Genomic DNA, 107,082 nt, shown 5'->3' with positions numbered 1-107,082 from the left:
AAATCTGGGAGAGGCAGCCAAACCCTACGTCAAAGACATTCTCGATTTCCTCAAGGATAAAACCGTTAACCCTTATGTTCGTTCCCGTGCAGCATCGGCATTGGAAAATTTGGGAGAGTCTGCCAAACCCTACGTCAAAGACATCGCTGACATCCTCAAGGATAAAACAGTTGACTCAAATGTTCGTTCCAGTGCAGCATCGGCATTGGGAAATCTGGGAGAGGCAGCCAAACCCTACGTCAAAGACATTCTCGATTTCCTCAAGAATAAAACCGTTAACCCCTATGATCGTTCCGGTGCAGCAGAGGCATTGGGAAATCTGGGGGAGGCAGTCAAACCCTACGTCAAAGACATCATCGACATCCTCAAGGATAAAACCGTTGACCCCTCTGTTCGTTCCTATGCAGCATCGCCATTGGGAAAGATACAACAACTCAACCTGAATAATATTGTTGTAATTCTGGATAGCATCTATTACGCAGGTCAATCAGAATTTGCACAGTGGCGATTTTTGACATATTTTCTGAGTGGCGGCACAGATGAAGTCAAAACACTGCTTACATGGCTGGGTTTTCCTGAGACGAAAAAAATTCCTGTTTCATTAAGCCACGATCGCGGTGATAAAACTCTCAAAATCTTTGCCCAAGCCTGGGAACCTAGCCAAGGTTTTCCACGATTACGCGAAGACTTAGCAAAGCAAATTGCTGTGGTTGCGAGAAAAGTCCATTGGAAACCGCAAGATATTGTTATTTTAGAAACTCATTACAACAACCTCAAAAACGCCCGCTACAACGAAGCTGATTCGCTGCAATCAGTAATAGTTAACCTCAAAACTTGGCAGTGGTTGTTCAACGCCAGAACAACTATTTTGATTCATGCTGCCTTTTGGCTTGCCCTCATCTTCGCTTATCCCAAATTTCCCCAAGTTCAAGCCATCTTCTTCTGGAACCCTTGGGTGAGGCGCATTCTCGGTGTCGGCTACGTCGGCTTAATTCTCACCTGGGTTCCCTTTTTCCGCGAAAAGTTATTTGAACCCTTCAAGCCTTCCCTACTAGCCGATGCCGGGTTGGATAATTTTAACCCCGAAGCTTACTTCCCAAATTCTAAAGTGAAAGTTCCTGGTGTCGAGGAACCCGTACCAATTACTCAAGTGCTACCTAACATCAAAGGACAAGTCATTTTGGAAGGTGATTCTGGCTTGGGTAAGTCAATGTATCTGCGCTATTTGGTAAAAACTTCTGGGCGGCTTGTGGTTTATCTACCTGCACACAAATGTGACAAAGGGGTAATTGAGGCAATTCAAGCCAAGCTGCACGGACAAGCACAAGATGCTGATTTTCTCAAGAACTTAATTTACAGTGGCGCATTAGATATTTGCATTGACGGACTCAATGAAGTTACCGCCGACACTAGGGCAAAAATCTGTCAGTTTGCCGAAAGCTATTTCCGGGGTAACATCATCATGACCACCCAACCCCTAGAGTGGACACCACCCTCAACAGCCAAAATATATAAATTGCTGCCCCTTGAGGAACCGCAAATTCAGCAATTTCTGATTTCCCGTCAGCCACGACTGCCCAAAAATGCCAAAGTTCAAGGTACTGATTATGAGCAAGCCACTGCTAGTTTTTTAACCAAAGCCCTCAGTAATCAGCAATCACCACAAGAATTAAGCGCCATTGAGAAGGTTCTCTCTAACCCAATGGATTTAACTGTGGTAGCCCTGATGCTATCCCAAGGCGAATACCCCGATTTGTTTCACTTGCAACAACATCAATATCAATTGATGGCAGCAGAATATTTGCAAGAGTGGAACCAGGAATTTCCCCTGAAAAAATTTTCCGATGCTGTCTATCAAATGCGGCTGAAGGATGAGCAAGCGTTACCTGCGGATGAATTTTACCAGGTATTACAGTCATTGGAAGACGATAAATATAAAATGGTTGTCAGCCGTCAGTGGCAAGACGAAAAAGGCGAAGCCAAGAGAGAATGGTACTTTCGCCACGATAAGATTATGGATTTCTTTTTGGTGCAGAACTTTCTCGGCGAGAGTGAGGAAGCTAAAAACCGTCTCATTGACCACATGGACGACCCTCGTTTTCGTGGTGTCTACTTTTTGCTAGCAACTTTACTCCCGTTAGATGCTGCCAAAGAACTGAAGGAAAAATTAGTTCAATACGCCGCCGATACCAAAGACCATACTGTGAGTGATACCTTTGTGCAATTGTTGCGGCCAAGGTCGTGATATTAATTCGTAATTCGTAATTCGTAATTCGTAATTCGTAATTGAGAAAGAGACTTATAGTCTGAGGGAAAATTTTTGATTTAATTAAAATGAGTATTTTAGCTCCATTAATGAGTCTTTGAACTCCATTAATGAGTCTTTGAACTCCATTAATGAGCCTTTGAACTCCATTAATGAGCCTCTGAACTCCATTAATGAGCCTCTGAACTCCATTAATGAGTCTTTGAACTCCATTAATGAGTATTTTAGCTCCATTAATGAGCCTCTGAACTCCATTAATGAGTCTTTGATATTAAATATATTGCGATCGCAGCTTAAAACAGATAAATTTAGGCAGAGCGATGTCTGACCACAAGCCGCTCTGCATCTACGCCGACACCAGCCAAATCAACGACTACAGGAATATCTAGCGATCGCAGATGTTCTGCATTACAATTCCAGACAGCATCAGCACTTTAGGTGAATCCAACGCGCCAGCACTGAGAATAACTTCCTGATTTACAAAGGTTTGGTGCATCGTCATGAGTGGAAACTAGATTTCCAATTTTGGAAATAAGAGCCATTACTGCCTTTAAATGCTGCGAAATAACTGAAATAAAAATCTGACCTTTCACGTCATATAGAAAAACTAATGCTAAACCTAAACCCTCAGCAAGTTTTCTTACTAGGGAATGGAAGCGAGGTTTTCTAGATAATAGTAAAAAGTCAGATATTAGAATGAGTGGAAAAAGAGATTGTGTTTGTCCTACTACCAGGTAGAATTAATACTCAGTTCACCTGGAACTAAGCTTAATAAATGGGCAAAGGAATTAATCACGACCCCAGTTGCGATCGCGCTCATAGCGACGGTTATTGTCATAAATGTTGCGAAGGTTATTATCGCGCTCATAGCGACGGTTATTATCACGCTCATAACGGCGATTGTTATCGCGCTCATAGCGACGGTTATTATCGCGCTCATAACGGCGATTATTATCGCGCTCATAACGGCGATTATTATCGCGCTCATAACGGCGATTATTCTCGCGCTCATAGCGACGGTTATTATCGCGGTCATAACGGCGATTGTCACGAATGTTGCGAAGGTCGTTCTGGCGGTCATAATCACCATTTCTGTAGTGGCGACTGTGACGTTCGTAGTTACCATCATCGTTGCGTTGATGGCTGTAGCTATCTAACTGAGCAACATCATACGTTGGTGTATTAGCATCAGCTTTTGGAGAAATAGCCAAAGCTGAAGCAGATGCTATCAAGCCGGCGAGCAAAATAGAAGTAAAGCGGTTCATGATGTGAGTCAAAAATTATTGACAGTAATTTATGCAAGTCCAGTCTGTTTAGGAAGAGCAGATTCCACAAGTCTTTAAATCAATCCTAACAGTGTTGAATAACTCGAAAAGTTTTCTTGGGTGCGGTGGTTGAGAAAAGTTTTGTTGTTTGTGATACTTTCTGACCTTCCAAATCCCATAAAAAGTTAAAATTAAAATGAGTCTTTAAACTCCGTTAGGAGCCTTGCAAAAATAATTTGAATAATTTTGATGGGGAAGTTAAGCTCACAAGTCGTTCCAGATTAAATTTGTACAACTTATTTTTACATGATGCCTTAATGAGCCTTTGATATCAAATACCTTACGATCGCATCCTTACTCAAACCTACCAGCTAGCTAATGCTCCAATCCACGAAAAAAACGCACACCAATTATAATTAGTGTGCGTCTGCGGTTAGATTTTAGAAATTCTCGAACTTAGCGATCGCATCCTTCATTTTATCCACCACCTCATCTACAGGGATAACTCCCAATTCCCCAGAGGCGCGGGTACGTATACTCAAGGTGTTGGTTTCCACTTCCTTCGCTCCCACCACTGCCATCACGGGTATTTTTTCTTTCTCTGCATTGCGAATCTGTTTACCCAAGCGATCGCCACTGGTATCAACTTCTGCACGGATGCCCAATGCTCTCATCTTCGCCACCACATCTTTAGCAAAATCTAGCTGTGTATCACCCACTGGCAGTAATCTAGCTTGCACTGGCGCTAACCACAAAGGGAAATCACCTGCATATTCTTCAATTAAAATCCCAATTAGCCGTTCCAACGAACCAAAAGGCGCACGGTGAATCATCACCGGGCGTTTGCGAACACCATCTTCGGCAACGTACTCTAAATCAAAGCGTTCTGGCAAATTGTAATCTACTTGTACAGTTCCTAATTGCCACTCCCGTTCTAAAGCATCACTGACAATAAAATCTAGTTTTGGCCCGTAGAAAGCTGCTTCTCCAATTCCCTCAAAATGTTCCATTCCCAAGGTTTCAACAGCCCGGCGAATAGCATTCTCAGCCTGATTCCAAGCTTCATCAGAACCGATATACTTATCACTAGCTGGATCGCGGAAACTCAGTCGTGCTTTGAAATTCCCCAATTGCAAAGTCTTAATCACTGACAAGATCAAATCCACTACCTTGAGGAATTCGTTGTCTAACTGTTCTGGGGTGACAAATATGTGGGCATCATCTTGAGTGAAACCCCGCACCCGTGTTAAACCACCCAATTCCCCTGATTGTTCGTAGCGGTAAACAGTACCAAATTCTGCTAGCCGCATCGGTAGTTCCCGATAGGAACGCAACTCACTTTTATATATTTGGATATGAAAAGGGCAATTCATAGCTTTGAGAACAAAGCCTTGTTCCTGGGCAGCAGCTTCCTCATTTTCTGCCATCATCGGGAACAGATCGTCTTTATATTTCTGCCAGTGTCCAGAGGTTTTAAATAAATCCACTCTGCCAATATGAGGGGTGACAACCTGCTGGTAGCCACGTTTGATTTGTTCTTGCTTGAGGAAGTCTTCTAAAGTACTCCGCAACAAAGTACCTTTGGGTGTCCATAAAGGTAAACCCGGCCCTACTTGGTCAGAAAATATAAATAATCCTAGTTCCTTACCCAGTTTCCGGTGATCTCGCCGTAGCGCTTCTTCTTTGCGTCGCTTATATTCAGTGAGTTGTTCTGGGCTTTCCCAGGCGGTGGCGTAGATGCGTTGTAGTTGGGCTTTAGTTTCATCCCCACGCCAATAAGCGCCAGCAACGCTTTCTAGTTCAATTGCTTTCGGGTTTAATTCACTGAGATTTTCCAGATGAGGCCCCGCGCACAAATCCCACCATTCATTCCCCAGGTGGTAAATCGTGATGGGTTCATTTTTGATATCTGCTAAAATTTCTAGCTTGTAAGGTTCCTTAATTTCCTGAATCCGGCGTTCGGCTTCTTCGCGGCTGACTTCTTCCCGAATTACTGCCAGTTTGCGATTGATAATCTTCGCCATCTCTTTCTTGATGGCTTTGAGATCGTTTTCGCTAAATGGTTCTGGGTTGTCGAAGTCATAGTAAAAACCGTTTTCAATCCAAGGGCCGATTGTAACTTGTGCCTTGGGAAACAGCTTTTGTACCGCCATTGCCATTACATGGGAAGCAGTGTGGCGAATCTTTTTTAAGTTCTCCGATTCGCTGGTACGCGGTAAATAAATTTTTTCAACTTGTTCTGACTGTTGTGACTGATTTGATGAATTTGGCGACATTGGCTGCTGAACCGTTGGCGAAGTGATTACAAAAGTTGATTTATCTGAATCTGTAGGCTTATTCAACTATAACGACTTTGGTTAAGTAGTCATTTGTCCGTTGTCATTTGTCCGTTACAAATAACTAATGACTAATAACTAATGACTCCGCATAGCGGTTTGATTCTGAGTCCTGAATTTTGACTCCTGAATTCTTCTTCAATCCAAAAATAAAGATAAATTTTTGATTTGTTACCTGAGTGTCAAATTCAGGATTGCCCGCGCTCGCTAAATTATCTTATGAATTGCAACTCGGTGTCATATATACCTATAGTTACCTCTCCAAAGGCACTGTACAAACCAGATATCAAGACTATATAATAAATTTTGTGCCCTTTGTTACAAAATTTCACATCACGAAATTATGAGAGAAACCCAAAAAGTATTAAGAAAGGTAAATAACGTTAATATTAGTAAGCAAGTTTGAAATATCTCTCTCATTTATGTCAGACTCAAATTTACCAGGGACAGAGTTGCTGAAAACGGTTTTAGATCCGCTGCTGGAAGATTTTCAGCATTGGTTTACGCGATCGCGCCATTTACTCGAAACTGAGGAATTATCATTTATGAGTCACCAAGAGCAATCTGACTTGCTCTTGCGGGTCAAACAAGCGCAAGATGAACTAAATACGGCGAAGATGCTATTTAATGCAACTGATAAACAAGTCGGAATTGATATGGCAACGTTAATGCCTTGGCATGAATTAGTGACAGAATGCTGGAATGTCGCAATTCGCTTTCGTCAAGGACGTGAAGTCTAAGCGCAAAGTTTCGGCAGACTACTTAGCGATGTCTCAAAACTAGCCAAGGAAGCGTCTACGCAAGATGGTAAATCAGTCGTTAAAAAGATAGTAGAAAACTCTTAACAATTTCTTAACATTAACTGGATTAGCAAAATAATGTATCCTATGCTACCGTAAGTGGAATAACGGTTGACAAATAGCTTCATATAAATGTAAGCGCCTGAAAAGTGCGTAGAATACTCGTCTTAACTGTGAGTACAGTATCGGCGAAAAAAAGCGTTACAAAATAAAGTTTTAAAAATTGCTGTTCTGGAGGAAAATTCAATGTTACATCTGCTTTACATTCTTGCTTTTACAATCCTTGCATTTATAGCTGTTGGCAACTTAATCCGTAACCTGATTATGTTCAGTTTCGATCGGGAGCGAACTTACCCGACGAACTCCTCGCCAATAAATAACCAAGGAAACTATGGTTATTATTCGTCAAAGAAACAGTTTGTACCCCATCCAGAGTTATTAGATAGCGCTGGCAACTTAATTAAAGAGCCACTTTTGGTAATGCGTTCAATTAACGTTGAAGATGCGCGTCAACATCTCGATGCACTTTACGAAGCATCCCCAGGACATAAAAGAGATAATTCCGAAGAAGCATAAAAAAGTAGAGACGCGATTAATCGCGTCTTTTAGCAATTTGGGTGTAAATGATTGTTGTTTTTACATCCTTAATTTTTTTAGTAGAAATTTATTCCCATATCAATCAGTCAATGTAGCTTTTTTGCATTTTGTTAAAATACTCGCGATCGCAGGCGGATACAATTTTCATTCTATTTAGCGAATTTCCAACTCTTTTTTAGCACTTTTCAACTGTCTCCAGAGGATGTGAATTTGTTTGTAAGCCTCTTCTGGAGAAAGTTTACCACTAGTTTGGAGGCTGCAAATGTAGTTTACCCGTTGAGAAAAATCTTGAAGACTAGCATTAAATACTAGATACTCTGGTTTAAATTGCCCATAATATGGACTACGAGGATATAGAAAATCACATAGTTCGGATAGTAAATCAGGTTGTCGGTTCATAAGTATTTAGAGTATTAGGGATTAGAAATTATCTAATTGGAAAATTTTAACAAAGCTTTCGCGCACCCTTTTGACAAGCATTACAGAAAGAAGTTTGAGGTTGAAAGTCGAGACAGCCAAAGGCTTCCTCAGAACAAGCTTTCATTGGATGTACAGTACACTTAAGGCGATAGTCATTAGTGAAATATTCACAAGCATGACAAGGAATTTCATGTAGCTTTTTTAAATAATTTATCCCTTGTTTTAAAGTAAACCAGATACTCAAAACAAAGAAAATCAAAGTGGCCCAAGCAAATGAAGCACAAAAAATTGTAGCCAGCATAAGTCATCCTCCTAAAGATTAGAAATAAAATGCCCGCAGTCAAATGCTTTTAACCGCAGGCATGAAATATTATTTAGCTGTTGTTGAGCGAAACTAAAATAACTAAGTCAGTAGGTAGACATAAATCAATATGTCATTGCCTAAGCAATCTAATTATTAACTTGTTGACATTGGGATTACCGTATATATGCATTTCTCACTAGGTGGGTTTATTGATATAAATACTGATTTAATCAGTACTTAATTTCACTAGATACTTTACTGTAAAGACGTAGCATTCTACGTCTTTACATCATGGATACTAAATCGAGTTAATTGCGATCGCACCGAATAAAGCAACACTAGTCAATAGCAGATAAGCGAAGATTGCTCCACCAATTCCACCAATCAAGAAGCCCTCAGTAAATTGACTCCATTCGGCGACAGTATTGATGCTCTGTGGCACTTTGGCAACTGTTGCAACCGCAACCGATCGTGAATAGATTTCCTGTTGTCTTTCGTAGCTAGTAGTGCCATAAAGCGAAAAACCAATTGTCAGGATGATAATCAAACTGCCTGTGGCTAGTAAACCAACCAAGCTGCCCACATTAGAATTGCGTAATAAACCTAATGAACCTAACGTAGCAAAGGGGCCAACTAGCCAGTAACCATGAGCCATGCCAATTTCTAATCCCCGCCACAAAGCAGATATACCGGGGCGGTAAATTGGCAAGTATTTGAGAAACTTCAGCGTCAAATCGGAAGAATTGACTACGGTTACTTGATTACTCGTTTGGCGCTCTACACGTGGAGGCTGAACCATATCACCATTTTTAAAATCAAATCCGCCTGCGATCGCACGAGCGCGGAGAGCGTGCCAAATGTGACCTAACAGAAATATGAGCGCTAGGACAAAATGGAAAGTTACCAACCAACCACGAGCAGAAACTATACCAGCAGAAGTTTCTATAGCTCTAACTGGGCCATAAAAAACTTCGGGATAGACAGTGTTATTGACTGATGCAAAATATGCTGCTAAAAAGCCCATGTATGCTACAGCACCAATGCTGTAAGATAAATACGCTTCCCCTGAGTAAATCAAAACTCGGCGTGCCCAAGCAAATGGCTTAGTCAAGATGTGGAAAATACCACCGCCAATTAACATCAAACCAACCCAGATGTGACCGCCAACAACATCTTCCAAGTTATCAACAGCAGCCAATCCCTCTGAACCCCAAGCCCCAAATAGGTAGCCAAAAATGCGGAATGGGTTAAGTGTCGGATGATTGATTACCCTAACATCTCCACCGCCAGCTACCCAAGGATCAAACAGTCCACCCCAAAACACCGCCTTAGCAACTAAAGCCAAAGCACCCAAACCTAAAAGTGTTAGGTGAATGCCCAAGATGGTTGTCATCTTGTCTTTATCTTTCCAGTCATAGCCAAAAAATCCAGCCCAAGTGGGATTATCTTGTAACACTTCTGGCCCCAGCAGAGAGTGGTAAATACCACCAGCAGCCAGAATTACTGAAGGTATCAGATGTAAAACGCTGATTACAAAGTAGGGATAGGTGCTAATAACTTGCCCACCAGCACCGACACCCAAACCTAGAGTTGCTAGATGAGGCAGTATGATTAACCCTTGCTCATACATTGGCACATTAGGATTGAAGCGCGACAATTCAAACAGCGTCATCCCTCCAGCCCATAACAAAATCAATGCAGAATGGGCAATATGAGCGCCTAGTAATTTTCCCGATAAATTAGTGAGACGAAAGTTACCAGCCCACCAACCAACATCAGGTATTTGTTGCTTATATGGGCTATCTTCAATTACTGCTGTCATTTCCAAAACTCCTTGAGAATATTTAGCAATATTGTTGAGCTTCTGCTTCCAGACAATTGCAAACTTATTGCATTAAAGTGAATTTAGCTAATTGGTTGCGGAATTACCGCCTCCTGACTCACCCTACCTTTGCGAAAATCGAACCCACGCGCCCGCAAGGCGTGCCAGATATGACCTTGGAGAAAGAAGAAAGCTAACCAAAAATGGGCATTAGCTAACCAAGTCCGGGCAGTTACAAGGTCAGGGTCAGGTGATGAAAAGTACGGCACGATATTCTGTCTAACCACGAGCGCCGGCCCATAAAAAACTTCAGGATATACAGTGGTGTTTACTGATACAAAGAGAGTTGCAATAAAGCCCATCAGTGCCAAAGCGCCCAGACTGTAAGAAAGGTAAGCTTCTCCAGACCAAACAAATAGTGGATGCGTCCAGGTAAAGGGCTTTGTCACAATGTGGAAAAGTCCACCGAAAATCAATATCGCACCAACCCAAATGTGTCCGCCAACCACGTCTTCTAGGTTGTCAACGCCAGCAATCCAAAACTTACCAATTGCGCCAAACAGATAACCAAAAATGACGGCCGGGTTTAATGTTGGATTTGCAATTACCCGCACATTTTCAACATTTGGGTCGTACAAACCCCCAAAGTACATTGCTTTGGCGACTAACAAGAATGCACCACAACCTAGTAAAACTAGATGTATACCAAGGATTGTGGTCATTTTACCCGTGTCTGACCAGTCGTAGCCAAAGAAAGGAACTCTACCTTCCAATTTTTCCGGGCCACGCAGGGAATGAAAGATTCCTCCGAAACCCAAAAAGGCTGAAGAAATTAGATGTAAAGCTCCAATTACAAAGTAGGGATAAGTATCCACGACTGCACCATTTGCGCCAACACCCCAACCTTCAGTAGCTAGATGAGGTAGCAAAATTAAGCCTTGCGAGTACATCGGTTCTGCTGGATTAAAGTGGGCTAGCTCAAATAAAGTCATAGCTCCTGCCCAGAAAACGATTAGACCAGAATGAGCGACGTGAGCGCCTAGTAATTTGCCTGATAAGCTGGTGAGTCTGGCGTTACCAGCCCACCAAGGCGAGTCAGTAAGGTCTTGCTCTACCGACAGAGGACTTGTAGAAGTTGTCATTTTACATCTACTTTCTATTGAGAATCTTATTCAATAACTTTTAAAAAATAGTCTACACTAAAATTTCAACTAATGAAAGAAAGTCTCATTAATAATCTTCGATCCGTTTCTAGTGGCGGTTGATGCAAGCCGCAATGATGAGGAGCGAGATGTTGTGATTGGCTTGGACAGACGATGAAATGTTTTATACGTCGTCTACATTGAGCGTGAAAACTGATCTTGAGCGACTTGAAGGTGATACTGTTTCTACATTGATTGCCAGCTTGAAACGGCATGGTGTCAGTGATGAGATAATTCGTGAAGCACTCAGCGAAGCTACTGGGGGGTAGTTTTCAATGCTGTGGCCGCAGTCAGCAGTTCAACAAGGCAATTCAGTACTGTCAAGTAGTTTCATAACAACTTGCTAAACACCTAATAACTGCTGGATGCTCACTGTCACCTCTTATTTTGACGCTATAACAGTATTAACACGTAAACAAATTGTATAATCTACAAATAAAAACTGCACGTAAAAGCTTCTGCGTAATATAAAAACAAATTCCTGTAATTCTTATGTATCAACATTTATAAGATATTCAGACGTAATTTTTTAATCCCCTAAATAGTAAGCAAAGTGTGTTAGTCTTTACTCGTATGAGGGAATTCTAAAGATAGCTGTACAGGAGTAACTTAAATTATGGCTATCGACCTTGATCTATTTTCAGGCAGTAATTATCAGTCAACTATTCGGAAATACTGTAATAGTCTTGGGTGGAACATTTCAGACCTCAATGATCTAAGAACTATTCTTAGGTTCACGATGCATTCTGGAACAACGCAAACGCTGTTCATCATTCGTCATAACACAACTTTAGAGTTCTCGTGTCCTAGCGGTGTCAAGTTTGCAAGTATAGATAACGTTCCTGGATGGATGTCTACTTCTCTCCTGAAGCAAAATGCTGGCTTCAAGCTTGGATTTTGGTGCATAGAAGAACTTGACGGGCAGCACGTTTTCTCAATCATGCACAATGCTGAGATGAACCTGATCGACATAGACTACTTTGCCAGAGTTGTCATGAGGCTAGTTAATGAGTGCGACAACTTTGAAGGATCAGTTTCTAGAGCTTTGGCACAATTACATTAATAGTTCTACATATCTCAAGATTTTTCACTTACGGGTATCCAGCACAATCACAATTTATGCTGTTATACTGTCACGCGATCGCATCAACCATAAAATAGGGAGTAGTAAATTAATTCCCTACTCCCTACTCTCTTTCTAAGCTTCAATAACTACCCGTAAATTGCCTCGTTTTTTCGCAACGCGACAAGCAGTCGTAGTCCCAGAACGCTCGAATTCTAAATCAAGAATGGTGGGGCCGACTCGCAAATTATGAAATGACAGGCGATTAATCGATTCTGGCAAAGCGGGGTCGATTATTCGCAAGCAATTATTTTGAGCGTCAGGCACCAAGTTGACCATCATTTGCAGTAGTTGGAAAACACTACCCGTAGCCCAAGCTTGGGGAGTGCAAGCAACTGGATACTGCACAGGAGCATTATCACCGTTTCGTTCGTAGCCGCAAAAAAGTTCTGGAGGACGTTGATAGGGTTGTTGCTCAGTCATATCGAATAAACCTTGGAATATTTCTAAGGCTTGATCGATAAGACCGAGCGATCGCAATCCCATTGCAATCAGAGCGTTATCATGGGGCCAAACCGAACCAATGTGATAACCCATTGGATTATAAGCGGGTGACAAACTACTTAGAGTCCGAATACCCCAACCATTAAACATATCTGGTGCCCGCAACCGTTCTGCTACACTGCGAGCTTTTTCGTCTGTGAAGAGTCCCAATTGCAGACAATGGCCAGGATTTGAGGTAATACTGTCTACTGGCTTGCCTTCTCCATCCAAAGCCAGAGCGCAGAAATCTTGGTCTTCCACCCAAAAATCTTGATTAAAACGAAGCTTAAGATTTCTCGCCTCTTCTTGCCAACGATCTGCCAAATCAAGCCGCTTCTTCATCCTAGCTATTTCTGATAAGCGTATTTTTGCAGCATAGACGTAAGCTTGCACCTCACAGAGGGCAATTGGGCCGTTGGCTAATTCTCCCTTGCGGTCTACAATACAGTCGCCAGAGTCTTTCCAACCTTGGTTAGCAAGACCGCGTTTCGATGTACGGAAGTAGCTGAGGTAACTGGTTTGTTTGATATTGCGATCGATCCAATCCATTGCCGCTAGAGCATTGGGCCAAAGTTGCTCTAGGAGTTCTCCATCGTGAGTCCAAGCATAGTGTTCGGCATAGAGCAGTAGCCACAAGGGAGTGGCATCAACAGTACCGTAGTAAGGTGTATGGGGAATTTCTTGACAACGAGCCATTTCTCCCAAACGTAACTCGTGCAAAATCTTACCCGGTTCTTCTTCGCGCCATTCGTCATCGATTTTACCTTGGTATGTCGCCAGTAATATCAGAGTTTCCTTGGCGATTTGCGAGTTTAACATCAGGCTTTGAGAAGCTGTAATCAACGAATCTCGCCCAAATAATGTCGAAAACCAAGGCACTCCAGCGGAAACAGTCTTATGCTTACCAAAAGACTGGCGCAACAAATACATATCTTGTTCAGCCCGCTCAATCACTCGATTGAAGGTACTCTTATCTGAGCTAATGCGGGTAATTTGTTGTACCCAGTGTTGCTCCTCCATCCACTCAGCAGCTTTCGCCTGTCCTAAGGTGGTGGCGGCGCTCACGGTTGAACTAGACTGGTTGTTTCTCAACATATTCACTCGGTAGCCCAGCTTTTGAGTTTCATGAGAAGCCAACTCAAGCTGCCAAACCGCAGTGTAACCCTTGAAATAGTCTGGTTGCCGATGTTGGAATAGAATCCGGGATTCCATCACTGAGCCATCCAGACCTTGATAGGCGAGTGTTAAGGATTCTTCCCTAGAGGCAGATGGCTCTTTAGGTACTGGTGCAACGCCATCGACGTGAGCAAATGTTCCTTCCTCAGTCGTCGGTTCTACTAGGCGTAAAAGCCGACCTCGTTTTTCTCTGTCATAGCCCCGGACTTCAAATAAATCTACAAAATCCGCATCAAAGCTGATACTTAGTTCAAAATTGACAGTGGTTGTGCTGTAGTTAGATACTTCTATTTCTTCAAATAGTGCCCCATTCAGCACGATTTCTCGGCGAATTCCGATAGTCTCGGCTTTCAAGCGATCGTCGATTCTGGGGGTAGTACACAAAACTGAGAGTGAAAAACCTTTCTCAGCAGTACTACTTAAGAGTACAGGCGATCGCCCTTCAATTTGTAACTCCAGGCGATTGAGAAATCTCGTATCACAACAAAACAGTCCCATACTGGGATTACCATCATTGAGGGAACAGCCAGAAATATTCCCGATAGTATCTGTCACAAAAAATAAATCATCATCTTTAACCGTCAGTGTCGGTTGCGATCTTTCCGCTACAACACAAGGCCACTCCGGGATCGGTAATTGTTCGGCAGGAATAAAAGTTTTTCCATCCAGAAAAATTTTTTCTGGGGTCATTAGCGTATCCGGTGTCATTAGACAAAATTCCGTGTACAGGTCTATATTTTTGTCGTCTTTTGAGTAGAAGTCTGTTGCCCAAGAGACAGAGGGAAAGAATAAATACCCTTATGCTTTGAGACAGAGCAACTAAATTTATTTAGGTCGTATAAGTGTGAGGTCAAGACTGAAAACTGACGATTTTGAGATAATTTATTAGTCGTTGAACTTTCAAATACACAAGATATATAGTATACTCAGCAAAAACGTGGAACTTACAGTTTTTGTTGGGCATAGAGAACATTTATTTAGTATACGATTTTGTTTTAAATAATCTTTGATATTTGATTAGACTAATTTATGATAATTAATTGATTAAGTTTAATCACTAATCATTGATTAAGTTATGTGAATATCGCAGTCAGGATTTTTGGCTAAGAAAATTTATTTAGCAAGCAGAAATCAACGTCGGCAAAGTAGGCGATGTCTACGACGGGCTATTTTGCCGACGCATGGACTGTAAATCTATCATCCGTGGTTATTAGCGAACACAGTAGTTAAAACCATACAAGAATTAATGTTTTAGTACTTATTCCTGAAAAAATTTACCTCTACAAGCAAAAGCATCAGTTGTCGAGAATGTATATTGGGCGTAATAGGTTGTCAATCAACAAATCAAGTTCCACGCCCCTTAGTTGGTAACAAAGTGTTGCGACTGCTTTGGCGAAAAGCGCTTTTTAGCGTTCTTTACATATTGCAGCTGTCTATTTAACTTGAGAGTCCCTTGGAATTTGTACAATGCAGCTGTGACGTGGATCTGATCGAGGTTGAGCGTTTAACAATAATTCATGAGCATTTCGACTTCTGTGCTGAGTGATCTGCTAAAGTCCCTACCCTACTTGCGGCCCCAGCTATATTTTAAGGCTTCATTAACGGCGCTCTCCCACGCGATGGAAGATCAAGTTTTGGCTGCGACTTTAGCGAAACCCCTTGTAATTGCTAGTTTCCAGCGAGAGCGATTCTACCGCCAAGAAGCTCATCGCTACCAGCGACTTGCTTTGCGAAGTAATCAAATATACGTTTTATCTGCTCCAGAAACGGATTTCACCAACAGTTCGGAACACTACGAAAAAGTGGCTTTTGAGCCAACAGATGGCTTAAGTCAGGAGTGGCATTTGGTAGTGATTGCTGACAATTATGCTACTTGTCTGGTTTGCCGAGAAAATCTTGGTTCTATTGCCAAAAACAAGCAATTACCGGAACTAAGCCCTAATCTGGATATAGACACAGCCCGAAGATTTGAGGGAATTTGGACATCGGAAAGGGGAGTTAGCCTGAAAGCCGCCGAATTGCTGTTAGATAGGGTTTTGGTTTACAGACCAGAACTGACAAGTAAAATTCAACAGGCACGTCAAAGGTTTGGCATCGGGGAGCCGCGAAACCAGTCTGGGACAGAACAGGACAATGAATATGCCTGTGACATTGATACAGATCCCTTTGTGCAGCGCTTAGTAACTTATTTGCAAGCTAGTCAGTACAAATTGCACAAAGCCTACCGTTCTATTGCTGCTCAAGCACGAAAAGAACGATTAGTCAACTCAATTAGTACTGCCATTCGGCGATCGCTCGATCCTCATGAAGTTCTCCAGGTGGCGGCACAAGAATTAGGGCAACACCTAGAAGCTTGTCGCTGTTTAATTTACCGCGCTCAAGCCACAGATAGCCAAGCCATAATTGAACACGAGTTTTTGACTCCCGGTATTTTATCTGTTTGCGGACAAACCTGGGAGTTAGAGAAAAATTCCCTATTTCGGGACATCGTAGAACAAGGCGAAGGTGTTTGTGTGAGCGATACGCTGAGTGACCCCCGCGTTACCAAATCGCCAGGACTTTCCACGATCGCTAAAAAGTTTGCCATTCGTTCTTGGCTGATGGAACCAGTTTTCTATCAAGGGCGATTATTAGGCATTGTGGAGTTACATTACTGCCGGATGCCACCGCACGAGTGCCAACCTGGGGAATTGGATTTGGTAGAAGCGATCGCCACCCAAGTAGGAGCAGCTCTCATCCAAGCGGAAGCTTACGCTAACCTAGAAGAACTGAACCAGCAGCTAGAAGCCCTAGACCGCACCCGCAGCAACCTCATAGCCATAACTGGACACGAACTGCGTACTCCTTTATCCACAATTCAAGTGTGCCTGGAAAGTCTCGCTACCGAACCAGATATGCCCTTGGAGTTGCAGCAGGTGATGCTCAATACCGCTCTTTCCGACTCAGAGCGGATGCGAAAACTGGTACAAGATTTCCTCACACTTTCCAACTTGGAAAGCGGCCGGGTGGAATGGCATCCAGAATCCCTCACCTTACAAGAATGTGTCGATTTAGCACTCAGCCGAAATCGCACGCGTTCCTCAATGGAAAAGCCGCCCCAAATCAAGACTCAAATTGCCGAAAACCTACCTTTAGTCAGAGCAGATGGTGATTGGCTAGTCGAAGTACTGGCAAAACTCATGGATAATGCTTTGAAATTTACGCCACCCCAAGGAGAAATCACAATTAAAGCGATTTACAACAGCCGTCAAATGGTCGAGGTGACTGTAGCTGACACTGGACGCGGCATTGAACCAAATCGTTTAGAAGTAGTTTTTGACCGCTTCTATCAAGAAGAAGGAGCGCTGCGCCGCACCACTGGCGGAACAGGACTTGGTTTAGCAATTTGCCGTCAAATTGTTAATGGCTGGGGTGGGCAAATTTGGGCAGAGTCAATTGGCAAAGATCAGGGTAGTCAGTTTCACTTCACCATCCCGATTGTTCGGAGTAGCCAAGAGGAAAAGCGGACAAAAGTCAAGAGTAAATAGGGTTTGGGTATGGGGCATTGAAAAGAGGTAGGGGAGCAGGGGAGCGGAGGGGCAGGGGAGCAGAGGAAAAATAATAACTCCTGACTCAGCACGGGCTAAACGCCCCGCTACCGCTAACAGCACTCTTGAAGGTCATGGGGCATTAATTTTTAACAAATGACGAAGAACCAAGGAAAAATGACTAAAAACTGTTACAGTCTATGACGCGATCGCAATATGATCGTGGTTGCGGTGTTAGGATTCCCTAAAAACGTTGAGAGAATCATCTTTATGGCAGAAACACTCTCTGGACAAACCCCGCTATTTGCTGGCAGCACTGGTGGCTTGCTAAACAAAGCAGTAGTTGAAGAAAAGTACGCTATCACTTGGACTAGCCCGAAAGAGCAAGTATTTGAATTGCCTACAGGTGGTGCTGCTGTTATGCGGAAAGGTGAAAACCTGCTGTATATAGCTCGTAAAGAATATGGCATCTTTTTGGGCGGTCAGCAACTTCGCAAACTCAAAATCACAGATTACAAAGTTTACCGGATTTTACCCAACGGAGAAACTACCTTACTTCACCCAGCTGATGGTGTCTTCCCCGAAAAAGTAAATGAAGGTCGTGAAAAAGTGCGTTATGTCCCACGCAGCATTGGGCAAAACCCCAATCCATCACAACTCAAGTTCAGTGGTAAAGCTACCCACGACGTATAGGGACTAGGCATTGGGGACTGGAGAGCAGAGGAGCAGAGGAGCAGAGGAGCAGGGGGGAAGTTACAGCAAATCTTTCCCCTCTGCGCCCTATTACCTCTGCCCCTCTGCTTCTTCTAACCCATGCCCTTCAGGAGTGCTGTTAGCGGTAGCGGGGCGTTTAGCCCGTGCTGAGTTAGGAGTTATTATTTCTCCTCTGCTCCTCTGCCCCCCTGCCCCCTGCCCCTCTGCTTCTTATGCCCCATCCCTAAGCAATTTATGGTATTCCCCGATTTCTCCGAATTTTCTCAACTAGCTCTACAAGGCAACTTCGTCCCGGTATATCAAGAATGGGTGGCGGATTTAGATACGCCCGTATCCGCTTGGTATAAAGTCTGTGCGGGTCAGCCTTATAGCTTTTTGTTGGAATCGATAGAAGGTGGGGAAAAATTGGGACGCTATAGTTTAGTGGGCTGCGATCCGTTGTGGGTTTTGGAAGCAAGAGGCGATCGCACAACTCAGAAAAACCGCGATGGTTCGCAGGTGGTTTTTCCTGGCGATCCTTTTACAGCTTTAGCCGAATGTTTAGCACCTTATCACCCAGTGAAATTACCACAGCTACCACCAGGAATTGGGGGTTTGTTTGGGTTTTGGGGCTATGAATTGATTCAGTGGATTGAGCCGCGTGTGCCAATTTATCCACCAGATGAGCGGAATATACCTGATGGGTTGTGGATGCAGGTAGACCACTTGTTGATTTTTGACCAGGTGAAGCGGAAAATTTGGGCGATCGCTTATGCTGATTTACGCGATCCGAATGTAGATTTGAAAGCAGCATATCAACAAGCTGGCGATCGCGTCACCCAAATGCTCGAAAAGCTATCTCTACCCCTATCCCCGGAAAAAACGCGATTGGAATGGAATCCACCAGGGAGCAAGGGAGCAGAGGAGCAGGGGAGCAGAGGAGCAGAGGAGTATAAGAGTAATTTTACCCGCCCTGATTTTTGTGCCAGCGTTGAGAAGGCAAAAGATTACATTAAAGCAGGTGATATTTTTCAAGTAGTAATTTCCCAGCGACTATCAACAACATACACTGGCGACCCTTTTGCCCTTTACCGGTCGCTACGTCAGATAAATCCTTCGCCTTACATGGCTTACTTTAACTTCCAAGATTGGCAAATCATCGGTTCCAGTCCTGAAGTGATGGTGAAAGCCGAAACCGATGCAGATGGTGGAGTAATAGCGACAGTCCGCCCAATTGCTGGGACGCGTCCGCGAGGTAAAACTACTCAGGAAGATGCAGCCTTCGCTCAAGATTTACTCCAAGACCCCAAAGAAATTGCCGAACACGTAATGCTTGTGGATTTAGGGCGGAATGATTTGGGGCGTGTTTGTCAGAGTGGTAGCGTCAAAGTTGATGAGTTAATGGTGGTTGAGCGCTACTCCCATGTAATGCACATTGTTAGCAATGTTGTGGGTAAATTAGCAGTTGGTAAAACAGCATGGGATTTACTGAAAGCTTCCTTCCCAGCAGGTACGGTAAGCGGCGCACCCAAGATTAGGGCGATGGAAATTATCCACGAGTTAGAGTCTAGTCGTCGGGGTGTTTATTCGGGTGTGTATGGGTATTACGATTTTGAAGGACAATTAAATACTGCGATCGCAATTCGTACAATGGTAGTGCATGATAATACGGTCAGCGTACAGGCTGGTGCAGGTTTGGTAGCTGATTCTGAGCCAGAAAAAGAATACGAAGAGACGCTGAATAAAGCTAGAGGTCTATTAGAGGCGATTCGTTGTTTGCGTTGAAGTAGTGACTGAAGAAGGGAATAGGGTAAAGGTTAGAGGTACAGATTTATGGTAGAAAAGATGAAACCCAAAATTGCCCATGAGCAATGGCTCATGGGCACCCCTTGCAAATGAGGGAATCTAAAGAAACGTGAGTTCGACGGTTAGAAAAAGGTAAAAAGCTTGCTAGATATGAAGCGCGAGAAACTGGATACTAAAGAGCGATGCCTGCGGCGGGCGTAGCCATCGCTAGAAATAGAGGGATTAATGTGGGTGAAAGCAACAAGAGTGAGTAAGCAAGCGTTGTCACAAAGACTCAATAGTTTGCCGACTACACTATTTGCGAAAAAATTCCGTGCAAGTGATAGAGCGTCTGGGAGTGAAAAGGAGCGCATGCCCTTGGCTAACTTCACAACTTCCTCAACATTTTTGTCTACTCTTGGGGTATAACCAGCGATGGAGGGTGAGAAAATGAACGCACCTATTGCTCATACGGAAGAAAATATTGAAAAGATTCAAGTTGAGATAGTGGACACAGAGTCAGAAGCGAAAACTGAGGAAAAGATTGCTGTGGAAGAATTTAGTATCAATGGTGATGCCTTAGTTAGCAAATTTAAGGAACTCATTCATCAAGGAAATATTCGCCGCATTATTATCAAAAATGAAGAAGGGAGGATATTGATTGAAATCCCGTTAACCGTTGGAGTGGTTGGTGGTGCCATCAGTGCGGCTCTATTTCCAGTCATCGCTGCTATTAGCGTCATTGGCGCAATGGTTGCTCATCTCACCATTGTGGTTGAGAAACGAGAATAACGTGTGGATTGAATGGCACTAAAAAAAGCCCAAAAGCTTGTGTCACCTCATTAAGAGTTATGACCAGAGGGCTGTATCTTAACTTACAGCTATTTTCAAGTAAATAGACCACGCGGTAGGAGCGTAAGTCCTCGCGCTCCTACGACAGTTATGGTTGCAGAATTACCTGCTCCTGTACAACGCTATTTTTTACACGCGATCGCACTTCAAACTCCTCTTGCTTCTTCAGTCAGCTTGAAAATGAGTGGCAATTTTCGGCTTAGTCAGGACAAACCCTGGCTACCAATGAAAGCTCAAGAAATTATTTCAGCTTCTAAAGGATTTGTTTGGAAAGCAGCAATAGGTAATAGTCTGTTGCAAATGCGAGGAGGCGATTACTACATTAATAATTTGGGTCGAATGCGGTTCTCTCTTTGAGGGCTGAAGCCCTCACTACAAACCTTGAATTATTCACACCGCTCTACTTACAGCAATGTAGAGAAGCGATTTATCGCGTCTTGAAAAAGTAATTCCAAAATAATTTGAGAAGCAATTATGGCAGTTAATTATCGGGAAAGAATTATTGCTCTTTGGACAGCATTTCTGCTAGGAACACTGTTTCATACACAACTAGGGTTAATGCCACTGTTTCACGGTTTATCTGTTGTCGAATCTCAAAAAGCGACAAATCTCAATGATATTTCTGGAATTATGTGGTTGATGCTGGGCTTTTTTGTCCTACCAATGCTCGGAATTATTGTCACTGCTTTTACCGATTCAAAACGTTATCGTATCATTCATTTGGGCTTAACTATTTTTTACAGCATCATGAACTTACTACACGTGATTTTAGATTTATTTGTACAGCCAGTTCTCTGGTATCAGATAGCTTTAATGGTCTTGTTATTCTTTGTAGGTTTATTGTTAAATATTACTGCTTTTAAATGGATGCGGCTGCACACCAGGACTAATCAATCACAAAACCATCTAGAAAGCTCACATTTTTAGCTGTTAATTCAAATTGTGAGCAATATTATCGACCCAGTTACCCGCATTGAAGGACACGCCAAAATCTCTATCGGGACTTAAACAAACGAAAAACTCTGCCGCTTATTGTAAATGAAATTTGGCGAGAGTAATTTATTTAGAATTCAGAATTCTTATTTAAAAACAAAACATCCATAAAAGTTCTCTAATAACATTTAACATTCATTCTTCTGTAATTTGCATTCCAAAACGTAAATCTACCAACGGCGATAATGCCTAATGGTACAATAACAGAAGCATGAAAGCGTGAAGACAAAACTCCTCATTTCTCCTCAACAACTCACATCAATGCTAGGAGAAAAATCATCACAGACTGTCATTATCGATACGCGAAGTCAAGAAGATTATGCTGTTTGTCATATTTCTCAAGCCATAAATATTAGAGATTTTTTCACCTATCTTTTAGAAAATTCCTCCCCAGCAGGATTAAAGGAATTGCAAGAGTATTTTGCAGAAATCATGAGCAGGGTAGGAATATCTGGTGCAGAACAGTTAATTGTTTATGAAGATGCTTTAAATAAAGGTTATGGTCAATCTTGTCGAGCAGCTTTCTTATTGAAATATTTGGGTTGCACTCAGGTATCTATTTTACACGGAGGATATAGAGCATGGCTCAAGGCAGGATTACCTACTACCGATGAAGTCCCGAAGCGTGAAAGCAGCATATTTAGATTGCATCCCAATGCTGACATAATGGTGACTACCACCGAGATGTTGCAAGCAATTGAGAATCCAGCAATTATTAAATTAGATGTGCGCGATCGCAACGAATGGCTTGGATTGAGTTCTTCTCCTTACCATCCTGATTTTTGTCCCCGCAAAGGTAGAATCCCTAACTCTGTATGGTTAGAATGGCATCATCTGATGAATTCTGAATCAGAAATCCCTACGTTCCGATCGCCAGATGAAATCCGAGAAATTTGTCAGTCAGTAGGTATTACCTCCGAGTCCATTGTGTATATTTACTGCTTTAAAGGTTCAAGGGCTGCGAATACATTAATAGCCCTTGAAGAGGCGGGAATTTCTGCTAGAAATTATTTCGGCTCTTGGAATGAATGGTCTCGTGATTTTTCACTACCAATTGATAGTAGAGTCATGCAATGAACGTATAAAGCAATACGCTTTGCCTAAGAATGTGAGTAGAATTATTGCGTCGCTACAGTGCAAATACACTTTAACTTAAACGCGATCGCTAAACAGTAAGTATCTAGGCATAAATAAATTTATTGTTTGTAGTAAGGACTTTAGTCCTGATAACCCTTGCTCTGAGCGATAAATCGCTCACTACAAACTAGGAGTTTATTTTATATTTAATTCTGTCTACCTACTTATTACCAAACTAGTATTATTTAATGCCAAAGTATCCATTTGAGCATACTGTTTTGCAAATAGATAGCCATCCAATACTTGTCGGTTAAGGGGAAAAGGGGAAGGGGAAAGGGGAAAGAAAAAACCTTTAACCCTTGCCCTTTAACCTTTTCCCCAAATCAAATTCCGAGTTAAAAATGCTTAACCGAGTAGTATTGGGTAGCCATCTGCATCACTCAAAAAGCTCATACAACTCCTTGACAATATGTAGCGGCTCTGAATCATTTACCCATTGATTCTGACTGCTAAATTCTGAATTATTCTTCAATCAAACATCAACATTTATCTGTTCTATCTGTCTAGCGGCTTTATCCCAAAGCTTTGCTGAAGTCTCATCTTCCCAATGAGTTCTCAGATGTTCCGCTTTTTTGTGACATATTCGCTCTAACATTTCTAATATTGCAGATAATGTCAATTTATTAATTAATGATTCTAAAATCTCCATATATTCTTTGTGCATGATATTTACCTCCTTAACGTCATCTAATATATGCTGACAAACCCCACTTGTTTTTAACCTGTATATTAAGGTTTATTGCAGAGTGTTACTAATATTTTGCCAGCTTATATATACATTTTAGCCTATTTTGAATACTCAATTTTGAGAATTTATTTTTAATAGATGAAAAAACTATTTAATTCAAATATTTCCTCACAAGTTCCTCAAGTTTTTTATCTAAATTAAAAATAGGGTTGGATAACTAAAAAGTATGAATTGTAATACGATAGCTTCTCTACGAGACGCTACACTAACGCCCGCCGTAGGCATCGCAATTGGTTACGGTGATGCAAGTTTTAGCGTCCGAAAATTCCCAGGTGCAAGTACAATCGCTCTTATCTAACTCTTCCAATGTTATCGCTGGACATACCGCGTCAAGCCCTGTAGGTCATTTCAGCTTGGTGGGTGTGAACTTTGAATTGGGTGAGAATCTATCACCTCTTGCTGAACAAGGAATAGAGATAGCAATTGATAAAATAAACCACTTAATCAAAACTGCGAGGAAAGAATTATGCATGAAGTTGGCATGATGCAAAATATTCTTGATGCTGCTGTTAAACGAGCTAAAGACGAAGGCGCTCAACACATTCGTTTAGTACAAATGCGAGTGGGTGAGGCATCTGATGTAGTGCCAGATTCTTTGGAGGGTGCCTTTGATGTTGCCAAAAAAGGAACAATAGCGGAAGATGCCAAACTGCAAGTAGAGAATATTCCTATTGTTTGTTATTGCTCGAATTGCAACATTGAATTTCACCCGACTAGCGAACTGAATGAATGTCCAGAGTGTCACCAAGCTTATTGTGAAGTGCGTCAAGGCAACGAGTTTGAACTAGCTTTTCTAGAAGTGTCTTGATTCATCGCCTGAATCTTACCAAACTTGACTCATATTCAAAATAAACCCAGGCAACACCAACTCGGCACTCACACTAGTAGGATTATCTAAACATTCTTCTGGCAATCCAGGACGATAAATATAAACTTTACGCTGCTTACGGTCAATCAACCAGCCTAACTGTATTCCTGGCTCATTCATATATTCCTCCATTTTTTCCTTCAAAGTCTGGAGGTTGTCGTAAATCCGGTACGAGAGCTAAAAGTGATACCTGTACCATCTTGTTCTGACCACACCCATAACTGTCCTGAGATATTACCTTCTCGGTTTCCTGTCTCTGAACCAGTAGGAGGCATAATTACCAATTCTCCAAATTTATTTCGCTCAATCCGTAAGTCACGATTCACCTGACAGAATTCAAAAAATTGTTCGTCTGTCATTTGCATTGATGACGGAATTTGCAAAACCAAAGGGGATGAGAACATAGGGATTTCCTCCAGGTTCGGATGCTAGCCCACTGACTATATTCTCACGCAAAAAAACAAAGACGCAAAGTTATATCTTGGCGTCTTTGTTTTTTATCAGAAATCATTCTCAGATTTACTTGTTAGGCTGAGGAGTCATCCGCAGATAAGGTTTAATTTCCTCATAACCTTTGGGGAATTTCTGTTTGAGTACTTCTGGATCTTTCAGTGAGGGGACAATTACAACATCCTCTCCATCTTTCCAGTCAGCTGGTGTCGCCACGCTGTAATTATCAGTCAATTGCAGAGAATCAATCACCCGCAAAAGTTCATCAAAGTTGCGTCCCGTGCTGGGAGGATAAGTGAAAGAGAGACGGAGTTTCTTGTTGGGGTCTATTACAAAAACCGATCGCACTGTCACAGCCGCATTTGCATTAGGGTGGATCATGTCGTACAGATCGGCAACCTTGCGATCTGCATCCGCCAAAATTGGGTAGTTAAGAGTGGTGCTTTGAGTTTCTTCAATGTCTCCCACCCAGCCTTTGTGTGATTCTACGTCATCAACGCTGAGTGCGATCGCTTTGACATTGCGCTTGTCAAATTCTGGTTTTAGCTTGGCAACTGTGCCGAGTTCTGTTGTACAAACAGGTGTAAAATCAGCAGGGTGAGAGAACAGCACAACCCAGCTGTCACCTGCCCATTGGTAAAAATCGATGTCGCCGTGTGTTGAGGCTTGCGTAAAGTTGGGTACTGTGTCACCTAGACGGAGAGCCATGAGAGATTCCCTGTAGTTAGAAAGGCATATATATTTTAGTATGCTATGCCATCATTACATAAAACTCCCATTTCCCAATCGGGCTTTAGCGGTTTGAAACAAAATTTTAAGTTGTCAACACTCTCAGATAAGGGACGAGTGGTGAGAAACGTTCTCTAACTTTCTCATTCCACTCCATAATCACTCATTTCACGCATAAAAGGAGGATGGAACCCTAGCACAATATCTTGTTTTGGTACACCCAGCCTGACCAGATCGGCCGCGATATCATGTTCAGTTGAATTGTAGAAAATCCAGATTTTTTGATTCCGAATATCAAGATGCATTACACATTGATGAATCCAGCGCTTATGTTGCCAACCCAAATGCATAATTTGATAGTGATTTCGCTGAGTATCAAAAATAGTTTCAACTTCAATATCACCATAAGCAGGCTTGTTTTGAGCATAGCCCATCAGTAATTGCTGGATAGTTTGCTGATAGTTGATTAATTTATCTGTCAGATTTTCCATTGTACAATCTGCTCCAATTGAATATCATATATCAGCAATTTGACAGTATTTTCTTGTAGCATTGAGGCAGGAAAATCAAGTTGAAAGAAGCTGTTATAGGTTAAGTCAGGTACAGCTAGATAGAGGATGCGATTGGGTTCTTCACGGCGCAAAGCCGCTCGGTAGTTAATGAACTGACCCAGTGCTGTATGAAACTGGTAAATTGGGGATGCGCTAGCCAGAAAACTTTTGACTTCAACCGCAATTTTTTCATCCCCTCGCTCTGCTGCCAGTAACCGTTCTGCCCCTAAATCAATCTCCATATCAACACCGCCCACCTTTATTTGTAATGGATCGTGAGTAACATTCCACCCATCCTTGGTGAGAGATGTCTTAACAGCTTGATGAAAGCGATCTTTAGCAGCCACAAGAGATGATTGATCTTACAGTTTGCTATTTCAACCTATCACATTGCTCCCATGACACTTACGGTTTGTTGTCCAGAATTTTTTGATAGACTTGGATTGTTTGCTTTGCGATCGCATCCCAGCTAAAATTTTCCAAGGCATACTTTTGAGCGTTTAATCCCCGTCGCTGGCGTTCTGCGGGATTTTCCAAAGCTTCTTGCAGTAACTCTACCAGTACTTGAACATCTGTTGCACCTACCCAACCCGACTCACTATCACGTATCTGTTGACAAATATGCACTTGGTCAGAAATGACTACGGGTACACCTGCAACCATCGCTTCAGCTACAGCAATCCCAAAATTTTCGTAGTAGGAAGGCAAGACGAATAAATCAGCAGCTTGTAGTAAACTAACTTTGAGTTCACCAGTGACAAAGCCTGTAATTGTAGTATGCGATCGCAAAGGTGAATTTTGAATTTGGGATATTATCTTTTGTTCGTAATCTGGATCTTGAGGATTTGTCCCAGCTAAGACAAAATGAAAGTTATAACCAACCGCTAACAGCTTCTCTAGCGCCGGAATCAACAAATTCAACCCCTTTTTCGGGTCAATTCGTGACATAAACAGCACCAACGGTAAATCTTTTGGTATTTCTAACTGACTACATACATTTTTAATAGAAGATTGACGGGGAATCACACCCAAGGGAATCACCAAATCTGGCGTAGATACTCCAAATCTTTCTGATATTTTAGCTTCTTGGTCGCTGGTAAAATGAATTGCTGCCGCACTAGCTAAATTTTGACGTTCTATAATTGCGACATAAAGCTGTTTTAATTGCTTTTTCTTCTGTAAATCAGCCGGATCGAGAGTACCCAAAGGACGGAAAATATAAGGTAGTTTTTGCTGACGACACACAAGAGCAGCAGCACTAATTATTGGCGAGAATAGAGCGTGAATGTGTGCTATGTCAAACTCGTGAGCATGACGTTTTAACCAGTTTAATAAATCGAGGGAAAATTTGTAGCGACGAAATGGGGCGCAACGAAAGTAAATTATTTCATAGCCATCTTGTTTTATTGGACGATTTAAAGGAACATCCAAAGGTGTTTGACCATTATCACCATTACTATCAGTTGTGAGAATTGTAACTTCTGCTCCCTCTTTTACTAACGCCGGAGCTAATCCAAGTACCATTTGACTCGGCCCACCGTAAATTAGAGAAATTGAGGGGACAATTTGTAATATTTTCATTTGTTATTTGCTCATGACTAACTCTTGATAAAACTCCAATTGCTGTTTAGCCAAAGCTTTATTTGTATATTGAATCATTGCTTTCCGATAACCCATTTCACCGAGATTATGAGCAAAATCTGGTTTATCCATTAATTGAACTAAGCAATTAGCAAGAGCTTGAACATCACCTTCAGGAAAGACTAAGCCAGCATCACCAATTACATAAGGAATTTCCCCGGAATCAGAACCAATCACAGGGACTTGGCAAGCCATTGCTTCAATTAGCACATGACCAAATTGCTCTTTCCAGCCAGCAGAAGTTAAAGTTTTAAACTTGTAAGTTGTTTCTGAAGGTAATACTAAAGTACTCATTAAATTGATATAGCTTGCAACCTCATTATGGGGAACACTTTCTATCAAAATTAATCGTTTTTTAATATTGTTTTCTGCCGCAATTTTCATTAATTCACTTTGCAACTCTCCTCGTCCCAATAACAGTAATTTCCAAGGTTTATTTTTCAAAGTTGCTAAAGCTTGTAAAAGCGTTAACAAACCCTTCTCTTGCACAAAACGCCCTACAAAACCTACTACAAAATCCTCTTTTTCAATGCCCAACTTAGCTGCTAACTCTGGTTGGGCTTTGGGAGTAAATAAACTTTCATCTATACCCAGTTGTGGCATGACTTTAATTACCCCTGTATATCCCCGTTGCCGCAAAACCTCTGCTCCATCCTGATTGCCAGAAATAATGCCGTGACTGTGGTTGAGGTTATATTTTTCTAATAAAGAAATTGGCAGTTTCAGTTCATAAGGAAGATTCCACCAGGTAAAAAATAAATTTTTTGCCTTGAGTCCTAATAGCTGATTTAAGGCAATCATTTGAGTATAAGCCAAGGCTCTAGAACCTTGTTCAACTTGGATGATTTGCGGGCGAAATTGTTTTAATAAAGATATCAAATCAGCGCCAAATGTAAGAAGTCCTTGATGATTTTGACTAAAATTAGAAATTGGAACTATTTTAAATCTACCTTCATCACGATATTCAGTTTCAATAATTCTGTTTTGTACACCCCCTGGTTTCCAGCGCTTTGGGACTACAACTGTAACTTCAATGTCAGATTCTAGTTGAGATAAAGCGCGTAATTTTTCACAGTTGAGGTCTACGATATAAGTGTGACTAGCAACTAAGATTTTCATTGTCATTTGTCATTTGTCATTTGTCATTTGTCCTTCACTAATTCCTAACTCTTAACTCTTAACTCCTAACTCTTAACTAAACTTGTTCATCCAATCGACTGTAAATTTGACCATCGTTCCATAGTGATTGGATGACAGTACCCAAGGCTTTGAAAAAACCCAAAATGTAGAAAATACCGCGAGTGGCAATTTTGATGGGGGAACCGCTTTTGTGACAAGGTGGGCGTCCCAGAACGTGACAGTCAAATAAACGGCCGTATAGGCGCAAAGCTTGAGTCGCAGTCAGGTTTTTCAGCCCCAGTAAAAAATGATTGTGGTAAAAGGTGAGTTGATATTTTAGCGATCGCATACTAATATCATGACAACCTCCTGTTTCTTCGCCTAAATGCACCAAATGGGCCTCTGGGTCGTACCAAATCTTATATCCCGTCTGCCTCACCCGCAAACAAAAATCTGACTCTTCACGTACTGCACTCCCGCCAAACCTCTCATCAAACCTCAATCCATACTTAGTAAAAATTTCGCGGCGAAATGACATATTGCAACCCCTCGCTGTCAGCACTTGTTGGGGTTTGATGGTATGTACTAAATCAATATGATACCAAGCAATTCCTGGATCCATAGCTTCGGGAGGCAGATATTCAATCTGTAAATCTCCTCCAGAATCACTTAATTTCATTTTGTCAAAGACTCGACCAGCTACAGCCCCCACCTCTGGGTTTTGCACATAATTTTTCGTATGGGCTGCTAACAATCCAGGGGTTAACTGAACATCGTCATCAATAAACAATATTATTTCACCAGAAGCCCTCCGCACAGCATAATTCCGCGCCCCTGGCAAACTTGCCCAATCCAAGCGCAACCATTTAATTTTACCTGCCTCCGCCATCTCTTCTAGGTAGGCTTGAATTTCTGGTTGGTGTTTTGCAGTTTGGTCTACAATTAAAACTTCAAAATTTGGATAGTCCTGTTTTAAGACATCCACAATGCTATCGCGTAGCGCTTCCTCTCGTCCGTAAGTTGCGATAACTACAGTAACTAATGGCCAATTATTCATAATTTTTATTAAGTAATTTTACTATTTCTATAATAGCCTTGTAGAAATTAATTTTCATGAAATTCAGTAAGTGGCTATTGCTTTAATTTACATACTGTATTTTCACGGGTTCTGAAAAATCTCGCTTCCATCCCTGACTACGAAATTGCTTACCCATCAATAAGTATCATCGAAAAATAAGTGTATGGTGATAATTTCGAGGTAGGTTTTAAACACTGAGGCATTTTTGACCACCAATCATACTTTTTGGGCATTTTTATTTCATTTAAATTGTTTTTAGACGTTTTTTCTTGTTTTTTTGCTGAGGGTTGGCATCTTCCTTATCTTGTTTCTCCAGTTCTGGTAACTTAAAAAGAACTCCCGCAAAAAACCAATAATAGGCCGCAACAGGATCGACATCCAGAGGATAGTAGTAAGTGTTGGTGCTAATAAACAATATAAACACCCACAAAGCTGCTCCGGAACTACGGAAATTACGGTTCTTTATGGAGCGATAGGTTTTAAAGCCCAGAATTGTTAAACTTGTTACCAAACTCAGAAACGCTAGTAATCCAAAAATTCCCACTTCATAAAGTACTTTGGGGTAGTAGGTTTCCACAAGCTTAGTTTGACCCATCACACGGGCAGAGTTGGTTGCTCGTCCTAAGCCGCTTCCCAATGGCCCGTCTACGTTTTTCCAATTTTCTTCAAATTGCTGAATGATAAAATCTTGAGGTGGTGAAGCGTTCCAACGACTGACAAAACTCTCGGTTCTTTCTTGTACGACAGCAGGGTTAGTCACCATCGCAATTCCCAGGATGAAGGCAAGTCCCACGCCTATGGGGATAAATCGTTTCAGGTTGCCAAGTTGTCCGGTAAGCAATAGCAAAATCCCGAAGCAGATTGGTACTAAAGCTAAGGCGATTCTCTGTCCAGAGATTACAGCATTGATAAAGACTCCCACTATAGAACCTAAACCGATGATCCGCCATATTGGCGAGGGATCGGTGAAGCCGGTGGCAAAGGTAAAAAAGGTGCTAGAAATTAAGAACCAAGCCCACTGCCAAGGAGCTACAAATGTCCCTGGTAAGCGAATAATCCCTTCTTCGGGACTATATACTAGCGCTCCACCAAAATAACATCGGGCTTCAAGTGTTGCTCTAAATAAGGCATCTCCTTCAAGACCTCTAGTGCCTTGACATACACCAGTTAGTAATAAAAAATATTGAATAAATCCTAGCCCGCAGCAAATCAGTGTAAGGACAATCTGGAGGCGCAATAAAAATAGAAAATCCCGCTTATCGCGAATTAGATAGTAGGCACAACCAAGCAGGGGGACATAGCCTAAAAATACTTTTAGTCCCAGAATTCCCATACCTAATGGTATTTCTGGGGCTGCTTTTTCTAATAGTCCTGCACTAGGCGGGTTAAATTGCTGTCCACCATTAACAAACAACAGTGTTAGCAGACTGCAAGCCAAAACAATATAAAGTGGGATTTTAATACCTTTGGGAATAATTAAGGGTAGCCCCTGTCTACGGCAAGTCTGCCAAAGTCCAATTAGCGCTGGAACGTAAAAGGCATCTTTAGCTAATTGGAGTATGGGACTATTGCCCAAGTAGTAGGTGACAGTACCTCCCACAGGTATGTAAATGATGAAGGCATATAGGGCTTGGCGCGGATATTTGTAGGAAAGGGACATGACTATTATCCCTAACACGCCAGGGACTGCTGCTTTAATTCCAGCTACGAAAAAAAGTAGAATGCCAACGAAGACACCGCCAAAAGTGGCGGTGGTGAGTAAGCTTGTGAGTTCTTTACGTACTTGGGCAGATTTGCGCTTTTGGGCTAACTGTTCTTTGAGGCTAAGGGTAGAAGTTTCCTTTTTAGCCTGCTTTTTCGATTTTTTCGATTTCTGAGATTTTGATTTGAATTTTGGCATAGTGGCACTGTAGCCTATCAGCCTCGCAAAATACTCCATTATATAGGACTAATATTTGATTTTAAAATACACGTAGGGGGCCAGTGCGTTACGGAGGTTCCCGACGCTCGATTACTCACTCTCAGCGTTGGCATTCGCATAGCGTATTGCAGACAAGCCTCTTTGTACCACTTTGTGGAAGCAAGCTACGCGTAGCCTCTCCCTTTGGGAGAAGAGAAAGCTTTACGTTGTGGTAACTGGCGTTGTGTTAGCGCAGAAACTACTAGCGTGTCAAGACTAAATCTGTGCATTAGCAAACTCTTGTGGGATGGGCTTCTAGCCCGTCCTAATTGGCGGGCAAGATGCCCGCCCCACAAGAAAATTTATTGCAACATTTTAGCCTTGACACGCTACTACGGAACAATTTCAAGCTTTTGGTGCGTTACACTCCACTAACACACCATATAAGACCATTTATGAGATTTTTTCAAAAACAATTTACAATTCTGAGAGTTGATAAATCTCTTTGGATTGCTGTAGATTGTATAATCCGAATTCGTCTCTCAATGATTGATTTAATAATTTACGATTAAAAATGCTAAATCTTAATCTTTTTGAATTTTCAAAAAGATTTTCTCCTGTTGCCAAAATATAAACCGCACCTGGAAATGGTAATGATTTAATGGATTTTCCTTTGTTCTTTAAAATCTCTCTAACTTTAGCGTGGTCTATATAATATTTATAGTATCCGTAACCACGATTATATTCTGCGGTTTCTGGCAAATCATTCAAATCATATCGAAGAATATTACAAGTACCGCACATTTTATAAAAATTGCTTCTCTTGATATAGATGTAATTATTGCCTTCTTGATATTTATAACCTTTATTTATAAACCATCCATTAGAATCAGGGTGTTGTTGAACAAATTTGGCTAACTTTCCACTCACACAATCGTCAGCATCAACTGTCATAGTGTGAGTGGGATAAAATTGACGAGCATACATCAATCCTTTTAAGATTTTACGCCCTTTGTCTGTGTCTCCTTTGGCTACAGGGGTAGGCTCGTTTGGAGGGGAAAAATCAACTGTAATGTATGTAATATGAGGATGAGTAAATTCTATTTTGGGCTTTTCGTGACAAACAACAATAACGTGAAAGTTTGGTGAGGTTTGATTGCAAACTGATTTAATACATCTTTCAAATAATTGCGTAACACGCTCCCAGGAATTGGAAACTTGTGCACTTTTGAGTGGGATAACAAAAACAAGCACTGTATTTTATCAGAACAAACAGCTAGGAATCTCGAAGCAAATAATAACACGTTAAGACTGACGCTAAGACCAAATGTCAGTAGATCGAAATAGACAAGAGGCAGAGCCTCTTTTAAATATATTCCCAGCCTGGAGGCTGGGAACAAGAAGACACAAGCCTTTGGGCTTTTCTTAGTGCCATTCGGTTCAAAATGCAAAATCCGAGTAGTATTGGCTTGCGCCTACGCTTGCACTGCACCCTTAAACCATCAACAACGCTCGTTCCTTGAAAAGCAGACTCTAGGCAAATTGTGTTCCTAAACTCTAATCAACGGCTGGTAAGGATTCTGGAAAACTTTTCGGTCTACTGACAGTATACAGAGGCCAATTACCCGATTTCACCCAATTTGAGTTACTTGCTGATTCACACGAGGACGGCCAAAGCGTTCCCAAGCACTCCCTCCTCGCAGAAATAGCTCTAAAAAGCGCAATGGTTCTCCTGAATCGCCTCTTGACCAACCGGAACTACCAGGAGCAAAGGCTAAAGTTCCTTCAGACACCTTGAAACTGCCATCAGAATACACTGCATCGCTGACCACATCTCCAATTCGGATGACGATCTTGCTTTGAGGCTCCAAGTTAACTGTATGCGCCTCAATAGTTGTTTTAATGTTGCCGTAGCCATCAATCCAGGCAATGCGATCTGATGGAACATCTGGAATTTGCTCGCTCTTGAGGCTATCTCCCAAAAGGCTAAAATCTTCATTCATAATCGCAGCCGCAGCCGGAGGAAATACATCTCGCGAGCGAAACTGCGAACCACCACGGGAAACGTTGACCACTCGCAACTCCTTTGTATGGTCTTTGATAAAGGAGAGGGTGTAGCCTGCATTCACACCCACTACTTTTACACCATTGGATAGAAGGGCATAAGTTAGCCCTTCACCTTCATTATCGCGACGAGCTTCAGGATCGTCCTGACGAGGCGCACAGTTGTGATAAATTAGGCGATCGCTAGGGCCAGGGTTAAGTCCAAGTTGGGCAATCCAGAATCCCGTTGCTAAGGTACTGAATGCTGGAACCGAAAGCAAATGAATTTGGGCATGGGGAAAAGTCATCAGCAGACGTTGTGTGACTTCAGTAAATGCCGGATCTCCTGTACCGTAGTCTGCAATGACGCAGATAAACATTCTGCTCCTCCTTTTGATGGGGTAATTTGTAATCAACCTAATTCATAATTAGTAATTATGAATTATTTCGTCATTATCTGATTACAGGATGAAATGAAAAAACGAGTGTTCTATTTCACTCCTAATTAATAACGTTAAAGTCTTAATCAATGCAATGAAAACAATCACTTCACTTTTTAGCGAAGAACGCAACCAACTCCAGATAGATATTGATAATACAATCGGCATTGAGCAAATAGTTAAACTGGTTCAAAAGCGACTCGATAATCTCGAAAGAATTTACATTGAAAAGCTTAATTTGGCTCAAGTTCGTCTGGCTTCTTTTTTCCTGGATACGCTGCGACAATCTATCGCCACTCTGGCTGCGGCTAACTATCTTCAAGTTGCTCCAACAGAGCAAAGGCAAATTACTAATACAGGGACAAAGTTGTTTAGCAGCAGATTCATCCTGAAACTGCTAAAGGGACTAATTTATATAGGCATCTTAGGTTCGTTGTTTTCCTTGACTAAAACTACCGCAGGTGCTTGGATGGCTATCTTATTAACCTCTCTACTTATAGGATTAGAAATTGTACTTCAACTCGAATCAAACAAACAGCAAAATAATTCTATATCTGAAGGAGTATTGGAATTACCTCAACCGATTCTCCGGATTGATAGCAAAGTATTTCTAGATCATCTTGGCGATGCTCTCAACACTATCGACCTAGCAGTGGCTAGATTAGAAGAATCAAATAAACACGAAGGCGATTTAGCAATAGAAGAACTGCCAGAGTTATTGAATTTTCTCCAAAGACTAATGGGCGCATCCAAACTTGATAAACCCCAAATGGCTTATGAACTGGCGAAACTTCTGCCACAGATTTTAATGTCTCAGGGAATTAACGCTCAAATTTACCGATCGAATAGCGATCGCGATTATTTTGACTTTGAGCCAAGTATCGACCCCGATACCAAAGAACACGTGACTCTAACGCCGGCTTTGTTGAAAGGCGATCGCTTGATTAGACGCGGTAGGGTAATTGAACCAGCATATTCCTCTGCTAGAGAATAATAGACAATAAGGGTATGGAAATTTTAGAAACAATCGGTTTTGATTTAGGGCACGGTGAAACGGCTGTAGCTAAAGCGATCGTGGAAAGCATCGAACCTCCCCAGATGTTGGAGATTAATAACAAGAAGAACCAAATTACAGCCCTTGGTTGGCATCCTAAACTCGGTTATCTTGTTGGCGAACAAGCATTAATTCAAGCTGGTGTTACCCAACTGACAATCTCTTTCAAGCAAAAACCCAACAACGATCCCAAATATCGGGAAACAATTAGCACTTTTGTGGCAACCTACTACCGCCTTTTGAAAGAAAGCAAACAACTTGCAGGTGGAGAAAGTAGCTATTTTTACATTGGTTGCCCTTCAGGATGGTCAGTTAGCGATCGCACCGAATATCAAAAGCTACTTCAAGAAGCTGGCATTCTCCAACTCAATGTCGTACCCGAATCGCGGGCCGCTTTCATGCAAGCCAAAGAAGCCGGGAAGTTGGAGTATGACAAACTTCTGGCATCGGTGCTAATTGTCGATATTGGTTCTTCAACCACAGATTTTACTTTGGTTAAAAGCTTAGAAGAAATCCCGATAGATTTCGGGAGTAATACTTTAGGTGCATCTCTAATTGACAAGGCTATTTTTGCTCGGACTCTCGCTAATCACGAACAAAAAGCATTACTCGAAAAAGTATTTAAAGAATATCCCCATCACCAAGCTCGTTGTGAACTTGCTTGCCGCAAAGCTAAAGAAGATTACTTTTCTAATGAACAGCTATACAGCGATCCTGAATCCTTTGCGCGTGGGTTCGAGTCGATTAACGAACAGATTTATTTTATTCCCCAAGTGAATAAATTAATGATGGAGGAAATTTTAAACCAACCATTACCGGAATTGGAAAATCATAGTTGGATTAAATCATTTCGCAACTCTTTAAAGGAGGCGAAAGAAAAGCTGGAAAAACTTGGAATCGTGCCGAAACTTTTGTTGATGACTGGCGGTGCATCTCGCATGAAGTTCACGCACGTTCTTTGTCAGGAAATGTTTCCCGAACCAGAAACGCTGCTTCGCCCCGATCCAGAACCGGAACGCTGCATTGCAATGGGTTTAGCAAGAGTAGGAAGATGGGATTTGCGTGCTGCTGCTTTTAAGCAAGAAGTGAACAAACTATTTACCTCAAACCAGCTTAAAGGTTTGATTGAAAGGCATATTCCAGAGTTAATCGCATCACTAACTAAGCCTTTGGCGGATGGCTTGATTATCAACGCAGTTAAACCAGGTTTAAAAGATTGGCAAAAAAACAAAATACGGACTTTAGCCGATTTAGAAACAGCTTTGATCGGTCGGGCAGAACAGTGGCTCAAAAGCGATCGCGCCGTGCAGATAATTAATCATCAATGCGCTTCTTGGTTTAGCAATAAAATCCAACCCGATTTGGCCGCACAAACCGATCCAATCTGTCGAAAGTTTCAGATACCTAGAAGCAGCTTAAGATTCGAGGATAGTATTGACCCAACTTTTGTTAACCCAGAATTACAAATTGGAGATGCTATTCTGGCTGAGACAGTAGCATTTATCGTCAATGTAGTAATTGGTGGAGGCGCTGTGGCTAGCATCATCACTCTTATCCTAACTGGGCATTTAACCTGGCCGATTGCACTAGTATATGGGGCTTCGTTGATGGCAGCAGGAATGGAGCTAAATCGTAAGAGTGTTCAAGAAGTAATTAAGACAAATGTAGATGTACCTAGTTGGATGCGTTCTAATTTTTTGAGCGACAAAAAAATTGAGGATATGTGTGAGCAAATAAAGCCGGAGTTAGAGAAAGTTCTTCAAGAACAACTGACAGCAAATCAAGAAGCTTTTGATAAACTGATTGTCAAAGTTGAGCAAGGACTTCAAAACAGTCTTTCCAGCAAGGTTCAATCTTGCATAATTCTGATTCAATAACGGTGATGTATGCCAGGAAATATAGTTTTTATAAATTGCGATCGCATTGCTTAAGTATTTTAAATTGTTAATTCCAAAATTTTCTCAAAATCAAAGTTCTTTACTAACTGCGTTAAACCATTCGCTAAATGAGCATGTGATGCGGGAATTTGATTAATTAATTGCAGAATTTGCTGACCATGAACTTTAGTTGCACAGTCACGTAGTTGTGCTATCCATGCAGCTGGCATAACTACTAAATCTTGGGGTGTAAGGTGGTGATTGTTGATGCTGCTAATTGATTCGGCTGCATAAAGATAACGTACTCCTAAATGCAGTGCCATTTTTGCAAAAACTTCTTCTGTGTGGAAAGGTTTACGCACAAAGTCATCACAACCAGTTGATAATGCTGTTTGGCGGTCTTCTTCAAAAGCACTACCACTTAGTGCAATTACAATTGTTGCGGGAGTCCCAGATGCTTTGATTTGTTTTGTCGCTTCATAGCCATTGAGTACAGGCATTCTCATATCCATCCAAATTAAATGCGGTTGCCAACTTTGCCACAAGTTAATTGCTTCTTGCCCATTGGTGGCACAACGCACTTCAAAGCCTACAGATGTCAACAATTCTATTAGTAACTGCCGATTTTCTGGCTTGTCTTCAGCTACAAGAATTCGATAGGTTGGTTGTCCAGCTATTAATCCTATAACTTGCTGGCTGGGTGTTGGTATCTCAATTTGTGCAGTGACAACCGCATGAGTCTGGATAGTGAATTTAAAAATTGAGCCAACTCCCACTTGACTGCTAACAGTAATATCTCCACCCATCAACTGTACAAAACTACGACTAATTGCTAATCCTAGTCCTGTACCTTCTTGGGATTTGCGGCCACTTTCGCTTTGTACAAAAGGTTCAAATAGGTTTTCTAGTTCGGCTGATGAAATGCCAAGACCAGTATCTTCTACCGCGAAATTTAGTGTAAGTGGTTCTTGATTTACTACTGACACCCGCAACGTTACCTTACCTTTGGGTGTGAACTTAATCGCATTTCCTAAAAGATTAACTAAAATTTGACGTAACTTACTTTCGTCTGTGTAGATATATTGAGGTAAATTAGCTGCTAAAGCAAAAATTAGCTCTATATTTTTTGATTTGGCTTTAAATTGAAATACTTGTTGCAGCCAGTCTAATAAAGCCGCAAGATTAAAGTTAGTTTCGTTCAGAGTGGTGCGACCAGCTTCAATTTTGGACATTTCCAACACATCATTAATTAAAGTCAGCAGGTGTTCGCCACTGCGCCTGATAGTGTCTAAATAATTTTGCTGTTGGGAATTGAGAGAACCACTACGCATCATCAACTGGACAAAACCCGACATCACATTTAGGGGAGTTCGCAGTTCATGACTCATGTTGGAAAGAAACAGGCTTTTGGTTTTGTTAGCAGCTTCCGCTTTCGCCCTAGCTGTTTCCGCTTCTTTAATACTTGCTGCTAATTCGGTGGTGCGGAGTTTGACTAATTGTGTGAGGTTTTGTTCGCGGGCGGCTACTTCATGCGCCATATACTGAAACGTGCGTGCTAGTTGTCCTGGTTCGTCAGCCCGTTGCGCTACTTTGATAATTTCTGGTGAGTCAAAGCCTTCTACTTGCTCAACTGTGATTGTACCAGCACCAACTTTTTGCGCGATCGCAGTTAGTTGCTTGAGTGGTTGAATGACTGTCCCCTTCAAAAACCGATTGATTAACCACACACCCAACGCAAACACAGCCACAACAATACTCATCACTAACGTCAGGGTATGACGCACACGCATAAAGACTTCATCGGCTGGGACATAAATTGTTTGTGCTGCGACTATTTCATTTAACTTCCAACCAAACCCACCTTGTGTTCCGTAAGTTTGAATCATGCTTTTGGGGGCTGATGCTGGCTGGCCATGACACACTAAACAGTTTTGCTGAGTTACTTTTAGCGGTTGGGCAATGTAAAACAGGGTTTCTCCATAAATAGGTCGATAACCAGAAAGTTTAGTCGTCTGTGGTTGTTGGCGAAATTGTTCCACCAAATTGGTTTCAAAGTTATCCGCTTGGTCGCGGGTATTTGTTGGGTTGAGTGTCGCTTCTTTATAGAGGAAGCTTTTATATTCGGGGTGGGTGCGAAATTGTTCAAACACCTGTCTGGCTGCATACCCAGGAACGGTTTCGGGGATAAATGCTGGCGCAGTTAGTAGTTGATTTGCTAAAAGGGGATCGATGGTGTTATCGGTGTAGTTCCTCACAGAATTCATCGTCTGGACTAAAATTTCTGCCTTAGTACTGACATCTTCTTCTGCCAAGTGTTGCATTGCTGAAGCCAGAATCATCCCACTTAAGCAAATCCCACCCAGAAATACTAGTGTTAGTAGTAAGGTAAATTTTGTTGCCAGTTTTAGCTTTCTGAGCATTTTCACCCCTTTGCTCGTGTACGTGTGTTCAAAAGTATATAATTTGAACTATATTTTTTGGGTGTAGATTTTTGCCTCACGCAGAGGCGTAAAGTAAAGATTTGAAAATTGAGATTTTTACAAGAAGTCTCCTAGTTCAAGACAGTTATTCGCGAAAAAATGTATTTTCCCTACACCCCTCTGTCCTGTCTCCTATGAATAGTAATGATTCCCCTAAAGGTGACATCCTGATTGTTGATGATACATTGGATAATTTGCGCCTGTTATCGACAATGTTGATGCAGCAGGGGTATGAAGTTCGCAGCGTGACTAATGGTCAAACAGCATTAATGGGGACAAAAGCCCAACCTCCCGATCTGATTTTGCTGGATATTCAGATGCCGGGGATGAATGGCTATGAGGTTTGTCAGCAATTAAAAGCTCATCCTCAGACTGAAAGAATACCAGTCATTTTTATTAGTGCTTTAAATGAAGTGTTTGATAAGGTGAAAGCGTTTGCGGCTGGGGGAGCAGATTATATTACTAAGCCGTTTCAAGTTGAGGAAGTTTTGGCGCGGGTGGAGAATCAGTTAACGATTTGTAGATTGCAAGGACAGTTACTCAAAGCTTTGGCACATGAAAAGGAACTCAACCAACGCATAGAAGCAATGGCGGCGGTGGAAGAACGCAATCGCATCGCCCGTGATATTCATGATTCTCTAGGACACGCTCTAGTAGCACTCAACATTCAAATGGAAACTGCCCTGACTTTATGGCAAACTGACCCAACACAAGCCTACGAATTTTTAAAAGAGGCGAAAAAACTCGGTTCTGATGCTCTGAAAGCTGTGCGTCAGTCGGTATCGGAAATTCGTTCCGATCCATTGCAAGGGAAGCTTTTGGAAAATGCGATCGCTACTCTCGCCCAAGAATTCTATCGCACTACTGGCATCCTCCCCCAATGTCAAATCGATTTATCTTATCCCTTATCCAATCAAGTCAATACAGTTGTCTACAGAATTATCCAGGAAGGGTTGACAAATATTTGCAAATATGCAGACGCAACTCATGTGCAGATTCAGATTCACACTACTGCTGAAGGTTTATTGTTAGTTCTCCAAGATAATGGCACAGGAATGTCAATTGATATGTCTGCTAACGGTTTTGGACTGCAAGGAATGCGGGAAAGAACAACTACTGTCGGTGGGCAATTAGAAATTCACAGTCAACCTGGGGCTGGTTGTCGAATTACCGCAAGATTTCCGAGGCTGGTAGCATGATTCGAGTATTAATTGCAGAAGATCAAGAGATTGTTCGGCGAGGTTTGAAAACCTTGTTAACGACTAAGCCAGATTTACAGGTTGTTGGCGAAGCAGAGAATGGCGAAAGGGCAATTCAACTAATAGAGGGTTTACAAGCGCAATTTCTCCCGCCGGATGTGGTACTCATGGATATTCGGATGCCGGTGATGGATGGAGTGGAAGCCACAAGACTAATTTGCCAAAAGTTTCCCGGTACGAAAATTTTAATCCTCACCACCTTTGATGATGCTAAGTATGTGGCTGAGGCATTGCGCTTTGGTGCTAAAGGTTACTTATTAAAAGATACACCTGCGGAAGAATTAGCAGAAGCCATTCGCTCAATTCATAAAGGTTACACCCAATTTGGGCCGGGAATTGTCGAAAAGATGATGGCGAATGTGTCAGTTATCGAAACAGACAAACCGCAGGAGTTACCCCCAGGAATGACAGAACTGACTGCGAGGGAACGAGAAATTTTAAGGATGATTGCCAATGGTGCTAGTAACCGCGAAATTGCCCAAGCAGTCTTTCTTTCCGAAGGGACAGTGAGAAATCACATCAGCAATATCTTAGCGCGGTTAAATTTACGCGATCGCACCCAAGCAGCTATAGTTGCGAATTCGTTTATGTCTTGGTTAGGGACTTCCAGTTAAAAAAATATCCCGTCGTAGGGGCGCAAGGTCTTCATTGGTGTCAACTTAACGCGAAACCGCTTGTCCGCCGGGAATTGAAATTCCCGTCTCATAGCTAAAGTCATCTGAAGATGACTAAAAATCTCCAGTCTACTTCAGTAGACTTAAGCTATTAGACCGGAAATTTATTTCCGGGTGGGTATGGAAGCCAACAGATAAGCATTTCCAGCTTAAGTTGACACCTTTGAAGGCCTTGCGCCCCTACAAATCTATGAAATAATTTGGGATAATTTATTTTTTGCAAGTCCCTTAGAAAAGTAGCGAACACGGGGAAAATTCCTCTCCTCTGCACCCTTCCCCACTTCGACTACGCTCAGTGACCACCTGCCCCTCTGCCTCTTATCAATGCCCCATACCCAATTCCCGATGACAAATGTCATGCCAGGTACATGACATTTATTCGATGTGGGCAACCTTGATTGCCGGATATTTTAAAGCTATCGAAACGAGGACAACGGTTGGTGAGTTAACCAAACTACCTCAATCGCTAGAGATAAGTCTAACAGGGTTTAGTAAAAGTCAAATCCACTTTTGCTCTCCCAAAAAATTTTAGTCAGACTCAATCTTTCCCTTTGCTAACGCCGATGGTTGCAATTACTGCACATCATCTTGGCGGATGCGTGTTTACACAAATTAATTTTTACTCGATAAACAATTAGGAGCTTCCATCATGTCTATTACCAAAAACACCAAACTCAACAAGTCCCTGTTACAAGTAGTTGCACTCATTAGCACAAGTCTTCCTCTACTCACTATGACTTTTGGGAAACCTGCAATGGCAGAGTCAGCAAGCAACCGTCATTGTATAGATGTGGCAAATGTGGGGGTTTGTGCGGAAGAGAAAGGCGCAGGCTACGAATTTTATGCACAGTTTGGGCCAGTCACTAGTCAAAAACAATACATTGGTCGTGATGGCGGTTGTGCAACTTTCGGCACAATTAGTGTTGCTGGTTCTCATGCCCAGGTAAAAGGTTGCATTAAGGGCAGTCCAGTGCGTTTTGAAGGTAAAGCTGAAGCGTGTGCAGTTAGCAAATGTAAGAGTAAAGATTTTGCTCTGAATTTACCATCAAGTACAGGTAGTCCCTCGAATCCCTCTCAACCTCCTGTTAAAGCTCCAGCCGAGATTGGCAAGTTTGAATTGTTCTGGGATGGTGTACGTGTTGGTACAGAACCCACTTGGACAAGAGAACAAGCGATCGCTAACCTAGAATGGAACAAAAAGACTTATCCTAATAAGAAAATCGAAGGTTTGTTTAACGGTCAAAAAGTCGGCTATGAGTTGATTTGGGATGGGGCACGTGTTGGCTTTGAACCATCTTGGACGAGAGAACAAGCGATCGCTAACCTAGAATGGAATAAAAAGACTTATCCTAATAAAAAAGTTGAAGCCTTGTTTAACGGGGAAAAACTTTCATAGTTCAGGCTAACCGAGCGTCATAGTTGTTTAACACTAAGTGTAGGGGAGTAAGTGTTTTGAATACTTACTCCCCTAAGCCAGGATTAAAGTTACTCATATAGTTTGGCGAATCTTAACACAGAATTTGTATTAAATATGTAAACTGCTCAAAGTCAATGATTCAAACAATAGTTGTATTTATCATCATTGGGCTGATTCTGATTGGGATTTTAGCCAATCCCGTTATAGTCAAAAGGCGAAGAAACCGTCTCAAACATCGTCCTTTTCCTCCACTGTGGAATGCCATTATTGAAAATAATCTTCCTATTTATCTGTGTCTCTCTCCCGATGAAATCAGACGACTTCAGGGACATATTCAAGTATTCTTAGCAGAAAAGCAATTTATTGGCTGTAGAGGATTACAGGTGACGGAGGAAATGAAATTGACTCTTGCTGCTGTCGCTTGTTTACTTCTATTAAATGAACGTGGGCGATACTTCCCCAGACTTCGGTCAATTCTGGTGTATCCCAACGCTTATTTTGTTCAGGAAACGAATTCCGTCGGAAAATATGTTGTTGAGGAAAGGCGTGTAGCAAGACTTGGTGAATCGTGGACAAATGACCAAGTAGTAGTGTCTTGGGAACAGGTGAAACAAGACATTAATAACTGGAGAGATGGCCGTAATGTTGTGCTTCATGAATTCGCCCATCAATTAGATCAAGAAGATGGTAAAGCTGACGGAGTTCCGATACTGCAAAACAACTCAGACTATGCTATTTGGGCGAAGGTAATGACAGAAGTATATCAGCAACTTTGTAATGATGTTCTACAAGGTGCAAAGACGGTAATGGATAGCTATGGCGCAACAAATCCCGCAGAATTTTTCGCCGTAGCAACTGAGACATTCTTTGAGAAACCGCATCAATTGCTGTCTAAGCATCCGGCACTTTATGAGCAACTGCAACGTTACTATCAATTAAATCCTGTGCAATGGGTGTGAAGTAAGTGGGTAAGAATAAATCACATTATGTTCAGTTAATCAACCTTCCTTCAAAATATTTTACGAATTACGAATTACGAATTACGAATTATTTTAACTATGAGTTTTTCATCGCCAGAATCTTCAAAGCTACTGCTTCAGGGACAGGCATCACTGATAATCGATTTCCTTGTCTCACCAACATTAACTCTTCGGCGCTAAACTTATCTTTGAGTATTGATAACAAGATAGGGTTAGAAAAAGTCTCAACAAATTCTACTACAACTGTTTGCCAGCGAGGTGATTCCGAACTTGATTTAGGATCGTAGTATTTACTTTCTGGCTCAAACTGGGTCGGGTCAGCAATATCTTTTTTCACTACACGCATTAACCCAGCAATACCGGGAGGATTAGTGCTGGAGTGATAGAAAAAAGCTAAGTCTCCTTCATCCATAAGGCGCAAAAAGTTGCGAGCTTGATAATTGCGAACGCCGTCCCAGATAGTCTCTTTTTGCTGTTGAAGGTCAACAATGCTATAGGCTTCTGGTTCTGATTTCATTAACCAATAATTCATTTACAGAAATTATGCATATACAAAAGCATTTTAATTTTGAGAAGGTAAGTTCGTAGTAAGGACTTTAGTCCTTATTTTTTAAGCACTAAAGTGCTTACTACAAGCCTTTTTGCACTAGTGAATATTTGGCTTAACTACGGTAAGCTATAACAGCATAAAACGGATCTCCTCCAGATGCACCCAACCACTGTAAGATATTCGGTAATGTTGATTTATGAGCTATTACTTCTGCGATTGTAAATCCTGGAACTGAGGCGAAGTAAGCTTTGACTAATTCGACTCGCTGTCCTTCTGAAGCCTCCCGCCAAGCTTGAATCGCCTTTTCAAAAAACATCCGGTTAGAAAAGCTGATAATTGCAACACCACCGGGTTTCAAGATGCGGTAAATCTCGGAAAATACTGCTTCTGGATATTGCATATATTGCACAGATACGCAATTGAGAACAGCATCAAAATCTCCATCTGGTAAAGGTAGCTGCGGATTTTCGTTAAGATTTTGCACAAAGTAATGATTTAAGCGGGCATTACGTGCTAATTCCTCACCATTGAGTCCGTGTCCCTCCACATGGTCAAACTTCATCTCTTCTGGTAGATGAGACACCCAACTGCTCATCATATCAAAAATGCGGGTGTTGGGTTTGAGGCGATCGCGGTATAAATCCGTTAGCTGTTGAATAAATCCTTCATCGACATGGGTGACGAAGCGGGGATAGGCGTAGAACAGTTTATCATCTGTGTCATCTAATTTCAGGCGCTGATTCGGTCTTAACTGCATAAATCTCTGTTTTGGAGTACTGTTTCCGAAATTTGCGGCAATTTCAGATATTTTTTCACAAACACTATGTAACATATTTTAATAACAGCAGGATACCTAAATAGCAGTATTCAATTTTTCTCAATTCAATGTTATATAAACTACACTTCTTGCAGCATATTTGGCGACAAATCCGCCTAGTCGCATCATTACCCTATTTTAGTTTGTTAGTTTGGATACTGCCCTTATTACTATTTACTTCTGGACATAATAGCCTGATGGCACATGATGAAGGGCTTTACGCATCACGTGCCCGTCTGATGTTTGATTCTGGTAATTGGATAGCTCCTTGGGAAAGAGCACATCATAAAACTCCTGGCCCTTATTGGTTAATTGCCAGTTTTTACAAGCTGTTTGGTATCAGTGATACTAGTGCGCGTCTTCCTAGTATGATTGCTGCCATTTTTAGTTTGTGGCTTGTGTATGAAATTGGCAAAATTATGCTAGGCAAAAAATTAGGTTGGCTAGCTGCTGCAATTTTAAGTGTGGAATTTCTCTGGCTGCAATACTCTCGCTTAAGCACACCTGATGTACCGATGGTTCTCTTGGTGCTTTTAGCTATTTTGTCTTTAATCAAAACGGAATTGCATCCCAAATATCGCTACTGGTGGAGTTTTCTAGCTGGTTTAAGTTTAGGTTTAGGCTTTTTAGTTAGAAGCTTTATGATTTTTTTGCCAATTATAGCTTTATTACCTTATTTAATTTGGGAACATCGCCGTCATCGTCATCTTACTAACCCAATTTTATATTTAGGCTTTTTCTTAGGTTTAATACCAACCTGTGTTTGGCTGTGGTTAAGCTGGCTGCACTTCGGAAATAATAGTTTTGAGGAGTTACTCAAGTTTGTTGTACAACTAAGTTCTGAAGAACGGGAGTCTAATGGACTATTATTCTATGTCTGGAATATTCCTGTAAAAGCATTTCCTTGGGCTTTTTTCGGACTTTTAGGTTTATTTTTAACTCTCCGTCGTCCCATTCCTCGTTACCAGTTAATATTAGTTGGCTTTCCACTTGTTTTATTTGTAGAAATTAGTATTTTTAGCACTCGTTTATCTCACTATAGTCTTTGCCTTTATCCGTTCATCGCTTTGTTTGCATCCGTGGGTTTAAACTGGCTAGGCAATATTTACCAGACAGGAATTCCCTCACAATTCCCTCTTCAAAAAAGTAAAAAAAAGATATTGAACCTTTTTTCAATAAATAATCTTCCCCGAAACCTCAGTTATGCCTTGGGTGGATTAGGTGTTTTACTTGTTATCGCGAGTATTGGCATTTTTAGCTGGGGTAGTTCTGATATCCGCAAGTATGCAAGTATTGGCTTGGCTATGGGCTTGGGTTGGTTAATTTTACCTGTGGTGTGGATTGCTCGTTACCACTTTGACAAAAAATTTCTCACAGCGCGTTATTGGATTGCAGGTTGGTTAATTCCCTGTTGGCTGGCCTTGGCGGCGATAGGTAGCATCGGTCTGTTAAGTGACTATAACTCTAGTTTAAAAACTTTTTTACAACAAAGTGCGATCGCTTCAATTCTCCAATCTCATCCTACGTACTATGTGGAAATGGACGCTAAAACAAAAGTATTGCTTAATTTCTATCTTCCTACTCGCCCTCAACCAGTAGTCTCTATTTCCCAAGTACCTACTTTGAGCTATGCTTGGATCTATGCTAAACAGTCCTCTCAATTATCTCGACCTCACCGCATTATCGGCGCTGTCAAAGAGTACCAGTTGATTCAAGTTCTGCCCTAAGACATTATATTCAAGTCTTCGCTACTGTTTTGATACATTCTGTTTTGAGAAGGACTAAATTATCAGTCTCAATAACTGCACAAGATTTAATTAATGTCGCTAAAACAGGTAGAGCCTTCTGTAAATTTGCGTTCGCTTGTTGTGCCGCTGGCTGATATTGTTGTAGCCAAGTGTTTTTAGTTATATATTCTGGAAGGAATGCAGAACGGTCTAATAACCAAAAAGTTACGTGGTATTTTTGAATAAAGTCTTTAATCTGATTAATATCATCAGTATATTGGGCATTAATCAGGTCAATCATCCGCTGGCGAAATTGAGCGTAATATTTTGTATGGATTGGTAATGCATATTCTTTACCCACCAAAATTGTTCTTTTAGCGAAGATGGGTATGTTATCTGCTTCTTGGGAAGTAGAGGCTATGACAATATTTTGCGGTTGCTTTTGCAAAAAATTATATAATGTTGGGGCTTGACCTGCTAAATAAGGGGTTTTGGGAAAAACTTTTAAGCTACTAGGGTACAAAACGAGTCCTGCACCAAGGATTGTAATAGTCCCTAAGATTAAAATTTGTCTGCCATTTTGTCTCGACCATCGAAATGTAGCATCTAAAATTAGGGTAATAGAGATTGCTGCTGCAATAGCAAATACTATCTTAAAAGTATGATGGGTGTAGCGGCTAGGCCAGTGCAGTTTAAAAGCTAAGGCATGGGCAGTAAAAAACATGATTAAACTAGCTATTACTACCTGTAGTAATAGTTTTACTTCATCTTTTAGTTCTTTGGTTAGGAGAAAGTGAGACTGAAATTTCAGGATAATTGGTAATAATAAACCAACTAATAATTGAGGAGGTGCAATTAAAGCAAAAAAACCGCTATCTCTACCATCAAACCAATAACTAATAATATTATGAGTAAAATACCTGAATCTTCCTCCATCCCAGTACTCTGGCATAGTTCTCGCAACAGCAGCAGTAATTGTCGGGCCAAATTGTGATGATTGAATAGTATAAGGTAAAATTAGGATGCCAGCAGTTATAGTGGCTGCTACAAATAAAATAAAATCTTTTCGGTTATGAGAAATAGTTATCTGCCCATTCTGCCAGCGAAATAATCTCAAAACTAAAATTAATAAATTGATAAAACCTATGATAGGGTAGATTAAACATTGAAGCGCAAATACAATTAATATACCAAATCCAGAAGACCGGATTAAATAATATATAAAAGCTAAAACTAGGGGATAAATAAAATCTCTAGGAGTAGCAGAAAATAGGTCATCGTGAAGGCAAAGGCTTTGATTTAAAAGTAAAGAGGCGATAAACCCTGCCATTGGTACTGGTAATATCTCCATACAAACTACAAAGCAATAGCTGGTTGTAATTAGTGCCAGTACTAATGGAAAAATTTTGCCAAATAAAATTGGATCTATATTTAAAGCTGCAATTACTTTATAAACAATACCATACCCAATTGGTGTCACCGACTGAAAATAATCAGCAATTAAATCCCCAGGAAATAAATCTGGGTTAAAGTAACGATAGATCCAAGAAATATATTCCCGTGCATCGTCGCTCACTATATATTTGCTGGTGAAAGCTTGTCGCAGCCCCATAAAAATATAACCAACGGCAAAAATTAGACTGAGACTGTACCAAAAAATAACAGTCAATCTAAATTGATTTTGTCTACTTTTTTGAGTAATAGGTGCTGTTAAAAGTTTTTGTAATTGTGAAATTAGCATTAGGCGCGTCTATGTCTGAATAAATTATGTTAATTAGGAAAATCAAAAGCTTTTTTCAATTTTTATGATTGTACAATCTTCAAGTACTGATCGGTCATTTATAAAGCCAATCATTCTCGCAACGCTCTGTTTTTTACCCAGAACGAAAGGTTATGAAAGCCGAACTGTCTGGATTAAAAGAACAAGTAGCCTCTATTTCGCAAATACCAGTTTTAAGCTATGCTTGGATATATGCTGACCAGCCCGCTAAATTACCTCAGTCTTACCGCATTCTTGGTACAGTAAAAGAGTACCAGTTGATTCAAGTTCTTCCCTAAGATAGATGTAAAGTAACTATTGCTAAAAAATATTAATTTAGTTATAATATTACGTACACTAAGTATTTTTCTAAATGGTTTCTACATCTAATCACTCCCCAACCTTAGAGTCGTGGCAGCAAAATCTGGCACCATATAATTTGGGCTACAGAATCAAATTAGTCTCACAACTGCTGAGTCGCAAGTTTACTGAGAGGCTAGAACCCTTTGGACTGACGCCATTTCACTGGTTGGTGTTGTGCTGTCTTTGGCAAGAAGATGGTTTACCTACTTCTAGTATTGGGGACAAACTCAAACAAGTAGGAGGAACTTTAACAGGCGTACTAGATCGGATGGAAGAACGCGGTTTAGTGCGTCGAGAACGCGACAGTCAAGATCGCCGCATCTGGCGAATCTGGCTCACGGATGCAGGAAAGGAACTAGAAGCTGTTTTACCGCCAATCGCCGCAGCGGTACGTGATGAAGCAATGGATGGTATTTCTTTTGCCGACCGAGAACTGTTTTCCCAAATATTGAATCGAGCGATCGCTAACCTGTCTTAAAGATGATCCCACAATCACCCGACCGGGGGAGGCAGTGTAAACATTTGTTTTGAGATAATATTACGCATACTAAGGAAATAAGGATTTTTTTCAGGGAATATTACGCATTCTAAATAAACGACTATCAATCAAATTATTGAACGAGCAAGCGAGGTAGCAATCATGGGTGCAAATACTTTTAACGGACGCAACGGACACAAAACCCCAGTTTTAGAAAAAGAAGTGATTCCTGATTTAGAGACTTTAGAAACTGTCACCACAGAGACATCCGCACCAGTAGAAGCACCTGTTGTAACTCCTGAGATCGAGAAAGAAGTTCCACCAAAACGGAAAAGACCGACTGGTTTAATTTTGGCAGGATTAGGTGTGGGTGCGATCGCCGCAGGTACTTTTGGTTATCACTACTGGCAATATGCCTCCACCCACCAGGAAACAGACAACGCAACCGTTGCGGGAAATATTCACCAAGTTAGTAGCCGCATTCCTGGAACTGTAAGTGAAGTGCTGGTGAATGACAACCAACTGGTGCAACCAGGACAATTGTTAGTGAAATTAGATCCACGAGACTATCAAAGTAAGGTGCAACAGGCACAAGCCGCCCTCGAAAATGCTCGCGGTCAGGCGCAAGCTGCTCAAGCAAATATTGCTTTAAGTTCACAAACCACCACTGGTAAGACAACTCAAGCGCAAGGAGATGTCAGTGGTGCAGTAGCAGCAATTTCTACAGCCCAAGCAGCAGTCCAAGAAGCCCAAGCTGGGATTCCTGCCGCCCAAGCAGCAGTCCAAGAAGCCCAAGCTGGGATTCCCGCCGCTCAAGCGCAGGTAGCCCAAACAAACGCCAATTTGTCAAAAGCTCAAGCAGATTACAATCGTTACAACGAATTGTATAAAACAGGTGCGATTCCTCGTCAGCAATTAGATACAGCCAAGGCTGCTTATGATGTGGCGACGGCACAGAAAAACGCCGCAATTCAGGGAGTAGAACAAGCTAAAGCCAAGTTAGCCTCAGCCAAGGTTGGTGTCGCCCAAGCCCAGTCTCAACTAGCACAGGCGCAAGAAAATGTCACCAACGCCCAAGCTAAATTGGCAGCATCTAAGGGAGGATTGCAACAAGCGACCGCCGGGGGACAAGATACCACAGTTAAGCGCAGTCAATACGAAGCGGCAAAAGCAGCGATCGCGCAATCAGAAGCATCGCTGAAAGACGCACAATTGCAACTATCTTATGCCAATGTTACCGCCCCTAGTGCCGGACGGGTAGGTAGAAAAAACGTGGAAGTTGGCAACCGCGTCGCAGCAGGAACACCATTAATGGCGATCGTGGATAACAACTATTGGGTAGTTGCGAACTTCAAAGAAACTCAACTAGAAAAGATGCGGCCAGGAGAGCCAGTAGAAATCAAGCTGGATAGTTTCCCTCATCACACCTTTATCGGTCGTGTTGACAGTATTTCGCCAGCTTCCGGCGCTCAGTTTGCCTTATTGCCACCGGATAATGCTACAGGTAACTTTACTAAAGTTGTCCAACGCATTCCAGTAAAAGTAGTTTTCGATCAAAAGAGCATTCAAGGATACGAATCGCGGATTACTCCTGGGATGTCTGCGGAAGTTGCGGTGGAAGTCAAGTAATATCATGTTCGCCAAATTACCCATAATAAAAGAACCCCTCCCCGCAGGCAGGCTACGGTGTACACACATCTCTATGCTGAGTGCAAAATGTGATTTGATCCCCCTAAATCCCCCTTAAAAAGGGGGACTTTGATTCTAGTTCCCCCTTTTTTAAGGGGGGTTAGGGGGGATCAAAACGATACGGGATAAGGTTATCAGACTTGTGTGTACACCGTAGCCGCTCTTCGGGAGGGGAGACAAAGCGTAGCTTTGGCGGGGTGGGGTTCTTGGGGTTTAGTAAGTAATCAACCGGACATCATTAAATACGAAATTGCCTGTAAACAAGATGAAAAACCTCTTTCTGTCCATGACATTCTCCTACATCTAAAGAGAGGCGTATAGAGATGAGGTGAGATGATATCTATGAAAGCAGATTGGTATAAAACAAGCCTGAGATGAAAAAATCGCTACTACCTGCATTAAGGTCAAGAAACTACCAGCTGTTTTTTGCTGGGCAAGGTATTTCCCTAATTGGGACGTGGATGACGCAACTTGCCACTATTTGGCTAGTTTATGACTTGACAAAATCCCCATTAATGCTGGGAGTTGTGGGATTTTCTAGTCAAATTCCTAACTTTTTTTTAGCTCCCTTTGGGGGAGTATTTGTGGATCGCTTTTCTCGGTATCGTACCTTAATTGGTACGCAAGTCTTGGCGATGATTCAATCGTTAACATTAGCAGCGCTGGCGTTAACTGGAGTGATTGAGGTATGGCACATCATCGCCTTGAGTTTGTTTCAAGGATTTATTAACGCCTTAGATGCGCCAGCCCGCCAAGCTTTTGTGCCAGAATTAGTTGAACGCAGAGAAGATTTAGCCAATGCGATCGCCATCAACTCCACGATGGTTAACGGTGCTAGATTAATTGGCCCTGCGATCGGCGGTTTATTAATTGCTGGCGTTGGAACTGGTTATTGTTTTTTAATTGATGGTTTGAGCTACGTTGCTGTAATCGCCGCTTTATTGGCGATGAAAGTTAAACCTTGGAAAAATTCGGTAACTGACGGTAATCCCTTGCAAAAAGTCAAAGAGGGATTTGTATATGCCTTTAGCTTCCCACCCATTCGATCCGTCTTATTGCTATCAGCTTTAGTCAGCCTGATGGGATTGCAAAATACTATTCTCGTCCCCGTTATTGCTGAAGAAGTTCTCAAAGGTGGTGCAGAAAGTTTGGGTTTTTTGATGGCGGCATCTGGAGTTGGAGCCTTAACTGGTGGTATTTATCTGGCTACTCGCCAAACAATCTTAGGAATTGGGAAATTGATTGCTCTAGCTCCAGCAATTTTAGGAACTGGTCTAATTGCCTTTTCTTTATCTAGATTTTTACCACTCTCTTTATTTACAATGTTATTTGTTGGCTTAGGAACAATTCTTCAGATTGCGGCTAGCAACACATTTTTACAAACCATTGTTGAAGACGATAAACGCGGACGATTGATGAGCTTATACACAATGTCATTTTTGGGAATGATTCCTGTGGGTAATTTATTAGGAGGTTTATTAGCAAGTCATATTGGCGCTCCCAATACTTTAATTATTGATGGAATAGCTTGTATTTTAGGGTCAATCATTTTTAGCAGACAGTTGCCTGCTTTAAGGAAAATAATGCGTCCAATTTATGAGCAAAAGGGGATTATTACGACTCAAGAAGTTTAAGATAAATAACCGCAGTTAATTTTATATTTATGTTACTGGGGCTTTCTATAGCAATTATTTTTTAATTTTTAGTGTTGCTTATTCAAGCTCACGCAGAGGCAGAGAACATATTGGTATAAGATTTAATAATAAAGTTTTTTGCTACTTAACCTTGAAACTGGAACAAAGTTATGGCTAATACAGGTGTAATTCGTCAGCAAGGGCAAAATCCTGCTTTACCACCAGAGTATGTACCGCTAAAAACCTGGATTGGTGTATTAGCCAGTATGCTTGGTGCATTTATGGCGGTATTAGATATTCAAATAACTAATGCTTCACTGCAAGATATTCAAGCAAGTTTAGGCGCAACTCTCGAAGAAGGTTCTTGGATTTCTACAGCGTATCTCGTAGCAGAAATCGTGGTAATTCCTCTAACAGGATGGTTATCACGAGTATTTTCTCTACAACGTTATTTATTAGTCAATACTGCACTATTTATCTTCTTTTCTATTTGCTGTGGTTGGGCATGGGATCTTAATTCCATGATTTTCTTTCGCGCCTTGCAAGGTTTTAGTGGAGGAGTATTAATTCCCACCGCTATGACAGTTGTCTTAACAACTTTACCCCAATCTAAACAATCGGTTGGGCTGGCTGCATTTGGGTTTAGTGCAGTTTTTGCACCTTCAATTGGGCCAACATTGGGAGGTTGGTTAACAGAAAATTTTGGTTGGGAATACAACTTTTATATAAATGTAATTCCAGGGGCATTAATGCTGGCTGGTGTTTGGTACGGAATTAAGCAAGAAAAACCTCAAATTAATTTACTTAAACAAGGTGACTGGTGGGGAATTATTGCAATGGCTATTGGCTTAGGTTCCCTGCAAGTTGTTTTAGAAGAAGGTAGCCGCAAAGATTGGTTTGGTTCAGCTTTGATTGTGCGTTTAAGTGCGATCGCAGTAATTTTTTTGGCGATATTTTTCTTTATAGAATTAACTCGTAAACAACCATTTATTAATTTACGGCTTTTATCCAGACGGAACTTTGGTTTAGCCAGTATTGTCAATGTGTCGTTGGGAGTAGGATTGTATGGTTCAATTTATATTTTACCGTTGTATCTCGCTCAAATTCAAAAATACAATGCTTTGCAAATTGGTGAAGTATTAATTTGGGCTGGTATTCCCCAACTATTTATTATTCCCCTGATACCGAAATTGATGCAACGTATTGACGTGCGTTTCATGGTAGCTTTTGGTGTGACTTTGTTTTCCATCAGTGCATTTATGAACTCTGGAATGACTAATGAAACAGGATTAGATCAATTACGCTGGTCGCAATTTGTCCGTGCAATGGGACAACCCCTAATTATGGTGCCGCTTAGTTCTATTGCTACTGCTGGTTTGAGTCCGAAAGAAGCAGGTTCGGCAAGTGGTTTATTTAATATGATGCGGAATCTTGGCGGTTCTATCGGAATTGCTTCTTTAGCGACTTTATTAGCTAATAGAGAGCAATTTCACTCGAATAGATTGGGTGATGGAGTATCTTTATATAACCCAGAAACTCAACAGCGAATTGACCAAATGACTCAGTATTTTGTCAGTAAAGGAGCAGATTTAAGTACAGCCCAAAATCAGGCGATCGCATCTATATCCAATATAGTCCGCCGAGAAGCATTTGTAATGGCTTTTAACGATTGTTTTTACTTTATTGGTATTGCATTATTACTCAGTGGAATTGCTATTTTATTCCTCAAAAAGGTGAAGCCAACTGGTGGCGCTGTGGCTCATTAGATTTGTTGTATGAGTTAAAATGTTTGATAAAACTACTAAGGTACTAAAATGGTCATTAGCCAAAGTGAGTACTATATCTCCCCTGAAGAATATTTAGAAGGCGAGAAAGTAAGTGAAATCAAACACGAGTATATTGATGGGCAAGTCTACGCAATGGCAGGGGCAAGTGATGCTCATGTCACTGTAGTAGGAAACTTGTTTGTACTGTTGCGAAACCATCTCCGGGGTAGTGGTTGCCGTGTCTATATGTTAGACATGAAAGCACAGATTGATATCATAAATCGCTATTTTTATCCCGATGTGATGGTGACTTGCGATACACGAGATAAAGAATTTGACTATTTTAAGTGCCATCCTTCCTTAATTATCGAAGTGCTTTCTGAGTCAACCGAAGGCTATGACAGAGGTAAGAAATTCGCTAGTTACCGACACTTAGAATCACTGCAAGAATATGTGTTAATTTCACCAGACCGAATGAGTGTAGAATGCTTTCGCCGGAATCAAGATGGACATTGGGTACTTTACCCTTATGAAAAAGGGGAAGAAGTGCATTTAGCTAGCGTTGATTTTCGTTGTGCGATGCCTACGGCGGGCTACACCTACGCAGAAATATATGAAAATGTAATATTAGTAGATGAGAATTTTCCTAATCCAACATTTCTGGATCGATTCCTAAAGCATTGAGTTGTTCAGCAGAGAGCGATCGCAATTTCTCTACAATTCTCTCTCGCTTTTGTCGCTCAACTTCCGCCCTTTCTCGTTCAATCACAGCCCGTTCCTCACCCGTTAGCAGTAAATTTCCTTGTGCATCCCACCACCGCAACCAAGGTAACTCTGCATTCAGATAAAATCCCTGCCAAATTCCCAACTCTACCCCCATAGGAGCAATTGGGTAATGTCCCCGTTCATTGGGTTGCATCAGTTGATAAGTATTATCGACTAGGTGATACACTTCAACTTGTGCTTTTGCTACTTCATAAATTCCATAATAAGGCACTCGAATTGCCTGCTCATAAACCCAAAACTTACCAACATTTCCACCTTCCCCTTGAGATGGCGGTGTGTTATCTCGTTCTTCTGAACCATCTCCAGAGACAAATTCAATCACAATCAAGGGCGCGACATACTCCTTCCACAGTACATAAGAACGGCGCATTTTACCGTTAAGTGTCGGCGGTACATTGGGTACATAAAACCAGTCTGGTGCTTCAGCCCCTTTCTCAGGAGGATCTGTCAATCGCCAGTAGATACCAGAATCTTGTCCAATACAATATTGACCATCAGAATGAAGTTGCTCTAGAACAGGTTTAATTGAATCTGTGATTAAAATGCTTTGCGGATGCTCCTGAAGATTTTTCACAAATGTACCGTCTGAGTCTGGCAACTGAGTGTGATCCGGTAAAGTTAATGCCGATAAGGAAGTCATAGACTTTAACGAAGGTTTGTCTGATTCTTATTGTAATCCTCACGCAAAGACAAAAAACTCTTGCGTCTCTACGTGAGATTCTTATGATGTTTATGAAACACCAGGCTCATCAGCAGTTTTGATCTCTTTTAAAATTCGTTCTACTTGGTTAACTTTTTCACCTCTATTTTGTGTTTTGAAAATATTTAAAGCTTTTTCTAAAGAAGATAGCGCCTCGTCTTTTTTATTTGTTTGCCACAATGCTATTGCAAAATTAGTCAGCCCTTCGCCATAATTAGGATTAATTTCCAGAGCTTTTTGATATTCAGTAATGGCTTCTTGCCAGCGACTTTGGCTTGCGTAAACAATACCGATCGCATTGTAAGCTAGAGCGTATTTTGGCTTGAGGCGAATGGCTTCTCGATAGGAATTAATTGCATCTTCTGGTTTCTTTTGCCGAAAAAGTACATTTCCCAGTTGAAAGTGTCCGAAGGCATCGTCTGGGAATTTTTTAATTAATTTGCGTAAACTTTCCTCTGCACCTGTTAAGTCTCCCTGACTAAATAAACCATTGGCTTGTTGCAGGAGTTGCGATCGCTCTGGTGCATCTGTACCTGAAGCTTGTGCTATTTTTTGTGGTTGTCTCTGTGCAGACTGTTCTGACGAATGTAAAGAAACTTGTCCAGGAACCGCTAAGACTAATGGTGATATCCCCATTACACTGATAATACTCAGCATCATGCAGCCAATAGGTTGAACAAATGCTGATTTGGATTTGCACTTCACCTTCATCGCCCTGAATGCCTCAATAATGTTCTAATCTTTATGATAAATTAGCCTGCGTTAGCGCGTAATGCATCACAAGACAGACGGTAAGGGCAGCATATATGTCATTGGTGTCAACTTAACGTGAAACCCACTTGGTGACAACGTTTTGCCCTCACCCCCAGCCTCTCTCCCATCCGTGCTACGGTGTACACACAAGTCTGTCGCAGTTATATCTTTATTAATAAATCTCACACTGCGTTTCTATCCCGCCTCGGAATGAATTCCGAGTCTCATAGCTAAAGTCCACTCAAGTGGACTAAATGATTAATTCAGTCCACTTGAGTGGACTTCAGCTATCAGCCCTGAACTTTAGTTCTGGGCGGGATTGCCTGTCTGTGTGACAGTTTCACTCTGACAAAAATGTGGGTAGAGAATTTTTCGACTTGTGTGTACACCGTAGCCCATCCGTGAGAGGGGAGCTAGAGATTCAATTCCCCTTCTCCCTTGGGAGCTACAGTGTACACACAAGTCGAAAAAAGCTTGATTTTCCATTCTTCTCTCGTTTATCTCGAACACAAGCTCTACATGGGAATGCTCCTCGTGGAGGCAGAGCCTCCAATCTGGCATTGAGTCAGAGACTCAATGAATGCATTCCCAGCCGGAGACTGGGAACGAGGAAAGTCTTATCAAGCTAGGTTTTTAGGACTTGTGTGTACACCGTAGCCCTCGGGAGAAGGGGGATGAGGGCGTGATGTGTAAAACACCTACCCAATATAGTTTTCGGCTTAAGTTGACACCAATGCATATATCTGCACCCCTACTAAGCTCATTTGGAATTATTTACGTGCCTTCTCTTAACTTATCCAATACGCTCCGATCTTCCAATGTCGAAGTATCTCCAGATACCTCTTGTCCGGCAGCTAGATTTCGCAGCAAGCGCCGCATAATCTTACCCGATCGCGTTTTGGGCAAAGCGTCTGTAAAGCGGATTTCTCCCGGACGTGCGATCGCACCTATTTCTTTGACGACGTGCAGTTTAAGTTCTTTAATCAGTTCTTCACTTCCCTGATAAGTGCCTTCTAGAGTCACAAAAGCAACGACTTCTTCACCCTTAAGCTCATCCGGTTTACCGACTACTGCCGCTTCTGCAACCGCTGGATGCGAAACTAAAGCTGATTCTACTTCCATTGTACCGAGTCGATGTCCTGAGACATTCAGTACATCATCCACACGACCCATTACCCAGAAATAGCCGTCTTCATCTTGCCTCGCGCCATCACCAGCAAAGTAAGTATATTTACCATCTTGGGGCGGAATGTGTTCCCAGTAGGTGCGGCGGAAGCGTTCTGGATCGCCGTAGACTGTCCGCATCATTCCTGGCCACGGATGTCGCACCGCCAAATAACCGCCTTCATTATTGGGTACGGTGTTTCCTTCTAAATCCACGACATCTGCAATAATTCCAGGGAAGGGAAGAGTTGCAGAACCGGGTTTGGTGGGAATTGCCCCTGGTAGCGGTGTAATCATGATACCGCCTGTTTCCGTTTGCCACCAAGTATCCACAATTGGACAGCGATCGCCACCAATAACTTTGTGATACCACATCCAAGCTTCCGGGTTAATCGGTTCGCCAACGGTTCCCAGCAAACGCAACGAAGATAAGTTTCGCGCATTCGGATGGTGTTCGCCCATCTTAATAAATGCCCGAATTGCCGTAGGTGCGGTATAAAAAATATTAACGCCGTATTTTTCAATTACATCCCAGAAACAGCCAGGATTAGAAGCACGGGGCGCACCTTCATACATCACCGTGGTTGCACCGTTGGAAAGAGGGCCGTAGACAATGTAGCTATGTCCCGTAATCCAACCTACATCGGCGGTACACCAATATACATCTGTGTCTTGCAGGTCAAATATCCACTTGGTGGTGATATGGGTATACAAATTATAACCAGCAGTTGTATGTACAACGCCCTTCGGTTTGCCCGTGCTGCCAGAAGTGTAGAGGACAAACAGCATATCTTCGCTGTCCATTGGTTCGGCGGGACAATCTGCTGATACTCCTTTTTGCAAATCATGCCACCAATGATCGCGTCCGCCCAACTGCATATAAGTTTCTTGTCCGGTGCGCTTGACAACTAGGACGTTTTCTATACTGGGAACAGCACCATCAGCTAAGGCTTTATCTACCTGTTCCTTCAGAGGAACGATCGCATCTTTGCGCCAACCACCATCAGCTGTGATTACCAGTTTAGCTTGAGCATCAATTAAGCGATCGCGCAAAGCTTCGGCACTAAAACCACCAAATACTACGCTGTGGGGTGCGCCAATTCTGGCACAGGCTAACATTGCGATCGCAGCTTCGGGAATCATCGGCATATAAATACCGACGCGATCGCCTTTTTGTACGCCTAGTTGCTTCAATACATTGGCGAATTGGCAAACTTCCCGATGGAGTTGGGCGTAGGTAAGGGTACGGGAATCACCTGGTTCTCCTTCCCAAATTAATGCTGCTTTGTTTTTGCGCCAGGTAGTGAGATGTCTGTCAAGGCAGTTGTAAGAAATATTCATCTTACCGCCAACGAACCACTTAGCAAAAGGTGGTTGCCAGTCTAATACTGTATCCCATTTTTGGAACCATTCTAATTCTTTTCCAGCCAAATCTGCCCAAAATTCTTGCGGATTGGCTTTGGCTTGATCGTAGAGACGCTGATAATCTTCCAGGCTTTTGATATGGGCATTCTGTGAGAATTCTGAGGCAGGATGGAAGAGGCGATTCTCTTGTAGGATTGATTCTATAGTTGGTTGAGACATGGTTAGTTATGAGTGCGATCGCTATTGTTACTAAAAACCATTTTTAGCCCAGTTGTGCTAGACAATGTTTAGATTTTCGTTAAGCTGGGTAGAAATTGCCGAGTTATTTAGTTTACATTCATTTTCATCTAGCAAAAGCAAGCGATCAAGAAATGTAAAGAGGTTACATTGCAACCTATCTACTGCCAATGTTGCAAAATATAAGTAGTCTTGACAAGAAAAGCCTGAAATTATGACGCTCACTGTTGAAGCTAGCAGCTTATCTCTCAACGATGTTCATCGCTTTCTCAAACTAGAAAAGCTTTCCAATGGTTCATTTACAGATTTCTTAAGGCTAGAACCACTCTCTGACTTTGAACAGCAGGATTTATTACGAATAAGAAACGACTTTGATCGTTATTTAAGTGCAGGTAAAATTTCTGAAGGGTTGGTTAAATTCTTAACGATCGCACCCTTAATGCGGCTCTCAGGATTCTACGATGTGCCGATTCGGTTGACAATGGAAGATAGCATTGCGATCGCAGTCGAAGATGAAGACAGAAGAATTACCGGGCGGATGGATATTTTAGCCATCAACAATCCTCAAAGTAATATTGCGCCGCCTTTTTGGGTTCTAGTGATTGAAACAAAAAATAGTTCGGTCAACGTGATTGAAGGTTTACCTCAATTACTAACTTATGCTTTTAAGAGTTTAGAGCAACAACCATCAGTTTGGGGTTTGGTAACTAATGGACAGCTTTATCAATTTGTTTATCTAAGACATGACAGCCAGTCAACTTATGAGTTAATGCCATTATTAAATTTGAGTCAATCTCCAGATGCAATTGAGTTATTGCAAGTTTTCAAAGCTATTTGTCAGTTACCGAATTTTCAGTAAAATGAACGCAAATCGCGGGGCGATCGCTGATGTCTGAACCTGCTACTGTAGAATCGATCGCTGACGGTATTTCAGAAGACGAAGTTATTTTTCCTCCTGGTGATATACTGAGCGACGAACCACCCTTGGAAAGTGACCTGCACAGCGACCAAATCGATTTGCTGATTTGCATCCTCAAATTGTGGTGGCGAGATAGGCAAGATTTTTATGCTTCTGGCAATTTGACAATTTACTACAGTCCTAACCAGAAAAAATCAGAATATTTTCGTGGGCCAGACTTTTTTGTAGTTTTGGGAACCCCAAAAAAAGACCGTAAGAGTTGGGTAGTTTGGCAAGAAGACGGCAAATATCCCAACTTGATTGTGGAAATTTTGTCAATTTCAACCACAGCAGTTGATAAAGGTTTAAAAAAACAAGTTTACCAAGATACCTTCCGTACACCCGATTATTTCTGGTTTGACCCTGTAACAATGGAACTTCAGGGATTTCATTTAGTTGATGGCAAGTATCAAGAAATCCAAGTAACCACTGATGGCCGTTTGTGGAGTCAGCAGTTAGAACTTTATTTGGGAGTTTATGAAGGTAAATTAAGATTCTTCACTACTGAAAATCAATTAATACTATCATCAGAATAATTGACACAACAAGAACGTTTACGTGCCAAACAGGCAGAAGAACGCGCCGAACGAGCAGAGCAAGAAATTGCTCGACTGCGGGAGGCTTTACGTATACAGGGCATCGACCTAGAGAATATTTGATTACATCAGGAAATAAACTAAAGACACTTTCAAGTTAAAATCTAGTTATCAATGTGTAAAAAAAGCGTAATCTTCTGAAAGTAGGGCATCGATTGCAAGCACAAGAAATTAAGGATCAGCTAAAGTCCCTTATCGAGCAAGCCTCCTCGATAGATCATAATTTAGCGAGAAGATTAGATGAAATCAATCGTTGGGTAAAAAACATCAAGCCAGGTTCCCTGACTGCAAAACCCTTTGTCATCGCCTTTCTGCTAGAGGTGATTACGGATTCGACAATATGGCTGATGATAAAATCCTTACCTTCAGAAGATGAGCAAAAAGCAAAGTTCGAGATGATGACCCCGATTGAGAGATATTGGTATGGTTATCTCTTTCCCAGATGGTTTAATGCAAGTGACTCCAAGTTTTATATTTGGAAGCAAAAATTGATGGCAGGTGAATTTAATCAGGTTGATAATGATATCATTAGATCAATAGCTCAAGATATTGTTCAGCGAGAAGGTAGTTTTTGGCAGCGTTATATTGCCGACCTTTCAATGGCAACAGATTTAATTGTTAGTCGTAACAATCAACCACTGTGCATTCAAGTTACCAGTGTTAGTGAAGAACTCAATCACCAAAAGTACGAAGCTTGGCAAAATACACTGCGATCGTGGGAAATAGAGAGGGGGCTGTTCTTAAGTTACAATCCCAAGGATGCTAATTTTGTGAACCAGTTAGTCAACGTGGCCCTGTATAACAGTGATTACCTTTCTGGTGGCAAATATTTAAAATTTTCGTGACTTTTCAGGAATTTGATATTTCAGATTTGTGTCTAGCCTACATACTTACGTGCTAATTACAGCTTCTATGGCTAATAAAAGAGAAACTCACTGCAACAATCAAGTAGATACGTTTGCTGAAGCTTTAGCGACAGCGCGACAAATGCAGCAGAACTGGCTAACTTATGGGGTTGATTTTGTCAATATTTACGTTGAAGATGTGGAGGGAGACTGGCTAGAAACGTGGGGACATGATGAAATATTAGGTAATTTTCAATTAGATACTATTAAAGAATTTTTGGTAAGTAATGATAGTGTAGCTGTTAAGGTAAGAGAGCATTTAGGAGAGCGATCGCTGTTTGATTTTGCCGTAAACTTAGAAGAATCTTGGAGAATTTCCCAAACCAATGATAGGTTATCTGCTGTAAAAAATCTGTTAGCTGGTGAAGGAAATAGTATTGATACAGATGACATCAGGTTCTTGGATTTGGCAAATACTCTGGTGGTAAAGTTAGCAGAGATTTTGTGAGATTTTTAGTTGCTTAGTGGTAGAGTAAATTTTGAAGTTTTATTTTGGTTGCGATTGGGTGGCATATAGGCGATCGCTTTTCCAGATAAGCTTTAATAATCTTTAAGATGTGCAATCTTTATCACTGTTACTAGCAAGGGTTGCTCCTGAATCTGGTAAATAATGCGGTATTCACCCAAACGAACCTTATACAGCCGTTCAGTATCCTTCAATGGTTGAGCGTCTTCTGGATGTGGATTTAATGCTAGTTCCTCTAACTTTTGTGCTAGTCGTTGCTGCACCTCTGAGTCCAATTCTGCAATTTTCTGCACAGCTGAAGGTGCTAATGCTACTTGGTAGCTCATATCCCTAGCTCCCTTTTAATTTCTTCAAAGGGTGTTGTCCCCAGCCCTGCAATTTCCTCTAGTACTGTATAAGCATCTCTTACATCGGCCTCATCTAACCTTGCTTCAATTAGCTCATGCATCTGCTCTGTTGAGGTAATTTCAATCCCTGGTTCTTCTCTAAGTTTGTCCGTTAATGCATGAAAAGCTTCTCGATCGTCTCGATGTTCCAACACATAAGCTCTTAACTCTTGTTTGGTCATCGCTTGAAAATTTGCCTTAGTCATAAATATCTTACCCTCCCATTTGGCAATATTTCTACTTCAAAGCTTTGTCCAGCCAGAATGTAAATGCGTGCTGTCCGTTCATCTAATCTCACCAAGTAAATTGGTAGGTACATCTGAGTTAAATCCTGACACACCTTAAATAATTCAATTGCTTGTTCATTAGTTGGTTTCATTCAGCATAATTATCAAAATCACAGTAAAAAATCCCCAATTTGTAGAGTACATTATTGATTCACTGCCTATTCAATAGGAATGATGTTGGGAAAAGGTTAATTTATGCACCTTTTCAATACCCAAAGAAAAATTTGACATTAAAGATTACTTTTATCAATATAACTTTAGCAAAAAAGTTAAATAAGTTTCCATTTTGGGAATTATAGACCTATTGAAGCTCAGGCAGGTAGGTCAAAAGCATTGATTAATGAAACTGCAAAACTATTCTACCCCTCGGTGGAAAAATTGGTTAACGAAATTGTGGCGGTTAACCACGCTTGGAAAGTGGCTAGTGAATTATTTGGAGAAGATTCACCCCTATCTATTTCTTCACGGGATTTAAAAACCTGTTTGCAGGTGCGTTTGTTGCGAAGCTATGCACCAGAACAGGTTTATTTAATTGAGGATAAAAAGACAGAGGGGGAGAGACTTTATAGCTTATGTCTCCGGGAACCTATAGGAGAACGCTTGTATGCAGAGCATCTCCCAATACGGATAGCTGAAGAAGTTTTTACGAATAAAGAATTAAAGCAATTCAAAAAGATATAAGCAAGACAAACAAGAAGGGTGCAGCGTGGAAATAGCAAAAGTTTGGGACATTATTTGGGATAACGAACCTTTTCATTGGGCAATTGCTTTTGTATTAGTAGTTGCAATTATTGTCGAGTTTTGCACATTATTGCAGTATTGGCGCTCAGAGTGTGGCACAACTGGAGCCTCTATTAAATTTTTGAGCAATTTGAAAAATGGTAAAAATGTAAAGCTTTCAAATGAAGTTCGCCAATGGTTAAAAGATCATTTAGGAACCGATGAATCTAGTAGATTCAGACAAAAAGATGGTAATTTCATACTGATAAAGTATCCATCTGTCTTAGCCCACGCCATACCTCGTAGTTCCCTACGCTTCGTGACAACCTTGTGTACCGCCATCGGCGTTTTAGGAACCTTTTATGGTATACAACAGGGACTCCAAGGAATCAATTTATCTACAGAAGATACCAAAGAACTGATGTCCGCCAGTAAAGAGTTGCTGGTGGGAATGAAAACAGCCTTCTCCACTTCCCTAATGGGGCTTGGTTCTGGTAGCTTGTTTACTCTAGTTTTGTTTGGGTGTGATTCGCTAAAACAGAAACGGCGCGATAGCTTGCGTCAGAAATTGAAGGCGATCGCAACTTTAAAAACGGCAGATAACGACAACCGTGAAGTAGCTGAAGCACTTAGTCTTGTAGCAAAAAGCTTGACTGGGTTAAAGCAGCTAAATGCAGAAGGCATTGGTCAAGCTGTAGGTAGGAGTATTGCAGAACAATTCGCCGGCTTAAATCAGTTGTCAGCCCAAGCTATTGGTCAAGCTGTAGGTCGGCAGATTAAACCAGCCTTGGGAGAAATATTCAAAGAACAGAAAAAACTCCGAGAAATTCAAGAAAATCAGGGACAGAGAGTTTTAGAAGAACTCATCAAAGATTTGCGAATTCAGGTACTCGAACCGATTGCAGATCGGCTAGATAAAAGTGCAGAGTTAACCCAACAAGCTTCTGAAGCTGTACTGACTCTACATAGAGAATTGGGCGGTATCTCTCAAAGTTTGGCAAATTCCATCCTGACAATTGAGAACTTTCAAAAAGAGACTTTGATAGAACTCCAAGGATTTGCTAAGAATTTAGGAGGTACTCTCAATCAATTTAAAACAGATACAAGAGATGTTTTACAACTAATAGCCGACGAAATTAATCGAGCTGTAGATCAGAGTATCGAAGGAATGACAGCACAGCGAAGTGCTTTTGAAGTAAGTGCAGTGCAAGCTGCTGCTACTTTCCGGGGAATTCGAGAGGAACTTCAAACAGCGTTACAAGAACGCGCAGCAGTAGAACAGCAGATGCTTCAAGCTACTCGGACTGGAATTATCCAAATTCTCACCCAAGCAAATAGAACCTTTCGTGAGCAAACTAATACTCTACAAACAGTCGGTAATCAAGCTTCTGAGTTGATGAATGATGCAAAGGATAATCTTCTGGCTACTTTAGTAAATATTGATGCGACACTCACAGCGACTCGCCATACAGTAGAAGATGATTTGACAAGATTTAGGGAAGAATATCAAACAAATTTACAGACATTCTTTCAAAAACAAAACAACTTACTTGAGGGGACGCTAGGCAAACAACGAGATGGATTATCTGGGGTTGTGAGCAATCTTGATAAAGTCTTCCGAGAGGAATTTGAAAGACGTAGTAAATTGACCGAAGAAGTAGACAAAAGTATGACTAAAATTCAGGAGTCTGTCGAACAAATTAACAGATTAGTTAGTGCGGCTGGATTAAACGATACACAACGACTAATGCAACTACAAGAACTTGCTCGTGATATTGGCGAACAAGTGAAAATAGTAGACAATTCATACAGAAATTTGAATCGAAAATTTGACGATAGCCTTCAGGCTTGGCAGGGTCATCTTGAAGTTTCTATGCAAAGGACTGTTGACTCACAGTTAAGCTTTTTCCAACAGGCGGATACTTCTATGGCTAGAGTTTGTGGAGGTTTGCTAGAGACAGCAAAAGTTCTAGTTGCTGCACATGATAACCGCCAATTTGGTAATGGTGGAAGCAATCATGGATGATTTTATCAGAGGTGAAATTGATGCAGAGATTATAGAGGATGATGACTCTAGTATCTATCTGTCTATTGGCGATCTGATGTCTGGTTTACTAATGTTTTTTGCTTTGCTATTTATTACTGCACTACTCCAGCTTGCACAAAAGGATGTACCAAAACGGGTAGTAATTGGTAATGTTGTGGGACAGATGAAAAGCAACAATATCAATGTCAAAGTCAACCCAGAAACCGGGGATGTCAGTATTCAAGAATCAATTCTTTTTGCCAAGGGAAGTACAGAACTTAAACCAGAAGGTAAAGCCTTTTTACGCCGCTTTATTCCTGTTTACAGTGGGGTGATTTTCTCAAAAGCAGAATTTGAGCAGGAAATTAGCCGCGTAGTTATAGAAGGTCATACTAGCTCAGATGGAGACGATAAAACTAATCTACAACTAAGCTTGTTGCGATCATCATCAGTTTACAACTACATTTTTTATGATATGAATTTCTCTACCAAAGCACCTTTAAGCCAGAAAATATTGGCTGCTGGTCGGGGAGAAATTGAATCTGACAAAAAACGTGATAATCCAGGCGATCGCAAAGTAGTTTTCCGCTTTCAGTTTCGCAGTGATGAGTTAAAAAAAGATATCGTAAAAACCTCTCTCTAAAGGAGCTACAACTTTGAATTATCAGTTTTCTATTCCTTCCCTACCTGAAACTCCCAAGTGTAGTCCTAATCAACTTATTCAGCTTGCCAGTAACTTACCAGATGTAACAATATCAATACCAAGTGTTGATATTGTATTGATAGCTATTGAACAGGGTAAAGCCGATCAACTAAGTAAGTTAGACTGGATTTACTGCATCTATGCTAAAGCACAGTGGGATCAGCAAAATATTGACCGAGCCAGCAAAACATCAGCAGCTATTTGGAAGGTAGCAATTTCTAACTCATGGCTACAACATCAGCTATTATGGCGTTTAGCTCTTTATCATGGCGATCGGCAAGAACAGGTGTTAGCAAAGTCTTTAGCTGAATCTTTTGATATCTTTGCTAATTCAGTTAGTCACCTGCTACCATTTCAAATTATTCGGGCATTTCGCAGTACACAAGCAGGTATAGAATTAGCAAAACTTGCTTGTGAACAGCGTATTAATCGAACTGAATTGCTAAACACAATCAAAGAAGATTTACCTATTTGGATTCCATTATTTAACAAATTCATAGAAGACATAATGCCCTATTTTACTACAATTCGCTCTCCAAGTCAGCAGCAAGTAAGATGGTTGCTAAGTTGTTTGGATGAAATGTCAGATAGTCATCAAATAAAAGCTGTTAATCATTTGCTAACTAATGTTTCCAATGATATAGCAAGCAATCATTCTTTACTGGTTGATTGGTTGCGAAATAACTATAGAAATGGTGAAAATTGGTATAAACTTTCAGATCCAGCAAGACAAAGATTTCGAGAGTGGATTGGAGGTATCAATTATAGTGATTTCCAAAAGTTAGTAAATCTCATATTGAACAAGCTGGATTTAGAAAACTTCGAGTCAAATCGGCTATGTAGTCGCAGGGATTTTTGGGCTAATTACAGTAACCGCTTTGAACGGCTTCGTATCTTGTTACCCAAGACATCACAAATTGCCATAGGGTATGAAATCCAAGGTGATGTTGATCTATTAGAGGATGATGGTAGCGACCCGACAGAGGTGTGTATATTCGATTTTGGTGAGTGGTTTGTAGTCGAATTCTTTCGTGGAAGAGGTAGTGAGACGCGCCTGTTTCCGAAAAATTCCAGAAATGAGCAAATCCTTTTTGGTGAATCCATGCTTTCAGTCAAGCGGATTCGTTGTCTGGGTGGCGATAAGCACGATCATGAATTTCTTTGGCAATTCTTTTGCCGCCAATGGCTTGCAAATAAGGGAATTAACCCAAATCCAGGTACTGAACCTTACAGAAACCCGACAGCAGATCAATTACAACAGCGAGAAAACAGGCTTGGGCGGTGGAAAAGAGAAATTGAATATCTGGAACGGCAACATCGAGTCTATGTGTGATGTTAGAAATTTTATAGCGACTACTGATGCACAATAATGGTGTCTCGATTTATTTCAATATAGGAATGCTGCTTAAACAATTCAACTACAGATTGGAAGTTAGCTATAAATAGGGATTCCAATTCTGAGTTATTGATATTGCCTGTGATGATTAAAAGTAGTTTATAAGGTTGCTGAACTGTTAAAAAAGAGTTGACAAAATCCACATCTTTGGTAACTAAAATTCGATTGTGTTGAATTGATACGGTATTAATCTCATTATCTGGCGTAGCATTTTCCCTTGGTAAGTCTCTGGTGTGGATCGTGTCATAACCTGAAGTTTTGAGAAAACGGGCAAGACGAACTGGTAACTGAGCATCGACAAGAAATTTCATGAGGCAATTCGATGAATGCTTTTGACTTGGCTGAGTCGAGCGGCAAATAACAAGACAGCTAAAATGTCTTCAGATTCTAAATCGTCATAATCTGCCAATATTTCTTCAGTAGTCATGCCAGAACTGAGCAGTTCCAAAATAAACTCAACTGGATAACGAAGTCCTCGAATGCAGGGTTTACCGTGGCAGATATTTGGATTATGAGTGATGCGTTCTAGAAGTGTGTTATCCATAAACTCTTACCATATTTTTGTTGTCATCTTCTAATTCTAGATGCGAACTGACAGCAGTCCATTGCGATCGCACCAAGTCAGATGTTAAAACTTTGGGTGTATTGACTTATACGCAAATTACCCCACTTATAGGGCGATCGCACACATTCGATCCTCTTCAAAATGCACCACAACCACGTTAAGCTGAATTAGAGTGGCAATTTATTGCGCTTTTTAATATGCAAATCTCTGTTCTTGTCAAATTTTAATTTTTCTGCTTGAGAAACCCGGAATGCTAGACCGAATTTTTGATTACCTCGACTTTCATTTCAGCGTTGAAGCCCCTATAGTTCTGCTGATCCTGGTGGTTTTAGAGGCGCTGTTATCTGCCGACAATGCCATCGCCTTGGCTGCGATCGCTAGGGGGCTGGAAGACAAAGAACTTGAGCGTAAAGCTTTGAACTTTGGTTTAGTCGTTGCCTATGTGCTGCGAATCTCCCTGATTCTCACTGCCACTTGGGTACAACAATTCTGGCAATTTGAATTATTGGGCGCTGCTTATCTACTGTGGTTAGTATTCCAACACTTTACCTCGGAAGAATCTAAGGACGAACACCATCACGGGCCGCGTTTTAATTCATTGTTGCAAGCGATACCTGTGATTGCATTTACAGATTTGGCATTTTCTTTAGATAGCGTGACAACTGCGATCGCAGTTTCTCAAGAAAAATGGCTAGTGCTAACGGGTGCAACAATTGGTATTATTACGTTGCGATTCATGGCAGGATTGTTTATTCGTTGGCTAGACGAATACGAAAACCTAGAGGATGCAGGTTATGTAACTGTCGCCTTGGTGGGTTTACGCTTGTTGTTGAAAGTACTCAACGATAGTTTAGTTCCACCAGAATGGATCATGATTGCTGCCATATTCCTGATTTTAGGCTGGGGATTTTCCAAGCGCGTTGGTACTGAATCACCCCAAATAGAACCGGAAAAGAGCAAAGTCTCTAAGTAAGAAGAGGGGAGAGGGAATAGGGTACAGGGTACAGGGTACAGGGTACAGGTACAGATTATTCCGCATACCCTGTAACCTGTCACCTGTAACCTCTCCCCTAATATCTTACTCGTGCAACCAAGGCGTTAAGTGTGGTTGCCAACTGACCAATTCTTCATCCTTAAACCACAGGGCAATTTCCTGTTGCGCGGTTTCTGGAGCATCAGAACCGTGGATTAAGTTGCGACCAATATTCAGTCCAAAATCGCCGCGAATCGTTCCCGGCTCTGCTGTTAAAGGGTTTGTAGCACCAATAATCTTTCTGGCAGATGCAATAACACCATCACCTTCCCATACCATCGCTACCACTGGGCTAGAAGTGATAAATTCCACTAGACCGCCAAAAAAGGGACGTTCTCGGTGAACGCCATAGTGTTGTTCAGCCAGTTCCCGACTGACTTTTAGTAACTTTAAACCAACCAGGGTAAAACCTTTAGTTTCAAAGCGACGGATAATTTCCCCCACTAATCCCCGCTGGACGCCATCAGGCTTAATTGCTAAAAATGTGCGCTCCATTGCGATCTCCCAAAGCTTAATAAAGTTTTTATCTAGTCAATTGTCCTTTGTTCTTTGTCCTTTGTCTAAGGGTTTTGCACTCTTGACTAATGACTAGCGACTAATCACTAATGACACAAGACTCTTGACCAATCAGAGTTTATCTCAGAAATTATCTTTGGGTGCATATACGTTCCCAGATGAATGCGCTAAATTGTTAACTCGTGGGTGAAAAACAGAGGTTAGGAAGAAATGGGTGTTGAGTCAACTGCTACATCTGACGAGGTGGTACAAGTACCGTCCAATGGACAAAAAGAAGTGAAAAATCATAAGCACAAAAAACTGTTACCACCGAGTCCCACCACAGGAGATTTACCTCGCTCCTGGAAAATTGAGGATAGCGAAGCCTTGTACCGTATTGAAGGATGGGGACAACCTTATTTTTCCATTAGCGCTGCTGGTCACGTTACCGTGTCACCCAAGGGCGATCGCGGGGGTTCTCTTGACTTGTTTGAATTGGTCAACTCCATGAAACAGCGCAACTTGGGACTTCCCATGTTGATTCGGTTTTCTGATATTTTGGAAGACCGGATTGAGCGGTTAAACGCTTGTTTTAACAAAGCGATCGCTCGTTATAATTACCCTGGTGTCTACCGTGGCGTGTTTCCCGTCAAATGCAATCAAGAACGGCATTTGATTGAGGATTTAGTGAAATTTGGCAAACCCCATCAATTTGGTTTAGAAGCTGGTTCCAAACCAGAATTAATGATTGCTCTAGCTGTGTTGGATACACCAGGAGCATTGTTAGTTTGCAACGGCTACAAAGACCGAGAATACATCGAAACGGCAATGTTAGCCCAAAGACTAGGGCAAACACCAATCATTGTCTTAGAACAGATTGAAGAAGTTGATTTGGTGATTGATGCTAATCGCCAGTTAGGTATTAAACCGATATTAGGTGTTCGTGCTAAACTCAGTACCCAAGGTATGGGACGTTGGGGAACCTCTAGTGGCGATCGCGCTAAATTTGGTTTGACAATGCCTGAAGTCATCGAGGCTGTTGACAAGTTACGCGAAGCTAACCTGCTCGATTCTTTGCAGTTGATGCACTTCCACATCGGCTCCCAAATCTCTGCCATCAATGTGATTAAAGATGCTATCCAAGAAGCCAGCCGCATTTATGTGGAATTGGCAATGCTGGGAGCAGATATGAAATACCTTGATGTTGGTGGCGGCTTGGGCGTAGATTACGATGGCTCCCAAACCAACTTCTATGCATCGAAAAATTACAACATGCAGAACTATGCCAACGATATCGTGGCAGAGTTAAAAGATACCTGTGCTGAACGACAGATTACCGTACCAACACTGATTAGTGAAAGTGGACGAGCGATCGCTTCCCATCAGTCGGTGCTGATTTTCGACGTTCTCAGTACTAGTGATGTCCCTCTCGACAACCCAGAGCCTCCACAAGAGGGAGAATCCCCGATTATTAATTATCTTTGGGAAACTTACCAATCCATTAACAAAGAGAATTATCAAGAGTTCTACCATGACGCTGCACAATTCAAAGAAGAAGCCATCAGTCGCTTCAACTTAGGAATTTTACGTCTCAGAGAACGAGCCAAAGCCGAACGCCTCTACTGGGCTTGTTGTCAAAAAATTCTTACCATCACTAGACAGCAAGAATACGTACCCGATGAACTGGAAGACCTAGAGAAAATTATGGCTTCCATCTACTACGTGAATATGTCAGTGTTTCAATCAGCACCAGATTGCTGGGCGATCGATCAACTGTTTCCGATCATGCCAATCCACCGCTTAGATGAAGAACCAACGCGGCGGGGAATTTTGGCAGACCTCACCTGCGACAGTGATGGCAAAATCGACCGCTTTATTGACCTGCGCGATGTCAAGTCGGTTTTAGAACTACACACCCATAAGCCCGGAGAACCCTATTATTTAGGAATGTTCTTGAATGGAGCTTACCAGGAAATCATGGGCAATTTGCACAACCTGTTTGGCGACACCAACGCCGTTCACATCCAATTAACCCCCAAAGGCTACCAGATTGAACACGTTGTCAAAGGTGACACCATGAGCGAAGTAGTAAGCTACGTCCAGTATGACTCCGAAGATATGGTGGAAAACATTCGCCAGCGCTGCGAGAAAGCATTAGAAGAAAAGCGCATCACTCTAGCGGAATCTCAACGACTACTGCAAACCTACGAGCAGAGTCTTAGAAGATATACGTACTTAAATAGTTAGGGTAGAGGTTACAGGGTATAGGTTACAGATTTATTTCCTGTTCCCTATTCCCTATTCCCTATTCCCTATTCCCTGTTCCCTATTCCCTAATTTACGTTCGTCCCCAACAATTCCTCTATCGCTTGTCGCTCAACAGGGGTATGTGATGGCGGTGTTTGACGGGCATCAGTAATCAGCCAGTCTAAAGCAGCAGCTTGAACATCGATCGCAGCGCCAGTTTTATCTACGCAATAACGTCCAAATACCAGTTTATCGACTAACCGGACTCCAGGGCCCAAGCGCGACCATTCAAAAATCACGCTGTTTTCCACTGTTGCACCACTACAAATCCAACAATTAGGGCCAATCATTGCTGGCCCGACAATTTTAGCTCCGTCTTCGATTCTCGTCATCCCGCCAATGTAAACGGGGCCTGTAATATCCACCTTGTCCCAATTGACAGCGACATTTAAGCCCGTGTAGATGCCGGGGGCGACTTCATGACCAGGAATTTGGACATTTTTGATTTCACCCAGCAGTACACCGCGAATCGCCCGCCAATAGTCTGGGACTTTACCAATATCTACCCATTCAAAGTCCATAGGAATGGCATAGAAGGGGGCTTTTATTTCTACCAATTTGGGAAACAATTGGCTACCAATGTCATATTCGACATCAGAGGGAATATAGTTAAAAACCTCTGGCTCAAAGATATAAATACCTGTGTTGATGTTGGTGCTGAGGGCTTCTTCAGTTGAAGGTTTTTCTTGGAAAGCTTTGACACGACCATCTTCGTCAGTCACAACCACACCATAGCTAGAAACTTCTTCCTTGGGGACAGATTTAGTGATAATGGTAGCGATCGAGCCTTTAGCTCTATGCCATTTAACCGCCGCAGTTAAATCCAAATCAATCAAAGCATCACCGCACAAAACCACAAAGGTATCATCAAAAAAGGGTGAGAAGTCTTGGATACGCCGCATTCCTCCAGCAGAACCAATTGCTTCCCCCTCCAGTTTACCGTCATCATCAATTTTTCCTTCAAAGGAATAGGCAATCTGCACCCCAAACCGCTGACCATCACGGAAATAGTTTTCTATTTCCTCAGCCAAATGACTAACATTGACCATAATTTGGTCAAATCCATGTTGGCGTAACAGTTCCAGCAAGAACTCCATCACTGGCTTTTGCAGGATGGGAATCATTGGTTTGGGAATTGTATAGGTAATCGGACGCACGCGAGTACCCTTGCCAGCCGCGAGAATCATCGCTTTCATAAAAATTTATCCCTCAACCACAAGCCAGTTTACTTTCATCGAGTGATACTTAATCATCAGTTTTTATTTCTTCTCTAAGTCATCCCCCAGAATAGGGATAACAGGAATTTAGTGGTTATTACAACCATCGATATACTTAGATGACAAGCGATCGCTTATCTTTTCAATTTACTCGGATTTTGGGGCTGAATCAAAAATCTATGACAATGTAGGCAGCAGCTATGCTGGAGCCAGGAGGAAAATCCCATAAATAAATTCCTATTTTTCTCACAAGTCAGCCTGAAATCTTGATGCCAAGGACTCACGCATCACATATAAATAGTTTTTACCTCTGCCTCCTGCCTTTCTTAGAGAAAATCTGTAGGACTATAACTACTTTTGACTTTCTTAGTACAGCTTTGCCTAAGTTCGTAGCGAATAGACTCAAAGAAACTTTGCGCTCCTCTGCGCTATATTTTGCGCCCTCTGCGTTTAAACTTAAACCCTCAATTCGTCACGAAATTTACGGACTTAGTTCATCGGATTCTCAAAAGGCTTGCCGATATGAGCTGAATCTCTAATTAAGCGAATTTTAATTTCATGATAAAAATCCTCTTGAAATAGCTCTACTTTCGATTGAGCCGAGAGTAATAGTAGTGCCCAGAAAACGCTAACTAGATTACTGTGTTCAGACTCGTGTCCAGACCCATTTTGCTTGAAAAGCTTTGTCTTAGTCCACAATTCTACAAGTTGTTCTAAATTCACCCAATTTTGTTCTAAACTTAGCTCTCTTGCCGATAATTTCAATACCTGCTCCAGTTCCCCAGCGACTTCTGTCAGATTTTCCTGGTGAGCTAACTCCAGCGCCTCCCGCATACTTTGGACGCTAGGTTGACGCCTGGGACGGATAGGTTTGCTGACTTTTTCTACCAGTTTTAGTTGGTTCGCCATAATCTGCAATTGCTCGATTAACTCTTGCAGAGTCACCCGACGCTTTGGTGGCGGCATTGCCGCTGGACGACGACGCAATTGCCGTTCTAATGGTAGACGATGACCCTGATGTAATACACCGTCTTCACCTTCTAAAAGGGCATCATCTTCTATACCATCTTGTGCATCTCCGACTGTTGACAATTGCATCAAGGTATTGGCTTTGAACAATACCAACATTGATGCTGATAAAAATGCCTGTCCAGATTGAGACAAGTCGGCTTCATAGCCTCTTGTTATTGCCCCTGGTGCCATCAGTTCTAAATAGCGATCAATCACCTCAATCACTTGAACATCCCAAGGATCAATTTCACCCTGCTCGGCTTGGTAAATCAAAAATGTGATTGTTTCTAACAGCTCGGAAGCTTCCATCAACAGGTTCTAAGTTAATTAATGAGAATCAAAATACTGTAAATTCAACACTAAACTAATTGACTATTGGCAAAGCGTGTACTGTATACATTCGCTTGCGCTTCTTTTATTCAGAAATCGCCTGCTGCCAGTATCCTCTAAAATTTATAATCGATCACCATTGTGAATTGTGATATTGGATTGTGCAACTTTTGAGTTGGGCATTGGGCATTGAAAAGAGGCAGAGGGGAAAAATTTACTGCAACTTCTCCTCTGCTCCCTGCTCCCCTGCTCCCCTGCACCTCTGCTACCTTAATCAGCAGGAGGATCGCGACCAATAGTGACAGTTGAGACAAAATCACTCGGCTTACCGCTCTTACCGCTCTTAATAGCATCGAAAGTGCCTTTAATGGTACCAGCAATGGGAACAGCAACAAGTGTCCCTAACAACCCAGCAATCTCAAATCCCATCAAAATAGCCACAAAAATCCAGATGGGATTCAGTCCGATAAAATTGCCGAGTAACCTGGGAGCTAACAAGTTATCTTTAAGCTGCTGCATGAGAATTGCCGCGATCGCAACTTGAACTGCTAACCACCAATTTTGCAGTAGTACTAAAATTGTCACCAGACCAATACCCAGAGATGCCCCAATAAAGGGAATGAGTTCTGAGATACCGATTAATATGGCAAACAACAGGGCAAAGGGCACTTTCATCACTAAGAAAATTGGTGTCAGGGTTAGCACCATGAACAGTCCTAGTAACAACTGGCTGAGGAAAAAGTTCTGGAAGTTTAGGCGCAAGGATGTGGTGAGGGGATCTCCAATGTTAGAAGGCAAAAGATTGATCAGACCATACCAGACGCGATCGCCATATAAAAGCATATAAAATGCAAGCACGATAACTAACACTACGTCAAGTAATCCTGACAGCAGTGTGCCCGCAAATCCTACTGCCCCAGAAGCTAGCTGTTGCACCACATTCTGAATGTTGGCATTGATTTGACTGCTCACAACCCTTAGATCGACTGGCAAACGTCGTTGCTTTGCCAACATCTCAAACTGCTCTAGGTTTGCTTGACTGGCGGTTAACCAATCAGGGATCTTATTTAACAGTTGGATTGTTTGGTCAATAATCAACGGTACTAGGGTGACGCCCAAAATCCCAAGCAGGGTTAATGTTGCCAGTAAAACTACGATCACCGCCTGAGTGCGGGTGATCTGGGCACGCTCAAAGAACTTAACCGGGTAATTTAAAAGAAAAGCCAGAATCGCTGCAATGAGCAAGACGGTAATAGGATGCTGGAAATAGCGAAAAAGCACAGACAGCAGCCAGACATTGAGAGCGATAATCGGACCGCTCAGACCATAAATTAACAAGCGTTGAAGGGAGGCTGAACGGCGCATCTGACGCAACCTATTTTAGATATTTATTCAGAGAATTTGTAAAATTCTTGATGGCACTGATTATCATCATAGATATTTTTGACAAAGATATATATAAGCGTATCTGATAGCAAGGAAACAAATCACAATGGACAAAACGGTAGCTGACCTTCGCAAAGACTACACCTTGGAAGGTTTAAGCGAACTCGAAGTAGAACTCAATCCTTTTATCCAATTTAAAAAATGGTTCGATCAGGCTTTAGCAGCACAACTCCCCGAACCCAATGCCATGACTATTGCCACAGCCACACCAGACGGTAAGCCCTCAGCTAGAATGGTGCTGCTCAAGGATTTTGATGAACGCGGCTTTGCCTTTTTCACAAACTACAACAGCCACAAAGCACAACAACTGGCTGAAAATCCCCAGGCGGCTTTAGTCTTTTGGTGGGCAGAACTGGAACGTCAAGTCAGAATTTCGGGGTATGTGGAGAAAGTTTCCGAAACTGAATCTGACCAGTATTTTGAAAGTCGCCCTGCCAAAAGTCGCTTGGGTGCGTGGGTATCTAATCAAAGCGAGGTGATAGAAAGCCGAGAAGTTCTTGAGCGACGCGTGCAGGAATTCCAGAGCAAATATGAAAATCAAGAGATTCCTCGACCGCCTCATTGGGGAGGCTTACGAGTGATCCCTACAGAAATTGAATTTTGGCAAGGACGTTCTAGCCGTCTGCACGATCGCTTACTCTATAGCCGTTTAAATAATAGCACTTGGAAAATTGAGCGATTGTCACCCTGAAGAAGAGGCAGGGGAGCAGGGGAGCAGGGGAGAAGTTGCAGTAAATTTTTCCTTTCTGCCCCTCTACCCCTCTGCCCCTCTGCTCCTCTGCCCCTCTGCCCCCTGCGTTCCTCTTACCACTGGGCGATCGCATCTTGAATTGCTGCTCTTGCTTCTGATAGAGATTGGGTACGCGCATCACCTGCGTTCAGGCTATTAGCGTTAATAAATTGAATGTCTGTAAGCCCAATAAAGCCGAAAATTGCCCGCAGGTAGGGTTCTTGGAAGTCATAGGCAACGAAAGGAGATGTCGGGCTAAAGTCACCGCCGCGAGCTGTGATGATAACTGCTTTTTTGCTCTGGACTAACCCTTTAAAACCTTGAGCATCTAAAGCAACAGTCCGATTGATGCGAACAATTTGGTCGATGTAAGCCTTAAAAATGGAAGGTATATTGAAGTTGTACATTGGCACGCCAAAGACGTAGCGATCGGCTGCCAAAAACTCATCTACTAACTCGTCAGAAATCCTAAGTGCCTCAGTTAATTCTGGGGTATGGGTTTCTGGTGGTGAAAATGCCGCTGCAATCCAAGCTTCATCAACGTGAGGAACTGGGTAATGCCCTAAATCTCGATAAGCGATCGCATCTTCAGGATGCGCTGCTTTCCAAGCACTGACGAATTCCTTAGATAGTTCTCTTGAGTGCGATCGTTCACCACGAGGGCTGGAATCAATATGTAGAATGTTTACCACCAAATATCTCCTGATTAGCTAAGTATTTTTAGGGGTGTTGTTCAAAAATATTGTAACTGTAAGCTTCAAGATAGTTCCATCCACACCGAAAGTTCTTCCATGTCAAACAGAGGAAGTTTTTGAATACCAGCTTTTTCGAGACTATTATCTTGTGTACTTCCGCGCCAGATTACGCAAATTACGAAGTCCGCGATCGCTCCCTCGTTACGCAGCGCTTCGGTACTTTTTACAACCTGACCACCTGTTGTAATCACGTCTTCAATGATACATAATTTTTTCCCTTGGATATCAATTCCTTCTGCTAGCTTCTCAGTACCATATTCTTTTTTTGTCTTCCGAACAAAGACAACTGGTAATTCAACTTCTAATGAAATTGCTGTTGCTAAAGGAACTCCCCCTAATTCTAGTCCTGCTAGAATTTCCGTTCCTGGTGGAATCTTTTTTACCATTTCTTTAGCTAATTGCTTCAGTAATAAAGGATTAGATTCAAACTGATATTTATCAAAGTAATGAGAAGATATCTGACCAGAACGTAATCGAAACTCACCTTTCAAATAGGAAACACGAACAATTTCTTTGGCTAATTCGCTATGACTCATTTTTATAAAAAGCTGGGTAAAGTGTAAAAAAAGCCGATGCATTCTCCATCGGCTTCGCTAATAATATTCAACAGCTAAATAGTCTACTGTTCCTGGATTGCTGCTGCTTTCGGAGGAAACTGAATTCTGGGATCTGGCATGAAATTATATCTCAAGTACAATCCTCCCGAAACAAACAGGATAATTAACAACCCACCTATACCAAGGGGACTAGGAAGCCAAAAAACAGCTTCTATGTGGTTTAGCTCACCAGGCTGGAGTTTCCACACTAATTGATTGCCATTTTTTTCTGGCTCAATTGCAGTTTCAGTTAGTTGAATATTTTTGGCTCCCCAAGGAGTCTTCAAGCTAAATTCCAAATCGAGAATTGAACCAGCATTCGCCAAAACGTTACCTTTACTGGCAATTAGAGAGAGCGATCGCAAATCCAAATCATAAATCAACCGATTTCGGACTAAAAGTAAAAAATTATTCTGCTCTAAGAGAACGTTTGATTCAATTTTCGGCAGTTCTGAGTCAGATTCGCTCTGCACAGACTCAGAGGGGTGATTCGCATGGGAGTTAAAGAATTCATTGAACTTCTCTTGCAATTCCGTACCATTGCTAAAAGGAATTGTGACGATGATTTCTTCTTGGGAAACTCGCTGTGCTTTACCATCAAGTTGACGGGCGCGGCGTTCTATGCTCTTTAACCATTCGTACACCGAATCGCCACTAAAACTCGTTAGCCGTTCTCCCAACTTAATATGCTGTACTAGTTCGCCACTATTTGAGTTGTCAAAATTAAGCCCGACATCGTACTTCACACAGCCAGTCAGTAGCAAAGATGTTAATAGCACGAGCCACAGAATAGGATTTCGCATGGGAAAGACCCGGTTCGTTCGATTTCGACCATTGAGTGGTGAGAGAAATTTCATCTTTGCCAACACAAAACTAAATGGTCTGACTAACAACAAGAAAATCTTTCCGAAAATTGAAGAATTCATAACTATAAATCTCCCCAAAAGTCAAACTTTTTAACCAATCTTGACTTCTTAGTATTGTTTGAGATTCCTGGAATACCATTTTGATTTCTCTGGGACTGGGTAAGAAAATATGAGTAAGATTTGGATCTGAATCGAATGGCACTAAGAAAAGATACAGCCCTTGCTCTGACTAGTTCCCAGCCTAGAGGCTGGGAACCCATTCTGGGAGGCTCCGCCTCCAGGAGCTTGACAAGAGGCAGAGCCTCTTTTAAATACATTCCCAGCCTCCAGGCTGGGAACAAGACGACCAAGCCTTTGGGCTTTTCTTAGTGCCATTCGGATCTGAATCTTCATTCAAATCTTCCCAGTCCCCAATCCAAAATTGTTATCAGCCAGGAGTTCCTGAAAAATTCAACCAAACCAAGTACGAGATGGTTAAACCAATGGCGATTAGCGCCACCCAGATAAAGCGATTATCTCTGGTATTGACCTGACTGAGGTCAACTAATTCTGGCTCGGCAGGTTTAGGCTTTTGCTGGACAGAAGATTTTGGAGACTTAGCAGGGACAGAAATTTTGAGTTCATTATCGGTTAATGCACCCAAATCGGGGATTTCAGTCATCCATTCGCTGGGTCTTTTCAGCTTTGGTGCTTTTAAGATATAAAGCATCTGCCGCGCTTGTTTGCTAATTTCAAAATGGGCGTGGCGTTTGAGTCTTTCGCAAAGAGCGATCGCATCATCCGTGCGTCCAGCCGCTTCATAAGCTGTCACTAGATGAATTTCTACTTCCCCGCCAAGACGAGAATTACGAGCTAACAGAGCGCTGGCCTTTTCTAAATTTTCTACGGCTTCACGGTATTGCCCATTCTCAAAGGCAACTTTCCCAGCCTGGTAGCGGGTTTTAGCAATTTCTAAACTTTCTGTACTCACGTCTTATACAAAAATTAGCACTATTTTCATTTTGCCAATGCCAGCAATCTTTTTGGAATCTTTTCAAAAGCTGGCAATCTGAAAGTGGATAAACTTCTAAAATTTTAAGTAAGTAGCTGCAACTATTTTCTGATTAAAAATTCTGGTATCAAATGCAGGTGAGCAAAATTATGTTGAAAATCAAGCATTCGCAACTGAATTGGCTCTTAGCAGGTATGACTTTAGCAGTGATGGGTGTAACCATTGCTCCAGCTTCCGCACAGCGTGCGTTCGTGATTGATAGTGATTATGGAGTCAGGCGATCGCATTCCGCCCAGCGCGCATTCGTGAATGATGGTGGTTATGGAGTCAGGCGATCGTCGCCTTCTGTGGGTTCCTTTATTTATGGTAGTCCGATTCCTACACCTATGCCTGTAGACCCAACAACGGGACTAATGATACAACGCAATCATTACCGCGATTATTCCTATCCCCAGTTCAGGCAGAACTTCAGAAATTCGACCCCGATCAATCCAACAATTCGAGATTCAACCCTAGTTAATCCGGTGATTATCAATAATTCATGGCGTCGTACACCATTTAGCGGTGGGCGATCGCGAGTTATTATTACTTATCCTCGGTAGAGTAGGGAGATGAGGGGATAATAAGAACTCTTTACTCCTCACTCCTCACTCAGCACTCAGCACTCCTAAGAGGTAAACTGCGAACCCAGAATCATCGTCCCGATCCCAACATCAGTAAAGATTTCTAGTAACAGGGCGTGAGGAATGCGACCATCTATGATGTGTGCTGCACGGACTCCTTGAGCAAGCGATCGCACACAACAACTCACTTTGGGAATCATCCCACCGCTGACTATACCATTAGCAATTAACTCGCGGGCTTCGCGAATATCTACTTTCGGAATCAAAGTAGATTGGTCTTTATAATCTTTTAAAATTCCACTAGTGTCGGTCAATAAAATTAACTTTTCTGCTCCTAATGCTGCGGCAATTTCTCCAGCTACAGTATCGGCGTTAATGTTATAAGCTTGCCCTGTTTCGTCTGCGGCGACGCTAGAGACTACCGGAATATAGCCATTGCTAGCGAGGGTATCTAAAATCTTGATGTTAACATTGCTGACTTCTCCCACAAAGCCGATGCCTTCTTGACCTTGGGAACGGGCTGTAAATAGATTACCGTCTTTACCGCAAAGTCCTACAGCCAATCCACCAGCTTGGTTAATCAGGGAGACAATTTCTTTATTGACTCGACCAACTAAAACCATTTCCACCACATCCATTGTGGCGGCATCAGTGACTCGCAGACCATTCTTAAATTGTGGTTCGATGCCCAGCTTATCTAACCAACTGTTAATTTCTGGGCCACCGCCGTGGACTACAATCGGACGCAAGCCGACGCAGGATAAGAATACAATGTCGCGGATAACTTTGTCTTTGAGTGCGCTATCTTTCATCGCTGCGCCACCATATTTGACAACAACAGTGCGACCGGCGAATTGTTGAATATAAGGTAGTGCTTCGCTTAGAACACGCACACGAGTGGCTTCATCTTGCCTGATGTATTCAGAATCGTTGTCCGTCATGAGGAGCCTAACAGAGAGAGTTAAAACCTATTTCAGTCAGTGTAGAAGACTTTGTAACTCCTCACAATCTCTGATGCCAAAGCCGAGTATGTTTGTACTAATCATTCATAGGTGTTTGGTTCAGTTACGAGTTCACCATCTGGCATAACGGTATTGTAGAAATAAGCCCCATACATTTCCGCGCAGTGCCAGTTAACTTCCAATAAATTAGCATTTTCAAGATTAACGCCCTCCATACGAGTAACTCTCAAATCAGCACCACGTAAATCAGCACCGCTCAGATTAGCGTCTCTTAAATCAGCACCCCCTAACTTAGCTTTACAGAGGAGCGCCCCACTCAAATCAGCACCACTGAGATTAATGCCAGACAAGTCAACTTCGCTTAGGACTGCACCACTAAGATCGACTCCTGAAAAATCATTTTCCCCAGCATCTAAACGACTAAAAAACTCTTCAATATCCATTGAATTCTTTGGTGAGACAGCAGTAAAACTTCAAGCTCTAGAGTCAATCCTATACGACGGATGAGACAGATCAAGATGGTGCGTTAACGAAGTAACACACCTTACATAATTAGCTATTCCCACATTACCGGACACAACATAACAGCGATCGCTCCTTCAAACCTCTAGAATTGAAATCATTCGGCTGAAGCTAGGGAATGAAAATGACCACGCTGCTAATTCAAACTGAAAGCACATCCCTAACAGTAAATTTCCCCTCCCTTGTGCAGATGACAAATGAGCAGTTCTACGAATTCTGCCAAGCCAATGGAGATTTGCGAATCGAGCGCACTGCCAATGGGGAAGTTATCATCATGCCACCAGCTTTTTCAGATACGGGCAACCGTAACTTTAACATTGCTGCACAGCTTGGGTATTGGACTGAACAAGATGGCACTGGCATAGGCTTTGACTCCAGTACAGGTTTTACGCTACCCAATGGAGCAATGCGTTCCCCTGATGCTTCTTGGATTGAACTGGAGCGCTGGAATGCCTTAACAGATGCACAAAAAGCTTCATTTGCACCAATTTGTCCCAGCTTTGTAATTGAGTTACGCTCCTTGAGTGATCGCCTGATAAAATTACAGGACAAAATGCAGGAGTACATCGATAACGGTGCGTTACTAGGCTGGTTAATTGATCGGCAGAATACAAAAGTCTACATTTACCGTCCGAATCGAGAAGTTGAAATTTTGGATAATCCCGAAGCAGTTAGTGGCAATCCAGAATTACCAGGGTTTATCCTGCGGATGGGCAAAATTTGGTAACTTGAGTTTTCTTAATGAGAAACTTGTATTTTGAGAACGTTAGGAATTGCTTCAAGTATTCGCTGAGAGTAAAGTGGTGTTCGTTGTTCGAGGAGCGATCGCATTACGCTACACCATAAACTGATTCATGAAAAACATCTTTTGCAGACACAGTTAGATCAATATTCCCGATTAATTAGAAACAGCTTTTTTCAGGATGCCAGGAATTCCCTCAAGTATTCGCTTGGCAACGTCTTCAGGTGTATCTCCCTCTCGCTCAATGATGTGCAAATCGGCTTGAGAGTAAAGTGGTGTTCGTTGTTCGAGGAGCGATCGCAACTTAGCTTTAGGATCGGCATCTTGCAGCAGTGGTCTTGTGGTATCCTCAGCTAAACGGCTGTAAATTATCTCCACTGGCGTATCTAGCCACACTATCAAACCGTGGTGCAAGTAACCCCAATTTTCTCGCCGCAATACAATGCCCCCACCAGTTGCGATAGTCAACTTTGTAAAAGCACAAACTTGTGAAAGTACGTCGCTTTCTAACTGGCGAAACCTGGCTTCACCTTCTTGAGCAAATAACTGATTGATAGATTTACCTGTTGCTTGGGCAATGACATCATCGGTATCTACAAACCCATAACCCAGTTCTTTTGCTAGGAAGCGCCCTACTGTCGTCTTACCAACGCCCATAATCCCAATTAAGTACAGGTTGACTCCTTGTAATAAGTTGCTCACTAGTTGCTTCGCTCCAATTCTGAGTTCTGAGTCACAGTTTAAAATTATAAACTCAATGACTCAATCTAGGATTTAAAAATACGGAGTTTTATACATATCGCACAAACTCTAACAGTTTATTACTACGACTTGATGCCGATATTAGTAATTTCCGCAAGCATACAAAAACAAAATAAACCTCCAAGAAATTTATTTTCAACAGATATCAAACTTTTTCACTTTGTGTATCTCAAATTTACTTATAACTTTTCTAACTTAGAATTATTTTTAAAACCTTTAAATTCATCTTCTATTTAACAGAAATTAACTGCCATCATTACTGTTATTAATGTATTTAAAGTAACTTAGGCAATAAATTAACGATTCTTCTGTGAAATTACTATCAGTAATAACCGACGAATTTCTTAGGAATGTAGTAATTTTTCTGAAGTAACTAGGTAATTGCTGCATAGTAATGCCTATGCTTAACCAAAAAATTAACTTAGCTTGTTTGAAACTTTATCCAAACAATATCTGTCTATCTAAATAATCAGGGTTTTTACTCTGGTGGGTAATTTTAAGTATACACAATACCGTGTTTCTAACAGCACAGGGTCGTTATTCTAAAAGTTCAGTTATAACAAGACCCGCTCAATTAAATGCTTCTAATAAAGGTGTAAATAATGACTGATTTACCGCGATCGCCCAAAAAAACTTGCAAAGAAATTGAAGTTTAGACATAAAGACTACTGCATATTCCACCCCGATAAGCCTGAATGAATAAATATAGAATGAATGAGGTGTCAACCATGACTCGAATTCGTGACGTTGTAGAAAGAGCTTTAGCAACTGGTTATTTGACAGTTGAAGCTGAAGATCAACTACGACAACTGTTGACTACCCGATATGACTTGGAAGATTTTAATGCTTTCATGACTTTGCAGGAAGCTGCCATGACTGGTAAGGTCAAGCAGGAGTCTAGAGAGCGGTGTGGCATTAAATAGAGATGTCGCCTGCTACATCTCACCGACGGGGGCGTTTACCATCATCTTCAAAATCATCATCATCCTCAAAAAATTCCCAATCATCATCATCGGCTTGATTGGTAGTTGGCGGCTGGTAAGGGGGGATAATTACTCGGTAATCAGCATCATAAATTGATTCAGTTTTTCCGGCAGCCGTATTTTTTGGCTCGCGGTAACTGTAGGAGTAAACTGAACCAGACCGAGAACTGCTTTTGGCTTCTGATTGACGTTCGTAAGTTGTTGAGTCTCTAGGTTGTTGAGCTTGAGAATTAGGAATAGGTGCTTCTTCTGACTTTTCATCAAAGTTCCAATCATCATCTCTACTGCTATTTGTCTCCCAATCATCAAATTCCTCACTGCTAGGCTCTTCATTTTTACTAGCTGGTGGTGGAGGACTGGGAGGGCGAGATGTCGGTTCTTCTCTCCGGGTTGCCTTCGCACGACTTGAAGGAGTGGTTGCTCTGCTAGGAGTTTGGCGTTGTCCTGCCACAAAATAATTGGATAAATTAAATAAGGTAGCAATCAATATCGATGTGAAAGCACCAGTGGCAGTACTGAACAAAATCCATATCGCTAGTGGTAATGGTTGAGTTCGCACGCCCAAAAATACTAGCGATAGGGCAGGTGAGAAATTTTGGACTAATAACAGCGTTAGTCCTCCCAGTACTGCCACCAATAGAATTAAGCGAATTACAGCCATAGCAATTTTGTCAGTTGTCAATTATCAGTGGTCAGTTATCAATAGTCAGCGATCAGTCTGGTTATTCTTCACTAATTACTGTTCACTGACTACTGACACTATCAGCCATCTCTATCATTACCTTTTTAGGACTATTGTGAAATTTACAATAAATCCACTCAGGGCATTAGCGACGACCTTGCCACCGCTGAATTGGAATACAGTCAATATCTAGTTGATCTAAAGCACGGGCAACTACAAAATCAACTAAATCCTCGATGGTTTGGGGATTGTGATACCAGGCGGGAATAGCGGGGACAACTCTAACTCCAACTTCTGCTAAAGAGGTTAAGTTACGCAGGTGGATGAGGCTAAAAGGCGTTTCACGCGGGACAATGACCAGCTTTCGCCCTTCTTTGAGTTGAACATCCGCTGCCCGTTCTAGTAAATCAGAACTCAAGCCAACCGCTAGCTTTGCCACTGTACTCATGCTGCATGGAATAATCATCATCCCCAGAGTGGCAAAGGAACCGCTGGCAATTCCGGCTCCGACATCGCTCCAAGGATGACACCGGAGTTTACCGGCAAGTGCAACACCAGCTTGCTCTCGCCAGAATTGTTCTTGCCCGGTTGGTTCTGGTGGCATCCGAATTTCCTGTTCTGACTGCCAAACCATGTAAGTTGATTTAGAGGCAACCAATTCAATGCTATATTCCGCTTCTAGCAAAAATTTGATCGCGCGAACAGCGTAAATCAGACCAGATGCGCCCGATACGCCTAAAATTAAAGGTTTGGTGTTATTTGACACGTAAGTTTTAGTGGATTTTACTCGTCCTCAGAGTAAGGATCTAGGTCATCAGGCTCCATATCATTCGGTAAATAGAGGTCTGAAAGGTCGTCACGAGAATCATTGCCAGTTAAACCTTTGGCGACGCCATCGCTGCCGACTGTTACCAAATCAATTTGCTGACGGTAGTAATCGACACTCTTAACTTGGACGGCGACGCGATCGCCTAATCTATAAGAAGCGCGATTTTTGCGCCCAAATAGTGCTTGTTGTCTGGCGCGATATTCATACCAATCATCTTTGAGAGAACTGACGTGTACCAATCCCTCTACCCGCAAAGGCACACCAGGATTACTGCTGGACTCCACCTCGGCGGCTGGTACTTCAATTTCCACAAAGAAACCGTAGGATTGAACCCCGGTAATCACGCCTTGAAATACCTGACCGATGCGTTGCTTCATCAGTTGGGCTTTTTGTAGTCCGGCTAAATCGGCTTCGGCTTCTTGGACTTCTTTTTCTCGGTCGTTAATTTGGACAATTACCCTAGTTAAATCGCTTTGCAGTTCTTGTTGCAATTCTGGGGGTAAAACGTTCCAGTTAATTTCCTCGTGGCTAGAGGAGTGGCGCAGGTTAACCCGCTCTCTGACACGGGTATTGCGGCGATCGCGTCCGTTTTCGAGTAGCGTGTAATATACTCTCTGCATCAGCAAATCTGGGAAACGCCGCAAGGGAGCGCTAAAGTGGACATATTGCGGTAGTGCCAGACCAAAGTGAGATCCTTTGGTGGTACTGTATGCAGACGGCTTCAGTGTATCTTGTAATAAGTAAGTAAGAACTTGCTCAGAGGGAGATTCAGCAAAAGCTGTGGTCAAATGTTGGTAATCTAAGGGTTGGATATCAACCTCTGGATCTAATGTGAGGTCAACGCCTAAATTGACTGCCAATTTCAGCATTTCCTGGACATCTTCAACATCAGGAGTACCTTGGACTCGCCAGATAGCGGGAACACCAAGAGCATTTAAGTGAGTTGCAAACAGTTGATTAACTAACAGCACCAACTCCGTAAGTAGCGATCGCACTGGCAAATCATTCACCACCACAGCGCCGAGAATCCCCTCATCATAATAGGCGTTTTGGCTAGGCGGCAGATTCAACTGGAGGCTACCACGAGTCAAGCGTACCTGTTTCACAGCTGTTTGCAAGGCTTGGAGGTCTTGCAGGATTTGGGAAACCTGTGATGATTTATCTTGAGCTTCACCTGTGAGAATTGCTTGGGCTTGTTCTGTAGTCAGTGCAGTCTCGACGTTGATTACACTAGGTTGAATTTCCCATTCCAGCACTTCTCCCGATTGGGGATCGATGGTAATTAAAAAAGAGATGGTTAAGCGATCGCTCCCAGGTACTAAAGAACAGCGTTCAGCTACAGCTGGGGGCAAGATTGGCAACACCAATTCTCCTAGATACACTGATTTGCCCCGTTTGAGTGCTTCTCTATCTAGGGGTTCGTCAGGTTGGACATAGTGAGAAACATCGGTGATATGAACGCCCAAAAGCCAATTTCCGGCTAAGTTTTTTTCTAAACTAAAAGCGTTTTCGATAATTTTGGTCTCGCTATTTACCCCTTCAATAGTGAGAGTAAACAGATTACGCAAATCCAGCCGATTTTTCAGGTCTGCTTTCAGGAGCTTTTTGGGCAACTTGGCGGCTGCTTCTAGAACATTATCTGGAAAAGTCCGGGAAAGGTCGTGTTTGCACGTAACTAAATCTATATCAGCAGCGGCTTCGGCATCACTGCCGAGGATTTGCACCACTCGACCAAGGGGAGGATATTGTGCCAACGGGTAACGCAAAACTTCCACATGAACCAGATGATCGATCGCTTCTTCTAACTTTGCCCCGTTAGGTTGAATCTTGAGTTCAAACAGCAAGCGATCGTCTAAAGGCACAGCCCGAAAACCAGTTTCTACCTGCTTAATTCGTGCCAGTAAAGTGTGATTAGAGCGTTCCAGAATCAGCTTCACCTCCCCTTCCGGAGAGCGACGGCGACTGCCTTCTTTGAGAACTCTCACCAAAACGCGATCGCCATTCCAAGCATTACTCAGATGACTTTCGCGGATGTAAATATCCTCAGCGCCTTCCACATCTTGAATAGCAAAGCAAAAGCCTTTACTAGAACAACGGAGTTTTGCCTCGATTATTCCCTCTTCTGAGACACGGCGGTACTTGCCCCGTTCCTTCACTAAAATACCGATTTTTTCCAGAACATCTAAGGCAATGTGAAGTTTTTGTAAACTTTTTTCATCTTCACAGCCAAGTTTCTTTTCTAAAACCTTCCGAGCTACCAATTTATCATCGGTGAAATTGGCAAGGAGTGTAGCGATTGAAAATTCCATGCAGTGAACCGACCTTTGGTCAAAACATCATTTGTTGTTTAATCTGGTTCTTTTCTGTATACCCTCACGGCTTACAGAAACAAGCTGGAAACTAATTGCCCTGAAGCAAGCTTCCTAAGTTCTAAGGAAAGGAAGCCCGACCCAGTAAAAGTGGGAAACTACTCCCGCAGTTCCTTTGCAAAGAAGCCGACCCACGGACAACTCTGGGCGTTTACGAACTTCTCACTGCACGATGCTCTCAGAATTCGCCTGCGTTCAACTCCCTTCACCTAACCAAACTTAAGATTGCACGCCTGATTACAATTTAGCCCCGCTAAGTAATTACGCGACGGGTTTTTGAGAAGCTGGGTTTAGAGAATCCATACTACCCAAAAGCGCTATGCAGGGGAGCCACTGCGGTCTTCTACCTTGGCGTTAGCCTCTCCCAAAGGGAGAAGGGGAGACGCTAAAAGCGATAGCGCAGCGTTAGCGAGTCTGCGAGCGTCTGGGGTCTCCCCAAGTGGAGGAGGCAGTGCGGTCTTGGGGTCTCCCCAAGTGGAGCAACTGCCGTCAAGTGGCGTGGAAACTACAGGTGTTTGATTGTCTAGAGAGAAGGTAATTTTACGCCATTAGACTCTGATTTGTAACTAGGAGGAACTGCTGGTGAACCCAATTTTCCCACATGTAGAATCGGTAACAATTAGGTAAGCAGCTTAATGAGCAGCGAGGGCGAACCTTATCTCCATTATTGTAGATTTAGAGCGCACTTCCAGAAAATAGTTCTAGATATAGAGTTGGGTAATCAGTATAGCATTGCAAGCAAGACTACCCAGATAAGTTAGCACTGACCAAAAATTTCGTCAAAAAATAGCACTGCTACAATTGGGACACCAGGCAAAGCAAGAATATCACCTTGACGGCTCAGAGCAGAGAATTATACCTACTCATCGCCTGCCAAGAAACTGATGACACATAGTAAGCAATTAAAAATGAATAAATGCAATATTGGCAGGCATCCTGGGTATCGAGTGGATGTAAATTAAAGTAAGGGCATCTGAGCTAGCTTGAATATACAGGCAGTATCAACCCCGTTATTAAAAATATTTAGATTGGTAGCAGTATTATGTTGGCTCAATTCCAGAGCTTGTATCCCCAGGGCAATTTGATTTCTGAATTAGTGCAAATTTTTCAAGGAAAATATATTGTTCGGGCAAGCGTGCAAATTGAAGGTGTAACCCGTGCTACGGGCATGGCAGCAGCAGAAACAGTAGAAGCCGCAGAAGACCAAGCCAGAACCAGGGCACTGATAGTTTTGGGTATTACAAACGCGCCACCAGAATCAGTGGCGTTGACCTCAAATCCAGTTCCCCCAGCACAGCTAAATCCTTCCTTGAATACTAAAGGTGGATTTAGTGAGCCTGCTGCTTATTCCTCTGCTAAAAATGAGGATTTTGTTAGTAGTCAGTGGCCAGTAGTCAGCGATAAAGAAATTTCTATACCGCCTTCCAAAGAACGGAACATCAAACCAGAAGTAGTAACAAGCAGTAACGAACAGTACGGGTACAGTAATGCTGCGCCCCTAACAAGCGATACCTATAGCCAAGATTTAGGTCAAAACTTTCCGATGACTGCCAAGCAGGAGCTAGAATTCGATCCGCCAGTTGAGAACTTGGAAATAAATTTTGATAACCAGCCAGAAAATCAAACCTTTCCGGCAATTTCTGCCAATAATGTCACACCATTTACACCCCGGAGTTACAGCCCTCAAGAGAATGCTGCTACCCCGTCAGTGACAGGAAAGAGAAAGAAAAAAGCTGAACCAGTGGATTTATCAGATGTAATTGCTAAAACAGATGTCGAACTTCAGCGTTTAGGCTGGACACCAGAACAGGGACGGGAGCATCTGATTGAAACCTACGGTAAGCGCGGGCGGACTTTGCTGACTGAAGAAGAATTACACGGATTTCTCAAATACTTACAATCTCAGCCAGACCCGATAGCGGGATTTTGATTTGTCATTTGTCATTTGTCATTGGTCATTAGTCATTTGTAAGGACTAATGACTAATAACATAGGCTCTTGAAACAGTAACGAAGCTATGGAACCTGTGAATTTTTCTGAAGTAATTGCTCAAACAGACGTTGAAATGCAGCGACTAGGCTGGACAATAGACCAGGGACGGGAACATCTCATAAAAAATTATGGGAAGCGATCGCGGAGTGTACTAACACAAGTAGAATTACTAGACTTCCTTCAATACCTTGAATCTCAACCATTAGATGAAGTTGTAACTGCCAAAATTGATGTTGACATCGAACAGTTATGTTGGACACAACAGCAGGAGCAAATTAATACTGAAATCGAACGGTTATGTTGGATGAAAGAGGAAGAACAGGAGTATATTAAAACAACTTCTAGCAAGCAAAATAATAATTCGCCTACTCAAGAAGAACTCTTAAAATTACTCAAATATTTCAAAGCTCAACCGATAGTAGAATACCCCAGCAATCTTGATGCAGAATATGAAGAGTTCCAAGATTTCTCTATATACTCAGAAGAATCAGACAAGGTAATTACTAGAATATCTTCTGAGGATTTATCTCGGATATTGGCTAAGACCGATGTCCAAATGCAGCGTTTAGGCTGGACAACAGAACAAGGACGGGAGCATCTGATTAGAACTTATGGGAAGCGAGGGCGTACTTTGCTGACAGAAGCAGAATTACTAGACTTCCGGCAATACCTTGCATCCCTTGCATCTCAACCAACACCACCAGATTTGTCGGATGTAATTGCTAAAACAGATGTCGAAATCCAGCGCTTAGGCTGGACACCAGAACAGGGACGAGAACATCTGATTAAAGTCTACGATAAGCGAGGGCGTACTTTGCTTACTGAAGAAGAATTACACGAATTCCTCAAATACTTACAATCTCAGCCAAACCCAATAGCGGGATTTTAGTTGGTTATTTGTCCAAATCGGTATTAAGTACCAATACGCTTGGCTTTGTGAAAAATTGTAGGTTGGGTTAAGCAAAGCGCAACCCAACAAAGCCCCGGATAGCGCGACTTCTAAATCCGAGTTTTTTAAGTCAAATAACCCCTCTTCAGTTATGAAGAAGGGTTATTTTAGGGTTTAAGGAAATTAAAAGTGGTAAATCACCATTTACCAATCGTGACTATCAATTAACAGCAGCAACTGCTGGGCGGCTACCGGCAGCATGACGGTCAATCACTTGGTCAATCAAACCGTAGTCCCTAGCTTCTTCTGGTGACATGAAAAAGTCACGTTCAGTATCTTCAGCAATGCGCTCAATTGGTTGACCTGTATGTTCAGCTAAATAGTCGTTTAGCCGCTTCTTGTGGTACAAAATTTCCCGCGCCTGAATTTCAATATCAGTCGCCTGTCCTTGAGCGCCACCTAAAGGTTGATGAATCATAATCCGAGAATGGGGTAGACTCATTCGCTTACCCTTAGCACCCGCGCTGAGGAGAAAAGCACCCATACTCGCTGCCAATCCGGTACAAATTGTACAGACATCAGGGCGAATATGCTTCATAGTGTCAAAAATGCCCATACCAGCCGTCACCGAACCACCGGGAGAATTGATGTACATATAAATGTCTTTCTCCGGGTCTTCAGCATCCAAATACAGCAGTTGGGCAACAATCAAGTTGGCAATATTGTTATCAACTTGTTGTCCCAAAAAGATGATGCGCTCACGTAACAGCCGTGAGTAGATGTCAAAGGCGCGTTCACCTCGACCCGATTGTTCAATAACGATAGGAATCATGGAAGCGTGTTTGTGGCTACTTTAAATACATTTTATCGGTGACAGCACGAAACTGGGGCTGATCTCTACTATTCCCAGGTAGATATAAGTAAATCTTGCTATTCTGTCTGATTCAACAAAGGAGCAAAATGTGCTTTTGCAATAGATTCAACCTCCAAGGGCACTTTTTAGCGACAAAAGCTGTCTAAGAAAATATCCCGGTTTAGAGAAAAATAAATCAAAAAAATTCAATTGTCGCCAATTTTATATCTCGGACTTTGCTGTACAACCTTGGCGATGTATTGATTAGACCGATAACCGAAATCCGATTTGCTTAGGGAATTATGTTAACTACCAGTAACATTTTAAACATTTTTTTAGGATTTCCTTCGGCATTTATCAAGTTATTTTTGTTAGATTCGGTAAATCGGCAGTACGAGGTGTATTTAGAATAACCAGTCGTAGTTGAAATGCTATCCATTCACAAGAGACGTGCCATGCTGGAAAAACTTATACAAGCCGCCATCATCACCTTCTTGCTCCATCTGATAGCAGGACTTAGCCCAAATACTTTAATGCAAACAAAGACAGCATCACCTATGCAAGAAACACCACCAAATATTGTTAGCTTGCTATTGCGATCTTTTCAATAAGAATGTTTCATAAGTTGCAGTGGTGTAAGTAAGTAGGCGTATATAAACCCAATTATATAGATGATTTACTTGTAGTTAGCGGTGACTACAAAACTGCATTTTTTACACTAACTTACTTAGGCGAGATTAAAAACAAAGAGATAATTCGCTCGTTGAGTTTCTTACTTAATGTATATAGCTGTCTAGGCTAACACTCCTGAGAACAGGGTAGACTGAGCAAAGAAGGCAACTACTTGCGTTTGATCATGACTAATCGCCTTGCTGAAGCTAAGAGCCTCTATCTCCGCAAACACGCCGAAAACCCAATTGATTGGTGGCCTTGGTGTGATGAAGCACTTGCAACTGCAAGGGCGCAAAATAAACCAATTTTTCTTTCCATTGGCTATTCTAGTTGCCACTGGTGTACTGTCATGGAAGGCGAGGCTTTTTCTGATATTGCGATCGCTGACTACATGAATACCAATTATCTTCCCATCAAAGTAGACAGGGAAGAAAGACCAGACCTCGACAGCATCTATATGCAAGCTTTGCAGATGATGAGCGGTCAAGGGGGTTGGCCTTTAAATATTTTTCTTTCTCCAGAAGATTTAGTACCGTTTTACGCTGGTACTTATTTCCCTGTAGACCCGCGCTATGGTCGTCCGGGATTTTTGCAAGTTTTGCAAGCGCTTCGCCGTTATTACGATACAGAAAAACAAGAATTACAACAACGTAAAGCCCTAATTATTGAGTCTCTGCTCACGTCTGCGGTGTTGCAAGATGGTACGACAACTGAGATTGAAGACCATGAATTACTCCGCCAAGGTTGGGAAACTAGTACAGGTGTAATTACTCCTAATCAATCTGGTAACAGTTTTCCGATGATTCCCTACACAGAATTAGCACTGCGGGGAACTCGATTTAATTTTGAATCTCGCTATGATGGCAAGCAAGTTTGTACCCAACGGGGACTAGACTTAGCGCTGGGCGGCATTTATGACCATGTAGCTGGTGGTTTTCATCGCTATACTGTTGACCCGACTTGGACAGTACCCCACTTTGAAAAGATGCTCTACGACAATGGACAGATTGTCGAGTATCTGGCTTCTTTATGGAGTGCAGGAATACAAGAGCCAGCCTTTGAGAGGGCGGTTGCTGGAACTGTGCAATGGCTGAAGCGGGAAATGACTGCGCCTGAAGGTTACTTCTATGCTGCTCAAGATGCGGATAGCTTCACTGAATCTACGGCGGTAGAACCAGAAGAAGGAGCCTTTTACGTCTGGAGTTACAGCGAATTACAACAACTGTTAACGCCTGAAGAATTAACGGAATTACAACAACAGTTTACGGTGACGCCTAACGGCAACTTTGAAGGACGTAATGTTTTGCAAAGACGCCATTCAGGTCAACTGAGTGCAACGCTGGAAATTGCACTGAGTAAGCTGTTTAGCGCTCGTTATGGTGCTAGTCCTGAGTTGCTGAAAACTTTTCCCCCTGCTCATAACAACCAGGAAGCAAAAACTGCTAACTGGCCAGGTCGCATTCCCTCGGTGACAGATACAAAGATGATTGTCGCCTGGAATAGCTTGATGATTTCTGGGCTGGCTAGGGCTGCTGGAGTGTTCCAACAACCGTTGTATCTAGAATTAGCAGCACGAGCGGCGAATTTTATTTTGGAAAATCAGTTTGTTAATGGGCGTTTTCAGAGACTCAATTATCAAGGAGAACCAACCGTTTTAGCGCAGTCTGAAGATTACGCTTTGTTTGTTAAAGCTCTCTTGGATTTACAAGCTTGCAACCCTGAGCATAAGCAATGGTTAGAAAATGCGATCGCTATCCAAGATGAATTTAACGAATTTCTCTGGAGTGTAGAATTAGGTGGTTACTATAACACATCCAGCGGTTCTAGTCAAGATTTAATTGTTAGAGAGCGTAGTTACACAGATAACGCTACACCATCAGCCAATGGAATTGCGATCGCTAACCTTGTCCGTCTCGCCTTACTCACCGATAATCTAGATTATTTAGATTTAGCGGAACTTGGTTTGAAAGCTTTTAAGAGTGTAATGGAGCGCGCTCCTCAAGCTTCTCCCAGCTTGTTTACAGCTTTGGATTGGTATCGTAATTCTACCTTAATTCGCAGCACCACTGAGCAAATAAACTCGCTGATCCCCAAGTTTCTACCAACGGCTGTATTTGCCATCACATCTGATTTACCAGAGAGAAGCGTTGGGTTAGTTTGCCAAGGTTTGAAGTGTCTTGCACCAGCAGAAAGTGTAGAGCATTTATTGCAGCAAGTGGAGAAAAGTCAGGTGAGGGCGTGAAATAGTTTTATTTCTCTCAACTAGAATATTACCAGTAGGTTATCCAGTCCCGATCGTAACTTTCTGCGCGGTTGCTCATTTGACCCCGTATAGTGATGATGCCTAAACAGACCAAGGATTAACCATTACAAGCCCTATTCCAGCAAAATCTTTTTCGTTACGGGTGACAAGTGATAAAGAGTTATGAATTGCGATTGCTGCAATGAGAGAATCCATCAGAGGTAGAGGTCGCCCATTCTGTTCTAGTTGCCCAACTAAATTTCCCCACAACACCATTGTTGAGACATCTATACTTAAAATTCTTTGTTGAAAGCGATTGGGTAGGGTTTCATTCAGCCAAGTTGTTAGAGATTCTTTGCGCTTAGATGCAGTAATTTTGCTGATGCCTTTAGCGATTTCGCCAATTGTAATGACGCTGAGGTAAAGTGTTTCTGGCACTTGGGCATCTAGCCAATCTAAAACTTGTTGATGTGGTTGTTTGGCAACAAGTTCGGAAATTACGCAGGTATCAAGGAGGTAGGTCATGGGGTGAAGGCATCGCGGGGAAGGGTGCGATCTCGACTCAGGTCAAGTTCTTCGGTAAGTTCAGCCAAGGGGGATTGGCGGAAAAACTCTGAGAGTTTGCTTGGTTGATCTGGGTGGGTGTTGTTGTGTGTGGTCAGGCTTTGAGCAAGGAGTTGGATGATGTACAGTTTATCGTTGGGGGAAAGCTGAAGGAGCTGTTGTTTGAGTTCTTGGATAGGCATGATGGGGTTTAAGTAGAAGATAAATTTATTCTACTTTCAGCGTCAGGGGTTAATTTAGTTTGACTCGTTTTTTACCCTCTATTTTTTTGACGAATGACTATTAACTCATGTAGCAAATTAACAGCGATTGTGTTAGCTGGCGGTAAAAGTTCTCGCATGGGTCAAGATAAAGCCTTGATTCCCATTCAAGGGATGCCGTTGTTGCAGCGAGTTTGTAGCATTGCTCAAAGCTGTGCTGATCTTGTTTATGTAGTAACTCCCTGGCCAGAACGCTATCAAGATTTACTTTTGGCTAGTTGTCAGTTTATCGAGGAAGTACCTTTGTCTGGAGAATCTCTAGCCCACGGGCCTTTAGTTGGATTTGCTCAAGGACTAGCCGAAGTCAAAACAGAATGGGTGCTGTTGCTAGCTTGCGATTTGCCGAGGTTGCGGGTTGAGGTGTTGCAAGATTGGATAACTAAACTCGATAGCGTGGGGGATAATGCGATCGCAGCTTTAGCTTGTCATCCCAAAGGTTGGGAACCTCTGTGTGGTTTCTATCGCCGTCGCTGTCTGCCACAACTCCTAGAGTTTATCAACCAAGGCGGGCGATCGTTTCAGCAGTGGCTTCGGCAATATCCGGTAGAAGTTTTGCCCTTAGCAGAACCCGAAATGCTATTTAACTGTAATACACCAGAGGACTTGGCTTTAAATTGAGTTGGAGAGTAGGGATTTAATGGTGAACTGAACCTACGGAAAGTCTGGTAATAAAGTCATTTTGGGGATAATCTACGCGCAGCGTCTTGATTCTGAATTCTGAATTCTGACTCCTGAATTCTTGCCTATTCAACATTTTAGCCCTAACGTGGAACTGCTAACTATATGTATTAAGGATGCGAGGAGGAATCATGGGGCAGACACAGGAGCTAGGACAGATTATCATCCTGAATGGTGTCCCGCGATCGGGGAAGTCGAGCATTGTCGCAGTGATTCAGGAGACATTTGATGGTCTGTGGATGAATTTGGGTGTTGATAGATTTATGCAAATGACTCCCGCACGATACTTGCCTGGGATCGGTTTACGACCAGGGGGAGAACGCCAGGACATCGAAGCCCTTGTTCCCATTCTGTACAGCGCTATGTATGAGTCTATCGCTGCCCACAGCCGTTTGGGTCTGAATGTCGTGGTTGATGTCGGACACCATAACGCTTATGCAATAGAGCGGGGCATTCTGGCTGATAGTGCCCGACGTTTGAAAGAATTGCCGGTTTTGTTCGTAGGTGTTTACTGCCCCATCGAGATCGTTATGGAACGACGACAAAACACGGGGTGGAACGTGGGAAGTACATCTGACTCCCCGATACCACATCCGGTTCAGTTATGGCAACGTGAAGTCCACATCCCTGGCATCTATGACCTTGAAGTGGATACCTCTTTGTTAAGCCCAGGTGCGTGTGCTGAGATGATACGCCAGTACCTCGCAGATAGTCCAGCACCGTCGGCATTCCAACGACTCGCTACACACTATACTTAAGCTGTAGTTATGACTGTGTTAACTATATTTGGGATGAATTTGTAAAGTGTGTGATTCTATAAGTTGAAAGGGAAATTCAATCCCTTTTTACTAATTCTGCAAGAAGTCTACTTAACTCGACAGAATTTGCGATCGCTATCATTCTGAGGATATTGCCAAGAGTAGGCAAAGTGGCTAACTCCCTTCAGTTGGGGGGCAAATTGGCGGAGTGCTTGCATTTGTACTTCTAGGGATGGACGATTACTAACAGATTTTCCCCACTGACCGGCTAAAGCTGGGATTATCTGTGTACCTGGTTTTGCCATACTCAAGACCCTTTGCACTTGCGACACGATACAACTGACATTACCGCAATTTCCATAAGCCATAGGATGCCACTCTAATGTATTGGGAAACCGATCCCAAGGTTGCAAACGAGAATCATACCCTTGTCCTACAGTTTGGTTGCCATCAGGAAAAAACACCACTCCTGTGGAAACACCTTGCTGCTTTGCTGGGTAACTAGCGATGGTGACAAAATCTAGAATTCCTTGCATAGCATGGGCAACGGCAAGCTGCCACAACTCCCATTGTAAAATTGGTTGTCTATCGGTTGCAGGCAGGATTGACTTTTGCGCTAGTGGGAGAGTGCGTCCTTGCCAAAGAGGTTCTCCTTCTTGGGGATAAAGTTTATCAACTTCCGCTACATCTGCCCCAGTGACAAATCCCTTACTCAAAAAGCGACGAATTAAGTCCAGCGCTTTATAATTTTGTGCCCGTTTAAATAAAGCTTCTTGGGTTGCGGGACTAAATAGCCATAAATCTGAAACTTTGGTGGCGATGGAATCACTTCCAGCTTGGCGGGGATAACGCACGTAATCCAATAGCAAGCCATCTGGGCGACGGCGCAAAACTTCTTGTACCAATTGGTAGTAGTCGCGTTTTGCTTGCAGGTTGTAGGGGTCGATAAATAGTTGAGAACCATTATCTACCACATATAGACTTGTTTGACCTTTGCCATTACGAGCGATCGCACCTTCTCTATCTGGGCGCTGGGCGTAAGTATAGCCGAAATTTGTGGTAAACATCCAAGCATAGACCTTCAAACCACGTTGCCGACCTTTTTTAATTGCCGTGGCAAGTATATCAATATTTTCTGCCCCTGGAGTACGAATCACAGCAGGCCAAACCGTCGGGTTAGCTTTTGCTGGTAATAGTACCTGCCCATCGTAAAATACTTCTATATAAACTTGGTTATAGCCGCCATTAACAATCCGATCCATAACCCGATCGATTATTCCTGGCTGAATGTCACAGGGATATAAGCGTAACCAAAGGGCTTGGGTTTGCGGCCAAGTTCGAGAGCGACATTGCTTTAATTTCTGCGCCTGTTCTTGTATTATGCTTTGGTAGCGCGTTTGAGCATCTTGTTTGCCTTTAAGCGCTGACAAACGTAAGCTTTCTTTTTCTTGCGCCGCAGCTGATGATAACTGACAATACTCAGTTACTTGCGCCTTTGCTGGTTCGCTTCCCAAGTTGGGGAGCAACAAACTACTAGTAAAAACAACAGCGAATAAGCGCCGCCAAAATAATATCGATCTTGCAACCTTCAAGGGACAGTTAGACATACCTACCAGTAGATGAACAAATTCAAAAGAGTTTCAGACAGGGATTTAAATTCCGACTGTAACTTGTTTACCACAGGGTAACTGAGCAAAGACAGAGTGGCTCTAACTTTGAGCTACGTGTTGACGTTCGGTCTTAAAGCCTTTAATTTGCGATAATCATCGATCCCAACTCAAATAATTATGGGCAACGTGTATCGAATTATATAGTTAAATACTAAGGGTTTTAAAACCTATTTTTTTAAGACTCTCAAAGGTCTATTTCTGTTGCCGTATTTTTGTATAGCGGTTTCCGGTGCATGAAGTAGATATTACAACTTCACCCTCAATGTGAATGCATCGGCTCGCATTGTTAATGCATTTTTCAAGTAAATGAGCTATAAAATGCAGGACTTACGCATCAGATATAAAGAGTTTTTGCCTTCTGCCTCCTGCCTCCTGCCTCCTGCCTTATACCTTGATAAAGAAAATAGTCAGGAGTCAAAACTTTTGACACCTGACTATTGATGATGGAGTAAGCAATAGTTAATAGCTAACCGCCACGTTTCAACGCCGTCTCTACCTGCTGCAACTCTTTCTCTAGACGATTTTTGAGTTTTTCGGGTACGGGACGATTTGGATAAGAACTGTAGTGTCCAGCTAGAGAATTGAGGGCTGTTCGTATGGTTGTAAACGAGCCAAGACCAGAAACAGAGTTAACCCGCTGGTAGCGAGCTGAAAAGTCATTAATTTTTTGACGCGCTTCTGCTTGAATTGCTGCTTTGTCTGGTGAATCTTGTGAAAGATCCAGAGCTTGTCTCATAATATTGACCACAGCTAAGGTGTCTTGACGATAATCCCCAGTCAAACTATCTGGACTGCCAGAACAACCCATTAAGCCGATAGCTACAACCAAAACCAGCGCAAGCAAACGCGACCAATAGCGCTTCATATGCATTAAGTAAAAGAATACGTAAATCAACGTCCATCCTATCTTGGATTGGTAACTTGGGGATCAATTGAGTGAGGAGTGAAGAGTGGGGAGTAGGGAGCAGGGCTGTTTCATTCCCTCAAAAGCTCTAATCTACAAGCATCTTGGGCAAAAATCAGGTGATTAAAAAATCTGATTGGACAATTATCATTGCTATGTTTTCTCTGCGAAGTTATGGAATTAGAAGTTGATAGGACTTAATAAACTAACTTTTCCTACCTCAATCTTTGCAATTTCAGCATCGTAATACATATCATCAGCCACAAAAAACCGACTCCATAACCTGCAATTATATCTGTGGGCCAATGGACTCCTAAATATAAGCGGCTGATACCAATAGCAGCAATTAAAATAACCGTCCAACTGTAAAAAATTTTGGCAAAATTAGGATAGTGAATTGCTAATTCGTAAGCAATAAAGCCATAAAGCACCATAGAACCTAGTGCATGGCCGCTAGGAAAACTAAAAGATTTTTCAGAAATCAATTGATGCCAGAGTTCCGGGCGAGGTTTAGAAAAAAACAACTTTAGCCCTGTATTCAAAATTAACCCTCCTATGCAAGCAAATACAAAAGCTTTCGTTTCTTCTTGATAACGTCGCCACCAAAGTAACAAGACAGTAATACCTGCAACTATGACTACTGTACTAGGATTACCAAGATTTGTGATAAACAGCATTAAATTATCTAAATTTGGATTAGCAAACTGATGTAGCCATAACAGGAAAGTAGTGTCAAATGCAAAAGCTTCTCGCTCCAAAACCTCTTCAGCCAGTTTTGCTAAAATAAAAAGGATGAGCAGACAACTAGCAAGTCCAACAATACCAATTGTGGCAATTAAGGGAGCCAAACGAGGATGTATATGACGCAACCAGAAATTAGAAATTCGTCGGAGCATACTTTAATGTTATTCATCATTAGAAAGTCTAGTTACTACCAGGTTTTTAGATTTTAGAGTTGTAAACAAGATACAAACTCCAAGTATTGACAGAAGGGCTATGGATGAGCTGATAGTTCCAAAATCGAGGAAAGAGGGTTATCTTACCTACAAGGGTAATCTTAATTTCTTTATCATATATTCTTAACTTTAACTTAATACGATCTGATTAATGTTTCGTATGAGCGCTCAAGATATGCAATACCAATCAAGCTGATTCATCAAATGATAAATTCCTAAATTAAATGCTTACTTCAGCAGGAGTAACGACAAATAGAGGAATTTAAACTTTTGCTATTTAGTAACCAAATACCTTTGTAACCAAGCGTATTCACAAATTTTCGTATTGTTTTAGCTTAGTCATATTCGACTCTAGAACTGTTAATTGGCGTTGATTCATAACGCTAATAACCACAAGCCTATAACAATACATAGGGTACTTTATCAGCAAAGGAAATAAATAGGATGACTCGATTTAGCAATTCTCATCTACCTACTGTTTTAAAAACAGTGATTTTTAGCACAGTTATTTTAACAGGACAGACATTTTTACAATTTAATAACTCAGCAGCAACAGCAGCCAGCCTTTACCAACATGTATTACTCTTATCAGTTGATGGACTGCATGATGCTGACATCAACGATCCTTTGCTTCAACCTTATTTATCAAATATTAATAATTTGCAGGCAAATGGAGTTACTTACACTAATGCCTTTACCAGTAAACCCTCCGATTCCTTTCCTGGTGAATTGAACTATCTAACAGGAGCAAGTCCAAAAACTACAGGGGTTTATTATGACAATTCATATAGTCGCTCATTATTAAGTCAAATCGGGAGTCCTGCTGGTACTGGAGTTCTATTTGATGAAAGTATTGATAAAAACCCAAATCTTATTAGTGGAGGTGGTGATTTTGGCAAAGGTAGCATTGATTCAAGTAAGTTGCCAGTAAATGGCACAGGAAAACCCATTTATCCTCATAACTACCTGAATGTTAATACAATTTTTGAGGTAGCTCACGATGCTGGGTTACACACCGCATTTATTGATAAACATCCTGCCTATGACCTTGCTAATGGGCCTTCAGGCAAGGGAATTGACGACTTTTATGCTCCAGAAATCAATGCTAAAGTAGCTTTGGAAAATGGCAAATTAGTCGATCTATCAACAGCCCAAAATCCTAGCAATCTCACATTTAAAACGACAACTAAAAGCACTAGCCTTACAGAGGCTTATGATGATTTGAAGGTAAATGCGCTTTTAAACCAAATAGCTGGTAAAGATTCTCAAGGAACTACTACTCCGGGAACTCCTGCTATTTTTGGCATGAATTTTCAAGCTCTTAGCGTCGCTCAGAAAGATGCTAGTAGCAATGGTGGGATTGCTGCTGATGGAACACCTTCACCAGGATTAATTAATGCCTTAGAACATACAGATGCTAGTATCGGAAATATAGTTAATGCATTGAAGCAACAAAATTTGTTTGATTCAACATTAGTGGTATTGACAGCAAAACACGGTCAAAGTCCCCGTCAAGGAACAGCTACACTGATTTCCGAAAACACATTTACAGATGTTTTAGAAAAAGCTGGGATTACCGTAAATCATGCAACACAAGATGATATTGGGTTGTTTTGGCTTGCAGATCAAAGCCAAGCTGATACTGCGACAACTCTTTTAAAAAATCTCAACAATCCGGCGATTAATGAGATTTTATCTGGTAATGCATTACAACAAGCAGGCTTTGGTAATCCTTTGTCAGATGACCGTACACCAGATTTCATTATCAAATTGAACCCTGGATATGTGATTTCAGATAGTACAAAAAGGGCTGAACATGGGGGTTTTTCAGATGACGATACCCATGTTGGATTAATTGCTGCTAGTGGGATTTTAGCTTCTGGACTCAAAGGTACAACCCAAACACAGGCGGTAAAAACAACTCAAATAGCTGTTACGGCTCTAGATGCGTTGGGGTTAAATCCCGATTTATTACAGGGTGCGGTGAAGGAAGGTACTAAAAAGTTACCAGGGTTAGGCATTTCTGATATCGATGCAGTACCAGAGCCAAATACAAATCTTGGCTTGTTCTCTTTTATGGTCTTGATGTTAACTGCCTCTCTATGGAGACAACGCAAACAAATCAGTTAAGCGTTGAAGATTAGCTTTTTGAAGCTGACTTGTAAAATCTGTTTTTCCGATCGCTCTGTACCTTTGCGGTTGAAAAGCAATTTATTTAACCACAGAGGCACAGAGAACACAGAGCAAGGAGATTGAAGAGGAATTTTTTTCTTAACTCCTAATTTTCTGATAAAGAGTATCTCGTTGTTGGTAAGGTCTTCCTAAAGAAGCGATCGCAGTTTGTAAGGTTTCCACTTCCATACACGTACCACCCAAAGCACCTGCCATTGTGGTAATATGTTCCTCCATTAAAGTGCCGCCGATATCGTTGCAACCCCAAGCTAAGGATTCTGTCGCACCTGCAAGCCCCAGTTTTACCCAACTCTGCTGATGGTTGGAAATCCAATTACCTAAGTAAATCCGCGCTACAGCCCCTAATAGCAGTGCATCACTTAAAACTGGTTGATCGCGTCCGACACGGCGACGTAAAGATTTGGGGGCTTCTTGGCCAACAAATGGTAATAAAATAAACTCTGTGATCCTGGCTGGATATCCCCGATTGATGGCGGTTTTTTGGAGCGATCGCAATTTTTCTAAATGTCCGATTTGCTGTTCGTGGGTTTCAATATGCCCAGATAACATGGTGCTGGTGGTATGCAAGCCTAATTTGTGAGCGGTACTGACAATTTCTAGCCAAGTGGCTGTGTCAATCTTCTCTGGACACAGTATCCGCCTTACTTCATCGTCTAATACTTCCGCTGCTGTTCCCGGCATTGAGCCAACACCAGCATCGCGCAAAGCACTAATCACCTCAGCATATTCAAGTCCGTCAAGTCTGGCGATAAATTGCACTTCTTGGGGAGAGAAAGCGTGTAAATGTATGTGGGGAAATTCCTGTTTAATGGTTTCTACGACTTTGAGATAATAGGGCAAAGATTTACCATTTATCAGTGCTTGTGGATTTAATCCCCCCTGCATACAGATTTCTGTCGCACCCCGTTGTACTGCATCTGTGGCTTTTTCCAAAATTTGCGCCGAATCTAACCAGTATGCATCGGCATCACCATCATCTCGACGGAATGCACAAAAACTACAGTGCTGCTCACAAATATTAGTAAAGTTAATATTACGGTTAATTATATAGGTGACAGTATCGCCTGCTTGTGTGTGGCGAAGTGTATCTGATGTAGTACGTATTGCTGCGATCGCCTCTGGCTCAGTTTGTTGTAACAATACCACTCCCTCTTCCGGGGATAAGTCGTATCCCATCAAAGCACGTTCTAGAATTGTTTCAAACGCAATTTTTGTCAGCATTACTTTCTTAATTTCTCGGTAAATCTTAATTTTATGAGCTTGTAAATAATAAAATTCTACTTAATTAATATATCAATTTCTCGAAAATACCACGCTTGAACATAAGTTTTATCTTGAAAGTTATTAAAAGAGCTTATCTTGTCCGATCGCACTACATTTTTCTAGTTTACATAATCCATTAAAAAAAATAGTTGCGGTTTAACCACAACTATTTTGATTGAGTAATCTATATCTTTGTATTAGCAGTAATCTTTAGTACAACTCTGATATTACTAATTTGTCCTTGCTTGTGGTTTTCGTCGATGTTGTATTAACAATCCAATCGCCATACCAATACCGACAAAGGCTGTAAAGTAGAATAAACCAATCAATCGGATGTAAATTGGTGGTGCGATCGCTTCAACTTCAACTTCCTGCGCTACCTTCACTGGTGTAAATTGACGGCTAGATCCTGGTAAAGGAGTTGCTTCCACTTCGATTTTGTGGGGTGAACCATCAAAAAACTGTTCAAGCCATGTTAACTTCCCTTGTTCGTCGGGAATACCTTTGTAGTCAAAGACTGTTAAATTGTGTTCTGTAGCGATCGCTTTTACTTGCAAAGCTACATCTGTAATAGGCTGTCCGGTTGCGGTATCTTTCACCTGTAACGCTAAATTCGCAAGTTTTCCGACAGTTGCGTTTTTATCTCCACCAAGGTTAATTTCTAATCCCTGAGATTTTTGAGATGATGGTGCGTTGGCGTAGCCCGTCGTAGACATCGTTTCAGTACTAGTTGAGTGATGTTCGCTGCCATGAGCTTCTGCAACTTCTGCACTAATATTGATAACTAATAGGGTTACTATAGCCACTACAGTTAATGCACTTAATAAAAGGCGGACTGACTGTGGTGCGATTTCTCCTTGTTGTAGTTCTTCTTGTCCACCGATAACCCAACCACCCAACAATCCAAGTGACAGTAAAATAGCTGCGATTACAACAAAATATTTATATTTGATTGGGTTTTCGTGAACATTGAGATTTAAAGTTTGTTCATAAGCAGTAAAAGTGTTTGCTACCAAGGGTGACACTTTAACTAACAGTTGGTAATTACCACGAATGGGTAACATCTGCTGTATTTCTAGCTTACCATCAGGTGCATTGGCATTCATTTGCAACAATTTTGTCCCCTCAACAATGGGAAAATCTGTTGTTAACCAAGGATTACGCGGCGGTGTCAGAATTTGTAAATTAATTTTGGCATTTGTTAAAGATTTACCCGCAGCATCAACAGCTTGTAAAGTCAAAGTAACAGGAGATTGCGGTTTTTCTGCCTCTGCTTCAAAGGGAAGAATACGTTCTAAAGGTGGGTTGATGGAAAGTAGCACTCTAGATGTAGGAATTTGGGAACTTCCCACAAAGGAATAAAGAACTGACAACACAATGCAAACAGTGCTGATAACTCCAAAAATTCGATATTTTTTCATACGAACCTACGGTAAATGTGAAGCTCATGTAATTTCTGCAAGTTAAACTTTCATAGCAGTGGATGAAAGTTACTCCAGATTATTATTACTAAGTAAAAAATTCCAGTTAAAGAATTAGTCAGAAATCAGACATCATCTTATACAAATTTAATATGAAGCTGCACTAAATGAGTAACTCTTTATTCTTGGCGTTCTTGACGTACTTGGTGAACCAGCGCTGTAGGTGGGTTTCCCGCCGTAAGCGACTGGTGAACCCGAAGGGCGGTTCGTTTAATATTCTGTGCATCTTTATACAGAATTGGTATCAAGTTAAGGTGATGTAGAGATGATAAACAAAGCATCTCTACAAAACCTAAAAGTTATTTCCCAGCAAAAACCTGGCGCGAAATTTGCACTATTTTAGCGTCGTAACTTTGTTATGTAATGTCGCAAAGCTTCATGCACCTAAAAATCTTGGGATTATGATAATTTAGTGACATGCAACGCCTAATGTGTGGTGACGCGCTGAGTGTGCTGTGTTATGAACCGCAGGATAGGTGGAGAACAAAACAGTCCAGATAACTAAAGAAGATAGCATCATATAAAGTGTTACCTGCACAGGTTTGGATAAGGTAATACCTGCGGTCTTCTG

At 41.9% G+C, this 107,082-nt stretch carries 98 protein-coding genes and 5 pseudogenes (1 of these 103 cut by a window edge); 48 read left to right on the top strand and 55 right to left on the bottom strand.

Annotation, left to right across the window (positions count from 1 at the left end; translation table 11 throughout):
- Positions 1–2,245: pseudogene (locus ACM0OX_RS03060) on the top strand (PBS lyase); the annotation flags it as partial.
- A 406-nt stretch (positions 2,246–2,651) separates the two neighbouring features.
- Here the strand turns inward: ACM0OX_RS03060 and ACM0OX_RS03055 are convergent.
- The 3 genes from ACM0OX_RS03055 to thrS form a co-directional block, all read right to left on the bottom strand.
- Positions 2,652–2,762, bottom strand: coding sequence for a GMC family oxidoreductase N-terminal domain-containing protein (locus tag ACM0OX_RS03055; RefSeq protein ID WP_414512972.1), 111 nt, complete (start codon positions 2,760–2,762; stop codon positions 2,652–2,654).
- 292 nt (positions 2,763–3,054) lie between these two features.
- A complete protein-coding gene (locus ACM0OX_RS03050; RefSeq protein ID WP_414512970.1) occupies positions 3,055–3,531 on the bottom strand; it encodes a hypothetical protein in 477 nt (158 codons plus the stop codon).
- Between the two features lie 440 nt (positions 3,532–3,971).
- On the bottom strand, positions 3,972–5,807 hold the full coding sequence (gene thrS, locus ACM0OX_RS03045; RefSeq protein WP_414512968.1) for a threonine--tRNA ligase: 1,836 nt from the start codon (positions 5,805–5,807) through the stop codon (positions 3,972–3,974).
- A gap of 482 nt (positions 5,808–6,289) precedes the next feature.
- Here thrS and ACM0OX_RS03040 point away from each other — a divergent pair, with 482 nt between their 5' ends.
- Both ACM0OX_RS03040 and ACM0OX_RS03035 read left to right on the top strand, forming a co-directional pair.
- On the top strand, positions 6,290–6,607 hold the full coding sequence (locus ACM0OX_RS03040) for a DUF2605 domain-containing protein (RefSeq protein WP_414512966.1): 318 nt from the start codon (positions 6,290–6,292) through the stop codon (positions 6,605–6,607).
- A gap of 306 nt (positions 6,608–6,913) precedes the next feature.
- A complete protein-coding gene (locus ACM0OX_RS03035) occupies positions 6,914–7,243 on the top strand; it encodes a DUF2973 domain-containing protein (protein ID WP_414512964.1) in 330 nt (109 codons plus the stop codon).
- Positions 7,244–7,417: 174 nt separating this feature from the next.
- Here ACM0OX_RS03035 and ACM0OX_RS03030 read toward each other — a convergent pair whose 3' ends face one another.
- From ACM0OX_RS03030 to ACM0OX_RS03015, 4 genes are all read right to left on the bottom strand, one after another.
- Positions 7,418–7,663, bottom strand: coding sequence for a hypothetical protein (locus ACM0OX_RS03030; protein ID WP_414512962.1), 246 nt, complete (start codon positions 7,661–7,663; stop codon positions 7,418–7,420).
- Between the two features lie 46 nt (positions 7,664–7,709).
- Positions 7,710–7,985, bottom strand: a complete 276-nt coding sequence (locus ACM0OX_RS03025) for a hypothetical protein (protein ID WP_414512960.1) — start codon at positions 7,983–7,985, stop codon at positions 7,710–7,712.
- A 301-nt stretch (positions 7,986–8,286) separates the two neighbouring features.
- Positions 8,287–9,810 carry a chlorophyll a/b binding light-harvesting protein gene (locus ACM0OX_RS03020; protein ID WP_414512958.1) on the bottom strand — a complete coding sequence of 508 codons (1,524 nt, stop codon included), beginning with the start codon at positions 9,808–9,810 and terminating at the stop codon, positions 8,287–8,289.
- A gap of 83 nt (positions 9,811–9,893) precedes the next feature.
- Positions 9,894–10,952, bottom strand: a complete 1,059-nt coding sequence (locus ACM0OX_RS03015; RefSeq protein ID WP_414512957.1) for a chlorophyll a/b binding light-harvesting protein — start codon at positions 10,950–10,952, stop codon at positions 9,894–9,896.
- Positions 10,953–11,158: 206 nt separating this feature from the next.
- Here ACM0OX_RS03015 and ACM0OX_RS03010 point away from each other — a divergent pair.
- Both ACM0OX_RS03010 and ACM0OX_RS03005 read left to right on the top strand, forming a co-directional pair.
- Positions 11,159–11,281, top strand: a pseudogene (locus tag ACM0OX_RS03010) (hypothetical protein); the annotation flags it as partial.
- A gap of 470 nt (positions 11,282–11,751) precedes the next feature.
- Entirely contained in the window at positions 11,752–12,075 is a 324-nt protein-coding gene (locus tag ACM0OX_RS03005) for a hypothetical protein (RefSeq protein WP_414512955.1), read from the top strand.
- Between the two features lie 135 nt (positions 12,076–12,210).
- On the opposite strand, the gene ACM0OX_RS03000 is transcribed toward ACM0OX_RS03005, so the two are convergent.
- Entirely contained in the window at positions 12,211–14,502 is a 2,292-nt protein-coding gene (locus tag ACM0OX_RS03000) for a glycogen debranching N-terminal domain-containing protein (protein ID WP_414512954.1), read from the bottom strand.
- An 809-nt stretch (positions 14,503–15,311) separates the two neighbouring features.
- Between ACM0OX_RS03000 and ACM0OX_RS02995 the strand changes: the two genes are divergently transcribed.
- From ACM0OX_RS02995 to ACM0OX_RS02965, 7 genes and pseudogenes are all read left to right on the top strand, one after another.
- The gene (locus ACM0OX_RS02995; protein WP_414512952.1) at positions 15,312–17,321 is read left to right on the top strand and encodes a DICT sensory domain-containing protein; all 2,010 of its coding nucleotides are present in this window, start codon (positions 15,312–15,314) and stop codon (positions 17,319–17,321) included.
- Positions 17,322–17,591: 270 nt separating this feature from the next.
- Complete coding sequence (locus tag ACM0OX_RS02990; protein ID WP_289798609.1) at positions 17,592–18,014, top strand: photosystem I reaction center subunit II PsaD; 423 nt, start codon at positions 17,592–17,594, stop codon at positions 18,012–18,014.
- Between the two features lie 255 nt (positions 18,015–18,269).
- Positions 18,270–19,799: an anthranilate synthase component I gene (trpE, locus tag ACM0OX_RS02985; protein WP_414512950.1), complete on the top strand. Its 1,530-nt coding sequence runs from the start codon at positions 18,270–18,272 to the stop codon at positions 19,797–19,799.
- Between the two features lie 450 nt (positions 19,800–20,249).
- Positions 20,250–20,591: a DUF4342 domain-containing protein gene (locus ACM0OX_RS02980; protein ID WP_414512948.1), complete on the top strand. Its 342-nt coding sequence runs from the start codon at positions 20,250–20,252 to the stop codon at positions 20,589–20,591.
- A 141-nt stretch (positions 20,592–20,732) separates the two neighbouring features.
- A pseudogene (locus ACM0OX_RS02975) lies at positions 20,733–21,005 on the top strand (DUF6920 family protein); the annotation flags it as partial.
- A gap of 120 nt (positions 21,006–21,125) precedes the next feature.
- Positions 21,126–21,578: a hypothetical protein gene (locus ACM0OX_RS02970; protein WP_414512946.1), complete on the top strand. Its 453-nt coding sequence runs from the start codon at positions 21,126–21,128 to the stop codon at positions 21,576–21,578.
- A 285-nt stretch (positions 21,579–21,863) separates the two neighbouring features.
- On the top strand, positions 21,864–22,721 hold the full coding sequence (locus tag ACM0OX_RS02965) for a sulfurtransferase (RefSeq protein ID WP_414512944.1): 858 nt from the start codon (positions 21,864–21,866) through the stop codon (positions 22,719–22,721).
- Positions 22,722–23,253: 532 nt separating this feature from the next.
- On the opposite strand, the gene ACM0OX_RS02960 is transcribed toward ACM0OX_RS02965, so the two are convergent.
- Positions 23,254–23,445 (bottom strand): hypothetical protein, encoded by a 192-nt coding sequence (locus ACM0OX_RS02960; protein WP_335197947.1) that lies wholly within the window; start codon positions 23,443–23,445, stop codon positions 23,254–23,256.
- Positions 23,446–23,995: 550 nt separating this feature from the next.
- On the opposite strand from ACM0OX_RS02960, the gene hypA reads away from it, so the two are divergent.
- Complete coding sequence (gene hypA / locus ACM0OX_RS02955; RefSeq protein ID WP_414512942.1) at positions 23,996–24,337, top strand: hydrogenase maturation nickel metallochaperone HypA; 342 nt, start codon at positions 23,996–23,998, stop codon at positions 24,335–24,337.
- Positions 24,338–24,352: 15 nt separating this feature from the next.
- Here the strand turns inward: hypA and ACM0OX_RS02950 are convergent.
- The 10 genes and pseudogenes from ACM0OX_RS02950 to ACM0OX_RS02905 all read right to left on the bottom strand — a co-directional run bounded on the left by ACM0OX_RS02950 (position 24,353) and on the right by ACM0OX_RS02905 (position 34,288).
- Positions 24,353–24,801 (bottom strand): annotated as a pseudogene (locus ACM0OX_RS02950) (Uma2 family endonuclease).
- Between the two features lie 115 nt (positions 24,802–24,916).
- Positions 24,917–25,555, bottom strand: a complete 639-nt coding sequence (locus ACM0OX_RS02945) for a peroxiredoxin (RefSeq protein ID WP_094348143.1) — start codon at positions 25,553–25,555, stop codon at positions 24,917–24,919.
- A 164-nt stretch (positions 25,556–25,719) separates the two neighbouring features.
- Complete coding sequence (locus tag ACM0OX_RS02940; RefSeq protein WP_414512940.1) at positions 25,720–26,067, bottom strand: XisI protein; 348 nt, start codon at positions 26,065–26,067, stop codon at positions 25,720–25,722.
- A complete protein-coding gene (locus tag ACM0OX_RS02935; protein WP_414512938.1) occupies positions 26,055–26,474 on the bottom strand; it encodes a XisH family protein in 420 nt (139 codons plus the stop codon). Before ACM0OX_RS02935 ends, ACM0OX_RS02940 begins: the two co-directional genes overlap by 13 nt.
- Before the next feature lie 58 nt (positions 26,475–26,532).
- Positions 26,533–27,708, bottom strand: coding sequence for a hormogonium polysaccharide biosynthesis glycosyltransferase HpsP (gene hpsP, locus ACM0OX_RS02930; protein ID WP_414512936.1), 1,176 nt, complete (start codon positions 27,706–27,708; stop codon positions 26,533–26,535).
- Positions 27,709–27,711: 3 nt separating this feature from the next.
- Positions 27,712–28,887: a hormogonium polysaccharide biosynthesis glycosyltransferase HpsO gene (gene hpsO, locus ACM0OX_RS02925; RefSeq protein ID WP_414512978.1), complete on the bottom strand. Its 1,176-nt coding sequence runs from the start codon at positions 28,885–28,887 to the stop codon at positions 27,712–27,714.
- Between the two features lie 76 nt (positions 28,888–28,963).
- Positions 28,964–29,944: a hormogonium polysaccharide biosynthesis glycosyltransferase HpsN gene (gene hpsN / locus ACM0OX_RS02920; RefSeq protein ID WP_414512934.1), complete on the bottom strand. Its 981-nt coding sequence runs from the start codon at positions 29,942–29,944 to the stop codon at positions 28,964–28,966.
- A 265-nt stretch (positions 29,945–30,209) separates the two neighbouring features.
- Positions 30,210–31,865, bottom strand: coding sequence for a hormogonium polysaccharide biosynthesis protein HpsL (hpsL, locus tag ACM0OX_RS02915; protein ID WP_414512932.1), 1,656 nt, complete (start codon positions 31,863–31,865; stop codon positions 30,210–30,212).
- 477 nt (positions 31,866–32,342) lie between these two features.
- Entirely contained in the window at positions 32,343–33,119 is a 777-nt protein-coding gene (locus ACM0OX_RS02910) for a glycosyltransferase family 2 protein (protein ID WP_414512930.1), read from the bottom strand.
- Positions 33,120–33,496: 377 nt separating this feature from the next.
- Positions 33,497–34,288, bottom strand: coding sequence for an S-adenosyl-l-methionine hydroxide adenosyltransferase family protein (locus ACM0OX_RS02905; protein ID WP_414512928.1), 792 nt, complete (start codon positions 34,286–34,288; stop codon positions 33,497–33,499).
- 154 nt (positions 34,289–34,442) lie between these two features.
- Here ACM0OX_RS02905 and ACM0OX_RS02900 point away from each other — a divergent pair, with 154 nt between their 5' ends.
- Positions 34,443–35,342 carry a hypothetical protein gene (locus ACM0OX_RS02900; protein WP_414512926.1) on the top strand — a complete coding sequence of 300 codons (900 nt, stop codon included), beginning with the start codon at positions 34,443–34,445 and terminating at the stop codon, positions 35,340–35,342.
- 14 nt (positions 35,343–35,356) lie between these two features.
- Positions 35,357–37,279 carry an Hsp70 family protein gene (locus ACM0OX_RS02895; protein ID WP_414512924.1) on the top strand — a complete coding sequence of 641 codons (1,923 nt, stop codon included), beginning with the start codon at positions 35,357–35,359 and terminating at the stop codon, positions 37,277–37,279.
- 59 nt (positions 37,280–37,338) lie between these two features.
- Here ACM0OX_RS02895 and ACM0OX_RS02890 read toward each other — a convergent pair whose 3' ends face one another.
- The gene (locus ACM0OX_RS02890; RefSeq protein WP_414512922.1) at positions 37,339–39,699 is read right to left on the bottom strand and encodes a c-type heme family protein; all 2,361 of its coding nucleotides are present in this window, start codon (positions 39,697–39,699) and stop codon (positions 37,339–37,341) included.
- A 194-nt stretch (positions 39,700–39,893) separates the two neighbouring features.
- On the opposite strand from ACM0OX_RS02890, the gene ACM0OX_RS02885 reads away from it, so the two are divergent.
- The 4 genes from ACM0OX_RS02885 (at position 39,894) to ACM0OX_RS02870 (ending at position 44,068) form a co-directional block, all read left to right on the top strand.
- Positions 39,894–40,958 carry a response regulator gene (locus ACM0OX_RS02885; RefSeq protein ID WP_414512920.1) on the top strand — a complete coding sequence of 355 codons (1,065 nt, stop codon included), beginning with the start codon at positions 39,894–39,896 and terminating at the stop codon, positions 40,956–40,958.
- Positions 40,955–41,632, top strand: coding sequence for a response regulator transcription factor (locus tag ACM0OX_RS02880; protein WP_414512919.1), 678 nt, complete (start codon positions 40,955–40,957; stop codon positions 41,630–41,632). The genes ACM0OX_RS02885 and ACM0OX_RS02880 overlap by 4 nt, the downstream gene beginning before the upstream one ends.
- A gap of 709 nt (positions 41,633–42,341) precedes the next feature.
- Entirely contained in the window at positions 42,342–43,088 is a 747-nt protein-coding gene (locus ACM0OX_RS02875; protein ID WP_414512917.1) for a hypothetical protein, read from the top strand.
- A 155-nt stretch (positions 43,089–43,243) separates the two neighbouring features.
- Positions 43,244–44,068, top strand: coding sequence for a zinc-dependent peptidase (locus tag ACM0OX_RS02870; protein WP_414512915.1), 825 nt, complete (start codon positions 43,244–43,246; stop codon positions 44,066–44,068).
- 97 nt (positions 44,069–44,165) lie between these two features.
- Here the strand turns inward: ACM0OX_RS02870 and ACM0OX_RS02865 are convergent, their stop codons facing one another.
- Both ACM0OX_RS02865 and ACM0OX_RS02860 read right to left on the bottom strand, forming a co-directional pair.
- Positions 44,166–44,621 carry an EVE domain-containing protein gene (locus ACM0OX_RS02865; protein ID WP_414512913.1) on the bottom strand — a complete coding sequence of 152 codons (456 nt, stop codon included), beginning with the start codon at positions 44,619–44,621 and terminating at the stop codon, positions 44,166–44,168.
- A gap of 130 nt (positions 44,622–44,751) precedes the next feature.
- Complete coding sequence (locus ACM0OX_RS02860) at positions 44,752–45,396, bottom strand: class I SAM-dependent methyltransferase (protein WP_414512911.1); 645 nt, start codon at positions 45,394–45,396, stop codon at positions 44,752–44,754.
- 128 nt (positions 45,397–45,524) lie between these two features.
- On the opposite strand from ACM0OX_RS02860, the gene ACM0OX_RS02855 reads away from it, so the two are divergent.
- Complete coding sequence (locus tag ACM0OX_RS02855) at positions 45,525–47,183, top strand: ArnT family glycosyltransferase (RefSeq protein ID WP_414512909.1); 1,659 nt, start codon at positions 45,525–45,527, stop codon at positions 47,181–47,183.
- A 10-nt stretch (positions 47,184–47,193) separates the two neighbouring features.
- Here ACM0OX_RS02855 and ACM0OX_RS02850 read toward each other — a convergent pair whose 3' ends face one another.
- A complete protein-coding gene (locus ACM0OX_RS02850; protein WP_414512907.1) occupies positions 47,194–48,852 on the bottom strand; it encodes a hypothetical protein in 1,659 nt (552 codons plus the stop codon).
- A 224-nt stretch (positions 48,853–49,076) separates the two neighbouring features.
- Between ACM0OX_RS02850 and ACM0OX_RS02845 the strand changes: the two genes are divergently transcribed.
- The 6 genes from ACM0OX_RS02845 (at position 49,077) to ACM0OX_RS02820 (ending at position 55,556) form a co-directional block, all read left to right on the top strand.
- A complete protein-coding gene (locus ACM0OX_RS02845) occupies positions 49,077–49,241 on the top strand; it encodes a hypothetical protein (RefSeq protein ID WP_414512905.1) in 165 nt (54 codons plus the stop codon).
- A 74-nt stretch (positions 49,242–49,315) separates the two neighbouring features.
- A complete protein-coding gene (locus ACM0OX_RS02840) occupies positions 49,316–49,783 on the top strand; it encodes a MarR family winged helix-turn-helix transcriptional regulator (protein WP_414512903.1) in 468 nt (155 codons plus the stop codon).
- Positions 49,784–49,945: 162 nt separating this feature from the next.
- A complete protein-coding gene (locus ACM0OX_RS02835; RefSeq protein ID WP_414512901.1) occupies positions 49,946–51,412 on the top strand; it encodes an HlyD family secretion protein in 1,467 nt (488 codons plus the stop codon).
- A 434-nt stretch (positions 51,413–51,846) separates the two neighbouring features.
- Complete coding sequence (locus tag ACM0OX_RS02830) at positions 51,847–53,106, top strand: MFS transporter (protein ID WP_414512900.1); 1,260 nt, start codon at positions 51,847–51,849, stop codon at positions 53,104–53,106.
- A 170-nt stretch (positions 53,107–53,276) separates the two neighbouring features.
- Entirely contained in the window at positions 53,277–54,872 is a 1,596-nt protein-coding gene (locus ACM0OX_RS02825; RefSeq protein ID WP_414512898.1) for a DHA2 family efflux MFS transporter permease subunit, read from the top strand.
- Between the two features lie 48 nt (positions 54,873–54,920).
- Entirely contained in the window at positions 54,921–55,556 is a 636-nt protein-coding gene (locus ACM0OX_RS02820; protein WP_414512897.1) for a Uma2 family endonuclease, read from the top strand.
- Here ACM0OX_RS02820 and ACM0OX_RS02815 read toward each other — a convergent pair.
- The 3 genes from ACM0OX_RS02815 to acs form a co-directional block, all read right to left on the bottom strand.
- Positions 55,519–56,298 carry a Uma2 family endonuclease gene (locus tag ACM0OX_RS02815; RefSeq protein ID WP_414512895.1) on the bottom strand — a complete coding sequence of 260 codons (780 nt, stop codon included), beginning with the start codon at positions 56,296–56,298 and terminating at the stop codon, positions 55,519–55,521. The two genes, ACM0OX_RS02820 and ACM0OX_RS02815, sit on opposite strands and share 38 nt — an antisense overlap.
- A gap of 90 nt (positions 56,299–56,388) precedes the next feature.
- On the bottom strand, positions 56,389–57,069 hold the full coding sequence (locus tag ACM0OX_RS02810; protein WP_414512893.1) for a tetratricopeptide repeat protein: 681 nt from the start codon (positions 57,067–57,069) through the stop codon (positions 56,389–56,391).
- 816 nt (positions 57,070–57,885) lie between these two features.
- Positions 57,886–59,859, bottom strand: a complete 1,974-nt coding sequence (gene acs, locus ACM0OX_RS02805; RefSeq protein ID WP_414512891.1) for an acetate--CoA ligase — start codon at positions 59,857–59,859, stop codon at positions 57,886–57,888.
- 232 nt (positions 59,860–60,091) lie between these two features.
- On the opposite strand from acs, the gene ACM0OX_RS02800 reads away from it, so the two are divergent.
- From ACM0OX_RS02800 to ACM0OX_RS02785, 4 genes and pseudogenes are all read left to right on the top strand, one after another.
- On the top strand, positions 60,092–60,736 hold the full coding sequence (locus ACM0OX_RS02800) for a restriction endonuclease subunit R (protein ID WP_414512889.1): 645 nt from the start codon (positions 60,092–60,094) through the stop codon (positions 60,734–60,736).
- A gap of 29 nt (positions 60,737–60,765) precedes the next feature.
- Positions 60,766–61,494, top strand: a pseudogene (locus ACM0OX_RS02795) (Uma2 family endonuclease).
- A gap of 92 nt (positions 61,495–61,586) precedes the next feature.
- Positions 61,587–62,276 (top strand): hypothetical protein, encoded by a 690-nt coding sequence (locus tag ACM0OX_RS02790; RefSeq protein ID WP_414512887.1) that lies wholly within the window; start codon positions 61,587–61,589, stop codon positions 62,274–62,276.
- A gap of 67 nt (positions 62,277–62,343) precedes the next feature.
- Positions 62,344–62,784: a hypothetical protein gene (locus tag ACM0OX_RS02785; protein WP_414512886.1), complete on the top strand. Its 441-nt coding sequence runs from the start codon at positions 62,344–62,346 to the stop codon at positions 62,782–62,784.
- A 92-nt stretch (positions 62,785–62,876) separates the two neighbouring features.
- On the opposite strand, the gene ACM0OX_RS02780 is transcribed toward ACM0OX_RS02785, so the two are convergent.
- The 3 genes from ACM0OX_RS02780 to ACM0OX_RS02770 are packed head-to-tail and all read right to left on the bottom strand — an operon-like array spanning position 62,877 to position 63,567.
- Positions 62,877–63,128 (bottom strand): type II toxin-antitoxin system RelE family toxin, encoded by a 252-nt coding sequence (locus ACM0OX_RS02780; protein WP_414512884.1) that lies wholly within the window; start codon positions 63,126–63,128, stop codon positions 62,877–62,879.
- On the bottom strand, positions 63,125–63,394 hold the full coding sequence (locus tag ACM0OX_RS02775; protein ID WP_414512883.1) for a DUF6887 family protein: 270 nt from the start codon (positions 63,392–63,394) through the stop codon (positions 63,125–63,127). The genes ACM0OX_RS02780 and ACM0OX_RS02775 overlap by 4 nt, the downstream gene beginning before the upstream one ends.
- Positions 63,391–63,567, bottom strand: a complete 177-nt coding sequence (locus tag ACM0OX_RS02770; RefSeq protein WP_414512881.1) for a DUF6888 family protein — start codon at positions 63,565–63,567, stop codon at positions 63,391–63,393. Before ACM0OX_RS02770 ends, ACM0OX_RS02775 begins: the two co-directional genes overlap by 4 nt.
- A gap of 241 nt (positions 63,568–63,808) precedes the next feature.
- Between ACM0OX_RS02770 and ACM0OX_RS02765 the strand changes: the two genes are divergently transcribed.
- From ACM0OX_RS02765 to ACM0OX_RS02750, 4 genes are read left to right on the top strand one after another with little or no spacing between them, the layout of a single operon-like run.
- The gene (locus ACM0OX_RS02765) at positions 63,809–64,156 is read left to right on the top strand and encodes a hypothetical protein (RefSeq protein WP_414512879.1); all 348 of its coding nucleotides are present in this window, start codon (positions 63,809–63,811) and stop codon (positions 64,154–64,156) included.
- 25 nt (positions 64,157–64,181) lie between these two features.
- Entirely contained in the window at positions 64,182–66,221 is a 2,040-nt protein-coding gene (locus tag ACM0OX_RS02760) for a hypothetical protein (RefSeq protein ID WP_414512877.1), read from the top strand.
- Positions 66,178–66,864, top strand: a complete 687-nt coding sequence (locus ACM0OX_RS02755) for an OmpA family protein (RefSeq protein ID WP_414512875.1) — start codon at positions 66,178–66,180, stop codon at positions 66,862–66,864. The genes ACM0OX_RS02760 and ACM0OX_RS02755 overlap by 44 nt, the downstream gene beginning before the upstream one ends.
- A gap of 13 nt (positions 66,865–66,877) precedes the next feature.
- Positions 66,878–68,257, top strand: coding sequence for an EH signature domain-containing protein (locus tag ACM0OX_RS02750; RefSeq protein WP_414512873.1), 1,380 nt, complete (start codon positions 66,878–66,880; stop codon positions 68,255–68,257).
- 20 nt (positions 68,258–68,277) lie between these two features.
- Here ACM0OX_RS02750 and ACM0OX_RS02745 read toward each other — a convergent pair whose 3' ends face one another.
- Both ACM0OX_RS02745 and ACM0OX_RS02740 read right to left on the bottom strand, forming a co-directional pair.
- Positions 68,278–68,631 (bottom strand): DUF5615 family PIN-like protein, encoded by a 354-nt coding sequence (locus ACM0OX_RS02745; RefSeq protein WP_414512871.1) that lies wholly within the window; start codon positions 68,629–68,631, stop codon positions 68,278–68,280.
- Positions 68,628–68,864, bottom strand: a complete 237-nt coding sequence (locus ACM0OX_RS02740) for a DUF433 domain-containing protein (RefSeq protein WP_414512869.1) — start codon at positions 68,862–68,864, stop codon at positions 68,628–68,630. The genes ACM0OX_RS02745 and ACM0OX_RS02740 overlap by 4 nt, the downstream gene beginning before the upstream one ends.
- Before the next feature lie 17 nt (positions 68,865–68,881).
- Between ACM0OX_RS02740 and ACM0OX_RS02735 the strand changes: the two genes are divergently transcribed.
- Positions 68,882–69,046 carry a hypothetical protein gene (locus tag ACM0OX_RS02735; protein WP_414512867.1) on the top strand — a complete coding sequence of 55 codons (165 nt, stop codon included), beginning with the start codon at positions 68,882–68,884 and terminating at the stop codon, positions 69,044–69,046.
- An 89-nt stretch (positions 69,047–69,135) separates the two neighbouring features.
- A complete protein-coding gene (locus ACM0OX_RS02730) occupies positions 69,136–69,858 on the top strand; it encodes a TerC family protein (protein WP_414512865.1) in 723 nt (240 codons plus the stop codon).
- Between the two features lie 105 nt (positions 69,859–69,963).
- Here the strand turns inward: ACM0OX_RS02730 and ndk are convergent, their stop codons facing one another.
- On the bottom strand, positions 69,964–70,413 hold the full coding sequence (gene ndk, locus ACM0OX_RS02725; RefSeq protein WP_289797237.1) for a nucleoside-diphosphate kinase: 450 nt from the start codon (positions 70,411–70,413) through the stop codon (positions 69,964–69,966).
- A gap of 231 nt (positions 70,414–70,644) precedes the next feature.
- Between ndk and speA the strand changes: the two genes are divergently transcribed.
- Positions 70,645–72,660, top strand: a complete 2,016-nt coding sequence (speA, locus tag ACM0OX_RS02720; protein WP_414512863.1) for a biosynthetic arginine decarboxylase — start codon at positions 70,645–70,647, stop codon at positions 72,658–72,660.
- 86 nt (positions 72,661–72,746) lie between these two features.
- On the opposite strand, the gene ACM0OX_RS02715 is transcribed toward speA, so the two are convergent.
- The 3 genes from ACM0OX_RS02715 to ACM0OX_RS02705 all read right to left on the bottom strand — a co-directional run bounded on the left by ACM0OX_RS02715 (position 72,747) and on the right by ACM0OX_RS02705 (position 76,643).
- Positions 72,747–73,916, bottom strand: coding sequence for an NDP-sugar synthase (locus ACM0OX_RS02715; protein WP_335197030.1), 1,170 nt, complete (start codon positions 73,914–73,916; stop codon positions 72,747–72,749).
- Positions 73,917–74,426: 510 nt separating this feature from the next.
- On the bottom strand, positions 74,427–75,257 hold the full coding sequence (locus ACM0OX_RS02710; RefSeq protein WP_334836692.1) for a ScpA family protein: 831 nt from the start codon (positions 75,255–75,257) through the stop codon (positions 74,427–74,429).
- Positions 75,258–75,548: 291 nt separating this feature from the next.
- Complete coding sequence (locus tag ACM0OX_RS02705; protein ID WP_414512860.1) at positions 75,549–76,643, bottom strand: AI-2E family transporter; 1,095 nt, start codon at positions 76,641–76,643, stop codon at positions 75,549–75,551.
- Between the two features lie 127 nt (positions 76,644–76,770).
- Here ACM0OX_RS02705 and pdxH point away from each other — a divergent pair, with 127 nt between their 5' ends.
- A complete protein-coding gene (gene pdxH / locus ACM0OX_RS02700; protein ID WP_414512858.1) occupies positions 76,771–77,415 on the top strand; it encodes a pyridoxamine 5'-phosphate oxidase in 645 nt (214 codons plus the stop codon).
- A gap of 113 nt (positions 77,416–77,528) precedes the next feature.
- Here pdxH and ACM0OX_RS02695 read toward each other — a convergent pair whose 3' ends face one another.
- From ACM0OX_RS02695 to ACM0OX_RS02680, 4 genes are all read right to left on the bottom strand, one after another.
- Positions 77,529–78,146: an FMN-dependent NADH-azoreductase gene (locus tag ACM0OX_RS02695; protein WP_414512857.1), complete on the bottom strand. Its 618-nt coding sequence runs from the start codon at positions 78,144–78,146 to the stop codon at positions 77,529–77,531.
- Between the two features lie 65 nt (positions 78,147–78,211).
- A complete protein-coding gene (gene pyrE / locus ACM0OX_RS02690; RefSeq protein ID WP_334836696.1) occupies positions 78,212–78,745 on the bottom strand; it encodes an orotate phosphoribosyltransferase in 534 nt (177 codons plus the stop codon).
- A gap of 83 nt (positions 78,746–78,828) precedes the next feature.
- Complete coding sequence (locus tag ACM0OX_RS02685; RefSeq protein WP_414512855.1) at positions 78,829–79,731, bottom strand: DUF3153 domain-containing protein; 903 nt, start codon at positions 79,729–79,731, stop codon at positions 78,829–78,831.
- 367 nt (positions 79,732–80,098) lie between these two features.
- On the bottom strand, positions 80,099–80,641 hold the full coding sequence (locus ACM0OX_RS02680) for a tetratricopeptide repeat protein (protein ID WP_414512854.1): 543 nt from the start codon (positions 80,639–80,641) through the stop codon (positions 80,099–80,101).
- Between the two features lie 170 nt (positions 80,642–80,811).
- Between ACM0OX_RS02680 and ACM0OX_RS02675 the strand changes: the two genes are divergently transcribed.
- The gene (locus tag ACM0OX_RS02675) at positions 80,812–81,264 is read left to right on the top strand and encodes a hypothetical protein (protein WP_414512852.1); all 453 of its coding nucleotides are present in this window, start codon (positions 80,812–80,814) and stop codon (positions 81,262–81,264) included.
- 65 nt (positions 81,265–81,329) lie between these two features.
- Here the strand turns inward: ACM0OX_RS02675 and argB are convergent, their stop codons facing one another.
- Positions 81,330–82,226, bottom strand: a complete 897-nt coding sequence (argB, locus tag ACM0OX_RS02670) for an acetylglutamate kinase (protein ID WP_414512850.1) — start codon at positions 82,224–82,226, stop codon at positions 81,330–81,332.
- A gap of 101 nt (positions 82,227–82,327) precedes the next feature.
- Complete coding sequence (locus tag ACM0OX_RS02665) at positions 82,328–82,690, bottom strand: pentapeptide repeat-containing protein (RefSeq protein WP_292817817.1); 363 nt, start codon at positions 82,688–82,690, stop codon at positions 82,328–82,330.
- Positions 82,691–82,893: 203 nt separating this feature from the next.
- On the opposite strand from ACM0OX_RS02665, the gene ACM0OX_RS02660 reads away from it, so the two are divergent.
- Positions 82,894–83,496 (top strand): Uma2 family endonuclease, encoded by a 603-nt coding sequence (locus ACM0OX_RS02660; RefSeq protein WP_414512848.1) that lies wholly within the window; start codon positions 82,894–82,896, stop codon positions 83,494–83,496.
- A 171-nt stretch (positions 83,497–83,667) separates the two neighbouring features.
- Here ACM0OX_RS02660 and ACM0OX_RS02655 read toward each other — a convergent pair whose 3' ends face one another.
- Entirely contained in the window at positions 83,668–84,213 is a 546-nt protein-coding gene (locus ACM0OX_RS02655) for a shikimate kinase (protein WP_414512846.1), read from the bottom strand.
- A gap of 788 nt (positions 84,214–85,001) precedes the next feature.
- Between ACM0OX_RS02655 and ACM0OX_RS02650 the strand changes: the two genes are divergently transcribed.
- The gene (locus ACM0OX_RS02650) at positions 85,002–85,196 is read left to right on the top strand and encodes a hypothetical protein (protein WP_289797223.1); all 195 of its coding nucleotides are present in this window, start codon (positions 85,002–85,004) and stop codon (positions 85,194–85,196) included.
- Positions 85,197–85,215: 19 nt separating this feature from the next.
- Here the strand turns inward: ACM0OX_RS02650 and ACM0OX_RS02645 are convergent, their stop codons facing one another.
- The 3 genes from ACM0OX_RS02645 to ACM0OX_RS02635 all read right to left on the bottom strand — a co-directional run bounded on the left by ACM0OX_RS02645 (position 85,216) and on the right by ACM0OX_RS02635 (position 89,076).
- The gene (locus ACM0OX_RS02645; protein WP_414512844.1) at positions 85,216–85,917 is read right to left on the bottom strand and encodes a LapA family protein; all 702 of its coding nucleotides are present in this window, start codon (positions 85,915–85,917) and stop codon (positions 85,216–85,218) included.
- Positions 85,918–86,083: 166 nt separating this feature from the next.
- Positions 86,084–86,704 carry a flavin prenyltransferase UbiX gene (locus ACM0OX_RS02640; protein ID WP_179065018.1) on the bottom strand — a complete coding sequence of 207 codons (621 nt, stop codon included), beginning with the start codon at positions 86,702–86,704 and terminating at the stop codon, positions 86,084–86,086.
- A gap of 17 nt (positions 86,705–86,721) precedes the next feature.
- Positions 86,722–89,076, bottom strand: coding sequence for a ribonuclease R family protein (locus ACM0OX_RS02635; protein ID WP_414512841.1), 2,355 nt, complete (start codon positions 89,074–89,076; stop codon positions 86,722–86,724).
- A gap of 1,102 nt (positions 89,077–90,178) precedes the next feature.
- On the opposite strand from ACM0OX_RS02635, the gene ACM0OX_RS02630 reads away from it, so the two are divergent.
- Together ACM0OX_RS02630 and ACM0OX_RS02625 are read left to right on the top strand one after the other, a co-directional pair.
- Positions 90,179–91,066, top strand: a complete 888-nt coding sequence (locus tag ACM0OX_RS02630) for a hypothetical protein (protein WP_414512835.1) — start codon at positions 90,179–90,181, stop codon at positions 91,064–91,066.
- A 96-nt stretch (positions 91,067–91,162) separates the two neighbouring features.
- A complete protein-coding gene (locus ACM0OX_RS02625; RefSeq protein WP_414512833.1) occupies positions 91,163–92,017 on the top strand; it encodes a hypothetical protein in 855 nt (284 codons plus the stop codon).
- Positions 92,018–92,237: 220 nt separating this feature from the next.
- Here ACM0OX_RS02625 and clpP read toward each other — a convergent pair whose 3' ends face one another.
- Positions 92,238–92,849, bottom strand: a complete 612-nt coding sequence (gene clpP, locus ACM0OX_RS02620) for an ATP-dependent Clp endopeptidase proteolytic subunit ClpP (protein ID WP_099099266.1) — start codon at positions 92,847–92,849, stop codon at positions 92,238–92,240.
- Between the two features lie 476 nt (positions 92,850–93,325).
- Here clpP and ACM0OX_RS02615 point away from each other — a divergent pair, with 476 nt between their 5' ends.
- Complete coding sequence (locus tag ACM0OX_RS02615) at positions 93,326–93,481, top strand: hypothetical protein (protein ID WP_292784107.1); 156 nt, start codon at positions 93,326–93,328, stop codon at positions 93,479–93,481.
- A 245-nt stretch (positions 93,482–93,726) separates the two neighbouring features.
- Entirely contained in the window at positions 93,727–95,784 is a 2,058-nt protein-coding gene (locus ACM0OX_RS02610; protein WP_414512831.1) for a thioredoxin domain-containing protein, read from the top strand.
- A 102-nt stretch (positions 95,785–95,886) separates the two neighbouring features.
- On the opposite strand, the gene ACM0OX_RS02605 is transcribed toward ACM0OX_RS02610, so the two are convergent.
- Positions 95,887–96,309, bottom strand: coding sequence for a type II toxin-antitoxin system VapC family toxin (locus ACM0OX_RS02605; RefSeq protein WP_414512830.1), 423 nt, complete (start codon positions 96,307–96,309; stop codon positions 95,887–95,889).
- Positions 96,306–96,530 (bottom strand): hypothetical protein, encoded by a 225-nt coding sequence (locus ACM0OX_RS02600; RefSeq protein ID WP_414512828.1) that lies wholly within the window; start codon positions 96,528–96,530, stop codon positions 96,306–96,308. Before ACM0OX_RS02600 ends, ACM0OX_RS02605 begins: the two co-directional genes overlap by 4 nt.
- 93 nt (positions 96,531–96,623) lie before the next feature.
- Between ACM0OX_RS02600 and ACM0OX_RS02595 the strand changes: the two genes are divergently transcribed.
- Both ACM0OX_RS02595 and ACM0OX_RS02590 read left to right on the top strand, forming a co-directional pair.
- Positions 96,624–97,226 carry a molybdenum cofactor guanylyltransferase gene (locus ACM0OX_RS02595; RefSeq protein ID WP_414512826.1) on the top strand — a complete coding sequence of 201 codons (603 nt, stop codon included), beginning with the start codon at positions 96,624–96,626 and terminating at the stop codon, positions 97,224–97,226.
- A 191-nt stretch (positions 97,227–97,417) separates the two neighbouring features.
- A complete protein-coding gene (locus ACM0OX_RS02590; protein WP_414512825.1) occupies positions 97,418–98,044 on the top strand; it encodes a chloramphenicol phosphotransferase CPT family protein in 627 nt (208 codons plus the stop codon).
- 107 nt (positions 98,045–98,151) lie between these two features.
- On the opposite strand, the gene ACM0OX_RS02585 is transcribed toward ACM0OX_RS02590, so the two are convergent.
- The 3 genes from ACM0OX_RS02585 to ACM0OX_RS02575 form a co-directional block, all read right to left on the bottom strand.
- Positions 98,152–99,651: a family 10 glycosylhydrolase gene (locus tag ACM0OX_RS02585; RefSeq protein WP_414512823.1), complete on the bottom strand. Its 1,500-nt coding sequence runs from the start codon at positions 99,649–99,651 to the stop codon at positions 98,152–98,154.
- Between the two features lie 529 nt (positions 99,652–100,180).
- Positions 100,181–100,585, bottom strand: coding sequence for a photosystem II protein Psb27 (gene psb27, locus ACM0OX_RS02580; protein WP_190240755.1), 405 nt, complete (start codon positions 100,583–100,585; stop codon positions 100,181–100,183).
- A gap of 248 nt (positions 100,586–100,833) precedes the next feature.
- Positions 100,834–101,514 carry a phosphatase PAP2 family protein gene (locus tag ACM0OX_RS02575; RefSeq protein WP_414512821.1) on the bottom strand — a complete coding sequence of 227 codons (681 nt, stop codon included), beginning with the start codon at positions 101,512–101,514 and terminating at the stop codon, positions 100,834–100,836.
- A gap of 504 nt (positions 101,515–102,018) precedes the next feature.
- Between ACM0OX_RS02575 and ACM0OX_RS02570 the strand changes: the two genes are divergently transcribed.
- Positions 102,019–103,704, top strand: coding sequence for an alkaline phosphatase family protein (locus tag ACM0OX_RS02570; RefSeq protein WP_414512819.1), 1,686 nt, complete (start codon positions 102,019–102,021; stop codon positions 103,702–103,704).
- 141 nt (positions 103,705–103,845) lie between these two features.
- Here the strand turns inward: ACM0OX_RS02570 and cofH are convergent, their stop codons facing one another.
- The 4 genes from cofH to ACM0OX_RS02550 form a co-directional block, all read right to left on the bottom strand.
- Positions 103,846–104,988: a 7,8-didemethyl-8-hydroxy-5-deazariboflavin synthase subunit CofH gene (cofH, locus tag ACM0OX_RS02565; protein WP_414512818.1), complete on the bottom strand. Its 1,143-nt coding sequence runs from the start codon at positions 104,986–104,988 to the stop codon at positions 103,846–103,848.
- Between the two features lie 272 nt (positions 104,989–105,260).
- Positions 105,261–106,451: a hypothetical protein gene (locus tag ACM0OX_RS02560; protein ID WP_414512817.1), complete on the bottom strand. Its 1,191-nt coding sequence runs from the start codon at positions 106,449–106,451 to the stop codon at positions 105,261–105,263.
- Between the two features lie 179 nt (positions 106,452–106,630).
- Positions 106,631–106,792: a hypothetical protein gene (locus ACM0OX_RS02555; RefSeq protein WP_414512815.1), complete on the bottom strand. Its 162-nt coding sequence runs from the start codon at positions 106,790–106,792 to the stop codon at positions 106,631–106,633.
- A 128-nt stretch (positions 106,793–106,920) separates the two neighbouring features.
- On the bottom strand, positions 106,921–107,082 hold the 3' portion of the coding sequence (locus tag ACM0OX_RS02550; RefSeq protein ID WP_335007588.1) for a CbtB domain-containing protein. It continues 30 nt past the right edge of the window; the window shows 162 of its 192 coding nt (coding positions 31–192); its start codon lies off the right edge, out of view; it ends in the stop codon at positions 106,921–106,923.

This window comes from Nostoc sp. PCC 9305 (genome assembly GCF_963920915.1).
Lineage (GTDB): Bacteria > Cyanobacteriota > Cyanobacteriia > Cyanobacteriales > Nostocaceae > Nostoc.
Note: the sequence above shows the minus strand (reverse complement) of the source record. Positions and strands in the feature narration are given on the sequence as shown.

What these genes read in the sequence shown, in the direction of transcription:
- ACM0OX_RS02845 (WP_414512905.1), top strand. Translation starts at nt 49,077, where the DNA reads ATGAAAGCCGAACTGTCTGGATTAAAAGAACAAGTAGCCTCTATTTCG.
- ACM0OX_RS03005 (WP_414512955.1), top strand. Translation starts at nt 11,752, where the DNA reads ATGCATTCTGGAACAACGCAAACGCTGTTCATCATTCGTCATAACACA.
- ACM0OX_RS02905 (WP_414512928.1), bottom strand. Translation starts at nt 34,288, where the DNA reads ATGTTTATCTGCGTCATTGCAGACTACGGTACAGGAGATCCGGCATTT.
- ACM0OX_RS02995 (WP_414512952.1), top strand. Translation starts at nt 15,312, where the DNA reads ATGAGCATTTCGACTTCTGTGCTGAGTGATCTGCTAAAGTCCCTACCC.
- ACM0OX_RS03015 (WP_414512957.1), bottom strand. Translation starts at nt 10,952, where the DNA reads ATGACAACTTCTACAAGTCCTCTGTCGGTAGAGCAAGACCTTACTGAC.
- psb27 (WP_190240755.1), bottom strand. Translation starts at nt 100,585, where the DNA reads ATGCATATGAAGCGCTATTGGTCGCGTTTGCTTGCGCTGGTTTTGGTT.
- ACM0OX_RS02875 (WP_414512917.1), top strand. Translation starts at nt 42,342, where the DNA reads ATGTCTATTACCAAAAACACCAAACTCAACAAGTCCCTGTTACAAGTA.
- hpsP (WP_414512936.1), bottom strand. Translation starts at nt 27,708, where the DNA reads ATGAAAATATTACAAATTGTCCCCTCAATTTCTCTAATTTACGGTGGG.
- ACM0OX_RS02785 (WP_414512886.1), top strand. Translation starts at nt 62,344, where the DNA reads ATGGCTAATAAAAGAGAAACTCACTGCAACAATCAAGTAGATACGTTT.
- ACM0OX_RS02555 (WP_414512815.1), bottom strand. Translation starts at nt 106,792, where the DNA reads ATGCTTTGTTTATCATCTCTACATCACCTTAACTTGATACCAATTCTG.
- pyrE (WP_334836696.1), bottom strand. Translation starts at nt 78,745, where the DNA reads ATGAGTCATAGCGAATTAGCCAAAGAAATTGTTCGTGTTTCCTATTTG.
- ACM0OX_RS02715 (WP_335197030.1), bottom strand. Translation starts at nt 73,916, where the DNA reads ATGAAAGCGATGATTCTCGCGGCTGGCAAGGGTACTCGCGTGCGTCCG.
- ACM0OX_RS02610 (WP_414512831.1), top strand. Translation starts at nt 93,727, where the DNA reads ATGACTAATCGCCTTGCTGAAGCTAAGAGCCTCTATCTCCGCAAACAC.
- ACM0OX_RS03035 (WP_414512964.1), top strand. Translation starts at nt 6,914, where the DNA reads ATGTTACATCTGCTTTACATTCTTGCTTTTACAATCCTTGCATTTATA.
- ACM0OX_RS02800 (WP_414512889.1), top strand. Translation starts at nt 60,092, where the DNA reads ATGACGCTCACTGTTGAAGCTAGCAGCTTATCTCTCAACGATGTTCAT.
- ACM0OX_RS02970 (WP_414512946.1), top strand. Translation starts at nt 21,126, where the DNA reads ATGGCAGTTAATTATCGGGAAAGAATTATTGCTCTTTGGACAGCATTT.
- pdxH (WP_414512858.1), top strand. Translation starts at nt 76,771, where the DNA reads ATGGACAAAACGGTAGCTGACCTTCGCAAAGACTACACCTTGGAAGGT.
- hpsO (WP_414512978.1), bottom strand. Translation starts at nt 28,887, where the DNA reads ATGAAAATCTTAGTTGCTAGTCACACTTATATCGTAGACCTCAACTGT.
- ACM0OX_RS02980 (WP_414512948.1), top strand. Translation starts at nt 20,250, where the DNA reads ATGAACGCACCTATTGCTCATACGGAAGAAAATATTGAAAAGATTCAA.
- ACM0OX_RS02575 (WP_414512821.1), bottom strand. Translation starts at nt 101,514, where the DNA reads ATGCTCCGACGAATTTCTAATTTCTGGTTGCGTCATATACATCCTCGT.
- ACM0OX_RS02570 (WP_414512819.1), top strand. Translation starts at nt 102,019, where the DNA reads ATGACTCGATTTAGCAATTCTCATCTACCTACTGTTTTAAAAACAGTG.
- ACM0OX_RS02665 (WP_292817817.1), bottom strand. Translation starts at nt 82,690, where the DNA reads ATGGATATTGAAGAGTTTTTTAGTCGTTTAGATGCTGGGGAAAATGAT.
- ACM0OX_RS02780 (WP_414512884.1), bottom strand. Translation starts at nt 63,128, where the DNA reads ATGAGCTACCAAGTAGCATTAGCACCTTCAGCTGTGCAGAAAATTGCA.
- ACM0OX_RS02820 (WP_414512897.1), top strand. Translation starts at nt 54,921, where the DNA reads ATGGTCATTAGCCAAAGTGAGTACTATATCTCCCCTGAAGAATATTTA.
- ACM0OX_RS02860 (WP_414512911.1), bottom strand. Translation starts at nt 45,396, where the DNA reads ATGCAGTTAAGACCGAATCAGCGCCTGAAATTAGATGACACAGATGAT.
- ACM0OX_RS03025 (WP_414512960.1), bottom strand. Translation starts at nt 7,985, where the DNA reads ATGCTGGCTACAATTTTTTGTGCTTCATTTGCTTGGGCCACTTTGATT.
- ACM0OX_RS02900 (WP_414512926.1), top strand. Translation starts at nt 34,443, where the DNA reads ATGAAAACAATCACTTCACTTTTTAGCGAAGAACGCAACCAACTCCAG.
- ndk (WP_289797237.1), bottom strand. Translation starts at nt 70,413, where the DNA reads ATGGAGCGCACATTTTTAGCAATTAAGCCTGATGGCGTCCAGCGGGGA.
- ACM0OX_RS02730 (WP_414512865.1), top strand. Translation starts at nt 69,136, where the DNA reads ATGCTAGACCGAATTTTTGATTACCTCGACTTTCATTTCAGCGTTGAA.
- ACM0OX_RS02745 (WP_414512871.1), bottom strand. Translation starts at nt 68,631, where the DNA reads ATGAAATTTCTTGTCGATGCTCAGTTACCAGTTCGTCTTGCCCGTTTT.
- ACM0OX_RS03000 (WP_414512954.1), bottom strand. Translation starts at nt 14,502, where the DNA reads ATGACACCGGATACGCTAATGACCCCAGAAAAAATTTTTCTGGATGGA.
- ACM0OX_RS02835 (WP_414512901.1), top strand. Translation starts at nt 49,946, where the DNA reads ATGGGTGCAAATACTTTTAACGGACGCAACGGACACAAAACCCCAGTT.
- ACM0OX_RS02830 (WP_414512900.1), top strand. Translation starts at nt 51,847, where the DNA reads ATGAAAAAATCGCTACTACCTGCATTAAGGTCAAGAAACTACCAGCTG.
- ACM0OX_RS02895 (WP_414512924.1), top strand. Translation starts at nt 35,357, where the DNA reads ATGGAAATTTTAGAAACAATCGGTTTTGATTTAGGGCACGGTGAAACG.
- ACM0OX_RS02775 (WP_414512883.1), bottom strand. Translation starts at nt 63,394, where the DNA reads ATGACTAAGGCAAATTTTCAAGCGATGACCAAACAAGAGTTAAGAGCT.
- argB (WP_414512850.1), bottom strand. Translation starts at nt 82,226, where the DNA reads ATGACGGACAACGATTCTGAATACATCAGGCAAGATGAAGCCACTCGT.
- ACM0OX_RS02810 (WP_414512893.1), bottom strand. Translation starts at nt 57,069, where the DNA reads ATGAAGGTGAAGTGCAAATCCAAATCAGCATTTGTTCAACCTATTGGC.
- ACM0OX_RS02585 (WP_414512823.1), bottom strand. Translation starts at nt 99,651, where the DNA reads ATGTCTAACTGTCCCTTGAAGGTTGCAAGATCGATATTATTTTGGCGG.
- ACM0OX_RS03040 (WP_414512966.1), top strand. Translation starts at nt 6,290, where the DNA reads ATGTCAGACTCAAATTTACCAGGGACAGAGTTGCTGAAAACGGTTTTA.
- hpsL (WP_414512932.1), bottom strand. Translation starts at nt 31,865, where the DNA reads ATGCCAAAATTCAAATCAAAATCTCAGAAATCGAAAAAATCGAAAAAG.
- ACM0OX_RS02605 (WP_414512830.1), bottom strand. Translation starts at nt 96,309, where the DNA reads ATGACCTACCTCCTTGATACCTGCGTAATTTCCGAACTTGTTGCCAAA.
- ACM0OX_RS02855 (WP_414512909.1), top strand. Translation starts at nt 45,525, where the DNA reads ATGTTATATAAACTACACTTCTTGCAGCATATTTGGCGACAAATCCGC.
- ACM0OX_RS03030 (WP_414512962.1), bottom strand. Translation starts at nt 7,663, where the DNA reads ATGAACCGACAACCTGATTTACTATCCGAACTATGTGATTTTCTATAT.
- ACM0OX_RS03055 (WP_414512972.1), bottom strand. Translation starts at nt 2,762, where the DNA reads ATGCACCAAACCTTTGTAAATCAGGAAGTTATTCTCAGTGCTGGCGCG.
- hpsN (WP_414512934.1), bottom strand. Translation starts at nt 29,944, where the DNA reads ATGAATAATTGGCCATTAGTTACTGTAGTTATCGCAACTTACGGACGA.
- ACM0OX_RS02885 (WP_414512920.1), top strand. Translation starts at nt 39,894, where the DNA reads ATGAATAGTAATGATTCCCCTAAAGGTGACATCCTGATTGTTGATGAT.
- ACM0OX_RS03020 (WP_414512958.1), bottom strand. Translation starts at nt 9,810, where the DNA reads ATGACAGCAGTAATTGAAGATAGCCCATATAAGCAACAAATACCTGAT.
- ACM0OX_RS02815 (WP_414512895.1), bottom strand. Translation starts at nt 56,298, where the DNA reads ATGACTTCCTTATCGGCATTAACTTTACCGGATCACACTCAGTTGCCA.
- ACM0OX_RS02890 (WP_414512922.1), bottom strand. Translation starts at nt 39,699, where the DNA reads ATGCTCAGAAAGCTAAAACTGGCAACAAAATTTACCTTACTACTAACA.
- ACM0OX_RS02710 (WP_334836692.1), bottom strand. Translation starts at nt 75,257, where the DNA reads ATGGAAGCTTCCGAGCTGTTAGAAACAATCACATTTTTGATTTACCAA.
- ACM0OX_RS02840 (WP_414512903.1), top strand. Translation starts at nt 49,316, where the DNA reads ATGGTTTCTACATCTAATCACTCCCCAACCTTAGAGTCGTGGCAGCAA.
- cofH (WP_414512818.1), bottom strand. Translation starts at nt 104,988, where the DNA reads ATGCTGACAAAAATTGCGTTTGAAACAATTCTAGAACGTGCTTTGATG.
- ACM0OX_RS02870 (WP_414512915.1), top strand. Translation starts at nt 43,244, where the DNA reads ATGATTCAAACAATAGTTGTATTTATCATCATTGGGCTGATTCTGATT.
- ACM0OX_RS02990 (WP_289798609.1), top strand. Translation starts at nt 17,592, where the DNA reads ATGGCAGAAACACTCTCTGGACAAACCCCGCTATTTGCTGGCAGCACT.
- ACM0OX_RS02615 (WP_292784107.1), top strand. Translation starts at nt 93,326, where the DNA reads ATGCTGGAAAAACTTATACAAGCCGCCATCATCACCTTCTTGCTCCAT.
- ACM0OX_RS02740 (WP_414512869.1), bottom strand. Translation starts at nt 68,864, where the DNA reads ATGGATAACACACTTCTAGAACGCATCACTCATAATCCAAATATCTGC.
- speA (WP_414512863.1), top strand. Translation starts at nt 70,645, where the DNA reads ATGGGTGTTGAGTCAACTGCTACATCTGACGAGGTGGTACAAGTACCG.
- ACM0OX_RS02595 (WP_414512826.1), top strand. Translation starts at nt 96,624, where the DNA reads ATGACTATTAACTCATGTAGCAAATTAACAGCGATTGTGTTAGCTGGC.
- ACM0OX_RS02675 (WP_414512852.1), top strand. Translation starts at nt 80,812, where the DNA reads ATGTTGAAAATCAAGCATTCGCAACTGAATTGGCTCTTAGCAGGTATG.
- ACM0OX_RS02940 (WP_414512940.1), bottom strand. Translation starts at nt 26,067, where the DNA reads ATGGAAAATCTGACAGATAAATTAATCAACTATCAGCAAACTATCCAG.
- ACM0OX_RS02865 (WP_414512913.1), bottom strand. Translation starts at nt 44,621, where the DNA reads ATGAATTATTGGTTAATGAAATCAGAACCAGAAGCCTATAGCATTGTT.
- ACM0OX_RS02560 (WP_414512817.1), bottom strand. Translation starts at nt 106,451, where the DNA reads ATGAAAAAATATCGAATTTTTGGAGTTATCAGCACTGTTTGCATTGTG.
- ACM0OX_RS02590 (WP_414512825.1), top strand. Translation starts at nt 97,418, where the DNA reads ATGGGGCAGACACAGGAGCTAGGACAGATTATCATCCTGAATGGTGTC.
- thrS (WP_414512968.1), bottom strand. Translation starts at nt 5,807, where the DNA reads ATGTCGCCAAATTCATCAAATCAGTCACAACAGTCAGAACAAGTTGAA.
- trpE (WP_414512950.1), top strand. Translation starts at nt 18,270, where the DNA reads ATGGTATTCCCCGATTTCTCCGAATTTTCTCAACTAGCTCTACAAGGC.
- ACM0OX_RS02635 (WP_414512841.1), bottom strand. Translation starts at nt 89,076, where the DNA reads ATGGAATTTTCAATCGCTACACTCCTTGCCAATTTCACCGATGATAAA.
- ACM0OX_RS02945 (WP_094348143.1), bottom strand. Translation starts at nt 25,555, where the DNA reads ATGGCTCTCCGTCTAGGTGACACAGTACCCAACTTTACGCAAGCCTCA.
- ACM0OX_RS02960 (WP_335197947.1), bottom strand. Translation starts at nt 23,445, where the DNA reads ATGCACAAAGAATATATGGAGATTTTAGAATCATTAATTAATAAATTG.
- ACM0OX_RS02770 (WP_414512881.1), bottom strand. Translation starts at nt 63,567, where the DNA reads ATGAAACCAACTAATGAACAAGCAATTGAATTATTTAAGGTGTGTCAG.
- ACM0OX_RS02645 (WP_414512844.1), bottom strand. Translation starts at nt 85,917, where the DNA reads ATGGCTGTAATTCGCTTAATTCTATTGGTGGCAGTACTGGGAGGACTA.
- ACM0OX_RS03050 (WP_414512970.1), bottom strand. Translation starts at nt 3,531, where the DNA reads ATGAACCGCTTTACTTCTATTTTGCTCGCCGGCTTGATAGCATCTGCT.
- ACM0OX_RS02880 (WP_414512919.1), top strand. Translation starts at nt 40,955, where the DNA reads ATGATTCGAGTATTAATTGCAGAAGATCAAGAGATTGTTCGGCGAGGT.
- ACM0OX_RS02600 (WP_414512828.1), bottom strand. Translation starts at nt 96,530, where the DNA reads ATGCCTATCCAAGAACTCAAACAACAGCTCCTTCAGCTTTCCCCCAAC.
- ACM0OX_RS02650 (WP_289797223.1), top strand. Translation starts at nt 85,002, where the DNA reads ATGACTCGAATTCGTGACGTTGTAGAAAGAGCTTTAGCAACTGGTTAT.
- ACM0OX_RS02685 (WP_414512855.1), bottom strand. Translation starts at nt 79,731, where the DNA reads ATGAATTCTTCAATTTTCGGAAAGATTTTCTTGTTGTTAGTCAGACCA.
- hypA (WP_414512942.1), top strand. Translation starts at nt 23,996, where the DNA reads ATGCATGAAGTTGGCATGATGCAAAATATTCTTGATGCTGCTGTTAAA.
- clpP (WP_099099266.1), bottom strand. Translation starts at nt 92,849, where the DNA reads ATGATTCCTATCGTTATTGAACAATCGGGTCGAGGTGAACGCGCCTTT.
- ACM0OX_RS02630 (WP_414512835.1), top strand. Translation starts at nt 90,179, where the DNA reads ATGTTGGCTCAATTCCAGAGCTTGTATCCCCAGGGCAATTTGATTTCT.
- ACM0OX_RS02705 (WP_414512860.1), bottom strand. Translation starts at nt 76,643, where the DNA reads ATGCGCCGTTCAGCCTCCCTTCAACGCTTGTTAATTTATGGTCTGAGC.
- ACM0OX_RS02755 (WP_414512875.1), top strand. Translation starts at nt 66,178, where the DNA reads ATGATAACCGCCAATTTGGTAATGGTGGAAGCAATCATGGATGATTTT.
- ACM0OX_RS02825 (WP_414512898.1), top strand. Translation starts at nt 53,277, where the DNA reads ATGGCTAATACAGGTGTAATTCGTCAGCAAGGGCAAAATCCTGCTTTA.
- ACM0OX_RS02660 (WP_414512848.1), top strand. Translation starts at nt 82,894, where the DNA reads ATGACCACGCTGCTAATTCAAACTGAAAGCACATCCCTAACAGTAAAT.
- acs (WP_414512891.1), bottom strand. Translation starts at nt 59,859, where the DNA reads ATGTCTCAACCAACTATAGAATCAATCCTACAAGAGAATCGCCTCTTC.